This window comes from Paenibacillus sp. JJ1683 (genome assembly GCF_053006485.1).
Map to the genome: position 1 here is coordinate 737501 of NZ_CM129820.1, position 115343 is coordinate 852843.

Here is a 115343-nt window from a genome sequence, read left to right on the forward strand (position 1 = left end):
ACACGGAGGATGCCTAGGCGCCAGGAGCCGACGAAGGACGTGGCGAACAACGATAAGGCCTCGGGGAGCTGTAAGCAAGCTTTGATCCGGGGATGTCCGAATGGGGAAACCCGGCTGTCTTCATCGACAGTCACTACTCACTGAATTCATAGGTGAGTGAGAGGCAGACCAGGGGAACTGAAACATCTAAGTACCCTGAGGAAGAGAAAACAATAGTGATTCCGTCAGTAGCGGCGAGCGAACGCGGATTAGCCCAAACCAAGGAGCTTGCTCCTTGGGGTTGTGGGACGTCTCACATGGAGTTACAAAGGAACCGGTTAGATGAAGAGGTCTGGAAAGGCCCGCCAGAGAAGGTAAAAGCCCTGTAGTTCAAAACCCGTTCCCTCCGAGACGGATCCCGAGTAGTGCGGGGCACGTGAAACCCCGTATGAATCCGGCAGGACCATCTGCCAAGGCTAAATACTCCCTGGCGACCGATAGTGAAGCAGTACCGTGAGGGAAAGGTGAAAAGCACCCCGGAAGGGGAGTGAAATAGATCCTGAAACCGTGTGCTTACAAGAAGTCAGAGCCCAATTTAGGGGTGATGGCGTGCCTTTTGTAGAATGAACCGGCGAGTTACGTTCCCGTGCAAGGTTAAGGTGAAGAGCTGAAGCCGCAGCGAAAGCGAGTCTGAATAGGGCGAATGAGTACGTGGACGTAGACCCGAAACCGGGTGATCTACCCCTGTCCAGGGTGAAGGTGCGGTAACACGCACTGGAGGCCCGAACCCACGCATGTTGAAAAATGCGGGGATGAGGTGGGGGTAGCGGAGAAATTCCAATCGAACCCGGAGATAGCTGGTTCTCCCCGAAATAGCTTTAGGGCTAGCCTCGGAAAGAAGAATCGTGGAGGTAGAGCACTGATTGGGTGCGGGGCCCGCAAGGGTTACCAAGCTCAGTCAAACTCCGAATGCCATAGATTTAGTTCCGGGAGTCAGACAGTGAGTGCTAAGATCCATTGTCGAAAGGGAAACAGCCCAGACCATCAGCTAAGGTCCCCAAGTGTGTGTTAAGTGGGAAAGGATGTGGAGTTGCACAGACAACCAGGATGTTGGCTTAGAAGCAGCCACCATTGAAAGAGTGCGTAATAGCTCACTGGTCGAGTGACTCTGCGCCGAAAATGTAACGGGGCTAAACACACCACCGAAGCTATGGCTTGATGCTTTGCATCAGGGGTAGGGGAGCGTTGAATGCGGGTTGAAGGTGTACCGGAAGGAGCGCTGGACTGCATTCAAGTGAGAATGCCGGTATGAGTAACGAAAAGATCTGTGAGAATCAGATCCGCCGAAAGCCTAAGGGTTCCTGAGGAAGGTTCGTCCGCTCAGGGTAAGTCGGGACCTAAGGCGAGGCCGATAGGCGTAGTCGAAGGACAACAGGTAGAAATTCCTGTACCACCGTAATCCGCTATGAGCGATGGGGTGACGCAGTAGGGTAGTGACGCGGACTGATGGATGTCCGTCTAAGCAGTGAGGCTGATGTGTAGGCAAATCCGCACATCGTTAAGGCTGGGCTGTGATGGGGAGCGAAAATTATAGTAGCGAAGGTCATGATCTCAGACTGCCAAGAAAAGCCTCTAGCCAGGAGAAGGTGCCCGTACCGCAAACCGACACAGGTAGGCGAGAAGAGAATTCTAAGGCGCGCGGAAGAACTCTCGTTAAGGAACTCGGCAAAATGACCCCGTAACTTCGGGAGAAGGGGTGCCTCGGTAGGGTGAATAGCCCGAGGGGGCCGCAGTGAAAAGGCCCAAGCGACTGTTTAGCAAAAACACAGGTCTGTGCGAAGCCGCAAGGCGAAGTATACGGGCTGACGCCTGCCCGGTGCTGGAAGGTTAAGGGGAGTGGTAAGCCTTCGGGCGAAGCTATGAACCGAAGCCCCAGTAAACGGCGGCCGTAACTATAACGGTCCTAAGGTAGCGAAATTCCTTGTCAGGTAAATTCTGACCCGCACGAATGGCGTAACGACTTGGGCGCTGTCTCAACGAGAGATCCGGTGAAATTTTAATACCTGTGAAGATGCAGGTTACCCGCGACAAGACGGAAAGACCCCATGGAGCTTTACTGCAGCTTGATATTGAATTTGGGTACGATCTGTACAGGATAGGTGGGAGCCGTTGAACCTTGAGCGCCAGCTTGAGGGGAGGCATCCTTGGGATACCACCCTGATCGTATCTAGGTTCTAACTTGGTACCGTAATCCGGTACGAGGACAGTGTCAGGTGGGCAGTTTGACTGGGGCGGTCGCCTCCTAAAGAGTAACGGAGGCGCCCCAAGGTTCCCTCAGAATGGTTGGAAATCATTCGAAGAGTGCAAAGGCAGAAGGGAGCTTGACTGCGAGACCTACAAGTCGAGCAGGGACGAAAGTCGGGCTTAGTGATCCGGTGGTACCGCATGGAAGGGCCATCGCTCAACGGATAAAAGCTACCCTGGGGATAACAGGCTTATCTCCCCCAAGAGTCCACATCGACGGGGAGGTTTGGCACCTCGATGTCGGCTCATCGCATCCTGGGGCTGAAGTAGGTCCCAAGGGTTGGGCTGTTCGCCCATTAAAGCGGTACGCGAGCTGGGTTCAGAACGTCGTGAGACAGTTCGGTCCCTATCTGTCGTGGGCGTAGGAAATTTGAGAGGAGCTGTCCTTAGTACGAGAGGACCGGGATGGACGTACCGCTGGTGTACCAGTTGTTCCGCCAGGAGCACCGCTGGGTAGCTATGTACGGAAGGGATAAGCGCTGAAAGCATCTAAGCGTGAAGCCCCCCTCAAGATGAGATTTCCCAATTAGTAAGACCCCTTGAAGACGACGAGGTAGATAGGTTGGGGGTGGAAGTGCAGTAATGCATGGAGCTGACCAATACTAATCGGTCGAGGGCTTATCCTAAGATAAGACGCAATGAAGTTTCGGATCCAGTTTTCAGGGTGTAACACCTTGAAGGTATGTAGAAGTACATACGACAAGCGTATGGCGATTCATTCACACAATCTGTGATGAACCGAATAAGCTTACGGAAGAATTTGCGAGGCAAATTCATGTTTGGTGGCGATAGCGGAGGGGTTCCACACGTACCCATCCCGAACACGACCGTTAAGCCCTCCAGCGCCGATGGTACTTGGACCGCAGGGTCCTGGGAGAGTAGGACGCCGCCAAGCAAGAAAAAAAGGCACATCCCATTAAGGGGTGTGTCTTTCTTTTTGGAATTAAGCCGATCTTAGAAATGCGATTTCATTTACGCACTTTTTTATGAAAAAAACAGTAAGATATTCATGTGCCACTACTCCTGTGCTTACTTAACCATTTACTTCTACTTTTACAGTAAGTGTAGAAGTGTAAACCAGCAATTACATGCGTGCTTTATAAGAAAAACGACCAAGAGAAGTACCTTCCTTGGTCGTTTTTCTATACTTGTTATTTCCTTGTGTTATCAACCATTCTCTGAAGCACACTCTCAAAGATATGAAGATCGTCCTGAGAGATCCCAGCAATGGTGTCTTGCTTAAACTTCTCAGCAATCGGCAGAAGCTTAAGGCAAACCTGCGTACCAAGATCGGATAATTGAATTTGTTTCATTCGTTTGTCTGCATCATCAATACTACGAAGTAAATATCCTTCGGCTTCTAGTTTTTGTAGCAGCCGCACGACACTTGGCTCCTTAATCGACAATTCTTCTGCGAGTTCCCGTTGAGTCATGGATTTGTGTGTATTGATATAATACATCGCAATCCATTGACTCCTAGTAATGTTATAAGGTCGAAATTCTTTCTCCAAGGCTTCCGAAAAGATTTTTCCACTACGATTGGTAATAAAAGCAAGACAATCCTCTAAGTTAAACATGGCCACACCAACCCATTCAACTGAACTATATTTCTTATACATCAACTTAAGTATAACAGACCTTTGTACTTTTCATCATATCAGATACTAACAACTAAAATAAATTACTTAGCTAACTATTTATTTTTGAAACTAAGAGTGCTACAATTTCCCTGAAGAAAGTTATTTATTTCACAAAGTAAACGGGAGGTTATATTTATGTTAACTACATTTAAAGCTACTGCAAAAAAATTACCTGAAGGGTTGCAAGTGGAAGCTCAATCCAGAGGGTTCAAAATTGTGATGGATGAGCCTGAAGATTTTGGTGGAACCGACAAAGCGATGAATCCGGTTGAAGCACTTCTGTGTGCGCTTGGTGCATGTCAGTCGATCGTTATTGCTGCTTTTGCCGAAGGCTTTGGGTTCTCATATGAAGAATTCCATGTAGAGCTGGAAGGAGATTTGGACCCGGATGGGTTCATGGGGTTAGCGGATGTTCGATGTGGATTTCAGGAAATACGTTTTGCCATGCACTTTAAAACGACAGAGAGCCAAGAAAAAGCAGAAGCTTTTGCAGCGTTTGTCGAAAAGACTTGTCCGGTTGGGGATTGTTTGGCTAATGGGGTTAAATTGGTACAAGCAGGCGTAGTCAGACATTAAATTTTTCGCTAAAAGGGCTCAATGAATTCTCTTTTGGTCGTGAAGGGGTTTGAAAAAATTATGGAAGTTAAAATGTCAATGATCCCTGGAGGAAAAAAAGGGAAAGCTAGCAAAAATCACGTCCAGCTCGGACAGAACGTTTCCTTTGGGGATGTACTTCTTGAGGTTGAGACAGGCAAAGGTGTTCGAGAAATTACAGCAAATGTCGAAGGAAGTATTAGTAAAATCCACTTTGAAGAAGGCGACGAAGTATCCTCTAATCAGGCCTTATTTACAATTGAAGCTGCTACCGAAGAGGGGACGTCTACAGTAGCATCACAGGCTATCAAGGTGGAACAACCTATAGTGGATAAGAACGTGGATTTGCTAATTATTGGAGCCGGACCTGGAGGGTATGTGGCAGCGATTTATGCCGCTAAAAAAGGAATAAAGGTGGCCTTGGTGGAAAAAGAGGAATTGGGTGGCACCTGTCTTAATGTAGGTTGTATTCCAACTAAATCCCTGGTGAAGTCTTCTGAGATTTGTCACCATATCAAGGAATCGTCTTTGTTTGGTATTCATGCGGGAACAGATCTTCAAGTCGATATGAAACAGGTCATTCGTCGTAAAGATGAGATCAAAGGAAAGTTGATTTCGGGTATTGATTATTTAATGGAAAAAAATAATATTGAAATTATTCGCGGTCAAGCTGCCTTTTTATCTGCCACACAAGTAAGCGTCAAAGGACTACGACATTACCAGGTTACAGCAAAAGATATCATTATTGCGACAGGTTCCAAAATTACCAAAGTGAATATTCCTGGCATCAATCTTCCTTTTGTAATGAATAGCACCGATGCCCTTGCCTCTACTGAACTACCAAAAAGTATTACGATTATTGGCGGTGGTGTGATTGGTATGGAGTTTGCCTTCATTTATCGTAATTTCGGCGTAGAGGTTCACGTGGTAGAATTTATGGATCGTTTGTTGACCATGGTTGACAGTGATATTTCAGAAGAAATTAAACATTCGGCAGAAAATGCTGGGATTCATATCCATACCCAATCCAAGGTATCTAAAATCCAACAAGCGGACGATGGACAGGCTATTGTCACCTATGAAAACAAACAAGGTGAGCATTTGTTAGTTAGCGAGAAAGTGCTTGTTGCAATCGGACGTGAGCCCAATTTGGACGGACTGGATATTGAACAAGCGGGTATCCAGCGCAATGAGCGTGGGAAAGGCATTGCTGTTAACGAATATATGCGTACAAACGTCGAACATATCTATGCGATTGGTGATGTGACGGATATTATGCAGCTTGCCCATGTCGCCTCCCACCAGGGGATCACGGCTATTGATGCCATCATGGGTGGATCGGAAGGTATGCACTATGCTGCCATTCCCAATGTCATCTTCACTTCACCCGAAATCGCAAGTGTTGGTATATTAGAGGATCAATGCAAGCAAGAGGGAATGGATTTCAGTGTAAGCAAAGTTTCGTTCTCCAGCAATGGGAAAGCATTAACGATGAATGAATCGGAAGGCTTTATTAAATTGATAAAGGATAATGTGTCACAAAAAATTGTGGGTGGATCGATCATTGGTCCAGATGCATCATCTTTAATCAGTAGCCTGACATTGGCGATTGCCAATGAACTGACGGAGCAGCAAATCATGCAAACCGTTTTTTCTCATCCAACGACAGGAGAAGTGATTCACGAAGCCGCGTTTGGCCTTAGCATTGGAGCGCTCCATCAAGCGTAATATCAAAAATAAAAGGAATACTTCTAGTCTGAGTAAGCGGACAAGGAAGCATTCCTTTTTTATTATTGGATGTTCATGTAAGGTACATATACGAAACTGGCCCTGGGGGATGGAGAAAAAGCTTGTAATGATGAAGCACTAAAAACTGGAGGCCGTTGCCCTCAGCTTATCATACTGCCCAGGTATTTTTGACAAAAAAGTGCTGGATGCGATCAGAATAATATATTATAATACTACTTATTAAAAGATTTATAAAAAGTCTCGCTAAGGAGCTCATCGATGACAGGAGAACCCTCCATGAATCCTAGGATAGTTCGTAATATTTTATTTTTGTTATTCGCTTTACCGGGTGTAGCTTTTGCTTCCTGGGTGTCCCGCACGCCTGTCATACGGGATATTTTGCATGTCTCGACTGCCGAAATGGGGATTATTATTTTTGGATTAGCCGCGGGTTCCTTATTGGGATTACTTAGTGCGGGCAATGTTATTTCTCGTATAGGTGGACGGTCGGTCATTCTGGGAAGTGCGCTTTTGATTGTGATTGGTTTTGTCATTGTAGGGTTGGGAACTGCATTTTCGCTCACGAGCATCGTGTTTGTTGGTTTGGTCATCTTTGGTGGTGGCTATGGCACAGCAGAAGTAGCTCTTAACGTCGAAGGTTCTGCGGTAGAAAATCAGTTGAATAAAACGCTCTTGCCCGCCTTTCACGGTTCGTTTAGTTTGGGGACCCTTGTAGGGGCTGTCATCGGTTCTGGAGCAGCTGCACTACACATACCTGTTGTGATTCATTTTGGAGCTATGGCTGCCATGATTGCCACGGTAATTTTGTATTTGTATCGTTATTTGCCCCACGATACAGGTAAAGAAAAGGTTATTTCTACGTACAAGGTTATTTCTACATACAAGGTTGGATCTAATATCAAGGTTCAGCTTGCTGTCTGGAAAGAAAGGCGAATCCTACTGATTGGTATCATCGTGCTCGGGATGGCGTTTGCAGAAGGGGCCGCGAATGACTGGCTGCCGCTAACGATGGTAGATGGTTATGGCGTGGACTCCTTAACAGGCTCCTATATGTATGGGCTATTTGTGGCAGCGATGACCATTGGACGTTTCACGGGTGGATTTATACTGGATAAATACGGCCGCGTCCCTGTGTTGAAAGGAAGTGCTGTCCTGGCTGCTGTGGGTATTACTCTAGTGATCTGGGGGCAGCATGATCTCTTAGCCGGATTGGGTATCTTGCTGTGGGGGCTTGGAGCTTCACTTGGTTTTCCTGTAGGATTGTCAGCTGCAGGAGATGACCCTCATGGTGCAGCTATCCGGGTAGGAGCCGTAGCCACAATTGGTTATATTGCCTTTCTAGTGGGTCCTCCGGGATTAGGGCTTTTAGGTGAACAGGTGGGTCTCCTGCATGCCTTAATTGTAGTGCTTATTGGCGTTATGGTGGCTGGTTTGATATCGGGTGCTGCCCAGCCTGTGGGGATGAAAGAAAAGAAATGAATTAAAATATAAAGGAGATTGTTACATGTCTATGAAAACGGAAAAACAAAAGATGCTGGATGGGGAGCTGTATGTAGCTGCTGATCCTCAATTAACAAGTGAAAGAGAGTATGCGAGAAGATGTGTACGTCTCTTTAATCAGACGACGGAGGCGGATAGCGATTATCGTGAAAAGTTACTTAAGGAGCTTTTCGGATCAACGGGTGAAAATATAAACATGGAACCCAACATACGCTGTGACTATGGATACAACATCCATGTTGGGGAAAATTTCTATGCCAACTTCGACTGTACTATTTTGGATGTTTGTGAGGTGCGTATTGGAGATAATTGTTTTTTGGCCCCAGGAGTGCATATTTACACAGCGACTCATCCCATTGATCCATTTGAAAGAATCGCTGGGGCAGAGTATGGCAAGCCTGTAACGATTGGTAACAATGTATGGATCGGCGGTAGAGCTGTTATTAATCCCGGTATTACGATAGGCGATAATGTCGTAGTGGCATCAGGAGCAGTAGTAACCAAGGATGTTCCAGATAATGTAGTTGTAGCTGGAAATCCAGCACGAATAATTAAGCAAATTGAAATCTCATAAACACTATACAGGTCTAATCATTTAATATTTGTACCGATGATCCTATTAAAAGAGCTCTTTATTTTAATAGGATCATTTAATTTAAGGGCTTTTACATGTATGCTCTTTAAGAATTGAACTATACAGAGTAATAAATGATCATATTCATCCGTACCAGTGTTTCTCCCGAATTATAGTATATATGTGGACGGTCTGCTTTAAAGCGGATCGAATCTCCAGCTTTCACCGTGTACATTTCTTCGCTAACTTTTACCACCATTTCACCCTCAAATACGGTAATAAATTCTTCAGTACCCTCACGGTGTGGGGCAGAACTCAGTTCCCCGCCTGGTTCAATCTCTACGGTATAGACCTCAAAATTTCTATTTCCTTCATAGGGGAAAAACGGATACAAGCGATAGTGATTGCTTTCTTCAAGCACTTGTACTTTGCTTTTAGGAACGACTATGGCATCGGCAGGCGGCTCGCTAATCAGGGCAGTGAATGATATTTTCAGACCGTTCGCAATTTTCCATACCGTTGTAATCGAAGGATTAGATTCTCCGCGTTCAATCTGGCCGAGCATCGTTTTACTGATCCCCGTCAGGTCAGCTAATTTATCTAAACTCAATTTTCTTTCATTTCTTAGATGTTTTAGATTTTTACTTAAAATCAAATTAATATTCTCCATCATTTCTTCGTCCCCTCTTGTGCTGTATAAAGAACATGATGTACAATCATGAAGTACAAATGTGCGTTTCAACGTACATTTTATTCAATTATAACACACTGGAGTTGATTGTTGCATGCCGTTTATTCCATTTTTATCTTATGTACTTGTTACTAGCTTTACGCCAGGCCCCAACAATATTATGTCATTGGACAGTGCCAGGCGGTTAGGTTTGAAGAGAGCTTTTCCATTCTTACTGGGAATAACAGCAGGCTGTTTCGCTATTATGCTGTTAGCCTGCTATTTTAATCTAGCTTTATATCATTTCTTGCCTCGGGTTAAAATCTGGATGAATGTTCTTGGTAGTCTGTACATGCTTTACCTGGCAGTAAAAATAGCAAAGAGCAAATCTACTTCGGAGGATAATGACCACAATGAAGGATATTCCTTCAAATCGGGACTGCTGCTGCAATTTATCAATTTAAAAATCATTTTGTATGGTATTACGGTCATTTCAACGTTTGTAATGCCGTATGATGTGTCATATATGACAATGATAACGATCTCGTTAATCCTGACCTGTATTGGTTTTGTAGCTGTCATGTGCTGGGCGATTTTCGGCGCCATGTTTCAACGCTTTTTGAATAAGTACGAGCGCTCCTTCAATATCATAATGGCCTTATTGCTCCTTTATAGCGCACTATCTATATGGATTTAAATAAATACCGTATTCACGATTTAAAAGATGGGTTCCTGACTTATAAGCAGGAGCCTTTTTCGTGTGAAATAGAGTTTATTGAAAGAGTCATGAAATACAATCGGACAGAATGGATGAGTTTTCTGGTCATTTAGCTGTAAAACGGGTATTACCTTAATACATAAAGTATATTGACAACTTGTATATACATGATTTAATCTTGTATATACAAGAAGTTGAAAGCGTTATATTAAATTCTTTTACGCTACTTCATTTCGTAAGAAAGGAATGAGCATGAATGGAAGCAATGAACAAGGCTTTAATTCCTCAAGATCAAGACTGGTGGCGCAAATCGGTCGTCTATCAGGTTTATCCCAAAAGCTTTAACGATACGACGGGCAAAGGAACCGGTGATATAAGAGGTCTGACACAAAAGCTGGATTATCTGCAAGGACTGGGTGTTGATATTATCTGGTTGCAGCCTGTATATGTCTCGCCACAGCGCGATAACGGGTATGATGTAGCCGATTATTGCCGGATTAATCCTGAATATGGAACAATGCAGGATTTTGAAGAATTGAGCCAGGAAATTCGGGCGCGTGGGATGCACTTGATGATCGACATCGTGGTTAACCATTCTTCCACAGAACATGTCTGGTTTCAGCAGGCGCGGCTTTCTAAGGATAATGAGTACAGGGATTATTATATCTGGCGTGACCCAGCACCCGATGGAGGACCTCCGAACAACTGGATTTCCAAGTTTGGTGGACCAGCTTGGCAGTATGACGAGGCGACAAACCAATACTTCTTGACACTGTTTGATAAGACGCAGGCGGATTTAAACTGGGAAAATCCCAAAGTTCGCCAAGAAGTTGTTAATGTGCTGGAGTTTTGGGCTGAGAAGGGAGTTAGTGGCTTCCGACTTGATGTCATTAATTTGATCTCCAAGGATCGGCAATTCTCGGATGATGATGGAAGCACGGCTCCTGGGGACGGGCGTAAGTATTATACGGATGGTCCGCATGTGCATGAATACCTTCATGAATTACATGAGAAAGTATTCTCAACATATAACAGCGTCACTGTAGGGGAGATGTCCTCCACCTCACTGGATCATTGTATCCGTTATTCCAATCCAGAGAGAAGAGAATTATCTATGACCTTTAATTTTCATCATTTGAAGGTGGATTATCCTAATGGGCAAAAGTGGGAACTCATGCCTTATGATTTTGAAATGCTGAAAAGGCTATTTTCGGATTGGCAGATTGGCATGCAACAGGGTGGCGGCTGGAGTGCATTGTTTTTTAACAATCATGATCAGCCAAGAGCGATCTCTCGCTTTTTGGATGATGGTGAATACCATGTGGAAAGCGCCAAGCTACTCGCCACCACGCTACATGGACTTCAGGGAACACCATATATATTTCAAGGTGAAGAGATTGGAATGCCCAATCCGCAGTGGTCAGATATTGAAGAGTTTCGGGATGTTGAATCGCTGAATATGTATCGTATCTTGCAGGAGCAAGGCAAAAGCGCAGAGGAAGCGTTGGATATCATTCGAGAGCGGTCCCGTGATAATTCGAGGACACCGATGCAGTGGGATAATACTCGCAATGCAGGTTTCACTACAGGCACGCCTTGGATTAAGGTAGATGAACGATATCCACATATCAACGTTCAGTCCCAGTTAGAGGACCCGGACTCGATCTATAATCATTATCGTAAGCTGATTCATCTGCGTAAGACGGTACAGGTCATCACCGATGGGGATTATCAACGCTTGGATGAAGCCCACCCTCAGGTCTATGCCTATCAACGCAGCAATGAACAGGAGACTTTGGTCGTCATCTCTAATTTTAGCGGGCAGGATGTACAGTTCCGTATACCGGATTCATTTTATTCATCATTAGATAATCAAGCAGGGGTTGCGGCTGAGCTTTTAATCGGTAATACCCAGCACGCTCCGCAGCTAAATCAGGTGGTCTCTTTGACTCCGTATGCTTCCTATATGTGGATTGTTCGTTAACCTGAGTGAATAGTATGGAAACATCTAGTAGTACCCCGGTAGTACATTTATTTTTAAGCCGGGGTGCTGCTTTAAAAATGAGCAAACGTCGAGGGAGTGGACTAGATGGCGATTGAAAGAGCACAGGTGGAAGACATTGTAAAAGCCGTTGGTGGTAAAGACAACATAGAGGCCTCTACGCATTGCGTAACTCGTCTGCGATTTGCCCTTTATGATGATAAGCTGGTCGATAAAGAAGCACTCGAACAAAATGATCTGGTCAAAGGCCAATTTTCTTCACAAGGACAGTATCAGGTCGTGATTGGTCCAGGTCTGGTGGATAAGGTATATGACGAAATGATCTCCATTACAGGAGGCAGTCGGGCTTCTAAGGACGATGTTAAAAACGCCGCTAGTAAAAAACAAAACCCGATTCAGCGTGCCATCAAGACGCTGGCAGATATCTTTATTCCGATTTTGCCCGCGATCGTGACTGCAGGTTTATTACTTGGGATCAATAATATTTTGACAGGCAATGGAATCTTTTTCGAAGGAATGTCTCTGGTTCAGGTCTACCCTCAATGGACCGACTTTGCAGCAATCATTAATACCATTGCCAGCACTGCTTTTACATTTCTACCTGCTTTGATTGGATGGTCGGCTGTTGTCCGGTTTGGCGGTAGTCCTTTACTCGGGATTGTACTGGGTTTGATTCTGGTTCATCCAGATCTACTGAGTGCATACAGCTATGCAGATGCCGTGACCAAAGGGACCGTTCCGGTGTGGGATTTGTTTGGCTGGCACGTGAACAAGATTGGTTATCAGGGACAGGTTCTACCCGTTTTGGTATCCGCTTACGTGCTCGCACAAATTGAGAAATTCCTCAATAAGAAGATAGCGGATTCATTTAAGCTGTTGCTCGTAGCTCCGATTACATTGTTAATTACAGGATTTCTTGCTTTTACAGTGATCGGTCCGGTTACTTTTATGATTGGTAATGCAATTACGTCTGGTCTTGTATACGTTTTCGATTTGGCTCCTGCGCTGGGTGGCTTGATTTATGGAGGCTTTTACTCCTTGCTGGTCATTACGGGAATGCACCATACTTTCCTGGCGGTGGACGTGCAATTAATTGGTACGCAGGGTGGCACGTTCCTATGGCCGATGCTGGCACTGTCCAATATCGCTCAGGGGGCCGGAGCACTGGCCATGATGCTGGTATTGAAGGAGCAAAAGGGAAAAGGATTGGCTCTTACCTCTTCTGTGTCTGCGTTTCTGGGTGTGACCGAGCCTGCCATATTCGGGGTGAATATCCGGTATAAATATCCGTTTGTATTCGGAATGATCGGTTCCGGTATCGCAGGTATACTGCTCACCGTAAATCATGTGTTGGCTTCTTCCATTGGTGTAGGAGGGATTCCAGGCTTCCTATCCATTTTCCCAAACAACTGGGGCGTATTCTTCATCGGGATGGCAATTGTATTGATTGTACCGTTCGCTTTAACCTTCATGTATGGGAAACTGCTAAGTAAACGCCGTCAGACTCCTGCTACACCAGCTAACGACTCCGTACAGAAAGATTCGGGCCGTCAAAATTCTGCACTGGATGTGCTTGAAGTAAAGACCCCGGTATTGGGGCATGTGGTGCCATTGGAGCAGGTTCCTGATCAGGCTTTTGCCGAACGGCAGATGGGGCAAGGTATTGCCGTGGAACCGAGGGATGGTCGGATTCTTGCCCCTTTCAGTGGAAAAGTCATTCACATCATGGTGAAAAGCAAGCATGCCTTGATTTTGGAGCATCCGACAGGTGTACAGATACTGGTACATGTAGGAATCAACACGGTGTCATTGAAGGGAGAAGGATTCACCATGCATGTGGAGACAGGTCAAACTGTGGAGCAGGGCCAGCTACTGATGGAATTTGACCGTGAGCTGATTCAGAAATCGGGATATCCCATCATTACACCGGTTATTGTCCCCGATGGGCAGAATATGATTGAATCAGTTGAGGAATTGCCGGGTGAGGCGAATGATTTGCAATATATCTTAATGAGAATTCATTTGAATTCTTCATCAAACAAAACGGATTAAGTCAGATTCATCCTGCTAGCCTATTTTAGTAACCTGGTCAGTGAAAGAATGCTACAATAAACGTGGTGATGAAAATTGACTAAGAATATATTTTTGCAAATTTATCAAGAGTACTCGGGACGAATCCAGACAGGCGAATTGGCTCCTGGTTCGAAAATGCCCTCTGAAAATGAATTGGCCCGGGAGTATGACACTTCTCGTGAGACCGTGCGTAAGGCACTTCACTTGCTTGCACAAAATGGGTATATCCATAAAATAAAGGCTAAAGGATCTTTTGTTCTGGATATAGGACGGATGGATTTTCCCATAGGGGGATTGGTCAGTTTCAAAGAAATGTCTGAGCGGATTGGGCGTAAATCACAAACGATTGTTCATGAAAATCAGTTGATTCCCGTTCCAGATGATATAGCTACTCATCTTGAGATTGACAAAGACAAGTATTTGGTCTGGAAAGTCATTCGTGCACGTGAAATAGAAGGTGAATGTGTCATACTGGATAAAGACTACTTTCGATCAGACATTGTCCCCGTGCTTACCGAGGAAATTAGTCGTGAATCTATCTACGAGTACCTGGAAGGGGAGCTCCATCTTCAAATCAGTTATGCTAAAAAGATCGTTTCTGTAGAAGATGCAGATGAAGAAGATCGTAAGCTGATGGACCTCCAAAACTATACTCATGTGGTTGTAGTCCGTAACTATGTTTATTTGGAAGACACCACATTGTTCCAGTATACCGAATCAAGGCATCGGCTGGATAAATTTCAATTCGTCGATTTTGCCAGACGTTCCCACGGTGAAGAGAGAAATCTGAGTTTTTAAGCTGACCCATTAGAGTTGACCCAAGAACGAGTGATTAATTTGGAATAGTTCAATGTGGTGGAAAGCCCCTCTTCTAAAGAAGAGGGGTTCTTTTTTGACTCGAGGACAAATTTTGAGTAGATGTTGACTATTCGGCTGAGGAACCTAAATCCGTAATGGTTAGCTTAACATCGAAGGTTACGGGGATTTTACTGAACTTATAATCCCAATCATCTTTTACTTTTTTCCAAATCTGAGGTTTTTCAATATGCAAACGTTCACCAAAACCGGCCACATCGACTTTGTATTCGGCTTGTAATTTGTGCATAAGGGACTTAATCCTTTGAGTCACTTGTTTTTCAAATTCTTTCTCTGCCTCTTTTATGTTTGACGTCTCAGTCGGGTTCACTGTCTCATCCCAGTTTTCAATTAGACGTCCTTTGGATTCAATTTTTACATGAAAAGAGATGTCGTTTCCGTTGGTCATCTTGATCGTCATTTTGCTTTTTACCGATTTAATTTCATAGGTTATGGCTTCATTATTCTTATCATACGTTTTGACAGCTCCGCCCTCGACATCACCCTTAACCCATCCGATACTCTCCACGTCTTGTTGTCCCAAAGTACCGATCCAGTGACCGGTATCTCCTTTGATAATGCCAGCACCTGAAAATTCTAATTCCCCATCGGACTCAGTAATGTTTTGCAATATATAGCTTTTTTTGGAATGCATCATCCCATCCAATTCAGACAAATTGACCCCTGTCATGACCTTGCTGGTTCTGAAATGGTTACGAAGCATATATAGAATATGAATGGATGGGACTTCTTCCTTATATTTGGTAACTAAAGTATTAGCTGCTCGTCCTTTGCTTAAGAAGACCAAACAACTCGGACGAATATCATTATCACGAAGCACAAAATCCATCAATTGCTGCATCGTCTGTTGTTTTGCCAGTTCGGTAGAAATCACCATAACCTTTAGGTGGTGGCCAATAACGGGGCGATCCAAACGGAGAGAGAGCTGTCGAAAAATTTCAAGCAAAGAATCTCCTGTGCTGGTTATGTTGTTATAGTTTGGCTCTTGTCCCCCTCCTCCACCTTGCTGGCTTGGGCCACCAGATGATTTTTTGGGAACGATTTGTAAACTGGCCGTAATTTTATTTTTCTTGAAGTACCGGCTTCCTTTCTTCTCCAGATCCTGTTCCAATGGAGTGAGCTCTCCACGGTCCAGAGCCAATCCTGTATATATGCTAAGCTCCTCTACTTCTTTACTGCTCCAGCAGCCGACTTGAGTGACCAGAAGAATGGAGGCAAGCAGTACAGATAAGATAGACCGTCTACACATTTTGCTTCAATCCCTTCTTCCTGATCATCAATACGATGGAGAGAAATACCGGTATCATCAAAAATAATATGATCCCCATGTATCCAATCGCGTCACCGAGACTAAACACTTCCATCATACGAATAGGAGTCATGGTGGAGATAAAGATAAGCGGAATTAAACCGAAAATCGCATAACGATATTTGAGACCAAACACTTGTGAGAGACCTAAAGATGCATTGAAGAAAAAACTGCAGAAATTACAAAACATTTGCATCACCCAGATCACCAGCAGTGGAAACTCCAGACGCTCAAAAAGAAATCCGGGGATCTCAAAACTTCGCATCAAATTAATGGTAGGCCAAGTACTTGTCACCGTAGAATCTACTGATAGCCCGCCGATCACCATAACTACAGTCAAAAAATACAAAACTAAAGGGATACTGATGCCCGCTGCCATGGCCTTAAATGCTTTTTCGGGCTGCTGCATAAAAGCGACCAGTGTCATGACGACTTCACATCCAGCAAAGACAAGAATAGTCGATTTCAGCCCCTTGATGACGGGGAAAATTCCATCACTCAATACGGGACGAAGATGATCAATTTGAAAAATTCTTAAGCTAAAGACAAAACAGAGAAGCAGAAAGAAGAGACTGATCGGAAGTACAATCTGGTACAGCCGCGCGATGGAATTAATGCCTCCAAAAACCAAATAACTCCCTACCCAGATGAATGGAATCACAATCGCCCAGATGGGTGTGCCTTCCAGTAGGAAAAATACGGTTACCTCAGCTAACACACGGATCTCAAATCCGGCTATGATAATAAAGTAAATAATTAATAGCACGCTTAAGAATCCTCCCGGAACAGTGCCTACAATTCTTCTGGAGTATTGATATATGGTGTTTCCAGGAAACTTTTGACTTAACTTCACCATGACCCAGATGACGAATATAACAATACCTCCGCCGATAAGGACAGAAAGCCAGGCATCAGGAGTCTGCACTTGTTCAGTTACACCTCTCGGTAGCGTCAAGATCCCTGCGCCCAATACGGTATTGGTCAAGAATACAGCCGCCTGCTTCGTTGTGATCTTATCATCTGAGTTTCTAAACACAGTAGCTCCTCCTTCGTATTGGGCATCATGATCGTCGTTTGCGTTGCTGTGTTTTCATCATGACAGGTCTTCGTTTCATCAGAGAAATAGGAGCTCGGATGTACAGATCCTTCCAGTCGCTTGGTCGCATGGGGGAAAAGGGAGTTACATATGGTACACCAAAGCTTCTTAACTTCGTCAGATGGATACAAATTAACAGAAAGAACAATATGGTTCCAAACATGCCCAGCATTGCTGCAAAAAACATTCCGACAAAACGCAAAAGGCGCAGGGTTATGCCCGCACTATATGTTGGTATGGAAAACGAAGAAATGGCCGTAACCGCAACCACAATGACCAGGAAGGGACTAACGATGCCCGCATTGACAGCAGCATCACCGATGACCAAGCCTCCTACAATGCCCATCGCAGGACCAATAGGTTTGGGCAAGCGAATACCGGCCTCCCGTAGAATTTCGATAGAGATTTCCAAAATCAGGACCTCAATGACGGATGGGAAAGGGACGCCTTGACGGGTTCCGATAATGCTAATGACCAGCTTGGTCGGAATTAAACCGGGATGAAACGATATAAAAGAAATGTACAAAGCAGGCCCCATAAGCGCTATAAACGCTCCGCTAAAACGAAGCAGACGTAAAAGTGTTCCTGGAATCCATCGCTCATAATAGTCCTCGGGAGATTGAAGCAGCATACTGAAGGTCACCGGCACAATAAGTGCAAAGGGGGTACCATCCAGTAAGATCGCAATTCTTCCTTCCAACAAAGCATTAATGACACGGTCGGGACGCTCTGTGTTATGAGCCTGTTGGAATGGACTTAAATAATTGTCTTCGATAAGTTGTTCCACATATCCGGATTCAGGTAAAAAATCCATGTCTATTTTTGATATTCTGCGGCTTACTTCTTCAAGCAGGTCCGGATTCACAATATCCTTTATATAAGCGATAACGAGATCCTTTTTGATTCTGCTTCCTACTTGGAATTTCTTCATTTCCAGACTCTTATTTAAGCCTTGGCGGCGAAGCATCGAAGTATTTTCACTCAATACTTCCGTAAAACCGATTCTGGGACCCCGAAGCAATGCTTCAGAGGTTGGCTCATTGACGGAGCGAATAGCGCCGTTAGGCGGGCCCACCAGTAGCGCTTCCTTCATTCCTTCAATTAATAAGGCGGTATGACCTAAAAGGATGAACTCGTACAGTTCCTCCATACGGGTAACTTCACTAATTTGCGTAAGTGGCATCAGGCTTTCTTTTATAAAAGAGTTACTTAAACCTTCCGGCTGCTGTTCCTGTTGGTCCTGGCCCTGCTGGCCCTCAAACATCAAGACCTCCAATACCTGCTCGCTCATAAGCTTTTCATCCTGCATACCATCTATGAAGACTAACATGGACCGAGCATGAAATTTCTTCACCATAAACTCACGAAAATGCACATCACTATTTTCGCCTATAGCCTCACGAATTGTCTGTAAGTCGGAATCATAATTTCCTGTAATTTTAGAGCTTGGTTCATGTCTTTGATCAATGGGACCTTTGTTATGCTTAGATTTGGCTCCCTTACTGCCGACAAATGAATAAATCGAGGTGTTTATATAATAAATTCCTAAAGGAATAATCAACGCGAGGCCGGCTTGAAAGAGTGTACTCCAGCTAGGAAGATAAGTAATGATTTTAGACCACATGATGATTACCTCCAAACAATTCAATTCATTTTCCCATAAGATACAAGTTGTTCATAAAGTATTCCTTATAACGGTTGTATTTACGCATGAATTGGAAAGATTCATTCGATGACACGGCTATGATTTCCGGTCCTTACCTTAATCCCTTGAAATAGAATAGGGAAATCCCTAAATATTCATAATTTTAACTATATTGTGATTGAAATCACATATAGACCTATCTACTGTATTAGAATAGAAGCATAAACAATATTCATTAGAAACGTAGAGATGTCGTCGGATAGGAAGTAGCGTCGAATGAATGGAGGAACCGGTATATGATAAACAGTAAAAAGAAGCTTGTGGTTATAGGGAACGGGATGGCTGGTATCAATACGGTCGAACAAATTTTAAAATTAACGGATAAATATGAGATTACAGTCCTGGGAAGTGAGCCGCATCCAAACTATAACAGGATCATGCTCTCTTATGTGTTGGAAGGTAGTAAAACAATAGATGATATCATACTGAACGATTTGCAATGGTATGCGGACCAAGGGATTACTTTATATACAGGAAAAATGGTTAAAAGCATCGATGGTGAGCACAAGAAGATTCGCACCGAGGACGGACTGGAAATTGATTACGATGTAGCTTTGGTAGCCACTGGCTCACAGTCGTTTATTCTGCCTATTCCGGGTAAAGAATTACCGGGCGTTATTGGTTTCCGAGATATCGCCGATTGCTCGGAAATGCTGGAAGCAGCGAAAACCTACAAAAAGGCGGCTGTCATTGGCGGAGGTCTATTGGGGCTGGAAGCAGCTAAAGGCCTGGTCAACCTGGGGATGGATGTTACGGTCGTTCATTTAATGGAAGATTTGATGGAACGTCAGCTAGACCGGGAAGCCTCTGCGATGTTGAAAGCAGAGCTGGAACGCCAGGGAATCAAGTTTGCTATGCAAATGCAAACTGCAGAGGTGTACGGTCAAGATCGGGTACAAGGACTGCGCTTCTCGGATGGAAGCGAGCTGGAAGCGGATTTGGTCGTAATGGCCGTCGGAATCAAGCCTAATATCCAGGTAGCCGTGGAAAGTGGTATGGAAACGAACCGTGGGATTGTGGTCGATGATTTGATGAGAACATCCTTGCCGGATGTATATGCCGTAGGGGAATGTGTTGAACACCGTGGGGTCTGCTACGGTCTGGTAGCTCCGCTGTTTGAACAGGGAAGTGTAATTGCCAAACATTTGGCAGGCGCGGATACTGAAGGTTATGCAGGATCGGTAGTTTCCACCAAGCTCAAAATTTCAGGGGTGGATGTTTTCTCAGCTGGCGAATTCATAACCCAGCCTGAACATACGGTGATTGTAGCAAAGGATGAGTGGAAGCGCACATACAAAAAAGTGCTGCTTCGTGACAATAAAATTGTGGGGACAGTACTGTTTGGCGATGTGAGCGAATCTGCTAGTCTTCAAAAGTATGTGCGTCAGCAAACGCCAATGACAGATGAAATATATGGACAGCTTATGGGTACTGGATGCAGCAATCACGGGGCGAAAACATCATCCGCTGAAACGATGGCCGATGACGAAATTGTGTGTGGCTGTAACGGTGTAACTAAAAAGGCGATTGTGGATGCAATTAATGAAAATGGACTAACCACAGTCGACGAAATTAAGGCATGTACCGGAGCTACGCGTTCCTGTGGTGGATGTAAGCCAGTTGTTGAGCAAATTTTGCAATATGTTCTTGGAGACAGCTTCAAGACGTCAGCCAAGCAAGGAATATGTGGTTGTACAACATTGAGCCGGGATGAGATTGTGGAAGCGATCAAAACCAAAGGGCTGACAACTACGCGTGAAGTGATGAATGTACTGGGTTGGCATAATGATGAAGGATGCTCCAAATGCCGTCCGGCGCTGAATTATTATTTAGGGATGATTAACCCAGATACCTATGAAAATGAGGGAGATTCCCGCTTTGTAAATGAGCGATTGCATGCGAACATTCAAAAAGACGGAACGTTTACAGTGGTGCCAAGAATGTACGGCGGTGTAACGACTCCAGAGGATCTGAAGAAAATAGCTGATGTTTCTCTTAAATACAACGTTAAAGTCGTTAAAGTAACTGGGGGACAGCGGCTGGATTTGATTGGTGTCCGTAAAGAAGATCTGCCTAAAGTGTGGGAAGAACTCGATATGCCTTCAGGATATGCCTACGCGAAATCACTTCGTACGGTTAAAACCTGTGTTGGATCGCAATTTTGCCGTTTTGGTACACAGGATTCGATGGGAATGGGAGAAGTGCTGGAACGGAAATTTGAACGACTGGATTTCCCAGCAAAATTCAAATTAGCAGTTAATGGCTGTCCACGCAATTGTGCGGAATCATGTACAAAAGATATCGGAATCGTAGGCAATGACGGGGGCTGGGAGATCTTTATCGGTGGAAACGGCGGTATTAAAGCACGGTTGGCTGATTCACTCTGTAAAGTAAAAACGGACGCTGAACTGATTGATATTGTAGGAGCCGTGATGCAGTTCTATCGGGAAACAGGGCAATATCTGGAACGTACTTCGGAGTGGGTGGAACGGATCGGTCTGGAAGAGATTCAGAAGGTTGTCGTTCACGATACCGCTAATCGACAAGCTTTAGTAGAACGTATTGAATTTGCACTACAACAGGTCGAAGACCCGTGGAAAAAGATCATCAATGATGAGGATACACGTAAAAATCTATTTGAAGTTGTCACTCCATCTATTGTGTAATTGTATCTAAAATGCCTGAGGAAGGGAGCAATCAAGCAAATGATCAAGAATGCCGAATGGCTTGTCGTCGGTGACAGTAAGGATTTTCCGACTAGAATAGGACGTACCATCCACATTAAAGGGACTGAAATTGCTGTTTTCCGCACTTCGGAGAATGAGCTTTATGCTGTTGAAAATACCAACCCTCATCCCAAAGGAGGTCCTCTTACAGAGGCGATAGTATCGGGACATTATATTTATGATCCTTTGTATGACTGGAAAATTGATTTGCGGACGGGTACCGTTCAAGAGCCCGATCACGGGCAAATTAAAACGTTCGCCGTCTGTGAAGAGGGAGAAGAAGTGAAAATATCGCTCGAAACGGTTTAATTTATTTGAAGGAATAAAAATAAAAAGGGCTCGACAGGAATAATCCTGTGGGCCCTTTTCGTTTTGGATTAGGTAATGGTAACGCCTGCACTTGCGTAGCCCACCACGGTATTAACGAGAGAAATTCCTGTAGCTGTGGCAGAGAAAACCATAAGCAGACGGGTTTGTGCGGTTACGGGTATTGCCAACCCAGTAGCAATACCACTAGAAGTCGTTCCTAATGCAACGATGTCAGTTAGCGGGGGGGTCAATGTAACGGTAGCTCCGGGAACGGCTATAAAGGTGTTATTAGGTGTCGGGGAACTAAACAACTGGGCAGTAATGCTAACGGATGATCCCAAGAGGGTTAGAGCAGCAGTTGTACTGAAATATCCGGCAATGGATGTGATTACACCACCCCGTGGAACGGAGAAAGCAAAGTTAATGACTGGTCCTACAAGCGTACCTGTGAGATCAATGATACCGCCTACGAGACTAATGCCTGTTGCTGAGCTTCCAAAGCCGATTAAACTTGTGGTTCCAACCAGTCCGCCGGCAATGGTTGTCAAAATTGCTGGTCCACCCGAAGCAAATGGGATGATTGCCCCCGAACCAGTGGCTCCAGTAACGCCTGTAACCCCTGTGGCTCCGGTAGCTCCGCCAACACCTGTTGCGCCCGTGGCTCCGGCGAGTCCTGCCGTGCCCACCGCGCCCGGCAGGCCATCGGCGCCAGTCGGTCCCGTAGCTCCAGCAGGCCCGACCGCGCCCACCGCGCCCGGCAGACCATCGGCCCCGGTCGGTCCAGTGGGTCCAGCAGGACCGGCCGCACCCACCGCGCCCGGCAGGCCATCGGCGCCAGTCGGTCCCGTGGCTCCAGCAGGCCCGACCGCGCCAACTGCACCCGGCAGGCCATCGGCGCCAGTCGGTCCCGTAGGGCCTGTTACACCTCCGGGAGGTCCAGCAGGCCCTTCAGGTCCGGCGGCCCCGATGGGCCCTGCGGCTCCGACAGGCCCGGCAGGTCCAGCGACACCTACAGGTCCAGCAGCTCCCGGAGGCCCAGCAGGTCCAGCAGGTCCTTCAGCTCCGACAGGCCCAGCGGCACCTACAGGTCCTGGAGACCCGGGAGGTCCTGGAGGGCCCGGCACACCTGCTGGACCAGGCGCACCACCAGGCCCCACAGGTCCCGGAGGCCCTTGTGGGCCGGGCTCCCCTGACAAATACGGTTCACTTAGTGCGTTGCTAACCGTCGTTCCCGCAGTTCTGATTGCACGGATTAAACTGTCTTTAAGAGTTGGACTGAGGGATTCCTGTAGAACGATGGACAATAGGGCATCCAGCAGTTGCTGTAATGTAGTACCTACGCTGATCGGAGAGAAAGGCGTGGCTTCTAACGCTACTATAGCAAGCTCCAACGCCGCCAGTAAATCTGCCCTAGCCCCGCCTCTAAGTCTTAAACTTTTCGCCAGAGACAGTAATTGTCTTAAAATCTGTTGCAATAAAGATACATTAGCCGCAGAAGGGTTTGCGAATACAAGTGGGATGATCGAGGTCAATTCATTAATAAGCTTGAGAAGCGTTTCGATACTTCTAATATCTCTTGATGGTTTGCAGTCCTCATCTTTTTTTGAAGCACCACTGAACCTGAACGGTCTTTTATGTTTCATGCTCAAGTATCTCCTCCTCATTCTGCCTACTGTAGAGGTGACAGATGGTTAATCGCCCCGTTTTACAGATATTCATAATATATTTATTGAAGTGAAAAGGGTGAATACACAAGCAAAGCTTAATAAAATATTGATAACAAAAGCGCGGTTCCCAAATGCCTGGGACCGCGCTTTAGTGTGTAGTCTATTAGATTATATGTCTTCGGCAGATTTATTTGAAAATTCGTACCAGCAGTTCAGCCATCTCGCCTCTGCTAATGGCGGCTTTCGGTTTGAGCGTTCCATCAGGATACCCGCTGATCCAACCCGAGCCTATGGCTTTCTCGAATGCTGTGGAAGCCCAGGAAGCAATCTGCTGATCATCCTTGTAGGATTGCAGTCCAGTAGGACTGGAAATGGATGTCTGATTCTGTATCGCGTGTGACAGGATCACCATCGCCTGTTCACGGGTAAGGCTCTCATTAGGTCCGAACGTCTGAGCAGTTAGCCCTTGAATCCATCCCTGACGGTAAGCGGCATCCACGGCCGATCCAGCCCAGTGCCCCTTCATATCTGTAAATGAGGTAGACAGGCTCTCGTCTCCAGTAGTTCCTAAAGCCCTGATCAATGTGGCTACAAATTCTGCACGGCTCACCGCACGCTCAGGGCGCATGTTGCCGTCTTTATAGCCCTGCATCCAGCCTTTGGCTGCAAGAGATTGTAGGGACTTCGCTGCCCAGTGACCTTGTAGGTCCGGCCATACCTGAGCTGGTTCTTGCGAATCTGACGAATGGATGGGGTCATTTTGTACACGGGTCTGATCAACCTGAGACGCGTTCGTAGAGACGGCAGCGGCAAAGGTACCTAATCGAGACGTATTCAGACTCACACCCGACAAAATCCCTTGTGAATTCACCACAGCAGTACCTTTTAGAATCTCACGTTCACCATTTTCATACATCACAAGAATGGAGAATTGAGGTTCAACATTTTGCAATTCACTTGAGGATACGCTATCCAGCGGCAGAACGATGGACGAATTCCCTGTCACGTTAGCTTTAATTTCTACAGCCGGTCCTATCAGCTTCAGGTTGGGTTGCTGCTCGGCCCAATCGCGAAATTGCTGATCTGCCTGCTGGAATGACATGGTGACGTCCTGCTGACCTGAGGCGGCCATGCTGGTTAGTGTGTCACTGGATACCATCAGCGTCCCATATTGGGATATCACTGAAGCTCCGAGCTGATCCCATTTATTTAGTACAGAATGAGTGAGGAGAACACGACTCATTTGCTTTTCCTGCTCCAAACGAATGTCAGCGTATGCCTTGCCTTCACGAAGTGCTTGTTGGATCTGTTCATCCAGGAATGCCGCAGGAGGAACAAAGAGGGAGACTGTTTTCCCTTGCTCTAAAAATCCTATCTGTTGTATGCCAGCAGATAGATCCTGATCCTCATTTTTATCTTTATTAGACTTGCCTGTGTCCACACTTACTTTGGCAGGGACGATGACTTCTATGGCCTGCGTCAAAGCATGAGAACCATCACTTACCTTCATGACATTCAGCATGACAGTGACAACGGAAGGGGTGTCTGCTTGAACAATAGTTCCGTCTGTACGCACAATGTCTGGCTGACTGCTGCTGCTGATGGTCACACGGAAGCCATTAGGTACGGCAGGCAACCTAAGCAGTGTATCACTTGTTGTAGGGGCAGGTATGCTTGTGATGGAATCCGCGACACGCTGCGCGGTTAATCCTTGCGGATACACTAGCCCTGAGGGAGCGCTCTTCATGCCATTTACGTTCTGCAGCACATAGAAGCTGGCTCCTTCGGGTACAGGTGTAAATGTATATTTTCCCTCACTCGAAGCGATTCCTTCCGCTATAAGCTCCTGCTGGGCATTATACAGCTCAAGCCGTGCGCTCGGTAAAGCGCCTGTGACAATCACAGAGGCAATATCCTCGTCGCCTGCTGCGGCTGCAACAGCACGGGGCAACACGTTTATACGGCGTTCTGCCGGTTCTGCGGTCCAACTTCCATTGTCGCTATAAGCATAGTTCAATACGTATACACCAGGTACATTCGTATCGACATTGCCGATCCCTGAAAGATCGGGGACCAGGATATTGCCGTATACACTGTCCAATACACTGGCTCCCGGATCCGTGAAGCTGTCGCCGGTTTCCAAAACAATTGGATTATTGCCGTTCAGTCGTACATAAGGTGTATTCGGCAATGCTTTCAGCACGGTGATCGTGAATGTTCTTTGGACAGAAGCTATGCCTTTAGAAATCATAGCAATTAACTGTACATTCATATCACCGTCTGTATATTTAGGCCGATTTACCTGACCACTATCACTGAGGATATCCGGTTGATCCGAGGACCAGTCGATCTGGGTATCAAATGCCCCTGTACGAGGCAGGGCGATGGAATCCTTAATCCCTTGCGGGTAATCCAGATTCAGTGTATTTGCCGCCAAATTCACTGCTTCATCAGCGCTTACGGGCAATGCAGGTACGAGCAGACTGAAGGTTTTTCGAAGCTCAACCCCACCTCTTGACACAACCGCCTCCAGCGTGATGGTCTGATCGCCCTGTACATAGGTTGGGAAGGTTACATGTCCAGTATGATCCAGGAACTCAGGTTGACTCGACGACCATGACACCTGAACGCCATTCAGCGCATCCTTTGCCAAATATACGTCTCCGGTTACTGTCGTTAGCGGTAGTTCCAGTGCTCTGTATGCTGCGTCCACGGCTTCAGTGTCGCTCATCGGCAGACGGAGTACGTGTGCAGTAAAGTCCTTTGTTTTCGTTAAGCCTGCAAGTTGCAGGGTAGCCGTTAGGGTAACGTCCGTATCTCCACTACTATAAGGAGGTCTGGTGAGTGTTCCATCTGCTGCAATGACAAGAGGTTTGGACGAGGACCATTCGATCTGCACTCCACCATAACCGGAGAGAGGGAGTGATACATTTTCTTGTACCGCAGACAAATCACCAAGCGATAGGGCATCTGCTGCTTGATTTAATGTATCTTGAGCAGTCATCTTTGAAACGGTAACTTCGAAAGTTTGGGTATCCGAGGCGGTTCCTTTCGCAATCGTTGCTGTCAGTTTTACTTTTTGGTCACCCAAATCGTATCGCGGACGTATTACAGCGCCTTCGTTCGTAATGACGTCAGGAGTATCCGAACTCCAGCTCACCGTCGTATCATTTAACCCAGTGAGTGGCAGTGTCAGCTTTTGGGATACCGAATCCACTGTATCTCCAGGAGAGAAGCCTAAAGTAAGGGCGGCTTTTGCCTGTGCAACTCTCTCGGCATCGGTAAGTATGGTCACTTTGACCTCTGAAGGAGTGCTCTCCCCTTTAGCATTCACGGCCTGAACCGTGTAAACTGCTTCACCTGGCGGCAATGCTGAAGTGTCTATGAATTGGGTTAAGCTGCCTGTATAGAGCGTTACGCTATCTCGCATGACTTTGTATGAGGCTGCATAAGGAACGGCATCCCAGCTTAACTCCACGGTATTTCCATTTTTAGTACCTGTAAAATGACCCGGAGCTTGTGGAATGGGGAGTCGTTCCCCATAAGCTGCGAATTCCATGATGGAGGCCCATTGATTGTTTCTTGCATTTCCTTGATCAATATATAATCGAAGGTATCGTGTAGTTACAGGAGTAATGCTCTTTTGAAAATTAGAGCTCACATTATTCTGCACAGTATCCACAGTCGCCCAATTAAATCCGTTGCTACTCGTCTGCAATCGGAAACTGTATGGATCACGTTCATCGTTCCATCCATAATGGACACCCATACCTGTAACAACGTATCGATCTACGATATACCAGTCTCTCAGATCTACCTCGATCCATTTTTCACCGTTGCTGGCTTGATACCAGCGGCTTGTCGGTTCGATTGACCCATCCACAGCCTTGGAGGGATCATAGGGCTGGGTGTAGCCACTTGATGTTGTTGGTTTGTTAAACACTACATTTTCCCAGCCGGCAGCATTGGTTTCATTCGTCCCTATGAGCAAAGCCGCACCGCTGATAAATGGCAGCAGTGGAATCAGCACACGGTAGGGTTTTAACTTGTTGCGTGTGAAGTTATTTCCTTCGAGCACGCTATCACCTCTTCTTTATTAAATAGCACACCACTTGAGCGTGTTCATATTATGGGCGGGACGGGTAATCCCCTTCGATTGCGATGTAGTAGTTTACATTCGGCAACGGGGAAGCTCCACGCAAGTCAGGCAATGCAAATGTACGCACTCCATCACCGCCAAAATTAGTGCCCAGCAGACTGTATAATGCTGAATACTGAGCAATGGGCAACAGCTGGCCTTCGCATTTTAGCCAGCCCTTAGGAGCGAACGTGTATGGGTACATCGTAATTTCCCCCATATAAGGCTCATAACCTGCGTGTGCCTGTTTGGGGCTAATCGCTGTTCCTCCTAACAAAATGACCGCCAACAGACTCAATACGGCGGCTTTCTTCCAAAAATGATTCTTCATACCTACAACTCCTTTAGATTCGAATAATGGACCACGAATTCAACAAATTTGTGACATTAGTCATAGAATGAATAGATATTATCATGGATTTCCATTTTTGCAATACAGCTCATCTATCAAATTCACCTTTTTATTCCTTTTATGAGCAAAGAAATTTGTTCCATCTGCCTCATCTTTCATGCATCTTTTTTCTAATCCAGGTAAATCTATATACAAATCCTATGGAAGTGAAGGAGGAGACAGCGTGTGGCAGGTCATTGGAACTCATGCGCCCAAATGGAATATATGGGTGGAAGCCTTCTTTTTGTTCATCATACCTTTGATTATTTTTCTGACAGTACGACAACTTAAAGCGCTGGATGGTCGAGAGAGCAGACGTATGGAACGATTAAAGCTTATGGAAGAAGAAGATCGTTCGGAGCAGGCAGATCATAATCCATCTGTCAGTGAGGCAGAGAAGGAAAAGGGGACCTTTACCGAAGATTATGAAGCCAACATAGCAAAAATCAGACAAGCAGTTGCAGATATGGCAGACGTAAACGAACGCTCGATTTTTCTGGAAAATCTGAACGCTGTAAGCACACTTTTTTTTGTGGATGGATTAACGGACAAGGTTGGCATGGATCAGAATATATTAAAACCGCTGATGGATTGGGGCAGCTCCGGGCAAGAGAAGGGAGAGCTTCCGCGAGGAAAAGAGCTTCGGGATATGATTGTTCACCAGGTCATGCTGGTATCGGAGACGGAGTATACGTTAGAGGTGCAGTTCTCCTTGCAAAAGGTGCTGTTTGGTTCAGTCATACTCGTGATTCAGGGCATACCGGGTGCTTTTGTGCTGGGTACACCCAAGGGAAATACACGAGGAGTGGAGGATCCCATATCGGAATCGGTGCTGCGCGGACCGAGAATTGGTTTTACAGAGACACTCAGCGACAATACAGCGATGCTGCGCAGGCATGGAGAAAGTACAGAACTGGCCATGTCATCCTTCAAAGTCGGCAAAAGAGTGGAAAAACAGCTCATGGTAGTGTATTTCAGAGACATTGCCGACCCGGAGCTTGTAGATGAGGTGAAGCGGCGGGTCCAAACCATTGATATGGATGAGGTACTGGAGTCGGGCTATGTAGAGCAGCTTATTGAAGATAATTTTCTTAGCCCATTTCTGCAAATTCAAAATACGGAGAGACCGGATCGGGTCATGGCTGCATTGCTGGAGGGACGTGTCGCGATTCTGCTGGACGGTACACCTTTTGCGCTTCTTATGCCTGTAACGTATGGGATGATGCTCCAGTCTCCCGAAGATTATTATGAGCGATGGCTACCGGGGTCGCTGATTCGATTTCTTCGGTTTATGGCTACTTTCATATCGTTATTTGCTCCAGCGCTTTATATCTCCTTTATCTCGTTTCATCCCGGACTGATTCCAACCAAGCTGGTCATTTCCATTATCAGTGCTAGACAGGGAGTGCCGTTTTCGACGTTGATTGAGGCCCTGATTATGGAGATTTCCATTGAAATTTTACGCGAGGCAGGACTTCGGCTCCCCAAACCCATCGGTCCAGCGATGGGTATCGTCGGCGGTTTGATTATTGGACAGGCGGCTGTTGACGCCGGGATTGTAAGCCCGATCCTCGTCATTGTGGTGGCAGTCACAGCGATTTCTTCCTTTTCCGCCCCTGTATACAGCGCTGGCATATCCATGCGTGTTCTTCGTTTCGGTGCCATGTTCACGGCGTCCATCTTTGGCTTGTATGGCGTGATCATGTTTTTTCTGATGCTGAGTATTCATATGGTTAAATTACACAGCTTTGGTGTTCCGTTTCTTAGTCTAACGACCCCCCGTTCGTTCAAAGACTGGAAAGATTACTTCGTACGAGCACCGTTGCAATTTATGAAAAACAGACCCATTCTTTTGAAGCATAAAGACCCTAAGCGACAAGGATGAGTTCAACACAGGAGGGAGCAAGATGGCCCGTGGGAAAAAAGCGGATAAGATTACAACGTTACAGACAACGGCAATTGTGGTTTGCTTTATGCTGGCTGCCGGGTTGCTTACCCTTCCAAGAGTAGCAACTGAAGCTGCAAAAACACCGGATGCGTGGATATCTGTCATTTTAGCAGGGGTGGGCACTTTTCTGTTCGGATGGGTTATAGTCAAACTAAGCTCACGGTTTCCAGAAAGTACCTTTTACCAGTATGTTCAGCAAATAACAGGCAAATTCATTGGCAAAGGGATTGGCATGCTGATTGTTATTTATTTTGTTTGTATAGCCGCATTTGAAATCCGATCTGTGGAGGAAGTAACGTCGTTCTTTCTGCTTGAAGGCACTCCGGCGTGGGCGATTTCAGCACCTTTTATGTGGCTCTCTCTGTACCTATGCATGGGGGGAGTGGGTTCATTAGGAAAGATATGTCAACTGATATTTCCGGTTTCGGCGGCTATCTTTTTGCTGATCTGCTTGCTGAGTTTAAATATTTTTGAATTGAATAACTTGCGTCCTGTCTTGTCGGAGGGGGGAATGCCAGTGCTTAGAACGCTCAAGACTACAATCCTGACATTAACGGGGACAGAGTCCTTGCTGATTATTCTTTGTCGGATGGAAAAACCTGAGAAAGCAACCAAGGCAATCGGACTGGCGATTGGGATCGCGGTCGTTTTTTATACAGCTACGTTGATCCTGTGCATTGGCGCCTTTTCAATGGAAGGGGTGTTGAGCAGAACCTGGCCATTTTTAGATTTGGCCCGCAGCTTTGAAGTGGAGTATCTGTTGTTGGAACGGTTCGAGTCCTTATTGCTGACCATTTGGATCATGCAGATTTTTGCCACATTCAGTATTGCTTTTTATTGTGCTTCGCTCGGAGTATCTCAAATTTTGAATAACTCTTATTCCAAGATGTTGTTCATTTTGCTTCCGTTTATCTACCTCTTGTCCCAAATTCCGAAAAACTTGAATGAGCTATTTTCTTTTGGAACGGTTATCGGAAATGTAGCGTTCGCTTTATTCGCGCTACTTCCACTGCCCCTGCTGCTTATTTCTCGCTGGAGAGGGGTGGGGTCATGAAGAGAGTCCAGTCAGGATTACTCGGATTGATGGCTCTCCTGATGTGCTGTACACTTTCAGGTTGCTGGAGCAGTTCCCCAGTGGAGGATCTAAATCTGGAGACAGGTATTGCTTTGGATATAGCGGAAGAATCCTCGCAAGAAAAACAAATTAATCAGGAAGGGGGAGATTATCCAAAAAAGGAGTTAATTACAGGAACCTTTCAATTTGTCATTCCAGAGGAAAGTGGCGGCTCCAACAGCTCCTCTCCACAAGCAAAGAAATTTTTTAATATTACGGAAACAGGCGATTCCGTTTTTGAAATGATAAGAGAAATTTCTTTACGGACCAATCGACCTCCCATTGGGCAACATTTGAAAACGGTTATTATCAGCTCCAGTCTGCTTCGCAAGATTCCGTTGTATGAGCTGCTGGACTTTTTCTTGGGGGATAATGACATTCGGCCGAGTGTACTGCTGCTGATTAGTACAGAAAAGGCGGGAAATACACTCCAGGAGAAAATCCCTGGTCAGATTCCTGCCTATATTTTAAAGGATATTTTCCAAAACCGGAAACGGAACGCACGGTTGATAAAGCCTATGGCCTTGGTTAAAGTGATCGGACCCATGAAGGGCGGAAGAAGCTTTATATTACCCAATGTCATTACGGCGGAGAATGAAATCAAGCTCGCAGGTGCGGGAATCATCAAGGGAAAGACACAAACATACGGTGGTTATCTGAATGAGTCAGAGGTTGAGGGTCTTATGTGGATCAAAGGCGAGCTGAAGGGAGGCGTGCTGAAAAGCAGCGATCCGAAGACCGGTAAAAACATAGCATATGAGATCAAAGCGGGTAAAAGCAAGATCAAGGCCATCGTCCAGGGGGACGACATTTTCTTTCAGGTAAAAATGACCTCAGAGGGACGTGTTTCGGAGGTGCATATAAAGAATGAAGATTTGCGCAACAATAATGTGCTTGGACAAGAAGAGAGTCTCTTTCAGGAGAAAGTGAATTCATTAGCTGAACAAACCGTAGCTAAGATGCAAAAGCTGAAGGTTGATGTCGGAGGTTTCGGAGAAGCCTTGAGGATCCAACATCCTAAAGTTTGGCATAAGGTCAAAAAGGATTGGGATACCACTTTTAGCACCATTCCTGTACGGTTCAGCACAGATATTCATATTGAAGATTACGGCTCTTCGATTACGACGGCAGACTAAAAGGAATTTCGTTTGCATCTGTTATAGAAAAACCTTCAATACCACGAACCTAAGTGGAATTGAAGGTTTTTTAGTCTATTTAAACAGAGACAGTGTTTCTTTCAGCCACGTAATATAGCTTTCTTCCCGATTAATGGCACGGCTCAGCACCAAATAATGACCGAATTGACTAGAGCCGGGTACTTGAAAGTTCTCGTCCAGCCGCTGGAGAGAATTTTTACTTTCGTACAGGTATTCCAGCTTTTCTTCACGTTTGGCAATCTGATCCTCGAACAAGCGCTTACTTTCTTCCTTGGGGATGGCTGCTGAGAAATACAGCATGAGCATAAACTCATCCTTTTCTGTTTCCGGTAACTCTTTGGCGCTTAGCAGCCATTCGGTCAGCTCTTGGGTCCCTTTGGGGGTAATACAGTACAGCTTCTTTTCCAGCTTGGCTCCTGTAATGGAGGTGCGGTATTCAATGAGTCCCTCTTCGGTCAGTCTTTTGAGCTCGGGATAAATCTGACTGTGCTTAGCACTCCAAAATTGTCCAATTTCCTGCTTGAATTGGCTCGTAATATCGTAGCCGCTCATTTCCTCTTTGTGAACCAGACCCAAAATGGCATATTTTAATGTGCGTTTCAACGTAGCTCTCCTCGCAATGGGGTATTTGACAATAGTATATCACAGCGCTACAATTTATATGTATCTTAAAACATGTTTATATTTACATGTTTGAATGATTATTATTTATTATTTTGGTGTCTTGTTCAATTCATAAACTCATAATAAGGAAAGAAGGATGCAAGATGGACAAGTTTATCGGCAGTCACATGATTTACACCTATGAGAATGGTTGGGAGTACGAAATATATATTAAAAATGAGGATACGATTGATTATCGCATTCATAGTGGTATGGTAGGCGGGCGCTGGGTACGTGATCAGAAGGTCAATCTGGTGAAGCTGGTAGAGAATGTGTATAAAGTATCGTGGACCGAACCGACAGGCACAGATGTTTCCCTAAACTTTATGCCTGAGGAAAAACGTATGCATGGCATTATTTTCTTCCCTAAATGGGTTCATGAGCATCCAGAAATCACGGTACGCTACCAAAACGATTTTATTCCGCTGATGGAAGAATCGCGTGAAAAGTATGAAACCTATCCGAAGTATGTAGTTCCTGAATTCGCGGATATTACGTTCATTGAAAATGCAGGTGTGAACAACGAACAATTGATTTCTCAGGCACCTTACGCTGGAATGACAGACGACATTCGCGCAGGGAAGCTGCAAGCATAATCGAACATGGTTAATAGAAGTTGTGCAGCCTGAGCCTGTGGTAAGCAGTCTCAGGCTTTTTTACGTAAACTGGAGAGTGGATTACCTATGCAGTGGTGGACGATAGCTAGAATGAATAGTAGACCAGCCCATGCTCGATAAGATATGAACGACTAATCCGAGGGTGGAGGGTGGTCGCTGTTGGGGAGAGAATGTACGAGTTCGCATGGGCAGCCAGATCGGATAGGGCAGATAGAGCCAACTCTGTTTTAACAGGTCCCCAGTGATCAGCGCGGTGTTTAATATATTGTTCGGTCTCGGTCAAGGACAGACCTTTGAGCGAGGTAAATACGGAAGCCCAGCGGACGAGATCAAAGGTGCCTTTAATTTCAGGCAGCTTATATTCCGCCAGGCCTTGAGCGCCGTTACACGACATAGTAAGCAAGCCGCAGCAATGGTGTTGATACTGTTCAGGATCAGGAAATTGACGATGGTCGTATTGGATAATTGCTATGGAACCAATGCATAATTGCGTCGTTTGCAGCGTTGAGGGCTGGGCAAGCGTCAGGTTCATACTGGAACGGCCTCCTTCTCGGGATCGTTGTAATAGGGATGGAAGAATCATACGTCACAGCGGATGTAATGTAAATCATGAATATAAGCGTAAAACAAGAATATGTAGCGGAAAACGGATTTTAATGGCAATGGAAACGGATACTTGTATCCGTCTCTTTCATTATCTTGACGATGGTCTGTATATTACAAAAAACAACCCCAGGTCACCCCAGGGTCGTCTTTACAAGAAATATATATCTGCATTGCAAAATGCTTGTTTAGCTGAATCACACGGGTGTTACATCCTGAATGGCTTCTTCTTTTTCCTCTTTCCAGATCACGTTCTCGCGATAGTTAGATCCCCAATCGTACATCGCTCGCAGTACCGGGATCAGGCTTTCGCCATGCTCCGTCAGTGAATATTCCACATGTGGAGGGACGACAGGATAGACTTTACGCAGAATGAGTTGATCTTCTTCCAGCTCGCGCAATTGGTTGGTCAGCATTTTTTGCGTAATGTGGGGGATCAGCTTCTTCAATTCACCGAACCGCTTGGTGCCTTCCATACCAAGATGCCACAAAATAATCAGCTTCCATTTGCCACCGATGACCGCGAGAGTCAATTCTTTATCACAATTAATCAGCTTCAAATCAATCCGGTCTTTTACAGTTGTGATGTTCATCGACCTCCTGTCCGTAGTTATTCCAAGTATACTATGCATAACTACAGTACGCAAAAGGAGATACATCCATTTTGGAAACTATGCATACGATGGGATACGAATAGACTGAAATCACAATCTGATGATGTGCGCCAGGCTGGAAGCTTCCAGAAATCTACGACGTTTAAGAAGGAATAACGATGGTGTTAAAGGACTCCGGCTCCAGCCCCAAACGGTGTGTTATTTCTCCGACAGACAGGTTCAGCACGCGAGATTCCTTGAACGGGTTGGCGATGACCAAAGCCCTTTGTCCGTCTGTATTTTGAAAAGCAACCGCATTTCCAGCCCATGAACCTTGAATTCCAATGCGTCTGGCCCCTGGCAATACAAAATGAGAAAAGTGCTTCATAACGTAATATTCCGGGTTCAGCATAGGTTTTCGATCTGCTGGATCAACGGTGATCATCGAATTTTGCTCCCAGCCCCATGTGCTCTTGCCTCGTGGTTCCAAAACCATATTCCAGTAAATATATGCATTCACGCCATTGGTGAAGTAGTGTTGGTACAGGTTATATACATATTTGGCGTAGTCCCATGAGTTTTCTCCGTTTCCGCATTCATTTTCGGTCTGCATATAACGAAGCTCAGGATAGCTGGCTACGGTACGCTGAATGGCATTTTTACCTGCCCACTGATAACCTACACCTTTAATATATTTATAGGCCTCGGGGTCACTCAATACGGTATGGGCATACTCATCGAAGCCAGTTGAAGTTTTCTTCATTAATTCCTCCCACGGATCGGGAGCGTTAATAGTACCCAGCCAAATTTCCGTATCCAGTCCGTGTTCTTCAAAAGCAGGCCCCAAATAGTCGCGAATAAATTCACGTAGTTGTTCTCCGGTCCATACGCAGGAAGGGAATTTCTGATCAGCAATGACTTCATTTTGAACATGAACCTGATGAATCGTAATGCCTGCCTCGCGGTATGCCTGAACAAATTTGACAAAGTACAACGCATACGCTTTCAAGATATCCTTTTCCCAGCGCAACGTTCCGTAATTGTAGGCTTTCGGTGATTTCATCCATGTCGGCGGACTCCAGGGTGAGGCGAACAGCTTCAAGTCTGGATTGAGTTGTAACGCTTCCCGAATAAAAGGAATGAGATATTGCTGATCGCGCTCAATGGAAAAGTGCTTCATCTCTATGTCGCCGTCCGTTTCATTATGGCTGTACCATTCCAGCGCGTAGTCACTCGCTCCAATAGGAAGTCGGCATATCGTGAATTTGTGCTCGCCCTCCGGGTGAAAGAGAGCATGAAGCACCTGATCCCGCTCTTCGCTGTCCAAATGATTCAGGGCCACATAACCTAATTCATTAAAACAGCCGCCAAAGCCTTCTACAAGCTGATATGTTTCTCTTGTAAAGGTTAGGTTGGCACTCTCTTGGGTTTGGGTCAAATGATGAGCTTGGGATTGCCAAGCATTAGCTTTGGAAGTGGAAAACCACTGAATGGTTTGATTGCTCATGTGTACCCCTCCTGTTCAATCTTTTTGTATCTCTACTTATTATAGGGTAGGATCGTAGGGGAAGAGATGGTCTGAGCGAAGACAAATTTGCCCTTATCCAAGGTGAAATTTGCGGATGAGAAGTTTCCGTAAATAAGAAGTGGCGAGAACACATAAAGTACACATCTCTTTGATATGCTGTTGTCCTAGAATGACCGAAAGAGGGAAGTCGATTTGAATAAAAGAGTTCTTCTCGTGGAGGATGAAATACGTATTCGTGAAGTGATTGCGGATTATTTTAAACAAAATAATTGGGAAGTCTATGAAGCAGGCAATGGAAAAGATGCACTCCTCTGGTTTGATTCGGTGCAGCCGGAACTCATTATACTCGATATTATGATGCCTGAGCTGGATGGTTGGGAAGTATGCCGTCAGGTACGCAGCCATTCAGGTGTACCGATTATTTTGCTGACGGCCAAATCCGGTGATGATGATAAAATATTGGGCTTTGAGCTGGGGGCAGATGACTACGTGACCAAGCCTTTCAGCCCCAAGGTGCTGATTGCTCGCGCGAACGCGCTGATGAAACGGGTAGAGGGACATGTGCAGCCGGAGTCGCATATTTTGCGGTTCGGCAGTGCTATGCTCAACACGATGGCTCATCGGCTTGAAGTGGATCAGGCGGAAGTTGAGCTGACGCCCAAGGAGTATGAGCTGCTGCGGCTGCTTATACATAACAAAGGCATAGTTGTTTCACGAGAGGCGATACTGAACCGGGTGTGGGGTATCGACTTTGAAGGGGACACACGAGTTGTTGATACGCATATCAAAAAGCTGAGAAGTAAGCTGGGCCGTGAATCACGCCATATCCGCACGGTTTTTGGTACAGGCTACAGGTTCGAGGAGGAAGAATGAACAAACGGGGAGTTACCTTTAAGTTGTTCATTATGACGGTTGTGTTTTTCCTGTGTTTTTACGGAATGGTGATTTTAAGTCAATTGCTGTTTTTTGAAAATTTTTATCAGAAACAGAAGATTGGGCGTGTGGAAAGTCGTTTGCAAAGCTTCGGTCAAAGTTATGTCCAGGAAGCTTGGGGGTCTGGCAGGGTTTCGCGTGAGGCAGCTCGTTTTATGCTTCAGAATAAAAACCAGTTGGCGATTGTAACGCTGGACGGCAAAGTAAAGCTGGATGATGCGTTTCATATCAATCTCAGAAAAGCAGATGGTAAAATCGTTAAAATATCGTTGTCTCTGTTTATGAGCGAATACGGAGATGAACTGAGAGCTGCGCGGATTCAGCCTGGTGACACGGTGACCGTTGAAGGTGAGATGTTGGGAACTGACGGCATCTCCTCTGCCTATTTAATTTATCCATCAGGCATACAGAAGCTTGGTTTCAAAAATATAGGATCAATTTCAGATGAGACAAGCACAGATGACAGTGTAAGACTGTCCGGTACGGTGACAGAGATTGTGCTGCCGGATCTGAAAACATGGAGTCAGCGCCAAGGTCTGCTGTATAGTGCGCTGGAGGAATGGTTTCCTTTATCCCAAGAGCATCTGGGGAAGCTTAAAAATTTCGAGGTGTTGGAGGAAGAGTGGACGGAACCTTGGACAGGGGTACGAAATGCCATTATCGTCCATCCTGTTCGTCAGAGCACAGGCGAGATCGACCTCTTGTTCACTGTGACATCGTTGCAGGAAATCAGTGAGACGAATGAGGCTCTACGCTGGTTTTATCTGTATCTGGGGATCGGCGGATTTGCACTCATTCTGATTTTGTCCCTGTTCTATTCCCGAATGGTAACCCGTCCGCTCATTACTTTGAATAATACCGCCAAGCGGATGGCCAAGCTCGATTTTACAGCCCATACGCCAATCCGGCAGAATGATGAGCTGGGTAGCCTGTCCTACAGCATGTATACCCTGTCCCAGAACCTGGACACAGCTTTGCGTGAGCTTCAGGAGGCCAATCAGCAATTGGTCGAGGACATGGAACAGAAGCAGAGAATGGAGGCTGTACAACAAGACTTTTTTGCCAATGCTTCTCATGAGCTGAAAACCCCGCTAAGTATTATCAAAGGGTTTGCAGAAGGACTGCAAGATGGAGTCAGCGCCGGGAAGCAGGACCATTATATGAAAGTCATTGTAGAGGAAGCGGACAAAATGGAGCGATTGGTCAAGGATATGCTGGACCTTGCCAAATTGGAATCTGGAACCCTCAAGCTTCGCAAAACGACCTTTATTTTGAGCGAGCTGGTGGAGGAGGTTGTGGATAAGCTATTCCATCTGTTGAAGGAGAAGCAGCTGGAAGTGGTCATTATTCCTGCCAATGAGCTGCCGATTCATGCCGATATAGGATGGATGGAACAGGTGATTATCAACTTTGTTGTCAACGCCATACGGCATGCTGAGGAAGGAAGCTCGATCACGATTCGTATCGAAGGCTCTGGGGAAGTCAATACGTTTTCCATTGAAAATAAGGGGGAGACCATCCCAGACGATCAGTTGGAGCTGATATGGAATCGTTTTTACCGGGCCGAGCTCTCCCGCAGCCGCCAGACAGGTGGGACAGGACTCGGGCTATCGATCGTTAAACGAATTCTGGATTTACACGAATTCCGCTATATGGCGGAGAATACCAAGGACGGCGTCCGTTTTGTCGTTATATTCGGAGGCTAAGCTATGGCAAAGGAGTTAACAAGTATGAAATGGAATTGGTTGCCCTCACTTTGCACACTTGCAAACCTGGGGGCAGGGGTCCTATCCCTATACTTCACGATTCATGAGCAATATATGACCGCCTTTACCCTCGTGGTAGTGGCTGCTTTATGGGATGTACTGGACGGTTTGCTGGCAAGGCTGCTGCATTGCTCCAGTGATTTTGGCAAGCAACTTGATTCACTGGCGGATGTGGTCTCATTTGGTGTTGCTCCTGCTTTTCTAATCTTGCAGTACAAGCTGGGAGATACCCACTGGATAGGACCGCTTGTAGCCGTGTTGTTTGTGATATGCGGTGCGGTGAGGTTGGCGAGATTCAACCTGATGGCTTTTAGCAAAGGCTTTGTGGGTATGCCCATTACAGCTGCGGGCGTGATTTTGTCCTTTATGTTTTTATGGAGTGAGCATTTGAAGCCGGGATTGTTGCTGGCACTCATGGTAGTGCTGTCGTTCCTGATGGTTAGCCGTATTCCCTTCCCGTCCTTCAAAAAATAATCGGTCAGGAGGTGGCGCCTCTATGGAATGGGCCATCAGCATGATTACACAATACGGATATATTGCTATTTTTGCACTGCTTGCCCTTGGAATTATAGGGCTACCCGTTCCTGATGAAATTATTATGGTGTTTGTCGGCTACCTATCCTCTATCATGGTACTGAATTATTCCGTGTCTATATTAGTCAGTTTCATTGGGGCGATGACAGGGATGATGATCAGCTACACGCTAGGCAAAAAGCTGGGTCAGCCGCTGGTAGATAAGCACGGCAAGTGGGTGGGACTGACACCAAAGCGGTTTGCAAAGGTAAAAGGGTGGTTTGCGCGCTTTGGGTTGTGGACCATTTTGTTCGGTTATTTTATTCCAGGAGTCAGACATGCGACAAGCTATTTGTCGGGGATTAGCGCGATGCCTGTACGAAAATATATGCTGGTGGCCAGCGCCGGTTCTCTGGTATGGACACTGATCTTTATCTCCATTGGTTACATTGCCGGGGCCAATATAAACTTTCATTAAGGTGACCGCAAAAGTAATGTAGCATTTTTCACGTATTGCACCGATAATATAAATAAAAGAACCTGTACAACCAGTGAGGGGATCTGTATTGAATGCATTAATGAAGTATATTGAAAAGTTACCTGGTTTTCTGCAAATGATCTTGAATATCTCGCTGTTTCTGGTCGGGCTGATTTTAAGCTTCTTACTTCTAAAAGAAACATGGGCCATATTTTCATATGTGTTCTTGTCTACAGAAGACGACAAAAATTACTATGAATTCACGGAAGAACTGCTTGTATTCTTTTTGTATTTTGAATTCATTGCATTAATCGTTAAGTACTTTAAAACCAATTTTCATTTTCCATTACGTTATTTCATCTATATTGGGATTACGGCCGTCATCAGGCTCATTATTGTGGACCATGATGATGCTAAAAATACATTCTGGTGGTCCATTGCTATCCTAGTCATGGTAGGTTCTCTATTGATTGCTAACAGTAAGTTGTTAAAGAGAGAAAGTTGATGCCGAGGAAGATTGCAAGGGTGACAGTCAAGTGGGAGAGAGGGAATAAAGACGAATGGTAAGAAACTGGATGAATCATGCGGGCGTCAGGCGGGCAGCCGTCCTTGCGATAATCGTTTTACTGCTCTTCATGTTAAGAAGCATGATGAATATTATTTTGTTAACACTGCTGCTTACGATTTTGATTGGCAGCATATATAACGGTGTGAATAAGCTGATCAAGCGGTTCGCCAATGTGCCGCCTATGATTGTGCTGCTACTGGTATACGGGTTGCTGATTCTGATTATCGTGTGGGGAGTTTACCGCATGGTGCCGCTAATCAGCGTACAGGTCAAGCAGGTGTATCTCATGATACAGCAAGCTTACATGTACCCTGATCGTAACCAATGGAATGAAACGATTATTGAATTTATGGACACGCTCAATGTTCAGCGGTTATTTGAGCCTGGCTGGAATGCGGTAATGAAAATTAGCCAGTTGGGAACACAACTGCTGGTATCAATTATTTTGAGTTTGTTCTTCCTGATGGAAAAATCCTATATTACACGCTTTACAGCTACGTTTGTGGATAGTAAGCTGGGTTGGTTCTTCAAGGAAGTGGGCCATTTTGGACGCATGTTTCTGGGGACATTCGGGAAGGTGCTGGAAGCTCAGCTATTGATTTCACTCATCAACTGTATATTGACGACGACGGCTCTTTGGATTATGGGTTTTCCCAATCTGCTCGGCCTCGCGCTCATTATATTCTTGTTGGGGTTGGTGCCAGTGGCGGGTGTATTCATTTCCCTGATCCCGCTCGGTCTGATTGCTTTTAGCGTCGGGGGAATCAATTATGTGATTTACTTGGTTATTCTGATCGTAGTTATTCATGCGATTGAAGCCTATTTCCTGAACCCGAAGCTGATGTCATCCAAAACCAATTTACCGATCTTCTTTACCTTTGTTGTATTGATCTTCTCTGAGCATCTGATTGGGGTGTGGGGCTTGATTGTAGGTATTCCGTTGTTTGTTTTCTTCCTTGACCTGATCGGGGTACAACGCAAGCAAGAGAAGGATACCTAATCTATTTACGACAGATACGAACATAGTAGTGACCATTGATTTTTCATGACGAATGCCTGCGAAGCCGCAGGCATTTTTCGATTTCCTGGTATTCCTCATTTTATTCATGGGAAAGATGGCTGACGCTCATCACCGTTCAGGAGGAGTCCAACGGTACGCTTCACTTTCTTGGGGATATCGGATACCGTCAGGGTAGCTTATCAGCTCGATAATCGTTCCCCAGGGTGATCTTCCATATACAAACTGGTTGCCTGTCCCTGTTTCAATACCGGATAGCGTATGCGGAGGGGACAAGAGTGTTCCTCCTGCTTGTTGAAAACGTGCCGTCGCCGCGTTCATGTCATCCACATAGACAGCAAAATGCTGTAGGCCATAGTCTGCTAATTGGATAGCGAAGTTTTGCGGGGTGTTTTCCAACTGAAATAGCTCAATTCCAGGTCCTTCATGGATGCGAAGCAGACGAATATGAATGATACGTGCGCCTCGTTTGAGTCCTAATTGCTGTTCTGTTTGTTCTCCTTCTTGTGGAGGCTGCTGCTTGTTGAGGGCATCATAGCAGATGTCAGCCCCGAAGGCGTTCTGTAAAAAGGTCGTTGCCTGTTCCACGTCAGGTACCGTAATTCCAATATGATCTATTCCGCGTACGGGATGTTGTTTTGGGGTCATGTATACGTCTCCTCCTTCTCGTATCTATTGTTTTTACCCATAATCTAATGTTTACCCACCAACTTTTTAATTCTCTAGTTAACTGTAGTACACTGAGTATCCAAGATAAGATATTGTTAAAGGAAACGAGATGATATAGATGAGACAAAAAATTAAGGTATTGGCTATATCAGGGAGCCTTCGTCAAAAGTCTTCCAACACCGCGCTTATGAAGGCTACTATTGGATTGTCTTCTGAAAATAAAGCTGAATCAAGAGGGCATCATTACAAACGCTGATACTAGACAGGAGTTGGAAGCATTACTTCAAGGGCTTGAGCAAGCATGTCGAGGACAGGCATAGAAAAATTCAAAGCAGATCCTTCATCCTAGAAGGATCTGCTTTTTCGGATGGCCACCTACTACGTATTCAACGGCAGGTATTCATCAGTTATCTAAATGTTAGAAGTGTTCAATAAGCTCTCATAGACCTTTAAACGGGCATACACCGTTTCAAGTATCGGATATGAGACATTACTGCCAGAAGCCAATGCCAGAAGTGCACCGTGCAGATGACTTGCTTCAACCGGTAGATTTTTCTGCATATCACGTTGCATGGATGACATCATCGCAGGCTTTAAGGAATCCATCGTTTTTAGTGTATGTGCTTCCATTTCTGAATGAATAGGCATATCGGCGTTGCGTGCGAGTGTGACGATCTCATGCAGTAGCCTTTCATAGATTGCACGCGATTCGGGCGTGGCGAGTATAGCTCCGACGGAGCTACCCATGAGGGTTGTGATTCCGCTCATGCTGGCAATAAATATATACTTCTGCCAAATTTCACGCTGAATGTCATGACTGTGTGTGACGGTGAAGCCTGCATGATCAAGATGGCTACATAGTAGTTGCGCACGCTCTGAATTTGCTCCATCCCATTCCCCAAAAACAATGCGGTGAAACGGGCTTGTCTGAACGATAGAGCCTTTGTGATTTAACGTCGTTTCGATATAACAAAGCCCACCCAGCACTTTTTCAGTTCCGAAATATTCGCGCAAAGATTCAAAATGTTCATAACCGTTAAGTAAAGGAAGAATCATGGTATCTTTGCCGATATAAGGCGCAAGGTCGGGCTGCAATAGAGGCAGATGGTACGCTTTGACCGCGAGAATAATACAGTCAAATGGCTCAGCAGCTTCACCATAGGTAATAGCCTGGATCGGTGTCTGAAAATCTCCGTGCACACTTTGAATCGTCAGACCGTTTTTTGCCAAATGAAGCTTCTTGGAAGGGCGTACGAGAAAGGTTACATCTTCCCCCTTTTGAACCAGGCGTCCCCCAAAATAGCCTCCAATAGCTCCTGCACCCACAACTAGAAACCGCATCATAGGGTACCTGCCTTTACTTTTTGTTTCATTTCCTTTAGTTGCAAAACATTAAGTGCCTTCGAGTTTGTCATGATACATTCAATTCCTTTCCTACCTTGGTTTTGGAAAAACAAAAAAACCTTCCAGCACATTGCTGAAAAGGTCCGAAAGGCAAAAAAAGAGTCAATTTGCGACCGTTCTTTTGTCTCGGTCCTTTCGGATCAGAGCAAAATCCAACGAGTTCACCTCCATAGGCTCACGCTTATACTTATTAAATTATACCTTACCAGAGTACCGTTCGAATATATCGATACAGCCTCTCAGGGAAGTATACCAGAATATCAGGTTCCTGTCCCATATAAAGCCAATCCGAACAGTGTGTATACGATGGTATCCATAAAGCACGAACCTAGTATATATGAAGCGCATGAAGGTGATATAATAGGGCGCAAATAAGTTTATAGACCGATAACTTGGAGCAGAGGAGAGAAGGCTGGTGTTTGAGCAAATTGTAGCGTATGGTCTGAGCCAAAAAGAGGCCGTTAAGGATTATCCATTTGGAGCTGATCCCCTGGTACTAAAAGTAGGGGGCAAGATGTTTGCTCTCCTGACTGAAAAAGATGGCATTAGCCACGTATCCCTGAAATGTGATCCGGTCATTGCAGAAAACCTGCGTCAGCAGAACAAGGCAATTAAGCCAGGCTATCATTTGAATAAAAAGCATTGGAATACGGTAGAGGTTGATAATAGCTTTCCGTTGGAGGATTTGTACAGCATGATCGACCATTCGTATGAGCTGGTCTTCAAAAGCTTAACCAGAGCGCAACGCGAAGCGATTACGATGAGGATACGGGCTACGGATCTGTAAAGGGCTGGTGAAGCCCTTAGTAACAATTTTATAGTTTTACTTGACAGAAAACCACTAAAGATATATTCTTAATTTAAAGATAATTTATTTGAAAATAATATCAAGGAGTGGAACTGAATATGAGCGAACTGGTGAATGTTATTCAAGAGAGAAGATCGGCTTCTAAATTTATTCCTGATGTTACTATAGATGCAAAAGAACTGGAAGAGATATTTCAGCTGGTGAAGTTTGCTCCATCGGCTTTTAATTTACAGCATGCGCGTTATATCGTAGTGCAGGATGCAGAGATCAAACAAAGGCTGCATGATGAGGCAAGTAAGCAGTATAAAATATTAACCTCTTCGGCTACCATTGTAGTGCTGGGTGATACAGAGGCTTATACCAAGGTAGCTGACCTCAACGAAGGGTTCCTGAATTTGGGTGTTCTGAGCAAGCAGGAATATGATAGCACCGTAGAATCAGTAACTCAGTTTTATCGCGAGCGAGGACCTGTCTTCCAGAGGGAAGAAGCGATTCGTAATGCCAGCCTGTCGGCTATGCAATTTATGTTGATTGCCAAGGACAAAGGCTGGGATACTTGCCCAATGATCGGTTTTGACCCGGCGAAGGTGCAGGAAGTATTGAATATCCCCGAGCAATTTGTGCCTGTGATGATGATCACCTTGGGGAAAGAGGACGAATCGGGGCAACGGGCAAGAGGATATCGCAAGCCGGTTGGACAGTTTGTTAGCTACAATGGATTTTGAAATTTGTAAATCATCATGTTCATTAAGGAGTGACTAAGATGTCTTTGAAAACCGCTGGAATTCACCATATTACGTCCTTTGCAGGCGATCCACAGGGCAATGTTGACTTTTACGCAGGTGTGCTTGGTTTGAGATTGATCAAAAAGACAATTAACTTTGACGCTCCAGAAGTATATCACTTGTATTTTGGGAATGAAAAAGGCAGCCCGGGCACGATCATTACCTTTTTTCCGGCTCCGGGTACACGCAAGGGTAAAATTGGAGGCGGACAGGTCGGGATTACGACGTATGTTGTGCCGCCGGGCTCAATGGATTACTGGGAAAACCGTCTGCACAGCTTAAAGGTATCCTTCACGAAGGCTACTCGTTTTGGCGAGTCATTCATCCAGTTCCGAGACAATGAGGGCTTGCATCTGGAACTGGTGGAGCGCGAGGAAGGCCCGGTGAATACGTGGACAGCCGGAGGCGTGCCTACAAATAAAGCGATCAAGGGCTTTGGAGGAGCAGTGCTCTACAGTGCGGATTCCAAGCACACCCAAGGCGTGCTGGAGAATGTACTGGGCATGACTCCCATCGGAGAAGACGCAGATGCAGGCTATATCCGTTATCAGACGACTGGGGATCTAGGCAACCTGATCGACATTCCGGTCAAAGATGTACCATGGGGGAACGGCGGCGCCGGTACGGTTCACCATATTGCGTGGCGCGCGCAGGACGATACTGAGCATCAGGCGTGGGACGAGTGGGTTCGTCAGCATGGTTTTGGGACCAGTGGCATTGTAGATCGCCAATACTTCAATGCCGTATACTTCCGCGAGCAAGGCGGTATTCTATTCGAGATCGCAACCGATCCGCCCGGATTTACGGTGGATGAGGAATTGAATGAGTTGGGGCACAAGCTGATGCTGCCTGAATGGTATGAGTCTCAGCGCGCCGAGATTGAGTCTAATCTGGTTCCCATCGAACCTAGAGTACTCCAACAGGATGAATCGGTTTAAGCTGGACAATCACATACGGAACACCAAAAGGTCCAATGCAGGAAGATTTCCACCCTCATTGGACCTTTTGGTATCTGAATGTCATTAGTGTAAAAATAAGCGTGGAAGAGCTGTTTAGATCATGAGCAGCTCACGAATTTCCAGTTCGGTCAGTGCTGAAAGGCTTTCTTGCCCCGGCTGAATGACCTGGTCGATCAGATTTTTCTTTTTTTGCTGTAGCTCATACATTTTGTCCTCTACTGTACCTTGGGCGACGAGCCGAATAACCTGCACCACTTTTTTCTGGCCCATTCGGTGTGCACGGTTGGTCGCCTGCTCTTCTACAGCGGGATTCCACCACAGGTCATATAGAATGACGGTATCTGCGCCGGTGAGGTTCAGACCCGTACCTCCTGCCTTGAGGGAAATCAGGAACAGCTCGCGTTCTCCTTCGTTGAAGCGACTGCACAGCTCGACTCGTTCGGGGGCGGGAGTCTGTCCATCCAGGTAAAAGTAGGGGACCCCCTCACGAGAAAGCTCACGTCCGACCATTTGAAGCATCGTGGTGAACTGTGAAAAAATGAGCATCCGCTTCCCGGAGCTGAGACATTCCGTAATAATCTCCAGCAGTTGTTCAAATTTGGCCGAGCTTCCCGTATATCCTTCGATGAATAAGCCCGGATGACAGCAGAGCTGCCGAAGTCGGGTCAGACCTGCGAGAATTTTGATCCGGTTTTTCTGAAATCCTTCTTCGTTAAGATGCTTCAACGTTTCATGCTGGAGCTTGGCCAGATAAGCCGTGTACAGCTTTTTTTGCTCTGGCAGGAGGCGTGATACCTGCACGGATTCGATTTTCTCCGGTAGTTCCTTAAGAACATCGCTCTTCAGACGGCGCAGCAGGAACGGACGAACCCGCTTGGCAATCACATTACGAGGCAGGTTGTGAAACGCTCTTTTTCCGCCGGGAAATAGCTCAGGAAATACAACGTCGAAGATGGACCAAAGTTCTTCCAATGTATTCTCGATTGGCGTTCCTGTCAGGGCAAAACGGTAACGGGCTTGTACATCCTTAACGGCCTGTGCCGTCTGGGTAGCATGATTCTTGAACGCCTGCGCTTCGTCCAAAATGAGCGTATGAAACGATGGCTTGCTGTACACATCCGCATCGCGTCGCAGCAGCGGATAGGAAGTAATAATAACGTCATAGCTGGTGGCATCCCGTATAATTCGGCTCCGTTCCTCCGGGCTGCCATCAGCAATAATGACGCGGATATGCGGGGCGAATTTCTCCAGTTCATTCCGCCAATTGTACACCAGTGATGCAGGGGACACGATCATGGCTGGAAGCTGCTGACTGCGAATTTCCGGCAATACTGACACGAGGAAGGCAATGCTTTGCAGTGTTTTGCCCAGCCCCATATCATCTGCCAAAATACCTCCAAAACGGTAATGTGCTAAGGTCTTAAGCCATTGAAAACCATAGACCTGATAATCTCTCAAGATTGGAGCAAGCGTGACGGGTACTGGAAAGTCGAGATGGTCAGGATTGCGTATATTTTCTAGCAGCTGGCGAAAGGTTTTACCCAAGGTCAGGCTTTTTACATGATCGTGAGGATCAATTAAATACAGACCCTGCGTGACCGGGATTCGAATCTGCGCTGCATCCAGATCGCTTTTGCGGATACCTGTTTCGTTCATGAACCGAATTAATTCCTTGTACTCCTCTGTTTCCAGTGGCAGCAGGGCACCATTCGGCAGACGGTGATATTTCTGTTTTTCTTCCAACGATTGGAGCAGCTTGCGAATTTCCGATTCCGGTATACCCTCAATATCAAATTTAAATTCAAGCCAATCCGTACGTTCATCCCACTCCGCCCGTATTCTTGGGACAGGCAGGGTATTATTGATTTTCGATTTGACTGCACCCGTGGCATAGACGTCCAGCAACTTTTCCAGTTGTGGAACCGTATGGTACAAAAAGTCATACTCCGCATCTTCATCTTCCATAAAATATCCGCTGTCTGTTCTGGCAAAGGAGCTATGCTCCATCAGTTCCAAAATCCGTTGCTCCTGTTCCCCATCACGTATCAGAATCCGGTCGTTACCTGGCGTTCGTGCATCTGTTTCCAATGGGTTGATGATGATGTCTCCATATTGGAATTCCAATCCTGCCAGTAGTTTGTCTCTTATTCGGTCCAGATACAGCTTGGCCTTCAACGGATGCTGGGCGACCCGCTCTGAGACAGAACGGGTCATATGGACACGTCCGAGCTTCATTAACCCGGGCACGACCTTATCCATAAAAGCTTCCATCTGTTCTGGTGCGATCTGGACTGCTCGTCTGTGATGTACCTCGACCATTCGTTTTAGCTCGGACAAACGCCGTAAGGAATCATCCTTCTGCTTGACAAGCTTGCCATCGGCAATGACGACACCATAGTCCTCCATGATGGTCAAGTCATCTAATCCTTGAATGCTTAACTGGTAGCCCTCGCTTGTGGATTCGGCCTCATCAAATTCAAATTGCAGCGGAAGCATCAGGTCGGACTGAGGAATACCTTCGCTCATGTTACCGTGAATTTCAAAATAGACGCCCTGTGCTGCTGTCAGCAAGGGGAACAGCCTATCCCAAGCGGCAGGCGGGATGAGAAGCATTCGCTCGCCACTCATATGACTGCCGGAGGCTGAATACGTGCCAGAGGTTTCCCGAATCATGCGCTCCTGATGGCATACCTGGGATAATTGCTGTAGGATCGCATCATGTTCAGCTCGGAAGCGGTACAGCTCAGGCTCGTAAGAGAAGCTCTTCGTGAACATGTAGCTATTCCCACGGTCGATACTGTCCAGAAACGGACGGATTTTCTGAACGATGTATAATCGTTTGGGTCCAGCCTTCATTTCCAATCCAAACATATATTTTTGGTAACCGTAGGCAAAAGGCCGGATGACGAATTGAAAATCCAAGATCGCACGAGTATCCAGCAGCGTAGGAGTGCTGCGAAGCGGTCTCTTGCGGCCGAATAGTTTTAACATACTGTCGGTCAACTGGAGATCCCCTTGTGTGATGCCAGAGGATCGTGAAATTCTAGCAGTGTGTTCATTGGGGGTATCTGTAGATGTGTACATCCCGTCTGAACCCATGCTCCCCGCTGGATCTGGGGCAGTGCCGGGATGAAGTCTGGAGACATAGGAGCGTACGGATAGACTTTTTCCACGTCGCATATCATAGGCGTTAAGGAGAACAGCAGCAATATGTTTGCAATAACGTCCGGTGGTCTGAAATGAGCTACAGGTACATTCCGCGCGGATACTGCCGTTGGGCCGGATCATCGCAGCAACGGCATAAAAGCCGTTTCCTTTGACTGTAGCTTCATACACACCTTCATTATGATCTATTTGTGTAAAGGCCACCTTTTTGGCCCGATAATAGGCATCCCCGTCGTCATAAGCAGATTGACTGCATAGTTGTCTGATCGCTCGCCGGGTAAGTTCAAAACTCATGGTTCGTAATCCTTTCCTGAGTTATTCCGTTTTCTACATGATAACAGAACAGACCGGGTGAAGGACACTTGAGTGCGGAACGTAACTTTAGGAAAAAGAAGAGAAGAAAAAAAGCAGGCCTTGGTCCGTCATTGAACCAAAGTCTGCCAGGTGGCTACAGCTATATTATATGTCGGGCAACCCTTCTCCTTGCTCATGAACTCCCAGCGCATTACGTGCCATATCCATATACTCTTCCAGACCAGACTTAAGGGCGAATTCGGCGATAAGCACAGGGTAAGCTGAAGTTAATTCGACGATATGATCGCTCATACGCGGCCACACACGTCCGCCTGCTGTCTCATAAAGCTTCAATAAACGAGCAAGCTCTACTTCTCCGAATAAAGTATAGTAACTCGTAAAATCAATTGCCGGATCAGCTACTTCGGCCTCAGTCCAGTCTAGTATTCCAGTAACCTCTGTATTCGAAGAGACCAGAATATGACCTGGGTGCAGATCGCCGTGCACAAATGCGGAATATGCCGGCCAGTAGCTATCGTCAGCTAGCCACGCCTGCCATCGTTGCCACAGCTCCTCGGATACACCAAAGACGCGCCGTGTTTCTTCCATTCGCTGAGCCATTAATTGCCGAACTTCGTCGTGCTGCTTTACGCGAACACCGAAATCAGCTGCCCGTTGGTAATCTATCCGGTGCAACGCGGCTAAGGCCTTAGCGAATGAAGCAACGAATCTATCCGTCAGAGCGTCAGGGTTGATGAACCATACATAGCTTTTTGTTTCCATATCAATAGTAGCAGCGGGAGTTCCCCCCAACTGAGGATAGGCGATGAGCTTTGGACTATATATTTGCCAATCAGGTACCGCTATAGGAAGAGTATCACGAATCATCCGAAGCACCTTATGCTCGTAAGCGGCAGATTGAATCACATCTGCTCGTCGCGGTGTACGTAGAACCCAAGGGGTATCGTGGATGTCCTTGGCGAATACGGCTCGGAAATCCAGCCCGGATTCATTGAGTTCCAATCCTTCATGTTGTATGTGAAGCCCATTGCTTTGGGCAAGGGCCAATATATCGCTAACGTCATTCGGGTTAGTCAAGGGACGCTTTTCAGTCATATGAAACACACCTCATTGTTCAGATTTGGTCTTAAAAAAGGCAACTTAAACAAGCCTCAACCCTTTCATGTAAAAAAACGGGTTGAGCTTCATTGAGAAACCTAGCCTTTTATCTGAGACGCATGTAGTGAGTACACATGAATGAGCAAACCTCCTTTTACAAAATAGGGTATCTAACCCAGCCCTAATATACCATCCGACATTCGAGGATGTCTACAATATACGGGATAATGTACATAGCTTCCCCAGTTCGCTTATCTGTGGACTAGAGAAGTTTTTACAAGCTGCACATTGCAGGATACAATGGAAGTATTAGAGAAAGGAGACGGATACGTTTGCAAAAAGAAGACAATAAGACCGATTCCAAATCCGGCTCATCCAAATGGTATCTTGGTAGTGCAGCAGCATTGCTCCTGCTGAAAGGCAAATCGTTACTTGCCCTTTTAAAATTCAGTAAATTTGGCGGTGCGCTGATATCTATGGCGTTTACGATTGGCACGTATGCGATTATATACCCGTGGGGATTTGCGGTTGGGTTCGTGTTGTTGTTATTCGTGCATGAGCTGGGGCATGTATTGGCTGCCAAACGCAAGGGGCTTCCGGTGTCGACACCGTTATTTATTCCATTTCTCGGTGCGTTAATCACCATGAAACGACAGCCTTTGGATGCCCAGACAGAGGCTTACGTGGCCATGGGTGGCCCGTTATTGGGGACAGTTGGGGCTATGGCCGTATACGCAGGAGCGTATGCAACAGACAGTCCACTTTTGTATGCACTAGCATATATCGGTTTTTTCCTGAACCTGATCAATTTGCTGCCGATTCATCCGCTTGATGGAGGACGAATTTCTACAGCAGTGACACGCTGGTTATGGCTGGTGGGTCTACTGGGTGGGATTGTAGTGATCGTGTATTTGAAATCCATTTTATTTTTCTTTATTTGGGCACTATTTGCCTATGATTTATACAAAAAATATGTCAAACGCAATAAAGAAGGCGTCAAAGTTCAGTCGTTATTACAGAAGCCGCTGGTTAACGTACAGCATTTGTATGAGCAAGGATATCCGCTGCCTGGACCGGAGCATACGCGCAGATTATCCTTTAATACCTACTCGGATCTGGAAGGGCAGCAATATGTAACGGTATATATGGAGAGTCTGGATGTGGAGCATACGCTTCTGCTGCCACAGCAGTGTCTTGTCCAGCATGTATGGCTGAACGGTGTAGAACATATACCTACCCCAGATGCGTATCAGCTCAGATTGCTATGTGGGATTGACTACATTCCATTTGAAAATGATAAATATTACGAAGTACCCGCATCATCACGCTGGAAATTCGGTATCGGTTATATGGGCTTGGCCTTATTCCTGATAGGGATGATGTATGTTGTACACCAGCACATAGGAGATATCAGGCTATGATTCGCAGGATAGGAACTTCACCATCAATTTAGATTATTAAGGCAATGAAACTCATTGGAAAATAAAATAGAAAGAGCGCGACAGCCGAATATACGGTGTCGCGCTCTTTTTCATATGATTAACGCAGTGGAGCCATTGCTATCCTTCCTTATTCTAGCTCCTCTGCTCATCAGTAATCGGTTTTAACGTCTGGCGGTACTTAAGTGGGCTGGTGCCTGTCCAGCGCTTGAACTGTCTGCTGAAATGAGCCAGACTGGAGTATCCCAGTAGGGAAGCTACCTTGTTTAGCGGTAGATTGGGCTGCTGGATCAGCACCTTAGCCTCATGCAGCTTGGTTTCCGATAGATAGTGACGTGGTGAATAGCCGTAAACCTTGCGGAACACTTCCTGGGCATAGCCTGGACTGATTCCAAGGGAAGCCGCCACATCTTCAAGCCGGAACGTCTGCTCGCCAGATTCATCCTCTCGATAAGGTTTGAACCTCGATTGAATAGCTTCCATAATGGCCTTGGCATATTGAACGGATGAAGGTGCAATTCTCGGCTCCAATCCCGTAGAAATCATTTGCGAGAATATCCCGAATAGCTCAAACAAAGCAATCTGCATGCGAAAGCGGTCCGCTGTCGTATATTCTCCGTTCTCCCGCACCATGCTGATCCAGCTATGGACAACTTTCTGCAGCTTGGTATTGGTTTCAGTGCCTGCCGGGAAAAAGAGCTGATTGCTTTTAATCATCTCTTGACGGAACAATGGATCATCGACATTAAAATGGGTGCTAAAATAATACATTCCATCAGGGGATACACACTGACTCACATGCTTGAACCCCGGCGGAATAATTAAAATATCGCCTTCCCCCACCGAGTATATGTTATTCTCCATCATCGTTTCCTGACGACCTTCTAGAATGAGTGCAATTTCAAAACCGATATGGGACTCCTCAGGCATGCACCAATCCGCTTTGACCCGGTGAATATGGGCACCAAAAAACTTCACATTCCAATCAATAATAGGTAGCCATTGGCAATCGTGGAATAGAGCTGGATCAACATCTGGATTTAATATCATCAGATCACCTTCGATTAGGGCAAATTTTACACCGCTTAGACAATCTCATTGTACCTAACATTTATCTATAATAAAAGAGCGCTTACAAGTGTTCTGATATAAGCCTTTACATAAAAAAATCGCTTATATGTAGTGATTTTGAAAGCGATGCCATATTGTAATTAGGAGGAGCTATGGAAACAACATCGAAAGAACGTGTGTCATATTACGTTTACTTTTTGGGGAGTAACGCAATTCTCTGTCTGGTTGCCTCTTTTGCAATGCTATTTTATACGGATTATGTTGGCATATCTGTTTCTATTATTGGTACTTTATTCGTACTAGCCCGTATATGGGATGCGCTTAGTGCTCCGATCTTCGGTGTGATCATAGACCGGGCCAACCTAAGGGGTGGCTTGTTCAAACCCTGGACAAATCTGGCTTCTATTATTTTGCCAATACTTACCGTACTTATTTTTCTCGTTCCGAGTGACGCGTCACTCACCGTCAAGGTGATTTATATTGCCGTCACGTATCTGGTATGGGAAATGTGTTACACGATCAGCGATGCGCCTGGCTTTGGTTTGGCTACACTGATGACGAAAAATACGCATGAACGTGATCTATTAATGTCCAGAGGTCGGACGATGGTCTTCTTGGCCTTTATGGTCATCTCCTCGTCTTCGGTAGCCGTAGCCGATCAGATCTCCTGGCCAATTTTGGCGCTAATCGTTGCTGTAGCAGGTTTGATTTTAATGAACTTTACTCGCTTTAATGTCAAAGAGCGTTATTCCAACAAGGCAGAGAAGGTTACGCTCAAGCAGATTATGACGTATCCCATGCAAAACAAGCAGCTTTTATTTTACCTGATGTCGTTTATGACACTGTCCATGACCAATCTGCAAGGGATTGTCGTCAGCTACTTTGCCTTATATAACTTGAAAAATCCTATCTATATTTCAATTCTCATGTTCATTTCCTTGGGTGTGCAGCTGCTCACCGCATTAATTTTACCGCCGATTATTACAAGATTTGGCAAGTGGAAAGTGAATGTCATCAGCTTGCTTGGATTGTTTACTACAGGCCTGTCCTTATTTGCAATCGGTTACAGCAACCCCATTGTAGTATGCGTATTTGCAGTTCTTTTTGGCCTGTTCAGTTCCGCGCCGCAGCTTATGGTACCGATGTTTACCGCCGATTGCGTGGAATATGGCGCATTCAAAAAAGGGGTGCGTGCCAGCGGAACCGCCTTTGCTACCCAAACGTTTGCAGGAAAACTGGGGGGAGCAGCAGCCAGTGGAATTGTGGCCTATGCGCTTGCCTTTGCCGGCTACATTCCGAATGTACCGCAGACCGGACAGGTGCTTACGTGGATATTTGCGCTTTATGCGGTAGTGCCTGGTGTGGGGGCCTTAATTACGGCAGGGCTGTTCGCATGGCTGTACAAGATTAAGGAAAAAGACGTAGAGGGCTGGCTGGCAAGTGCGAAAAAAAATCAACAGCAGACGGATCTCACGAAGCAGGAAGTTGCTGGTAATACGATATCTGTTCCATCCCTGAAAAAGCCGCATAACAGCCACGGTATTTGAAACAAAGCTATATAAGTTGAACACGAAAAAAATCCCATGGAAAACGGAGTAGGCGAAATGGGATATGACAATTACCATGAACTTATAGGAGGACGACTCGATGAAAAAGCTGCTGTACGGTGTTGCCTATTATGATGAATATATGCCTTATGACCGTTTGGACCAAGATATTCAAATGATGAAGGATGCGGGAATTAACGTGGTGCGGATAGCCGAATCTACTTGGAGTACACATGAACCGCAAAATGGAGTGTTTGATTTTACCTCCGTGGATCGGGTGCTGGACGGTATGCATAAAGCCGGTATTGAGGTGATTGTGGGCACGCCGACATATGCTGTGCCCACATGGCTGGTGAAGGAGCATCCCGATGTATTGGCGACAACGCCTCAGGGGCCGGGCAAATACGGAGCTCGCCAGATTATGGACATTACGAACCCGGTGTACCTGTTCCATGCTGAGCGAATCATACGCAAGCTGATTGGACGGGTGAGTCAGCATCCGGCGGTCATCGGCTTTCAGACAGACAATGAGACGAAGCATTACCATACGAGCGGTCCCAATGTGCAATTACAATTTGTGAAGTATTTGCGGGAGCGGTTTGAATCACTGGATGAGCTGAACCGCAAATTTGGCTTGGATTACTGGAGCAATCGCATCAATAGCTGGGAGGACTTCCCTTCGGTGGTCGGAACGATTAATGGAAGCTTGGGCGCAGCCTTTTCCCAATTCCAGCGCAAGCTGGTAACGGACTTCCTGGCCTGGCAGGTTGCGCTTGTCAATGAATATAAGCGGGCAGACCAATTCGTTACGCAAAATTTTGATTTTGAGTGGAGAGGTCATTCCTTTGGGATTCAGCCGGATGTGGATCACTTTGCTGCATCTCAAGCGTTTGATGTGACAGGTGTAGATATTTACCATCCATCCCAGGATGATCTGACTGGAATTGAGATTTCCTTTGGTGGTGATGTGGCACGTTCAACAAAACAGAATAATTACCTGGTGCTGGAAACGGAGGCGCAGGCGTTTACACACTGGGTTCCTTATCCGGGACAATTGCGACTGCAAGCGTTCAGCCATCTGGCTTCCGGGGCCAATATGGTAGCTTACTGGCACTGGCATTCCATTCATAATTCCTTCGAAACCTACTGGAAAGGTCTGCTCAGCCATGATTTTGAACCGAATCCTGTGTATGAGGAAGCACAGACGATAGGGAAGGATTTTGCGAGATTATCCCCACATCTGGTCAATTTGAAAAAGAAAAATAAAACAGCCATCCTGGTCAGCAACGAAGCGTTGACATCCATTAGCTGGTTCAAGTTTAATATGAACAGTCCATTGAATTACAACGATATCGTACGCCGTTTGTATGACGAGCTGTACAAGCTGAATATCGGGACGGATATCATCCATCCGGGTACGGAATCGTTTGATGACTACGATCTCTTGATCGTCCCGAGCCTCTATTCTGCGCCAGATACACTGCTGGAGAAGCTGAACCGCTATGTCGAACAAGGCGGTCATGTAGTTTACACATCCCGAAGCGGATTTACGAATGAGCATGTGCAGGTAAGAACTTCCCAGCAGCCGGGTGTGATTAGCGAAGCCTGCGGCATTCATTACAGCTTGTTTGTGGAGCCAAAGAACGTGACGCTTAAGGATAATCCTTTTAAAGTGGCAGCAGAGGACAATCAGGTAGATACGTGGATGGAGCTGATTACCCCAACGACTGCGGAAGTATTGGCTTATTATAATCACCCGCATTGGGGCAAATATGCCGCGATTACGCAAAATCGCTATGGTCAGGGAACGGCGACCTATATCGGCTGTATTGTCAGTTCGGCGGTCATCCGCGAACTATTGAGCTCTGTAGCCAAAAAGGCAGACGTATGGGGACTAGATCAGGAAGCTTCTTATCCGATCATTGTCAAATCCGGTACGAATGATTTGGGGCGAACGATCCGGTACTATTTTAACTATTCCGAACAAGCAGGCTCGGTGATATATCCGCACGGAGACGGCAAGGAGCTGATCGGAGAGCAGAGGATTACCCAAGGACAAATGCTCCAGTTGGAGCCTTGGGGTGTTATAATTATCGAAGAAGCGTAAATGATGAATAGTGAGCTGAAACCGACGTACGAATCATTTTATATAGTATCGGCCGGGAGTATCCGGCAAGTGAAGCGCCCCTGCGAATTGCGGGGCGTTTTCGCATATGGCTGAATAGAGGAGTGCATCGCTATGCCAACCCGAGCAATCCGCTGGTTTCGGGCGCTGATGGCCCCGTATCGACGTAGCATTCAGCTCAAGCTAGTCTTGACGATGATTGTTCTATCTGTGCTGCCGGTCATTGCTGTCACGGTGCTGGCTGCGGAGAAAAGCAGATCGTCTATGGAAACCGAAGTGGTCGAGACGAACATGTCCAACATGAAATGGACGGGCATTTATATCAGCGACCAGTTAGATCGTCTGAATCATCTGATTTACAGCATTCAGATCAGCCCTGATCTAAGCGATTATTTGAATGAACGAGAACCCGACAATCTTTCAAGCCAATTTAATGCCCAGCGAAAAATGCTGAATACGCTGGCGAATGTGTATTATTCAGCCGGGAGTCATGTCATCGGTATTCAGTTGTATTTGAAGCAATCGCAAACCGTGTTCACCTTCAATAGTATGCAAAATGAAATTACGACAGTGGGCGGTATTCCCCCGCAGTATGCTGAGATGTGGCAAGCGAATAAGGATTATTCGATTCGACCAAGCTCCGCTGACCCGGAACGCTTTACACTGACACGCAGTATTCGGCGTTTTGAAGACCAGAAGCAGACGGGGGCTATTTCATTGGAGGTGCTGTGGTCACAATTCGATCAGACGCTGGGTCTGCTGGGACGAGGGGATCAGCATCAAGTGTTGATTACAGATAGGGATGGCAGAGTTATGTATCCAGTGCAGGCTCGGCAATCGCCTCCTCCTGCAAGAGTGCAGGCTGCTCTTCGTGACGTTAAGCCGGGTCCGGGGATGCTTCAAACTGCCGAACATTATGTGTTCTACAATGATCTGGATGTGGTTGGACTGAAACTGGTCAAAATCATACCGACTTCCTCCATTAACCACAGTGCCTTTTCAACCATGCTGTATGGTATTGTCGTAGGCGTGATTTCAATCATGGTTTCCATCTGCATCGCTATTTTCATCGCATGGCGGACCGCACGCCCGATTGTCCGTTTGGCGCGTTCAGTGCAGGAACTGGATATGATCAAGGGACCGGTTGGGGAACCAAGTATACGACCGGATGAGATTGGGTTGCTGGAAAGAAGTTTGCATGGGATGGCAGGCCGAATACGTGAACATATCCAGACAGAATACAGTATCAATTTGCAAAAAAAGACGGCTGAATTGAAAGCGCTCCAGGCGCAGATTCATCCTCATTTTCTGCAAAATACGCTGCAAATGATCGGAAGTATGGTGTTTTCCCAAAAGCCGGAGGATACCTATGAAGTCATTCGTTCGCTGAGTGAGATGTTCCGTTACGTGGTGAGGGAGCCTCAGGATATGGCCTCTCTGCGTGCAGAGCTCGATCATGTGGGACATTATATGCGCATCCAGCAGCGTCGTTTTCCGCAAAGATTGGTATTTCAGGTGGAGACAGAAGAGCAGGCAATGGATATTCGTTTGCCGAAGCTATCGCTTCAACCATTGTTGGAAAACGCATTTCAGCATGGTCTTGATCGCAAGGCAGGGGCGTGGCGAATGGCAATCCGCGTGGAGATTATGAAAGAAGATGTGTGCATTACGGTCAGCGATAATGGTAACGGTATGCCCCCCGACAAGCTGGAAAAAGTTCGAGCTAGGCTGGAAAACGCATCGGAGGAACCAATTTGGGCGCAGGGCAGTCATATTGGATTAAGCAATGTGTCTTCACGTATACGGATGAATTTTGGAGTGCATTACGGAGTGACGATAGATAGTGAGCAGGGAGTCGGTACATGTGTCACTATTCGTATTCCATTCACCTCAGCAGAGGAGGGCAAAGTATGATCAAGGTATTAATCGTTGACGATGAGCCGTGGAACCGCGATATTTTGAAGACATTTGGCACATGGGAAAAGCTTGGAATGGTGGTGGTGGGTGAGGCAGAGGACGGAGATGAAGCATTCAGGCTGGTCGGGGAGTTAGCTCCCCACATTGTGATTACGGACATGCACATGCCAGGTGCGGACGGAGTGGAGCTGCTGCAAGCGCTAAATAACCAATATCCTGATGTGAAAATCATTGTCGTGAGCGGATATGATGACTTCGCGTATGCCAAACATGCGATCCGTTACAAGGCTATTGATTATTTGCTAAAGCCTGTCAATCCTGTCGAGCTGAATGCGGTGCTGCTCAAATGCAAAAACGATCTGGAGGTCAAGTTGGCCGAACAGCAACCAGAAGCAACAGAACTGGATTATGAGTTTTTTCACAAGTTAACCCGGTATAAGCAACTGCTGCGTCTTTATTTTAATGAGCTGAATCGTGACGGGGTGAACTTAACATGCAGACAGGTTGTGCAGGAGTTGGAGAGTTATGGAGCACCAACTCCACATATGCTGGGCAGGCTGGTGCAGGAGCTGCTTTCTCTGCTGAAAGAGCTATCAGCGGATAACGGGCTGAATACTTCTACGGCAAAGGGTGGATTTCCACTTTCGCAGGCTGTTCTATCCTCTGTAGAACATGCGCTGGAATTCGTATCGTCATGCTATATTCAGGAACTGGATCAGCTGATTCGGCAGCGGAAATACAAAAACAAGCTGAATTTGGAGGAGGTACGGCGGTATATCGATAGTTACTATGCTGGGCCGATCACACTGGAGCAGTTGGCGAAAAACTTTTTTGTGAGCAAAGAGTATATGAGCAAGGTATTTAAGCAGGAGTACGGTCAGAATGTAACGGACTACATTGTAGAACGGAGAATGGAAAAGGCGCGGGAATGGCTGGCCAATAAACAGATTTCAATTAAAGCCGTTGCAGAGATGGCTGGGTACGAGGATGTGTCTTATTTTTATCGGGTATTTAAAAAGCATTTTGGCATGGCCCCCGGTGAAATGAGAAAGGAAGTTTAAAAAAATCCAATTCAATATGCTAACGGTGTCCAATGGCAGAAGTGGCCTCCCACCCTATAATGAAAGCGTATACAAAATCGTTATTTTCAACTTAGGGGAGGTCATTTTGCATGAAGATGTGGAAAGGTGTATTGAGTACGATGCTGGTTGGCACGTTGTTGGCCGGATGTGGAGCGAATTCTTCAGGCAGTGACAGCAGCGGTTCCGGTGGAGACGGCAAAACCGTAAATCTCAAAATGTTTATTGCTCAGCCCCGTTTGAAAGAACACTACGATAAATACATTAATGCGTTTGTAGCCAAAGAGAAGAAAGATAAAAATATCGACGTTACCGTTCAACTGGAGATGCCGCCTGCTGACAATGCCGCACAAATTTTGAAGACAAGGCTCGCATCAAACGATGCACCGGACGTATTCGCACTGCATGCGGTGAATGAAATTCCACCGTTTTACAAAGCGGGATACTTGGAGGATTTGTCCGGTCAGCCATTTGTCAGCAAATTGATGGACAGCGTTAAGCCCTCGGTGACAACTCAAGACGGCAAGGTTGTAGCGGTTCCTTTGGAAACGATCTCCTGGGGCTATTTGTACAATAAAAAGATATTTAAGGATTTGGATTTGAAGCCGCCGGGAACGTTGACCGAAATGAAGGCTGTCGTCGAGAAGCTGAAAGCGAATCATGTGAAACCGTTCCTGTTGTCCTACAAGGAATCCTGGATTCCACAGTTGTTCGTGCCGCTCACTGCAGGTGCAATGATGAACACACAGAATAAGGATTTTATCGAACGGATGAATCAGGACAAAGGCTCATTCTCGGAAATGAAGAGCATGTTCGATATTATTGATCTGGTGAACAGTAATGGTACAGATAAGGCGCTGGAAATTGGCGGGGATGATGGGTCGGCGGCCTTTGCCTCAGGTAAAGCGGCGATGTGGATTCAGGGGCCGTGGTTTGCGGAAACGATTTTAAAATCGGATCCGAAGATGGACTTTGGAGTAGCCCCGCTACCGATTAATGACGATCCGAATGCGACCTTGATCAATCTGTCCACTTCGACTTCGCTGGCTGTATCCTCTACAAGCAAGAATAAGGAGGTTGCACTCGATTTTGTTAACTATGTGTTGGACGACAAGGATTCCAGCGCGTTCTATGAAGCATTGAAATTTAACCCTATCTCCAAAGTGCATACGTTTAAAAGCTATCCTTGGGTTAATGATGCTACCGAATATGTGAAAGCAGGCAAGTCGTATCAAGATCCATCCATCCCGCAGGCGGTCAAGGACGAGGCAGGCAAGTCGCTACAATCCTATTATGCTGGTCAGCTCTCGCAGGATGACGTCATTAAGGCGCTGGATAAGGCATGGAAATCGTATAACAAAGTGAACAAGTAGCGGGAACCTACAGAATGACATCGGGAGGGAGAGACTCCATGCCTTTTAAAATCTACAAAAAATACGTCATGCTGCTGGCGTTTACTGCCCCGGCACTGATCTTTTACGCCATCTTCCTGCTTATTCCAACGATCAGCGGCATGTACTACAGCTTTACAGACTGGAACGGATTGAATCCCAATTACAACTTTATCGGCTTGGGGAACTTTGTGGAATCCTTGAAGGAAGACCCCGATTTTCTCAATTCCCTTTGGTTTACACTTAAATACGTGTTGGTCATGATCGTGCTACAAAATGTACTTGCGCTAGTACTGGCAGTGTTGATTGAATCACGCACACGCAGCAAAGGATTTTTTCGGACGATATTTTTTATGCCCAATATGATCAGTACTATTATTAGCGCATTTATGTGGACATTCGTTTTTTCCTCTGTGCTGCCGCAGATTGCCGAAAAGACGGCTATCGCCTTTTTAGGTCAATCATGGCTGGGTGATCCGAAAGTATCGTTCTTTTCCATCATTATTGTCTCGCTCTGGAATGGTGTGGGATATATGATGATCATCTATCTGGCTGCACTTCAGGGTGTACCACAAAGCTTGAAGGAGGCTGCTATTATTGATGGAGCGAACGCATTTCAGACATTGCGAAGTGTGACGCTGCCGATGATTACCCACGCGATTACGATCTGTTTCTTCCTGACACTTAACGGTGCCTTTAAGGTGTATGAGGTTGTGTATGGACTGACTGGCGGAGGACCGGGACGCAGCACACAGGTAATTACGATGAACATTTATGAGGAGGCCTTCTCGAATAATTTCCGTTATGGCTATGCGAGTGCTAAATCCGTTATTTTGTTCGCCATTGTGCTCATCTTTACTCTGATCCAGCTGCGTGTCATGAAGAAGAGGGAGGTGGAGGCATGAGGCTGAAAAAGGCTAATTCCTTGCTGATCACGCTGATGCTGTGCGTGGGCGCAGTCGTGTCCTTCTTCCCAATCTACATGGCGGTCATTAATTCGTTTAAAACACAGGGTGAGATGTTTGCATCCTTTACGGCGCTGCCGACGAAGCTTCACTTTGAAAATTACAGCCAGGCCTTTCATCAGACCCATTTGCTGAACAGCGCTCTGAATTCTACGATTATTTCTTTTATCGGCATTGGCGGGATCGTGGTCTGTTCGGCACTGGCAGGCTACAAGCTGTCTCGTACAAGTGGAAAACTGAGCAGTGCGATTTTCTTTCTGTTTGTTGCGTCCATGCTGGTGCCTTTTCACTCTATAATGATACCGCTTACACGAATGGCAAAAGATTTGTCTGTTCAAGGCAGTACGTACGGCTTGGCTTTGATCTATATCGGTTTGGGCGTGAACATGGCCATCTTTTTGTATCATGGATTCGTCAAATCCATCCCGCGTGAGCTGGAAGAATCCGCGCAAATGGACGGCTGCAATGAGTTCCAAACGTTCTTTCGCATTATATTTCCCTTGCTGCTGCCGATCACCGTCACAATTGCCATTTTGGATTTCCTGTGGATTTGGAATGACTTTTTACTTCCACTTTTGATGTTGACGGATGTGAACCATTACACCCTGATTCTCTCGACCAATATGTTGTTTGGAGAATACAACAAGGATTGGTCGCTCATTCTGGCTGCGCTCGTGCTGACCTCCATCCCGGTTATTCTGATCTATGCCTTTTTTCAAAAATTCATTATGGAAGGCATTGCGGAGGGAGCAGTTAAGGGATAAGCTGTGCTTCTCATTGCCCAAAAAATCCTTTCTTAACCACGAACGTTTTCAAAAGAGACTAAACAGCCTGAGCCCCTACGAATATGGGACTCAGGCTGTTTAAATAGGGCTTATTAATAACTGGCTGCTTGATAGGGAACTTCAGTTCATAAGGGCATGCTTTTTTGTCGTGCTTGATGACGTCCTAATCTTCCAGGAACTTGCTGTCTTCTTGGGATAACACGTACGATGCCTTGCTGCCGAACCGGGAGCCGGACGCTTACTGTGAGCTTTACTTCGCAAACAGCGTGCTGCTATTCGTATTGTTCTGCGGAGCATAAGCGCCGTCCCAGGTGATAAAGAAGCTTGCTCCAGTGTAGACCTCATTCAGGGCACTGCTCCAAAGCGAATAATCGAATTCCTTGAGCTGATTATTGTTGCGATCCACATGGTCGCCGCCCACGGCTGGTCCAATCTCGCAGAAGCCATAAGTTTTGCCAAGTCCTTTGATGTCATTGTAAGCCATCTTGATTTCATTGTCATTGGATGGATCGTCGCTGTAGGCGTCGATGCCAATCCAAGTGACATAGCTGGAGCCGGGGTAATAAGCGGCCGCGTTGGCTCCTTTATTTGGAGCATAGACAAAATTGACGTTGGACATGCCATGGGTCGTCACGATGTAATCGTACAGATTGATGTACAGGTTCTTATAGTCTGTCGTGTTCTTGTTTCCCCACCAGAACCAGCCTCCGTTCATTTCATGGAAGGGTCTGTAGTAGACGGGGGATGAGTCAAACTTTTGCAGGCTAGTCACAACATTGTCAATCTGAGCCTTATAATTTTGCAGCCATACGGGGCTGGATGAATTGATGGATGAAATGTCTGTATTGGCCAAGATCTTAAAATCGGAATCAGACATCGGGGCGTTTACATTTCCACCCTGGGGATTGGGCATGTGGGTAGAAATGGTAACGATTTTACCTAAGCCTTGGATGGCTGAGGCGCTATGGGAGGTAATGGAGGCTGCATCGCTCCCCCCGTAGTTCCAGTTCAGCAGATCATAAGAGACGATGTCAGGGTTGTAGGTCTGGACAGGACTGGTGTCTACACTTCCGTCATAGCCCAGGAACATGCCAGTATAATTGATATTACTCTCCGCGCCTGCCGTCATCGGTAGCGCGAATAATAACGCAGCCCCGGTCAGGGCGGTGATCAAGCTCTTCGTTTTCTTGAATGAATTCATATTGGTTGGTTATCCTCCTAATGTTTTATATCTTGCTATCGGTTAACGCAAGATAAGGTGTGTTAAGTGAAAAATGTTCTAGTACACTACCTCCTCGGATCGGCTGGTTGACTTTTACTATCAATCACAACGTACATTATTTTTAGCGAGTTGATCCCATCTTCCTGTAGGAAAGGGCTTTTTAGCGAATCCTCAATTATATCGACTGCAAGGAAAAAAACTAAAATAGTTCTATTGAAGTAAAAATTATTTCATATAACAATAAACTATCAATTTCTGCAAACAGTGGTAGAGGCTAAGTATGTGAAAAAGAAAATATTTCCGGTTCATTTTTATGAATTTTTAATTCACTCTTATGAATTTTGATTGCAATTATTGTTATTCTTGTACTATATAGAGAATTCATACTCGCACACTTGACGTTACATCTATTTCTACACACCATTGTTTTTAACAGAAATTAAGCAGCCTAAGACCGTATGAATATCGGACTTAGGCTGCTTAAGGTTGCTTTTCTATTACTGTTTACTTAACAGAGATCAGTTCAATTATAGGAGGACCTCTTATTTTGGTATGACCACATATCCAACTTTCACTCCGACAAACAGCTTATTATGAAAAATAAAAGCGAAATGATGATTATAAATAGATAAATACTAGAAATTCGTCTTCCAATAAGAGCTCCAAAATCTTCAGAATTTTTATATCCAATGATTAAGCTAGGAATAAAAAAATACTCGATACAAAAATAGTGTAGTGGAACCCAGTATTATTAACAGGATTGGACCATGCTGACATTCCTAAAAAGGAAAGCAACTGGTCTCCGAATATGTAATCGCCAAATTCAAAAGAAACAGCCATGCCAAGAAGAGATAACAGCAGTGAAAGTGATCCCCGGCCTATTTTCTTTCTGTTGTTTCTCAACACTGTGAAAATAATTAGTAAAATCACAATTGCCTGTATGCTGTATGTCAATATCATTGAAAACATGAAATACCTCCTCGAACATTAGAATCAAATGATCGAATGCCAATTTCGCGAGTGATTATACCATATTTTGTAATTCTTTCATATATAGTTCGATACGGAGTTCGGTAGCGCAGCGGTCCGTTTGGAGCTAGAGAAGCAACAGCGATCGTAAGATCAAATGGAACGCAGAGCGGCCTTAGCCATACAATATTTCATCTGAAAGTAAAAGGAGATGATTATGTTGGCTACCTTCTCGGCCGCGCTTCAAGTGAAAAAGCGGATGGCCAAGCGAGTCTTAAAAATGTCCGGTGTTCACGGCATTGGCGTAGGCTACAGGGACCCTGCGCACCCCAAAAAGGGAGCCGCTGTCATTGTGTACACGGACCGTCTAGCGTCGGCCTCTACTGGACTCTTGTCGGCCACTGCCTTAGGGAAGAAATCGAACGTTCCTGTCCGAATTGTAAAGACTGGAAAAATCAGGGCTAATGCTACGGACTACAAAGTGCGCATCCGCCCGGTCATCGCCGGCTACAGTGTCGGGACGATTGAAGGCTCTGGTACAACCGGACTTATCGTTGCCCCAACTGGAGCGCCGGCTACACGCTATCTTTTAAGCAATAACCATGTGCTCAATCCCTCCAATACAGACAATCGGGAGGCTACAATTCAGCCAGGCGGAGCCGATGGGGGGACGGTTGCCCAGGATCGTATAGGACGACTGTATCGTTACGTACGCTTAAATCCCACTGGAACGAACCTGATTGATGCAGCGCTTTCGCTTCCGACCCGCAACAACCTGCTCAATCCCCGTTATGCTACAGTGGGAGCGATTCCGGGTCATGTTACCGCCTATCGCATAGGAGAAAGATTGAAGAAGGTAGGGCGTACGAGCGGGCGGGTTAATGGCACGGTAGAGTCTGTCTATACGGACTTGCAAATCAATTATGGTGGTGAGTTGGGCCTGCTGACCTTCGAAGATCAGACGGTTATTAGAGGTACGACTCCTGTATCACTACCCGGGGATTCCGGCTCTGTATGGCTCAGACAGTCCGATAATTATGCAGCCGCGGTCAACTATGCAGGCACGGCAGATGGTCGCTTATCCATAGCCTTTCCAGTGCAGTGGGTCATGCAGGTATTCAACACACGAGTAGCCCGCCCCAGCGGGGCAGGCAGGGTACTCAGGGTAGATACAGGATCTTCCCCTCGTTCCTATACTAGACAACTCACCAGTGAGGAGCTCGTTCGCTTAAGACCAAGAACGACACGTATTAGACGAAGCTAATTGCTCTGCAGATGGAAGAGCTACGGCTAGACCCCTCGGTAAAGTGGTCGATTTACCAGCTTTCCATAGGAAGGCTCGCTTCGGAAGCATCATCTCCCCGGATTTCTCCCCTGATTGCAGAATTGAGATAAGAAATCCGGGGCGGAGGCGATGGGAAGCACCCACAAAAATAATTCACGATACCAATCATTTACGACGCCAATGATTCACGGTACGAATCATTCATAATACAAATCATTCACAATCTAAAACGTTAATGGCATGAAAGGAATGCATTAAATTAAATTTATAATTACATTCTAATCGGCCCCTTCAGCATATGCTTGGACTCTCAAATCATGGGCTGTAATGGTGCTGCTTGCCGAGGCCAAGCCCCTGATTTCCTGAGCAGTCAGAGCTCTGTTGTAAATGATCAGCTCATCTACTGCACCGTTAAGATAAGGATCATCAAACTGGGATTTCCCAATGTAGTTCCAATCTGTCAGTCCAAGGCTGGAAGGTCTCAGCGTCATACCCGTGTTACGTGTCGCCTCTATACCGTCCACATACATAATTCCCGTAGTGCCTGACAGAGTTACTGCGATATGCTTCCACACCCCTGTCGCCAGTTCCGGGGCGTTCAGCTGCTGTTCCTCTCCGTTCCCCAAGACAGTGATGGCAAAACGCATACCTGTCCCTTCGGCCTTCGGGGTCAAAAACATATACCGATCTGTTCTTGCTCCAAAATCAAACAGACGAGCCCAGCCATTATGCGTGTTCACTCGTACCCATGCTGCAATCGTAAAGTCATTTAAACTGCTAACTATTCCGCCGGGCAGGCTGGCATAGGCGCCAATACCGTTAAGGCGCAGGGCATTGCCATTCCGCCCCGCACTCCACGAGCCGCCAATTACACTGGCCTGCTGCCCATAACCTGACGAATCGGCTGCGGTTGATCCGGCCGTTTCGTTAAATTCATAATGGGCTATAATGTCCCCAGCGGGAGCTGGAATGCCTGTACTGGACTGAATGCGGATATCGTAGTTGGCTGCCGTACCGATATTCAGGCTGGTTGTAGTCGTAGCACTGTTAACAGCAGTGACTGAGCCGGTTTTTGTGCCGTCTACCAGTACGTCATACGTACCTGTCGCGAGTCCCGTTATTGTCACAGTAGTAGTATGAGCTGTGCCTGGTGTCGTATTTTTCAACATCAGACGGATGTTGTTCTTGGATTTGGACACGACGGCCAAGGTATATTGGTCCCGGTTCAACTCCAGACTCAGCTTCTGGGTAATCAGATGCAGACGTTGGAATACGCCGTCTTTTGGAGTAACCGTATAGCTGTTATTGCTTTCTGTAACGTCACAGCCATAACCGAACAATCCGAATATGGGATCGACAGCAACATCCGAACTTAGGATTTTAATGGCTCCAAACAGCCCCAGATCGGCTTCCCCGGACATGCCGCGCCATCCGTTAAAGAGAGGGCCGCCGTCCAGACCAAGGGCGCCGTAATTGCCCTTACCTGCCTGATATGTCCACGATACTGCCCCGATATTGGCAGGGTCCGGGCTGATCTGTCCCGAATTAATCGCCCCGATGTTCGCCAGTTTGGCGGCATAGGATAGGCGCTGGTCCACTTCTGGCTTGGACGAATAACGACGTGTCCAGTCATCCATCGCATAGCCCGCCAGCGAAGTGGTGTACTGGAAGTTCCACCAATTCTCTCCGGTGATTGTGACCGGATCGGCGTAATAGTACCAGACAGGCATATGTCCGCGTGCGGCGCGTGTTTTGGCATTGATTTTGCTCATCATTGTCGTATTGCCGTTCATTTTGGCAAGTGTATATACCGCCTCTTCGCCTGTATTGTCATAGTTGTACTCAGAGCCATAGGGATAGGTGGTGTTTTTGAAATTGTTGTACTTGGTAGCCATTTTGGCAATCATGTCGTTAGCCTCAGTAGTCAATCCTTCTTCCTGAAGCGCCTTAATCATATCAGGTGTGGTCAGTTCACCCATAAGCCCTGTGTTCCAGTTATAAGCAACAGGACCTTCATACAACGCTTTAAAAATACGATAAGCACGTAGCAAATATGTGTTTTTGCTATTGCGATAGCTGACCAGGTTGGGATACAGCTTGGCAAGTTTATACATGCTGAAAAACGTATTATAAATGTGCGGATAGGCATAGCCCCGGTATGTTGGTGTCGTATTAGGTTGTGGCATCAGGAAATCAGGGACCAAATAATCGGTATGATGGCCTTCCATCAGATTCGTCCAGATAGCCACCTCCAGATAATCATCGACAGCCTTGATCTCAGACGCCACGGGCTTCTGGACATTTTTCTCCGCTAGAAACTGGCCGTGAGTTAATCCCCAATCATCACCCCAGCCCCAGTAGCCAGCAAAGCTGTTGCGTTTGGCCTTATATTGCATCATCCAGTCGTCAAACACCTTGTCCCGCAGGTCTCCCGGTACGTTCCATTGGGTGCTGTTAACCATGAAGGTGGAGTGACGCTGAAGTGCAGTGTCAACCGGCTCAATGGCATAGAACTGGAGAACGGTTTTTTCGCCGTTACCGTAATTTACTGTAATATTGTTGTGACCCAATCGTCCCAGTGTAAGCTCATATATTTTGTGGTTTGTAGGGGTATTTTCCAAATAGCTGATGGTCGTTTCGGAGGGATACTGCGCTGTGACAGAGGTAATGGATTTACGGGTATGCAGATCGAATTTAGCTTTGAGATTGGTCGGGACAATCATACCCGGAACCACGGTCACATCTACATGCCCCTCGCTGTATAGCCTGTCCTTTACAGCCTGCTCGTCCGTTACCTTGTAGAATTTAAAGGCATACGTTTTGCTTTCACCAGGGGCCAGCGACAGACTGGTGCTTCCGAGATAACCACGGTTGGTGCTTTTGATGACATTGGAGTGGATATAGAACACATTCAGTCCCTCAGACCAGCCGCCTTGCTCCATAGCCCATGTACTGCCAGGATGCTCCTCGACTCTCCAGTGGTCCTGATATTCGAGACCAGCACCCGTTGCGGCATCAGGTAGCAGCAGGATATACGGTCCGATGCCGCTAGGTCGTCCAGCTGTAATAAAGGAACTGTGATGACCTACAAAGGAGTGAGAGAGTACCCTGGTTTCATAGATTTGTTCATTATTGCCACCGGACCAGTATTCGTTAAAAGGAAGCGGCAGCCCCCAATCTCCGATTTCCAGTGCTTGATTAGAAGTATTCGTTACTTTCATTTGCCAATGTAAATAGTCGTTAACCAACGAATAGGTTTCTTGTAAAGTGAAGTTGCGTATTCCCTGATGGTTGGAGGAATTTTGATAGGATACCTGTACGCTGTTACCAGAAGAGATGATCTGGCGCACATCAGCAGAATTGCTTGTCCATGCCCGAGTCCACGCACCGTTACCGAGACGATAGGTGAACATGAGTTCACCCAGCCACTGATGATCTGACGTATTTTGTTTAGGTGCGTTAGAGCCGTTCATGACATAATTCGTATTGAAGGTGTCTCCTGTCAGACGTAAGGAAGAGATATCCCCATAATCCCCGATTGAGATGGAGAATATTTGATTAGATAGCTGTACTGCCATGCTATCAACCTCCTAACAAAGGTTCGTGAGTGTGCTCACATGTTAATATATGTGTCAAAAATACTTTTGCTACCCTATGCGTGAGAATTAATAGAAAATAGATTCATATAGATATCCTAGGAAGCAGAATAATCAAAGGACGTGAAGTAATGAATTTGGCTGGAATCGTTAAATAAGAAATAATGGCTGAACTAAGAAAAGATAATATAGAGGTATTATCTTTCATTGCTTGTACTCCTCTAAATCTGTATGGACAATTATCTTAAGCATATACATACGCATATACATATTTAGGAACTTTTGAAACTAGGAGGGGATATTATGGCTTGGAGCACTTTTGGATCCTTTAACTATCCGGATAGGTTTATCCGTCACCGAAACTTTCTCGGGGAACTCGACCTACTCCGTATGAATAGCAGCGATTCAGATAAAATGGATGCTACGTTTAATTTGGAGTGGATTGATGAAAGCCGAAACTTAGCAAGACTTCGTTCCTACAATTTCCCAAATTACTTCTTACGGCATCAAGGTTTTCAAATTAAGCTTCACCCGGACAATCCGGCAGACCCACTAATGCAGGCAGACTCAACTTTTATCGTAGAACAGGGACTTGCATATCCATACGGTTGGGAGTTTATATCTTTTCGTGCAATCAATCTTCCTCCTAGGCACTACATTCGTCATCGGAATTTTCACCTTTATGTCGATTTTATCCCTCAAAATGACCAATTAGCCCTTAAGGATTCCACGTTTCGGATAACGGCGAAACCAGCAATTATGTGGCGGTAATATATTAGCTGATATTACTAGGAATCAAAAGACGCTAAAGAAAAAAAGTGTTGATTTTCGGTGAAAAGACCACTAGAAGAATATAGAGAGGCTAACAGCTAAACTGTTGGTCTCTTTTTTAATATTTAAGTATTATTGAAACAGTGTCAGACCAGTTAAGAAAATAGACATCGTGCATAGGACTTATCGAAATATATTCATAGTGGAGGTAGAGCTATAATGAAAAATAAAATGGAGTCACCGAAGATTCCTGCGGACTTACCCGTATTAAATGAAGAAATACGCTCCATACGATCCAAAGACGAACTTAGTACAGGGTCTGTAGAGGATATTATTTTAGACAATATGGAAGCAGTTAAGGTTTCATTAGAGAAGATGGTCTTCAAAAGTGTCACCATCATGGAATCATCATTGCCGGAAAGTGAATGGACAGACATCATTTTTGATAAATGCGATCTGTCTAATATTAATTTTTCCGGCTCCTTTATCCATCGGGTAGAGTTCAGAAATTGTAAATTGCTCGGAACGGATTTTTCGAGAAGTAGGCTCCAAAACGTTCGTTTTCTGGATTGCCTAGGGGATTATTCGATGTTCCGTTTTGCTAATTTCAAGCAAGTTGGTTTTGAGGATTGTTCTTTGATAAGTGCAGATCTTTATCATGTAACACTACAAAAAACCTCTTTTGCCCGTTGCAATCTGGATCAAGCCATCCTGTCGGGGGCCAAGCTCAAGGGAATTGATCTCAGTGATTGCGAATTTGACGGATTACAAGTGGAGATAGAAGACTTGAATGGTTGCATCATCTCACCGCATCAGGCTTCATCCTTTGTTGGCCTTTTGGGGCTAGTGATTAAATAAGGGGTTCAGGGCAAAGGTAGCCATAACAAAGAAAAGATCCGCCTAAGCGGATCTCTTGCATTTATTGATAGCTTATTTCTTTTTAATCACCGGACGTACAGGCTTCGTTGTCAAGACATTAAGCGCGTCACGTACTTCTGTGGCGAAAACAAGCGGCTTTTCTACTTTTTCAAAGTGGATGTACCAAAGGTTAGGGTTATCAAATAGCCAGTGATTGTGGAGTGCCGTCACTTTGATATCATGGTTACGAAGTCGAGAAATAAACGGATTAATTTCTGCGGTCAGAATCACAGTTTCGCCAAGACATAAACCTTTTCCGTTACGGCCAATGCTTTCGAAAGAAAAAGCTTGGGGGATGGCAAGAAAGGATCTGGCTCTTTTCCCCAAAATGATCGGCTTGATGTTATTTCTGACTGTAGATGCAGTACAAACTCCGTTAATGATTTGAGGTGTTGCTTTTAATATATCAGCAAATCGTTTACAAAGTGGACTAACTGCCATTTCTCTCACTCCAATTCTTTTAAGTTACTAGCATCATATGAAAAAGTAAGGGAATGGAAAGGGCAAGTCTTCTTTATCGTTAGTCTAATTTGCTATATATAAAGTGCGAATGGAGCACCCTTTTAAAGCCTCAGCTTTGCTCCGTGATACTCATGTTTAATACGGTCCCAGGCCTGGCGCAGACGCTTAACACCTTCGATAATCTGCTGCTCCGTTAAGTGAGCAAAGTTAAAGCAGGCTGAAGGAGGCCCCGGTGTCAGTTGGTAATCAGCAGCATCACGCCATGTGACTCCATAAAATCGTGCTGTTTGCATCAAATGATGATACGGGGCAGGTCCATGCTTCCAGATGGCATAGGCGTGTAGACCGCAATCGTTCTGCTGCCAGTGAAACAGCTCACTCAACGGCTGTATTTCATGCTGGAATACGTCGTAGCGTGATCTGTATATTCGAGTCATCCGCCGCAAATGACGAATGTAGTCTCCGCGCATCATAAAACGTGCCAGTGCACGCTGTTCCAAGCGGGCAGGCGGCAGGGGATCGTATAGTCGTTTGGCAGCAGTCAGCGCTTGAGCTAATGCCACAGGCAGGATGGCAAACCCGAGTCGAAGGCTGCTGAACATGCTTTTGGAAAAGGAACCGACATAGATGACACATTCCGCGCGATCCAGTGCTTTTAATGGTTCAATGGGGCGTCCTGCCCAGCGGAATTCACTGTCATAATCATCCTCAATGATCCACGCCCCCTTGGACGCTGCCCATTGCAGAATATGTTGACGGCGCGTTAATGGCAATACAGCACCGGTTGGAAACTGTCGTCCAGGCGTAACAAACAGGAGCTTGGCATCCCAATCCTGTGGAATAATTCCATGCTGATCCAGCTCAGCAGCGTATATCTGTCCGCCTGAGGCAGTAACTGCACGGTAGATGCCGGAATAACAGGGATTCTCCAGTACAATGTTATCTTGTTCATGAATAAGCAGCTGACTTAATAACGTGATCACTTCCATGGAACCACTGCATAATACGACTTGATCCGGGGTAGCCGTAATTCCGCGTGTTCTGCCAACATGATGGCAAATCGCTTCACGCAGTCCTTTATCACCGTTCACTGGTGCAGGCGTCGAGTCATCCGAAGGCTTTTGCAGGTCCTTGCCAGCGGCAGCCAATGCACTTTTCCATGCGATCTGTGAGCTGCCCTCCAATACATCTTCTTCTGCTTGAAAAGAAATCAAAGGCTGCTGTGCACCGTCTCTATCCGTAGCAGACACAGGAGCCGAGTATAAGGCCCGTTCTCTTTCGAGCTGCATTATTCGTTGTCCCCATGCTGACAGAGCAGGGGCTTTTTGTTTTGCAATAGGCGGGGGTTGGTTCTGCTGATCGATTAGAGATTCGTCTGGCAGCATTGCAGTCTGTTCCATAACAAAGGTTCCTCTGCCTACTACCGAATTCACATATCCTTCTGCCAACAGCATATCGTATGCTTCTTTAACACTTCCGCGCGAAATGCCATACATCACAGCCAGATCACGACTGGAAGGCAGGCGCGTACCGCTGGCAAGGGAGCCAGTGAGAATCCCCTCTCGAAGAGCGTGATACAATGCCAAGTATTTCAAATGATATTTTTGAATTGCACGCTGATAAGCAATCGTAATGTCCATACTTTTCTCCTTATATTGGACCAGTCATTTCCGTTCATATTGGATCTTTTTAATAATCCATTTTCAACATAATCTGAAATGTATCATTGGTCAATAGATGGAAGGAGAGTCCCCTATGAGAAGAAAGGAATTTACGGTAGAAGAACTAGAGGAAATAGAGCAGTTTCTAAGCGAGGTCAGTTTCGGATTTTTAGGCATGAACAGCGAGGATGGTTTTCCGCGTGTGGTTCCCTTGAATTTCGCTTATGGAAATGGCGTTTTTTATATTCATGGTAGCCGTGCTGGAGAAAAGATGGAACGGATGAAAGAGGATAATCGGGTTACTTTTTCAGCTGCCAAAGAATATGCGCTCATTCCATCTTATTTCACGGATGAACATATGGCATGTCCTGCGACCTCATTTTTTAAAAGTATTACCGTGCGTGGTCATGCGGAGCCTGTAGTGGATTTGGAAGAAAAAGCATCAGCATTTTCCATTTTTATGAGTAAGCTGCAACCGGAAGGCGGATATGACACGATTGATGCCAGCGATTCTCGGTATGCCTCACGTTTGAAAGGGGTCGCTCTGATCAAAATTGTACCCGAGGAATGGACCGCCAAGTTTAAATTCGGACAAAATGTTAAAGATCAGGAGCGTCAGCAAATTATCGACGGCTTGCAACAACGGGGGCTGGATGATGATCTGATAACGATTGAAATGATGCGCAAATATGGTCCTCATCACTGATATATATCGAAAGTCAGGATTTCACAAAATTCTCAAGTATAAATATTAAAATTCGGCGTAATAATTCCTGCTCGCTCATCCATCTAATTGGTTAATTATACCTTGAAGGGGGATACCCTTGATTTTCCGTAACATTCAGTCCTTCTATATTAGGACTTTTGAAGGAAAGGTATATATCATCCTCAAGCCCGTTGTTCTTACTGCAAAGGAACTTTATAATACGATAGATTTGTGGTGTAAGGGGGCAAAACCGTGATGAGAGCAGGAGTCAGAAGTCGGGAAAGTCGGCGGTTGTTACTGGAAGCGGGGGCTGAAGAGTTCGCTCAGACGGGGTTTTACCAAACTAAGGTAAGTTCGATTGCGGCACGTGCAGGATTGACGCAGCCGGATTTTTATATTCATTTTGAAAGCAAAGAACAAATGTATGAGGAGCTTGTGGAGAGCTTCCGTACTTTGGTGAATGAGACGGTACAAAGTATGAAGATTGGCCCGGACCTAAGCGAAGCTGAAGTTTTGAGACGGGGACAAGCTTTTCTGGAAGCTATTTTTCGCATGTTGTCTAATAATCCGGCGATCACTCGTGTCGGTTTTTACCAGGCGGCAGACTCGGTACACATCAAGGCGGAAATGGCGGAGCACATCAAGAAGCATCTGCTGGCGGCACAACGATGGGGTTCCTGCCGTGAGGAACTTGACCCTGAACTGACAGCAGAATGTGTGATCGGTTTGATAGAACGGCTGACGTTAACGAAATTGCTGCCTGGACGTGAAAGCCCGTCTGTACTTGCCAAGCAGGCAAGAAATCTCCTGTATCACGGAATGCTCGCATCCGAAGAATAACTGGACCCCAAACCCATAATTGGGCAGCAGGCGCGGCATTTGTCCCTATCATGGACGGTGGCATAAGCATAAGATGCTTTTGTAAACCATGAAGGGAGGAATCACCATGTCTGGAGTAGGCGCTGGTTATGGAGCTTTTACATCTACAGGAGCGATTCTGGTACTTTTCATTCTGCTCGTTATTATTTCCAAAGCATTCGTTATCTAATTCTCAGTTGAAGAATTTGATTTCGAACGATTTGTTGTAATCGACAGAGGGAGGAGGAATTTGAGATGGGTGAAGTAGATAGAAGCTGTGGCGGTGGCGGCTACGGCATGTGGACTTCCACTGGTGTCATTTTGGTACTCTTTATTTTGCTGGTTATCATCACACGTACTTTCTTCATCTAAAGTGATATTCATGGGCTTGAGCGCCGATGCTTCGGGTCTATGACTATGCAATCCCAAATAGGAACCGTCTCTAACAGAGGCGGTTTCTTTGTGTTTAAAAGTTTACGTTGACGTTAACGTTATATAGGCGTAGTATTTATATATAATCTTTTTCATAAGGTGGGTGTCATGGTTACGTATAAAATTGATGAGGTCGCGAAGCAAAGCGGTTTGACCAAGAGAACTATTCGTTATTATGAGGAAATCGGCTTATTGCCCTCCCCGCAGCGCAGTGAAGGAAATATGCGGCTGTATACGCAGGAGGATGTGGATTTACTAAAAAAAATAGTGAGTGCCAAGGAAGTGCTTGGCTTTTCTTTGCAAGAACTTCAGCGGTACATGTCCGCAGCAGAAATGCTCAAAGGGCAGCGGGAGGAATATCGCGAGCGCACAGAGCATTTGCAGCCAATCGAGCGACGGACCATGTTGGAGGATATGGAACGTACGCTGAACGAACAGTTGGACTTAATGGAGGGAAAGATCAACAGTATCCGTATGCTCCAGACAGAGCTGGAGGAGCTGCGGGTTAGGGTGCGTGAACGTAAGGTTCTTCTGGATGAGGAACTTGAGCACGACCCATCATAACAAGAACATTTACATTCAGATGTGGAGGTAACATCCTATTATGAGTTCACAACATGCATTACCTGAAGAGTTAAAAGAACGCTCAGGCTTGCTGTCTCAACCTAAAGCGGTATGGGCGGTCGCCTTTGCCTGTGTTATTTCATTTATGGGTCTGGGATTGGTCGATCCGATCCTGCCGGCCATTGCCGATCAGCTTCATGCTACGAAAAGCCAAGTGTCACTGCTGTTCACCAGCTATAATCTGGTGACGGGCGTTGCGATGCTGATTACGGGCGTTGTATCTAGTCGATTGGGTGTCAAATGGACGTTATTAACCGGCATATTATTTATTATTGTGTTTGCCGGACTGGGCGGCACGGCTAGTACAGTTGGCGGAATTGTGGGCTACCGGGCAGGCTGGGGCCTGGGAAACGCTTTGTTTATCGCAACAGCGTTGTCTGCGATTGTAGGTCTGTCCACTTCTGGAACAGCTAAAGCGATTATTTTGTATGAAGCGGCCTTGGGGCTTGGGATTTCAGTCGGCCCGTTGCTAGGCGGTGAGTTAGGTTCCATTTCCTGGCGCGGTCCATTTTTCGGTGTAGCTGGATTGATGGTTATTGGCTTTTTGTTCATTACGTTTATGCTGCCTTCGATTCCAAAGCCGAAAAAACGCGGTTCCATTGCGGACCCATTCAAAGCGTTAAGTTATCCTGCCTTGTTCACGCTCGGCATTGTAGCATTGTTATATAACTTTGGATTCTTTACGTTGATGGCGTATTCTCCATATGTCATGCATTTAGACGAGCATGGTTTGGGTTATGTGTTTTTTGGTTGGGGAATTATGCTGGCCTTTACCTCGGTGTTTGTAGCTCCAAAGATTCAAGCACGCTTGAGCGTGGTATCTTCCATTAGTATCATGCTGACGTTGTTTGCCATTGATTTAGGTGTTATGGCGATTGGGACTTTAGCTGGTTCGCCAACGACTGTCATTGTCGCGGTCATTGTGGCTGGTATTTTTCTGGGGATTAACAATACATTGATTACAACCGCTGTTATGCAGGCTGCTCCAGTGGAGCGCTCCACAGCATCTGCGGCTTACAGCTTTATGCGTTTTTTGGGCGGGGCCATCTCACCATGGCTTGCAGGGAAGCTGTCAGAGTGGTATGCAGCAGAAACTCCGTTTTATTTTGGAGCATTGATGGTACTGATTGGCGTAGCTGTGCTGATCGTACGTCGCCGACATATGCAGGATATTCAGGTAGATGCACACTAACATTGAACTTCTGGGGAGGAAAAGAGTATGAGCGAATTCAAACAGATTCTGGTCGCGATAGATGGTTCGGAACACGCTATGAAGGCATTGGAGACAGCCAAAACGTTATCCAAGCAGCTTCAGGGAAACCTGCATCTGACCGTATTGCATGTAAATCCGACTTTATCCATGAATGAGCCCCCGGTTGGGATTGATGTGGATGAGCGGATCGAAGAGGAAGGTCGCCATATTCTGGAGCCTGCAGCCGACTATTTGAAGGACGAGGGCATTTCGTACCGTATGCTGGCGGGTCATGGTGATCCGGCGAGTTTCATTTGTAAAATTGCAGATCAGGAAAAGGTAGATCTGATCATTATGGGAACACGGGGACAGGGACTTGTTTCGGAGCTGATCATGGGTAGTGTGAGCCATCATGTGATTCAGCACGCACCTTGTCCAGTGCTGACAGTGAAATAGTATTAAATGAGACATTGATATAGAGCAAAGGAGGAAAAAAGCATGCAGCAGCACTTATTTATTGGCGGTGAATGGAAAGCAGCTTCATCATATACGACGCTGAAATCACCGTATTCCGGGGAAGTCATTGCCGAGGTAGCAGAGGCCACTGCTGAGGATGCCAAGACCGCTATTCAGGCGGCTTCTGATGCACGTGCAGAGATGCGGGCCATGCCAGCGCACCAGCGGTCAGCTATTTTGGAGAAGCTGGCTGACCTGCTGGAAGAGCAGCGTGAGGATGCAGCGCGTACCATTGCACGTGAAGCGTCCAAGCCATGGAAGGCTGCGCTTGCGGAAGTTGATCGGACGGTACAAACCTACAAGTTTGCAGCCGAAGAAGCCAAGCGCATTCACGGAGAGACCATTCCGTTGGATGGAGCACCAGGCGGCGAGGGCCGTATGGCCTACACGCTCAAAGAACCCGTCGGGGTAGTAGGAGCTATTACACCATTTAACTTCCCGATGAACTTGGTCGCTCATAAAGTGGGCCCTGCGCTGGCAGCAGGCAATACGGTCGTATTGAAGCCTGCGGAGCAGACACCACTGTCAGCTTACTTGATCGCGGAGCTGTTGGAGCAGGCCGGGTTGCCTGCGGGCGCTCTTAACGTGATCAGCGGCGATGGCAAAACGATTGGCGACGTACTTGTCACTGATCCACGTGTCAGCTATATCACCTTCACCGGTAGCCCGGCAGTCGGTACAGAAATTCGCTCCAAGGCTGGCTTGAAGCGGGTTACGCTGGAGCTGGGTTCCAACGCGGCTGTTATTATTGACCGTGATACAGATGTGGACGCGATCATCGACCGTTGTGTGAGTGGAGCCTTTGCCAATCAGGGGCAGGTATGTATCTCGGTTCAACGTATTTACGTTGTCGGTGAGCTGTATGATACGTTCGTGTCCCGATTTATAGAAGCGACTCAACGTTTAAAAATCGGAGATCCGCTAGACCCGGACACGGACGTATCGGCGCTCATCTCAGCCAAGGATGTCGAGCGTGTTCGTGTGTGGCTGGAGGAAGCAGTCCAAGCAGGCGCGAGAATCGCTCTGGGTGGTCATGCCGAAGGTGGGATTCTGGAGCCGACCGTATTGCTCAATGTGGACCCGACTTCCAAGGTGTCTTGTCGCGAAGTGTTTGCCCCACTTGTGCTGATTCATTCCGTTAGCTCTGTAGATGAGGCTGTGAGCCATGTGAATGATTCAATTTATGGCTTACAGGCGGGAATTTACACACGTAATATCACGACCGCGCTGGATGCAGCGGACAAGCTTGAGGTAGGGGGCGTGATGATCAATGACATACCAAGCTTCCGTGTTGACCATATGCCGTATGGCGGTGTGAAGCAAAGTGGCACTGGACGCGAAGGTGTAAAGTACGCTATGGAAGAAATGTTGGAAACCAAGCTGATCGTTATTAAACGGTAAATAGCTGTATAAAAGCCTATCTGATGGACATGGATAATACGTTTTACGTATATCTGCTCATTAGATGGGCTTTTTTTTCTCATTATTTGCGCGAATGTCAGATGAAAATAAAGTGTTAGACTGAAAAATATTTGGATAAAGCGTATTTAGCTTGAGTTTTAGACCGTTGGAACTGTTCCACCGTCAATATTATATTCACTTCCTGTAATAGAAGCGGCCCGGTCGGATACCAGAAAAGCAACAAGCTCAGCGACTTCTTCTGGTAGTCCTGGACGACCAATTGGAATTCCTCCCAACGAGTCCATTAGTTGCTTTAATGCACTTTCTCGATCGCCTGTAGTCTCAGCAATCCGATCAATCAAACTTTGTGCTGCCTTCGTTTCGATAAAGCCTGGCGCAACTGTATTAATACGAATGCCTTGAGGCGAAAACTGCTTGGATAATCCTTTGCTGTAAGTAGTTAAAGCTGCTTTGGCCGCAGCATAAGCCAATGTTGCATCATATAGAGGCAAGCGACGTTGAATAGATGAAATATGAATAATAACACCTGAACCCTTTTCCACCATAGCCGGCAGCAGTCCACGGTCTAAACGGACGGCAGCAAACAGATTGGCGTTAAAAGTTTGCTGCCAATGCTCGTCCGTCAAGACAAGAGCTCCCCCGGATGGAGCTGACGAGCCTCCAACATTGTTGACAAGAATATCTACACCGCCTAGGCGCTCAAGAACGCTGGTTACCACTTTATCTACACCTTCAGGCGTACTAATATCGGCTGGAATAAATAGGTCCGCATTTTCTAAATTAACTGGAGTAGTTCGAGCCGTAGTAATTACAGTAGCACCTGCAGCTGTAAGTCTCTTAGCAATAGCCTCTCCCATTCCTTTGGTACCGCCTGTGACCAAGGCCTTTTTGCCTTTAAACTCACTTAAAATGCTTTCTAATTGAAAACTCATATGAATAATTCCTCCTAATTTTGACAATGTGGTTGAGAACTACCTCTAGGTATCTCACTCCGAGTTCACTTGTTTTGCGAACCTTACACACTATCGACAATGATACCCCGGTAACGCCCTCCCCGCAGTCGATGCTTTAGGGCTTTTTGATAGGCTGGACTAAAGTACCAAGCTTGTGCTTCCTCAAAAGTGGGGAATTCCAAGATGGCCAGCCCTTCAATATTGGGTCCTTCCAGTACCTGGTATGCGCCATACATTGCTAGGGGGTTGACGGAATGTCCCGCCAAACCTGCCGGTGCCAATTGAGAATAGAGTTGGAGTTCAGTTTGATCGGTACTCTGTTCACGTATAAAAACAACATAAGCGGGCATATACGTTTTCCCTTTCTTATTTTTTAATTTCTTTATGGAAGTGTAATAATCAGTTCTTTAATTTTATTGTTGTTTACTAGAAATTGATGTTTAAGTAGGAGTGGGTCGGGAAGATTCGATTTATCAAAGTCTCCGTCTACTTTCGCAATTACGACGATGGTATTATTAATGTCATCCATATCCACGATCTCGAAGGTGACATTTGGCTCCAATATTTCTGCTTCACACCATGATTTTATGGCTTCCATACCTTTGATTTCGCGATGGTTATCCAAGATCAACGCATCTTTATCGAAAGCAGAAGTAAATGCTTCAAGCCGGGATTTGTTCGCTGATGTAAAGTAAGTTTCTACTACTGGTGGCAGGGATCTATGTGGATTCATTGATTCTTCAACCTCCTATGGTGAGTATGTTGTGAGCGATAACTTCAAACTCATCATAGCAGTAATAATATGACTACATGATGTCATATTATAGAGGATCATTTAAATTTCTTTTCATCGTTTCTAAATGAGACAATATTCTTGTACGTACTTGTTCGGGGCTAACCTCTATAAGGAGGGGACCAAAGGATAGCAGATAACTGTCCAACCAATTGCCTACAGGAAATTGTGCCGTGACGGTATAAGAGCCGTCTTCCCTCTGAGTAATTGTTTTCTCGGCAAATTCATCGTATACGCGGTAAGCTCCTTGAGCAGAAATGTGAAGAGTTACTTCAATGGTATGAAGCAAGTCGTTCACCTTTGTATCTGTAGCTGCTACGACTGTTCTTGGCTCATAACTAATTTCCGTAACTACAATCTCTTTCATTCGGCTAATCTTAAATACACGATAACTTTCGGTATTTAAACAGTAACCCTCCACATACCAGGATTTATCTTTAAACAAGAGCTTGGCAGGTTCGATGCTACGATAACTCTGTTCCCCGGCGACGTTATAATAGCGGAACTTTATAACACGGTTTGTGATTATCGCGTTGCGTATAAGAGTGAATAGCTGTCTCTGGCTGTTTTGGCTTCCCCATGGCGAAAAATCTACTTCGATCCAGTTTCCCATTTCTTTTTTAAAAAGCCTACTCAACTTGCTTAGCACTTCTTCTACCTGTGGAATGGTAGCTGTAGCCACACTCTGAAGGGCCATTAAGATATCATCTTGTTCCTGCTCGGACAGTAAAGAGGTGTTAAAGACATAACCCTCCATCAATGATATTCCGCCACCCTTGCCTCTACTGCTGTAGATGGGAATCCCAGCTGCGCTTAAGGCATCTATGTCCCGATAAATCGTTCGTGTGGAAACCTCAAAATGCGCTGCCAATTCATCAGCAGTCACTTTTTTCTTATGGAGTAACATATAAACGATTTCAAAATGTCTGCTTAACGGCATAAGCTTCACCTCACTCGGTAGCATACATCTTATAACATGACATTATAAAGTCATATTAAGTGATTGCTCTACATCACACTCTAATGGGCATCAACTGGGGAACTTTATTTTCTTTGGACAGCGATAATAACACTGCCTTGGATCAGATCTTTTTACAATTCTTTATATAAAGTTGAACCAAAAGCACTTGCGAAATAAAAAGGAATAAACTATACTGAGACCAATCAATTAGTGATTGATCAATTACTAATTGATTAACAATCAACGTAGGTGACATTTATGAGCAGCATACGCTTCAAGTTGACTGAACGTATCTTTATTGGAACTATGAATTGATGCAGATTCAGTTAGATGAAGATGTATGAAGCTAAGTAATTGATCAATCACTCATTTTATTAGTAAATGGAGGAGAAGAAAATGAAACATCTTATTATTTACGCGCATCCATCACATGAAAGCTTTAACCATGCAATTTTGACCACAGCATTGAAGGGGCTAAAGCAAAAAGGGCATGATGTGGTGGTTCGTGATCTATATGATATCGGCTTTCAACCTGTAGTCAGCAGTAGCGAGATTATTGGAGGAATCGGAGAAGATATTGTGCGGGAACAGAAGTTTTTGCAATGGGCAGAGGTGGTCACCTTTATTTATCCGATATGGTGGACGGGGATGCCAGCCATAATGAAAGGGTATATTGACCGCGTATTCTCTTACGGGTTTGCTTACAAATATGTAAATGGGGTGCAGATGGGGCTGCTTAAGGGGAAGAAAGTCATCATCCTCAACACACAAGGGAAATCACATGCGGAATATGCCAGCAATGGCATGGATCAAGCACTTCACTTGACGTCCGACAAAGGCATATTTGAATATTGCGGACTTGACGTTATGTATCATATATTTTTCGAGTCGGTACCCCAATCCGATGAAGATACACGTAAAGAATGGCTTCGCCAGATTGCAGGCATACTTGGATAAGGGCCTTGAGCCTGGCTGATTTGAGTAACATCAATATAAGACTGTGTACCGTAATTAACCAAATTACTTACTTCATTAGTGGTTGCGAAGTGTGGTTGTGGCGATCCCATCGAACGATTAGAAAACGTACTTGTTGGAATGGGCAAGTTCCTATAAGATATTTTTTGAAACTCACTGTCCCCAAAAATGCACATCTTTACAGGTAAAAGTATTTTGGATGAGTTGAAACAACATTAAAATGAATAAATAAACGAAATGACCTTCTTTACGTAGAGAAGGTCATTTCGTTTAATTTAGGCGTTACTATTAATTGGCATAGTTTTATTAATAAGGCGTTGTCGCTTGCAAGTCATCTAGTAGTTCTTTGTACCTAGTTCGAGGATTTCGCAAATGTGTTTCCTACTTTTTGTCGGTTAGCTATGATGCTGCGTATCACGGTTCAAAATTAGCTGTACATGATGAAATCTCTGGTGTATACCTATGTAGGATAGCAAGCTGTAGTTATAGCATTTTTTTGAGCTGGGATATACGGGCTTGGGAAACCTCAAGCATTTTGGCATATTCGTGCTGTGCTGCATTGGGTTGCTTTTGCATTAATTCTTTGAGGCTTTCAATCATCTGCTGTGTCGATCTCCGTAGACGCTTGGACTCTTTAATCGACCGTTGTCCGTTGGCTAAAGCCGATTTGGCTGGTCTTAGGACAGGGCTAAAATTTAACCCCTTCTTTAAACTTTCAATACATTCTTTACAAATAAAACTATCTCTAAAATAAGTCAATTGTTCGGCTGAACCACACATTTTACACGTCACCCCGGTATATTTTCGAAAGGCGAGAATACCGGTTTCCTCATCTGCAAAAATCTCAACGGGGTCACCCACATTAAAATCCATAGAAATTCGCATTTCTTTGGGAATGACGATACGGCCTAACGCATCTAGGGGACGTGTCATACCTGTACTTTTCAAATGATAACCTCCTTTTTTTATATCCTTATAATACTAAATAATTATAGTAAAAAAGAATAGGCTTAGAGAAGCAATCGCATATATTAAGTAAACTGTTGAAAAGTATACAAGTAATTCCCAAAATATGTTTTTTTAATTGTGGAAAACGTGTTGAGGAATTATAGGGGATTACCGATATATATTCAGAATGAATATTCTAGTTGGCGAAGGAATTTTTAGTAATATACGATAAGGAGCTGTGAATTACATATGGCAATCGATTTGGTCACTGCTATTCCTGCAGTCATTATAAAGGTCGGCGGATTAGTAGATCAGCCCGAGCAATTCACCGCCGAGGCGAAGAAGGCTGCTGCTATGCTGGGAGAAGAGGCATTGCCTCTATTCCCGCGTTATTTTTTTGGAACTGGGTTGCAGAAGCCTGAGAGTTTGGCAGGAAAGTACGAAGGGTTGGGCGACTGGCTGCATATTCAACAGGATGCGATTTTTGAGATTATCTACAATTACAGGGAAAAAGCGATTCCCATGCTGTATGAGGTGGCGTTCGGGGTGTACGATTGGACGCAGTATAAGGCAGTGAGGATACTAACTCGGTTAGCCCGTGAAGGTGTTCAGACCGAGCAGATTGTGGACGATATTATCAGCCATGTCGACGATTTTCGTTATGAGGCACAAATGCCTACATTTTATTTTCTGTCGGGACTGACGGGCAATAAGAAGGTTGCCGCGCTGCTGCAAAGGCATTTCCTTGAGAATTTGGAATACGATCCGATTGATGCCTTTGATATTTTTGAGAATTTGTACCGTTGTTCGCCTGATGTTGCTAGGAGACATGCCGATTTTCTCAAAGCCATTGCCCGCGGTGAAGGCCTAGAAGGCCGCTCCCCGTTACTGGACGGAGCGATAGGGACTACCGATGAGAACGGCAAGCAAGAGTACCACTGGCCTGGTGATGAACCTGTCGAAGAGCATCACCAATTACGAGCGGCCATATTCTATTACCAGTTGAATTCTCAGGATGAGGAGGTCAATCGGCTGTTAGATCAATGGGAAGTGAGCCATCCAGAGGAGAATGTAAGGAGTTATATTGGGAAATTGCGAGGGGAAGGACAGGGAGAGAGCTAGCTGTTCAGTTGGTGAATAGAGAAATGCTAATTTTGCACTCTTTTCTATGAAAACTTATACTTATCGTTACAGCTGGCTTGAAGCGAAAATAAAAGAATGAGGAGGGGATCAACCATGTACTCCATTAAAGAAGTTGAAATCAGGAGTGGATTGCCCGCATCTACCCTTCGTTATTATGAAAAAGAGGGCATTCTACCTGATGTTGGTCGGGATGAGGGTGGGAGAAGGGTATATACCGAGAAACAAATGGATTGGATCAGGTTTCTTATGGCTATGAAAGATACGGGAATGACCATTGAAGAAATTAAGGCATATCTTGAGCTAAATGTAAAAGGAGAAGCCACAATCCAAGAGAGAAGAGACTTCCTGGTTGCCCACAAAAAGAAAGTGGAAGAACAGATGGCCCAAACGCAGCGCAATTTGGAGAAAATTATTCAAAAGATAGCTTTTTACGATCATGTGGTCATGGGAAGAAGCTTCTCTTAGTCGCCAAATTCAATTGAATATAAGAAGCCCGCAGCCTATTTGAAATACGCTGTAGGGCTTTTTTTTGCATAGATATCTAAAGATACCTACTGTAGGTCGCAAGTATGAAAAATCGTTGGCAATTAGCGGTTCACGATGTGCTTACAGGGTAAAAGTGTATTACCAAGGTGGGGAAGTGGGGGTGTTGACTCTCACGCCACGTGAGACTGTAGACTGTGAAAGCAAGAGAGGTGAAGCGGAATGGCTTATACAGTAAAGGAAGTATCTAATCTGTCGGGAATCAGCGTTCGAACTTTGCATTATTATGATGAAATTGGATTGCTGAAACCACATCATATCGGAAATAATGGATATCGCTATTACGAGCAGGAACAACTGTTGAGGCTTCAACAAATCATGGTGTACAGGGAACTGGATTTGCCTTTATCCGAAATTGGCAATGTGCTAAAGCAAACCAAGGAGCAGAAAGCCGAGGTTTTGCAGGTGCATCGAGCCAAGATTGAGGCCAAGGTCTTCCGCTTGCATACTCTCCTTCAGACCATCGACGAAACGGTGGCTCATTTGAAAGGAGAACAAACGATGAAACCAGAGCAAATGTACCAAGGGTTTAACCCGGAAAAACAGGAAATGTATGAACGTGATCTGACGGAACGTTATGGTTCACAGGTCGAAGAAAAGATCCAGGAGAGTAAGACCGCGACGACGAACTGGAGCAAAGAGGATTATTTGGATTCACAGGCAGAGGCAGATCAGATTCATCGGGAGCTGGCTGAAGCCATGCATAAGGGATTGAAGCATAACAGTGCAGAAGTACAGGCGCTGATCCGCCGTCATCTTCAATGGGTAAGTCGATTCTATACCCCTACAGCAGAAATTTATAGCGGGCTGGGAGACTTGTATGTAGAACATGAGGACTTCAGTAAAATGTATGAAGGCTATCGCCCTGGGCTAGCTGAATATTTGCGAGACGGAATGAAGGAGCTGGCCAAACGGGAATTAACCTAGAGCAACAGCTGATGAAAAGGGCTATAAGTAATATGAAAAAGGGTGAACAACAACCCCATCGACGGCCTGCTGTTCACCCTTTTTTGTGTAAAGTAGCTTACATGCTACTTGGTGCTGTTCTCATGCTTTGCTGACTGCTATTTCCGTACTGCTGCATGCTACCACTGCTTGCAAAATGCTGCCCGGTCGTCCCCATGTGTTGCGGAAAGCTGTGGTTCATGTGGCTTCCTGCACTAAAGGTGGATGGTTGCATACTGCGAGAAGCATAGTTATCGCCAAATCCAGGTTGAGTCATTTGGCTGCTTGAGCGGATGGAGTTTTCCAATTGGCTACACAGTTGAATGACTTGCTGGTATTGCTGCATCGCTTGCTGGTGATGCTGAATTGCGGTTTGAATCATTTGAGCTGCGCTACGTTCGCGTTGCACTAGGCTTTCAAGGCTAGATGCGTTTTGTTGCTCTTGTTGCAGCAATTGCTGATACATAGCAGTTCCTTGCTGTGTTTGTTGTACCAATTGCTGCATAATTTGTTCACATTGATGAAGTTGTTGTTGTGGAGCCATGTTGTTGAACATTGATCATCAATCTCCTTCGCCGGATAGTTTAGGTTTTAGGACCCTCATATATTGTGGCGAAGGAAGACTATATATATGCACAATTTTTGGTTACAGGCTGGATACCAGAATAGCCGTAAATTCCTCTAGGAATACACGATCTTCCTGATCAAATCGGCTTTTTAGCGGGCTGTCAATGTCCAGCACTCCAATCAGCTCATCGTTTTTGATTAGAGGGATAACGATTTCGCTATTGGAAGCAGCGTCACAGGCGATATGTCCTGGAAATGCATGTACATCGTCTATGACAAGTGTTCGCCGTTCAGCTGCTGCGGTACCGCAAACACCACGTCCCAGTGGAATCCGTATACATGCGGGTAAACCCTGGAAAGGTCCTAGTACAAGCTCAGTCCCATCATAAAGATAGAAGCCACTCCAGTTCACATCTGGAAGAAAGTGACCCAGTAAAGCTGAAGCGTTCGCTAAATTGGCAATCCTATTGGATTCATCGTGAACAAGTGCCCGGAGTTGTCCGAGAACGGATTCGAATTGTTCCTGACGTGTTCCTTCGTAAGGGATAGTTTGAAACATGTAGAGTCCACGCTCCTAACATTAAATTTTCATATTAACTGTTGTATATATCACCAAAAATAGGTAATTGTGCAAATCACTTTTACCATTGGTTAATTAATTTAAGATATAACGATTGTACATATTCAGTCAAGTAGAAAATAGCACTACTGCCTTGGAATAATCTCCTTTCTCTAGCACCACAATTCCTTTCTCTACAAGCAACGCTGACGGCAAAGCATTATGTCTTAGCGGGACATATAATATAGAAAGTAATTCAATGAAGGGTTGCCCTCATCTGTTTCCAGCTTCTCCCCTATGGGTAAAAACAATGTAACATGTTGGCTTAGGCCAGGGAGGAGTTACAATTATGCATGCAGATGTTCAGAACTTGTTTATCCGTATACAGATGCTTTTTTATGCACATCAGGACGATTTGACCGTGAGAGATATACAACCAGTTCTCGAAGAACGCGGATACCGTGTAGGAGAACGTGAAGTCAAGCAGGAACTGGAAAACCTGACACAGGAAAACTTTCTGACACCACATGATGATATGTTCAGCCTTACCGGCGCAGGGATCGAAGAATTGCAGGAAATTCAGTCGATGCTAGGCGTATTGTACGAAGATGTTGTGAAAAATCCAGCGCATGTCACTGCCCGTGCTTCTTCTTAAAAGGATAAGAGACACAAAAAATCTTATAACAATAAAAGGTAGCCCTCTTCATTCCTGATATCAGGAAGCGGAGGGCTAATTTGATTTATAAGGGCCTGTCCACATGAATAAGGTTGTGTTTGTTGGAGGTGTATGCTTAAATGTAGCGTATATTTGTTGTCATTGAAATGCTGGAAGGATGATGGAACATGTGTGCATATGCATGTAAGGGGCATATCCCACTGCTGGAAAGCCCGCGTCTTCGGCTGCGAAGGATGGAAAGCCGCGATGCGGCTACGATGTTCGCTTGCTGGTCTGACCCGGAGGTTCACCGTTATATGAACCTTACCGGTATGTCAGGACGAGAGGATGCAGAGGATATGATTGAGCTGTTGAATGAGCTGGCGAAGACGGAAGATGCGCTGCGCTGGGGGATCGAGCTGAAGGAGAACGGGAGGCTGATTGGAAGCTGCGGCTTTAATTATTGGCAGACGGAGGGAGCTTATAAAGCCGAGATTGGTTATGAGTTGGCCCAGCCTTATTGGCGCAAGGGCTATATGACTGAGGCGCTTCGCTTAGTGCTTTCATTCGGATATGACACGATTCGATTAAATCGGATCGAAGCGCTGGTGGACCCGCGCAATACAGGCTCGCAAGCCCTGCTGTCCTCGATGGGCTGGACCCAGGAAGGGCTGTTACGGCAGGTACAGCATACATCTACAGGCTTTAAGGATATGCTGATGTATTCATTACTGCATGAAGAATGGCTCAGATTGGAGGCACAACGAAATGCTGTTTCAGTATAACGGCGGTTCGTCGCCGCTGCACAGGCTTGGACCGTTAAGTAAGCTTATATGGGTGGGATGCTTTAGCCTCCTGTCGATGGCATGGGATTCGACAATACGGGAAGCGGCACTCCTGGTGGTACTGATCGCTGTGGCTGGCTTCTGCGCACGGTTGACCCTAGCACGCCAACTTCGCGCTATGTCGTTCCTGATTGGTTTAGGTATTCCGTATTTTATACTGTCTATCCTAGCGATTCGAGAAGGGAATACTGTCGCTTCATGGGGACCCATTGTGATTACAGCGGAGGGACTGGATATCGCGGGGGCATTAACGCTGCGGATTTTTGTATTGTTTTTGGCATCCTATATCTATCTCTCGACGACCGATCCCCGAGATTTTGTGCAGGCTTTGAATCTGCGCTTGCGTGTACCTTATCGATTTGCGTTCGGAATTTCAGTGGCGCTGACATTCCTGCCCTTATTGGAAGAAGAGGGGCGAACCATTATGGCTGCACGGCGTGTTCGGGGGCAGGAACCACCACGAGGATGGGGCAATCGGATATCATGGTGGAGCGGGTATGCGGCTGCTGTATTGGTGAATGCCGTGAGACGGGTTCAGCAGACAGCACTGGCTATGGAGGGCAAAGGTTTTGGCGCATATGCAGAACGGACGTATCTTCGTACACTGGAGAATGGGCGTTTAGGCTACGTATGTGCAGTGATTGCTGTATTCGCTACGGCTGTTTTAGGGTGGATATTATAAAGAAGCACCCCCTTTTTTTGCTCTCATTGTCAACTAGTAAAATAAAATTAGGTTGACAATAAGACGGCGGATGAATACATTTATACAGTAACAGTTTGTACAAGGGCCAGAGCTATGACCTTGTATACTAGATTATGGAGAGGAGTCAAGAAATACATATGAAGGGATCTCGTATTTTTGCCAAGTTTACAACGCTGGATATCGTGTTAATGGCCATGCTGGCTACGTTGAACGGCGTCATGACTGTGTATTTGTCGATGATTAACAAAACGTTAAACAGTCTGGGAGGGCCGATCGCAACTTCCGCTATTGTCGGGCTGTACATGATATATGGTTTGCTGGCCTATTATATTATTCGTAAGCCAGGTACGGCGGTAATTGCTTATGCCTTTGGCGCGGTAGTGCAGTCTTTTATGGGCTCTGCCTATGGAATTGCATCTATCATTGCGGCAGCTGTCTGCTATATGGTTGCGGCGGAGCTGGTATTTGCTCTTTTGCGGTATCGCCGCTGGAATGCAGTTTCACTAATGCTGGTGGGCGGAGCCATGGTTCCGCTGTGGTTTATCGTGGCAGCCAATATGTTTGGCTATATGCATTGGGGCTGGAAGGTACTGACGATCGCACTGGTCGTTCGTATCCTAAGCGGCATTGTCCTGTGTGGTCTGCTGACGAAAGTACTGGGCGATGCCTTAAATGGTACGGGTCTGTTAAAACGCTTTGAATTGGGACGCGCTTCACGGGCATAACCAAGGCTATACGTGGTTATATCTTGAACAATGGGATTGAGGGTATTTCGGTTATGAATGAACGTAGTAATCATGATTCTGGGAATAGAATGGCCGTGTCCTTGAGGAATTTTGGCTATCGGTACGATGACCAGGTGGAGCCAGCGTTACATGGTCTGACGCTGGACATTGCGGTGGGTGAGCACATAGCCATTGTTGGAGCTAGTGGGAGTGGAAAGTCTACGCTGTGCCAGCTGCTTCATGGCGGGTTGTCCCGTTCTGGCGAGGGCGAACGGACTGGCGAGCTGACCGTGTACGGGATGGACCCCGACACCGCTGAATTGGCTACGGTCGCCACCACTGTCGGCGTCGTGCTTCAGGACCCGGATGCCCAGCTAGTGCAGGGAATCGTCGAAGACGAAATTGCTTTTGGGCCGGAGAACCTGCGCGTGCCTCCGGCAGAAATAGAGCAGCGCCTGGCCGCTGCACTGGAGGCCGTCGGCCTGGCATCCGAGCGCGGCTCCTTCGTGCGGCGCCTCTCGGGAGGTCAGCGCCAACGCACCGCCATTGCTGCGGTGCTGGCGCTGGAAACGCCGCTGGCCGTGTTCGACGACGCAGTTGCGCAGTTGGACCCACCGGCGGTACGGGACTTCGTCCTGCTATGTCGGCGGCTCCATGCCGCAGGCCAGACGGTGATCACTGCGTCCAGCCGCATAGATGATGGTGCGCGTGCAGCGCAGCGCCTCATCGTGCTGAAGGGCGGGACTATGCTGCTGCAAGGCCCGCCCGAAAAGCTGCTGCGCGAGCATGGTGCGCAGCTGGCAGCCTGGGGGCTGCTTCCCTCTTCCGCGGGGAGGGAAGACATGCCGCGTGAGCCGGGGGTGAATTCCGGCTCGGCGGCTAACTGCGCTGGGCAGCCGTTGCTGGAGGTGAAGGGATTGCCCTTCACCTACCCCGGTAGCCAGCGCCCGGCGCTTAAGGGCGTGAGTCTTGCCCTTGCGCCTGGCGAACGAGCCGTAATGCTGGGCGAGAACGGCTCTGGCAAAACCACGCTGGGCAAGCTGCTTATGGGTCTACTCCCCGCACCGAAGGGATGCATGTGGTGGGAGGGGCAGGATATGTCGAAGCTGCCCATTCACCGACTGGCTGCGGGGATTGGCTATGTGTTCCAGCAACCAGAGCATCAGTTTGCAGCTGCAACGGTGTGGGAAGAATGCTTGTACAGTGTGCGCGCCAAGTTTGGTTTACGGATCGGAGATCCGATTCCCGCCGCCTATGAGGAACGAGCGCATCGCTTACTGGCAGCCGCCAGGCTGGATCACCGACTGGAGGTCTCGCCGTATCTGCTAAGTGGAGGCGAAAAAAGGCTTTTGAGCGTTGCGGCGCAGTTTATCCTCCCCAAAAAGCTTTACATTTTGGATGAGCCGACTGCGGGAACGGATTACGAAGGGGCAAACATCCTGCTCCATATGTGCTCAGAGCAGTCTGCTGAAGGCGCGGCTTTTCTGATCATTACCCACGATTTGCAGATAGCTGAACGCTTTGCCAGCCATGTTCTTCGTATGGAAGAGGGGTATCTCTATAAAACGGAAGATAGCTGGATTAATCATACGATTACAGTTGACAAAAATTAAGGATATGTAGACAATAATATATATACATCGTACATAACAGGCGGCCTATATAGGCCGCCTGTTTACGATTATACAGTGCGGGTAATCATCCAAGCTGGGAAGGAAAACCGTACAGATACAGCACAGTTTATACAAAGAAGGGATTTGTGATTTGCTTGGGAAACGATAAACCTATGAAGCGCGGACTCGTGCTGACAGGTGTTCTATTGGCCACCTTTCTGGCCGCGATTGAAGGAACGGTTATCGGTCCAGCGGGACCGACAATTGTTAGTGAACTGGGCAGTGTGAATTTGCTCAGCTGGATTTTTACAGCATATTTGTTGACGATGGCTGTAACTACGCCTATTTTCGGCAAGCTTAGCGATTTGTTTGGCCGTAAACCCATTTTTCTAATTGGGTGCTCGTTATTTGTGATTGGCGCTTTGCTTTGTATGCTGGCTGGTAGTATGGAGCAGCTTATTTTATACCGGGCTATTCAAGGGATTGGAGCAGGCGGTGTCATTCCTGTTACCTTTACCATTATCGGTGATATATACAAAATGGAGGAACGTGGTAAAGTCCAAGGCATGATCAGCTCGGTATGGGGGATTTCTTCCCTTGTCGGGCCTCTCTTGGGCGGTTACGTGGTCACCTATTTTGGCTGGGAATGGATTTTTGGCTTTAACGTTCCCTTTGGATTACTGGCTATGTTCTTCATCGCCCGTTACCTGCGGGAACAGGTAAGCAAGCGTACCGCACGTATCGACGTGGCGGGAGCAGTTACCTTTACCATCGGGATGACGGCACTCTTGCTCGTATTGGCCCTGGGGGGACAGTATATCGACTGGACTTCTCCTGAATTGCTGGCCTTGGCTGCCGTGGCCATTTTGTTCCTGGTTTTGTTTTTGGTTATCGAAAAGCGCGCTCAGGAACCGATGGTCCCTCTGAAGCTGTTTCGGATACGGGATATCGCTTTTTCCTGTGCCGCTGCACTACTCGTCAGTACCCTGCTAATCGGGCTGACTAGTTATCTTCCCCTATGGATTCAGGGCGTACACGGTGGAGATGCCGCTTCATCTGGTCTGGCGCTGGCCCCAATGTCGGTAGGTTGGTTGTTCGGCTCCATGATCGGAGGACGCATTTTGCTGACGCTGGGCTCGCGTCGAACCTCTTTGATCGGGCTGACTCTGATTGTATTGGGAGCCTTCGTCATGACCTTGATGAACCTAACAACTCCAATCTGGCTTCTGTTCCTGTCTACGTTATTGTATGGACTGGGATTTGGCTTCTCGATAACCGTGTTCACGATTATTGCTCAGTCCTCGGTCGGATTCCAGCTGCGTGGCGCGTCTACAGCCTTGAATACGTTCCTGCGCACATTGGGACAAACGATTGGGGTTGCAGCCTTCGGTTCATGGCTGAATTATCGTATTGCTGCCCAGACAGCCGACGGACAGCTCACTCAGCAAGGGGTTACACAGGAGGATATTAATGGTCTGCTTGCCCCGCATGCTTCACAAAGTCTAAGTGACAAGGTTGCCGGATTACTCCGGTCTGTACTGGAAAACAGTCTGCATTCCCTATTCGTGATCATGGTCGTTATTGCGGTGATTAGCTGGTTTGTTGTCTTAGGTTTGCGGAACCGCCCACCGGGTACGGAAGAAGAGGCAGATCAGCGTGTGAAGACACCACAAAGAGAACACGCATAAAAAAAATATACTTCTTTCATATTAAAGAGACAGTCCGGTACACCAATAAGGGGCCGGGCTGTTTCTTTATGCTAAGGTCTCTTCTCCTACTGATTTAGCAAAATAGCCACTTCGTATAGGACCGATAAATTCCCCAATATACAAAAAGGAAATAAAAATCCCCTAGAGATTGCGATATATTCATATGATATAGGTTACAAAGTGGTAAAAAAGTCTTAAAAAATTGTAACAAAAAAGCTGTTTCTAAATTGAGCTATAGGGTACTAAGGAACCATTTTTTTGCACCCGCTTACAAATCGAGCATTTTATGAGTATATTTTGAACAATTTTGCATGTGAATGAAGCAACCAACCAAGCAAAATGGGATACGGAAAAAAATCAAGTAACAAATTTTTCTGAATGTAATAGGAATGAAAAAAATAGGTATTTTCAGAAAATTACTAGGAAAATATGAGGATGAAATTCATAGAGGAATCTGTTTTCTTCCCTCACATAATAGGGCTTTTCAGTCTATATCAATCGTTTGACATACCATATAAAATGGCCCTAGCCAACGAAAAAGTTGGGCTTCAACACTAGAAAGCATAATTACATTAAGGGAGATGGAGTACTTGAAGTTTAACAAATGGTTCAGTAAAGCAGCCACTGCAACAGTAGCAACTACCTTGCTGTTAGGAGGCGGCGTTCAGGCTTTTGCAAAAGAAAATGATAAGGCTGATTTCAATGCAGACAATGCATTCACCCAAATTACGCGTAATGACATGCTGAATATTTTCAAACAGCAAGGCAAAGAGAAATATGAGGTTCCATCCTTCGATGCCTCTACAATTAAGAATATTCCTTCTGCTATTGGTCACGATAGCTCAGGTAAGCAGATTGATCTGGATGTTTGGGACAGCTGGCCGTTGCAAAATGCCGATGGTACAGTAGCTAATTACAAGGGATATAATATCGTATTTGGACTGGCAGGCGATCCTAAAAGAGGCGAGGATACATTTATATATCTGTTCTATCAAAAAGCGGGTGATACTTCACTGAGCGGCTGGAAAAATGCTGGTAGAGTCTTTAAAGACAATGATAAACTGCTCTCCAACGATCCGATTCTCAAAAATCAGTCAGAAGAATGGTCAGGTTCTGCTACCTTAACCTCTGATGGACATGTACGTTTATTTTATACCAGCAGACAGCCCTATGATCCGAATAACAAATTATACGGCAAGCAAACCTTGAGCACAGCTCAAATTAATGTCTCTCAGCCTGATGATAAGACACTGAAAGTAGATGGAGTCGAGGATTTGAAATCGATCTATGACGGTGGAGATGGTAAAACCTATCAAAATGTACAACAAAGCGTCGGAGTGGATATGGATAATCATACCCTTAGAGACCCTCACTATGTCGAGGATCAAGGCCACAAATATATTATATTTGAAGCCAACACAGGGACAGAAACAGGCTACCAGGGCGAAGAATCGCTTCAAAACTCAGCTTATTATGGTGGCAATAAAAAATTCTTCACGGAAGAGCAACAAAACTTGCAACAAAGTCCTAAGAAAAAAGGAGCTGAGCTGGCGAACGGCGCACTGGGCATCGTTGAATTGAATGATGATTATACATTGAAAAATGTAATGCCCCCTTTGCTTGCATCCAATCTGGTAACAGATGAAATTGAACGGGCAAATGTGTTCAAAATGAACGGTTTGTGGTATTTATTTACGAGTACAAGAGGTTCCAAGGTGACTGTAGATGCGATCGGTGACGATGATATTTACATGTTGGGTTATGTTTCTACTTCCTTGACAGGGCCTTATAAACCCCTGAATGGAACCGGTCTCGTTCTTCATCAGGATCTGGATCGTGATGATATTACCTGGACATATGCTCATTTTGCTATCCCGCAAGGCAAAGGCAATAACGTAGTCGTTTCGAGTTATATGACTAATCGTGGACTCTTCCCAGATCACAAATCTACTTTCGCACCAAGCTTCCTGTTGAATATTAAAGGCTCGAAAACCTCTGTTGTGAAAAACGGTATTCTGGAGCAAGGTCAAATTACGATTGATCCAGGAAATGACAAAAAAGATAACCAAAATGAGTATGGAAAGAAATAAGTAGTTATAAGCAGCATGTCCGAAGGCGACAGCTTTGGTAGATTACCGATCTGTCGTCCGTCGGACGATACATAACAATGCAATGAGGGGTAAGGAGGATCGTCATAATGAGAAAAAAAGCCTTCAAGAACATTGGAATACGATCCGTAGTAGTTATCACAGGCTTAACTATTTTCATAGCTATGGGGTGGAGTATGTACCAACAGGATGCAGGCAAACCTCAAAAACCTGCAGCAGCTCCAAAAAACCAAGCCAATCAAAGCAAGCATACAACACCGACCTATCGGGCCGCCTATCATTTTACCGTCCCGGATAAGTGGAAAAATGATCCACAGCGGCCTATTTATATGGATGGGCAATATCATTACTACTATTTATATAATCGTGATTACCCTCATAAGAACGGTACAGAATGGCGACATGCCACATCCACCGACCTGGTTCATTGGAAAGATGAAGGGGTGGCAATTCCTAAATATACGAATCCGAATGGAGACCCTTGGTCCGGTTCGGTCGTGATCGACAATAATGGCACCGCAGGTTTTGGAAAAGGCGCACTTGTAGCCATTGTCACACAGCCCTCCGCAGATGGAGGAAAGCAGGAACAATTTCTGTGGTACAGTAAGGACAAAGGCAAGACGTTTACTTCTTATCGCAACAAGCCCGTGATGTCCAACCCTGGCACGAAGGATTTCAGAGATCCCAAGATCATCCGGGATATTCAACGTAATCAATGGGTGATGGTCATGGCGGAGGGAACGAAGATTGGCTTTTATAAGTCGAAAAATTTAAAGGATTGGCAGTTTACGAGCGGCTTTCAAACGGAAAATATCGGACTTGTAGAATGTCCTGACCTTTACCAGATGCGCGCGGATGATGGGACCTATCAATGGATTCTAGGTGCAAGCGCCAATAGTAAACCAACCGGCGGACCCAATACGTATGCCTACTGGACGGGGGATTTTAATGGAGAAGCATTTCTCCCTGATCGCAATGATCCTGGTTGGCTGGATTATGGCTTTGACTGGTATGGTGCGGTTACGTTCGAGGACGGCAAAGCCAAAGACCAATACAGTCACCGTTATGCGCTGGCTTGGATGAACAATTGGGATTATGCCAACAACACGCCTACTTTGAAGGAAGGCTTTAATGGCATGGATTCGGTTGTTCGCCAAATTCGGTTGAAGCGTACAACTGATGTCGGCTATCGCTTGGTTTCACAGCCTGTATCAGCTTTGGAGCAATTCCCAACTGCAACGGAGTCATTGGGGAAGATCCAAGTAGAGGGGAACCACAAGCTTCCGGTAGCAGGTGATGCCTATCAGTTAGAAGCAGATGTATCTTGGTCAACGATCAAAAATACAGGCTTGAGGCTTCGAGAGTCTGCGGATGGCAAGCGTCATGTAGATGTGGGTGTTTCGGTGGAGGGTCAATACTCTTATGTAAACAGAGCAAACACCGGGCAGCCGGATCAGAGTGGTAAATATGTAGAGAGTAAGGCGCCTTTTGATACCAATAAAAAAAATGTCCACTTGAAGATTCTTGTCGATAAAACCAGCATCGAAGTCTTTGTAGATGATGGAGAAGTAGCTTATTCCTCCTTAATATTTCCACGCTTAGAGGATCAGGGAATTACTCTTTTTTCAGATGGCGGTAAGGCTATTTTTAATAATGTAGTGATCAAACATTTTAGTCGATAACAGGTCTTATGCTGCTCGTAAGCTTAGGCATATTTCGCTCAGGTATATATAAAGTCCACCCATAAATATAAGGGTGGACTTTTCTGTGTAAATCTAAATTTTCGTTAGCACAGCTATAGGATTGTTCTTTTATTCACAATTGGACAGTTGCTAAAATTACTATTCATTCTATTTGTGATAAGGTGACAGATTATCAGCGCTACGGCCCAATTTTTTGAGCAAGCCGATGAGTTGATCTCTTTCGGTTTCGCTGATTCCGCTAAAGGCACGTTCAATCTGACGTGTATAATCAGGATAAATTTCGTCCATGACGCGTTGTCCTTCGTCCGTCAACTCTGCATATATAATACGACGATCTTGGTCGCACGGGTGACGGTGCAAATAACCACGGCTCTCCAGCTTGTCGATAACATAAGTGACATTTCCGCTTTGCAGAAGCAGTTTGGCTCCAATTTGTTGAATTGGTTGTGCTCCCTTGTGATATAAAACTTCCATCACGGCGAAGGCCGTTGGGTTGAAGCCCACCGTTTTGATGCCAGCAACCGCATGTTCGTTTACACTTTTGAATGACTTGGCAAACACGCTATACAAATGCATAGATTGCTGTGTCACCAATGTTCGGTAATCTATCATCTTCATTCCGCCTTTATGTATGGATTTGGGCATCCTTTGACCGCTCGGTTCGGATGACCGGGCAACCATACCCTTACTACTAGCATAAAGGGATTTACGTAGGGAAAACATGCGATTTGTCACAGTAGCTGCTTTTTTAATTATTTAATTTCAAAGCTTTAAGGTAAATTTTTGAAAAATAAAGGTTTCGAATGTAAAAATACCGTTCCGATTGGTTATATTAACAAATAACATACCTAATGGACCCAAATAACAAAATAAGATAAATTCAGAGGAGATGAAGCACATGGATACGGGTTCTTTCCGTTTTCAATTTCGTGATCCGCAGCAAGCCGCCCAAGCCTGTGAAACATTAAAGGAAATTGGATACTCTGCCAGCACGAACGGTGATACAGGCCTCAGTGTTCACGTTGAGAACCAGGATGTGCTGTCTGCATTAGAGATTTGCCAAGCTTATGAAGGAAGTATAATTGAGACAGGAGTTCTCACTTATCGTCCAGGTAAACAAAGTAATATCGGTGTGCAAAATCCAGGTTATAGCCCGGAGGATTGGATTATTCCAGCGCACATCATTAATGAGGACTGGAGCGAGGCGTATAAAAGCGGCTCTTCCCAAACGTTTACGAACACAACACAGGAACACAACGTCAGCTCTGATCAACAACCGGAAGACGATGTGGACGGTTTTTCAGGTAGCGTCCATACCTAAATAATGGTGTTCACCCTTGCTGCTCACTTTGGAACAAAAAGGTTCCTTCAAACCATGACTAATGGTTTGAAGGAACCTTTTTTCATAATGAGAAAAAGCTGAAAAGGACATTGTGAAAACTAAGGTTCTTGGATCGTGCATAAGGGCAGTAATCGTAGGAAATACCAAAAGAAGTTCAGAAAGGAGGTTTTGATCTTGCAAAAACTCGGAGTTCACGAAAAATTGGAATTGCATGAGCTGCTTACGTTTAAAACAACTTGTATCACAAAAACTCAAGCTATGCTGCCTTTAGTCTCAGATTCAAATTTGAAAAATATTTTACAGCAGGATATCAGTGGCGGTACACAAGATATTCAACAGCTTAAAAATCTGCTTGTATAATGAAGGAGGATTAACGTGAATTCTTTTACTGGGAATATGACTGGTACGACTCCCATGACCGATCAGGTGATTGCTGCCGATCTGTTAATCGCAGCTAAAAATGGGATCAAAAACTACGCCGCAGCGTTAACAGAGTCCACTAGCCCGGAAGTTCGGAATGTTCTGTGTGACCAATTGAGCAAAGCTGTTAATCTTCATGAGCAAATTTTTAATTATATGAAGAACAATGGTTACTACAACGCCTATGATCCAGATCAGCAAATTCAAATGGATATTCAAAATGCAGACAAGGCACTTTCTTTGCCCAAAATGTGAAACGTTTAATTAAAAAGAAGCACCAGCAAACTTTAATCGAGTTTGCTGGTGCTTCTTTATTACAAATTGAAAGAACTTCACATGAAATATGGAGAAGAAGGAAATCATAAAAAAACAAGGTATCGGTCTCAAATTTAGAAATAGGGTGATTTTCTTATGAGCAAGCCTTCAGCGGGCAAACAAAAAGATCAAAAACTAAAATGGTGGCAGCTGAGCTTGTTAGGAGTTGCAGGCACCATCGGTACAGGGTATTTTCTAGGGTCCAGTTTAGCGATTTCCATTGGTGGTCCAGCCGTACTGATTGCTTACTTTTTGGCAGCAGTTGGGACGTATGTGGTGTTTGACGCTCTTTCGCGTATGACGGCAGATCATCCAGAACAGGGCTCTTTCCGTTCCTATGCCCAAAAAGCATTTGGTAATTGGGCAGGCTTCGGCAGTGGCTGGGTATATTGGTTCTCAGAATTGCTTATTAATGGGAGTCAACTAACCGCGCTGTCTATATTTTCACGTTTTTGGTTTCCTCAGGTACCGATGTGGATTTTTGCGGCAGGCTTCGGGCTCTTAGGGCTTGTGATTGTTTTTTTTGGCAATAAGGGCTTTGATCGTGTAGAAAATGTACTCGCCATTATTAAGATGGCGGCTCTTGTGATGTTTCTGGTCCTAGCGATTGCGCTTTTGGCAGGCTGGATCGGAGGAAGTAAATATAATCCGAAGTTTCCCCTCAGCTACAAAGACTTTTTTCCAACCGGTGGCATAGGATTATGGTCATCTTTTATTTTTGCCTTTTATGCATACGGAGGTATCGAAGTGCTCGGAATTATGTCTAACCGACTTCAAAACCCGGAGGAAGCACCCAAAGCAGGAAAGGTCATGCTGATTACGCTGGTTGTAGTGTATGTGCTATCGATTGGGCTGGCTGTGTCTATGGTACCATTAAGTGCCTTTAATCCGAAGGAAAGTCCTTTTGTGCTTGCGCTCAGTAGCGATCATCTGGTCTTTGTGCCTCATTTGTTTAATGGAGTCCTGATTATTGCAGGATTCTCAACGATGACAGCATCGCTATATGCAGAGACTTCGATGATGATTACTCTTGCCCAGGAAGGAGATGCGCCCACACTGTTCTCACGGAAGTGGAAGGGCAAATATCCTCTGTATGCACTTAGTTTGATCTCTGTTGGATTAATCTCTGCAATCGTATTATCGTTGCTGCTACCGGGAAAAGTGTATGAATATATCACAACAGCTGCAGGCTTAATGCTGCTATATAACTGGTGCTTTATTTTGCTGTCTTCAGGTAAGTTACTGGAATCAAGCACATCGAGCAATATTAAACGCTGGATTGGCTTATTGCTGATCGCTTTGGCTGTAGTAGGGGCCTTTTTTCATAAGCTTAGCCGCCCTGGGGTTTACATCAGTTTGCTGCTAGTCTTGTTAATTGCCATATGTGACCTCATTGTACAATGGGTGCGTCGAAAGCACGGCAAGGAACCTCGTTAACTTTATCAAGAAGACAAGCGTTAGCGTAAAAAAAGTAATTGAAATGCCTGTACACCAAAATAAAAGCCAAAGCCTACAAGAGACAGACCTGACATCCAAGAGATGGTTTTAAGCAATCCGGGTCTGAGAAATCGACGGAAAACACTTGAAGCGGCTGCCATCGTCACATCCCAGGCCAACACGCCTAGTACAATCGCTCCGCTGTAAATCAATAGCTGTTGTACTGGATAAGTATTAGCGACGTTGGCCAGTATGGATCCGTAAATCCCAAGCCAGAAAAGGATGGAGAGAGGATTAAACAACGACATCAGAAAGCCGGCTACAAAGGAGTTGGTCAGGGTATTACTATTTCCCCTTAATTCGGATTCTGAAATCACACCAGCATTTTTGATGCTTTCAAGACCTGTATACACAAGCACGAAAAAGCCAAACAGCCATAAAAAAGCTTTGACAAATGGGGAATTAAGAAGATGGATCATTCCCAAATAGACAAGCATCATATAGATAATGTCTGCTGTGATTGCACCTAGCCCAATAAACCAGGCGTGCCAAAATCCATTTTTAATACCTCGATCTAATTGCGCAGCATTGATAGGTCCAATGGGAGCTGAAAGAGACAGACCCAGAAAAACATAACTGATAAATGTATTAATGGTGTTTTCCTCCTTGATTATTTATTGGACGTTATGTATTTGTCTCATTTAGTTTATTCGGACAAACCCATGTGTAAGACCATATTTTTGTGCGTATATGTAGCCACAGCCTCGTTATTTGCTAACCCAATGAATCCAATCCCAAAGGAGCTCTAATCCTTATACAAAAGGGTTAGAGCTTTTTTTAATGAGAGGCTTGACACTTTTAGTGAAAGCGCTTATATTTATCTCGTAAACAATACGTTATATAACGTTATATAAAAGGAGAGATAAAAAATGAATGTACAACAGACGGTTCAGACGATTTATGAACAAGCGAATGGGGAGATTTCCGAGGTTTATTTAGTGGCCTGCGGGGGCTCACTAGTGGATATGTATCCTTCAAAATATTTTCTGGATAGTGAAGCAAGAAAACTGGTAGCAGGCATGTATACAGCAAATGAGTTTGTACATGCGTTGCCTAAACGATTGGGAGCACACTCAGTGGTCATCGTTTGTTCCCACGGTGGAAATACTCCAGAATCGGTCGCGGCTGCTAAATCAGCCAAAGAGAAAGGTGCTTATACCATCGGCTTAACCCACAACAGTGAAGCGAACCTGCTCAACTATTCGGATTATTCCTTCCTCTACGAGTGGGGTGATGAGAGCGATGTTAAAGGCAACCCGATGGCTATTATTTTAGAACTTACGGTTGAACTGCTGCAAATCGCTGAGGGATATGCGCATTACCCGGCTTTCCAGAACGGATTGGGGGCAATCAATGGGATTATTAACCGTGCCAAAGTCCAAGTTGAACCACGTGCCCAAGTATTCGCAGACAGATACCGCAACGAGGAACTCTTCTATATCCTGACCAGCGGAGCGTCTTATGGACATGCTTACGGATTTGCCATCTGCTCGCTGATGGAAATGCAATGGCTCCATGCAGCTTCTATCCATTCCGGTGAATTCTTCCATGGTCCGTTTGAAGTAACGGATAAGGAAACTCCATTTATTCTGATGATCAACGAAGGACGCACACGGGCGCTGGATGAGCGGGCACAGACTTTCCTGAATCAGTATGCCGAGAAAGTGGAAGTGATTGATGCAAAGGAGCTTGGCATCGGAACGATTGCAGACGAAGTAGTAGAGTTTTTTAACCCGGTGTTATTCTACAGCATTGTATGTGTGTATCGTGAAGCACTAGCCAATGTACGCAATCACCCATTGGAAACTCGCCGTTATATGGGCAAAGTAGCTTACTAAGCGCACCTACCAACAGGAGGAAACCATCATGAAGGTTCTAGGCATTGGCGATAATGTGGTAGATAAATATGTTCATCTGCGTATGATGTACCCTGGCGGCAATGCGCTTAATTTTAGTGTGTTTGCCAAAAAAGCGGGAGTGGATGCAGCCTTTATAGGAGTGTTTGGGGACGACAACGAAGCACGGCATGTAGAACACACCCTGCGTGAGCTTGACATCGATATTTCACGGTGCAGATATCACAGCGGTGAGAACGGCTGCGCACGTGTAACCCTGGAAGACGGAGACAGAGTATTTCTGGGCAGTAATGAGGGGGGAGTGACACGTCTCTTTCCATTGGAACTGAGCGAAGATGACAGGAACTATCTTGGCGGGTTCGACCTAATTCATACTGGCTTGTACAGTCATACAGGTCACTTGCTGCCTGAATTAGAGACGCTAGGAATCCCTATTTCCTTCGATTTCTCAGATGATTTTACAGATACACAAGTAGAACAAAATATTACGTATGCCGATTTTGCATTTTTCTCTTGCAGCCATATGACGGATGAAGAGACACAGAATTATATCCGCTCCAATCGAAAAAAAGAGGGACAAATTCTGGTCGCGACACGTGGCGGTGACCGATCCATCGCCTATGATGGTACGAAGTTCTATTTTCAAATGCCTGATTCCGTTGACGCTGTGGATACCATGGGGGCAGGCGACTCTTATATAACTGCTTTTTTACTGAGCTTTTTGGAAAAAGGCAACATTCAGGATGCTATGGCAGAAGGCTCAAGGCTTGCCGCCCAGAGCTGTCTGGTAGAAGGTTCCTTCGGATACGGCGTTCATTATTGACGATCCTTTTCGAATATCTTCACTTGTAAGAATATGTAACCTTTGATACTCTAAGTGAGAGTGATATAACGTTATATGACAAGTGAGGGTACATTATGTTAAATTCAGACCAAGCGGAGCCATTATATATGCAATTACAAAAAGCGGTCAAAACCGCTATTCATAATGGAACATTTACGCAGGGAAGCCGTATACCGACTGAAACAGAGTTAAGCGAGATGTATAATGTAAGTCGTATTACCGTAAGAAAAGCAATTGCCGAATTAGTTCATGAAGGATATTTGACCAAACGTCAGGGGAAAGGCACCTTTGTCAATATCCCCAAGATTGGACGGAAGATTGAACATGTCATCAGCTTTACGGCTGCTTGCAAGTCCAATGGTCTTTCTTCACATAGTGTGGTCACAAAACGTGAAATCGTAGATGCAGATGAGGAAATTGCACATCAGTTGCAGTTATCGCCAGGAGAAAAGGTGCTATTTATCCAGCGTAAAAGATATGCGGATGATCGCCCCCTGATGCTGGAAAACAATTTTTATCCTTATGACCGTTTTGCATTTCTAATGAACGAGCAGTTGGAGGGGTCTGTATACGAGCTGCTGCGGCAAAAATACAGCATTGATCCTAACCAGCCGGGAGAGACGATATTACAAATTGCTTTGGCGGATGAAAATCAGGCCAAGCTGCTGGAGACAGCGATCGGACAGGCGTTGTTTTACATGCATACAATGATCTATGACCAGCATGGAAGCCCGGTTCATGTAGGAAAGCAGTACATCATCGGAGACCGTTATCAATTCTCCATATAATCCGTTGCCTGTAATGCAAGGCGGTTCAGGTAAGTGTGGCTTCTGCTTCCATCCAATAGGGAGAAGCAGAAGCATTAACATAACGTTATATTACGTCATATTGTTAGGTGAATCAATCGTGAGGTGGTGAAACTGTGCAAGGGAAGAAAGATGCATTAGCAGACAAAGTTTTACTCTCCCATGCTATTTTTAATGGATTGGAAAATGAAGCTTCGCCCGGGTTTGTTGCAGTCCGAGGAGAACGTATTGCAGCGGTGGGGCGTCCGGAAGAGGCACAAGCCTGGATAGGTGCGGAAACGGTTGTCTATAATCTGGGCGATGCCTTTATCATGCCGGGAATCCATGACAACCATGTATTTTTTACCGGATACATGTCAATGCATCGGGGCGTGGATCTGGCGCATACGGCCTCCAGTGAAGAAGCAATGGAACTCTTGCTACAAGAGGCAAACAACCTTCCGCCAGGAAAAGATGTAACCGCTTACGGTTGGAACGAGGACAGATGGGGGAAGCTGCCTGAGTCAAGCTTGCTGGATGGATTGTTTCCCGATCGGGCGGTCATCGCTATCAACCGAAATAAAAGCTACTGCTGGATGAACCGATTGGCTGAGGAGAGATATCAGTTTTCGCCGGATCAATGCAGTGCCGAAGCACGAGCTTTACTGCTCCAAGTTATGATGCAGGACCGTAGCCTTGTCCAACAAGAGTTTATGGAATTTTGCCGTATGTTGGCTGCACGAGGAGTTACTTCTATAAAAGATATCGGCTTTGACCGACATAGTGAGCTGCTTCCCATTCTAGATGAGTTGAAGGAAAAAGGTGAATTGCCACTCAGATTTCATTTCTCGCTGGAACCAGTTGTTGAACCGTTTGATATAAACATTGGTATCAAATATAAAGCACTTTACAATGGAGACCTTATTCGTTTCCAAGGTTACAAGCTGATGCTTGACGGCGTTGTAGCAGATCATACAGGGGACATGTTGGAGCCTTACGCAGATATGCCTGGGGTCACGAATTTGAGGACAGTTGATTATGAGAAGATTGAAGCCTCTGTTCTGGAAGCGGACAGCCAGGGGATCAAATGCTGCCTAACGGCAGAAGGCGATGCAGCAATTCGCCAAGCCGTATCCATGATTGAAAAATGCCGCTTGCAGCAGGGCAATCACCTTATCAGACATTCGATCAGTGATCTGGAGTATCCTCATCCAGATGATCTGACCAGAATGGGAGAGAACGAAATTTTTGCCGAGGTCTATGCCCAGATTCTGCTGCTCAATCCTTCTTACGAAGAGGCTTATATGTCTGCAGTGGCAGGCAAACAGAATGAAAACCGCTTTTATAATTATAAGTCCATGCTGGAAGCTAACGTGCCGATCACCATAGGTACTGATTTGCCTTTATTTATCACCAGTGTCCCCGATTCGCTGTATGCAGCCTCTCACCGATTATTCCCGGATGGCTCGCCTGCTGGAGGCTGGTATCCTGACCAAGGAATGCCGCCATCCGAAGTTTTAAAGGCATGGACAATTAATGGAGCCAAACATTGTTATATGGAAGAGGTGACAGGTACGCTGGAGGCTGGAAAATATGCTGACATCGCCGTTTTTGACCGCGACCTCCTTAATGCATCCGCTGATGACATCAGGGATGCCCAAGTGATATTGACCATTATGGGAGGGAAGGTTACGTATAACCATTCTTGGAATGAGGGATAAACATGAACATCACGAATAAGAAATGGAAATTATCCTTGCCCCATAGCTATACCTTAATATTTTTGATTATTATTACAGTCGCCGCGTTGACATGGATTGTACCCAGTGGTCAATTTGAGCGTCATGAAGTGACAGTGAACGGTGTGACCAAAACGGCAATCGTTTCAGGAACCTATCACTCTGTACCCAAAACGGGGGAGAACGGTGATTTGAGACAGGGCATCCCTCAGATCCTTAGCGCTCCGATTGAGGGGATTATCAATGCCGCCGATGTCGTCTCTTTTGTTCTTATCGTAGGTGGCTCCTTCGGTATTATTCTGCAGACAGGCGCCATTGATCGTGCGCTGACAGCTCTTGCCAGGCGGCTAAAGAATAAGGGGATTTTGCTTATTCCCATTGCTATGGTGATCTTCAGTCTCGGAGGTTCTACTTTTGGGATGAGTGAAGAAATTATCCCACTTTATGCGATTTTCATTCCGTTAATGTTTGCCTTGGGTTTTGACTCTATGACAGCGATTCTTATTTTATTTCTGGGAACGCAAATTGGCTATGTTGGTTCGACGGTCAATCCATTTTCGGTGTTGATTGCCCAGGGAATCGCAGGAGTGGAGGGGAATCCTCAGCTCTGGCTGAGATTTATCGAATGGCTTGTATTTACGGCGATTTCTATTGCTTTTACGATGTGGTATGCGCACCGGGTTAAGCGAAATCCAGAGAAATCCATCGTGTTTCAGAGTGATATTATAAACCGCGAGCAATTTATAAAGGAAAGCACAGATGAGGACGTCGTCTTCACATTTCGGGACAAATTAATTATAGGTGGATTTATTGTAACGCTTGGAGCAATTGTTTGGGGGATTTTGGTCAAAGGCTGGTATATGACGGAGATCGGCGCCCTTTTCTTTGCCCTTGGTATTTTTGTTGGGGTTGTCACCAAAATGAGTCAGAAGGAAATAGCTGAGAATTTTGTAAAAGGATGCGGTGAATTTATCTACGCCGCGGTGATCATAGGCCTCGCCCGCGGAATTCTGATTATCGCAGAACAGGGGATGATTATAGATACCGTATTGAATGCACTTGCAAGCGTCCTGGAAGGATTGCCAAGTTATTTATTCACGACTATTATGCTGCTTGCGCATAATATCATTACTTTCCTCGTTCCCTCTTCTTCAGGGGAAGCTGCACTAACCATGCCTGTACTTGCACCGCTTGGCGATCTTGTAGGCATCAATCGTGAAGCTGTAGTCACAGCGTACCAATTTGGTAACGGGTTAACCAATCTCATTTCACCCACAGGCGGAGTGTTGCTGGCAGGATTGGCCATTGCCCGGATCAGCTTTGGACAGTGGCTGAAGGTAATCTTCAAACTATTCCCGATCCTATGGCTGATTGCTGCTATTTTTGCTGCTATATCGGCTGCGGTGGGTATCTAATCAATCAAGTGAGGGCCCCTGTCTGTTAGAGACAAGGGTTTCTTTTTGTGTTGGTGAAACAAGTCCTCTCTTATGTAGGAAGGCTACTCATTTCTTTCCCAATAGGGTGTATAAGTTTACGTGGAAAATAAATAATATGGATAGCATTTTCCTAAGGAGGAAATAAACTTGATGCTTGCTGATAACAGATTACTCATTGCTGCTTTAGGCGGTGTTAATGAGATTGGTAAAAATATGTACCTTATCCAATATGATCAGGATATTGTCGTCATTGATTGTGGTTCCAAGTTTCCTAATGAAAATTTGCCTGGTATTGACCTCATTGTACCAGATGTCACCTATCTACAGGAGAATCAGGATAAAGTCAGAGCGCTCATTGTAACGCATGGCCATGAGGATCACATCGGGGGCATTCCTTATTTACTGAAGCAGATTAATATCCCCGTATATGGCACAAAACTCACTATCGAATTGATTAAAATTAAGCTAAAGGAACATAACCTTTTACGTGATGCTGAGCTTCATCTTATAGATGCGGATTCAACGATTCAGGCGGGTTCGATTCAGGCATCCTTTTTCACCACTGTACACAGCATCCCTGATTGCTTGGGCGTCTTTTTCAAGACACCAGAAGGAAATGTGGTTCATACCGGGGATTTTAAATTCGACATGTCTCCTGTCAGCGGACCTTTCCCTGACCTTCATCGCATGGCTGAGATTGGAAAACAAGGAGTTAAAGTGCTTCTTTCCGAAAGTACAAATGCCGAAAGACCAGGCTTTACTCCTTCGGAGCGTTTGGTTGGCGGGCATATTTTGGACGCTTTCGCCAGAGCCAAACAGCAAGTTTTCATTTCTACATTTGCTTCCAATGTTAACCGTGTCCAACAGGTCATTGATGCGGCTGTGGAGACAGGCAGAAAACTTGTTTTACTGGGACGCAGTATGATCAATGTGGTGTCCGTGGCTAAGGAGCTGGGATTCTTGCACATGCCGGAGGACTTGTTGATTGAGGCTGGAGAAACGGAGCGGTATCCTGCAGAAGAAATTGCAGTATTATGTACAGGAAGTCAGGGGGAACCGATGGCTGCACTGTCCCGACTTGCCAATTCTCTGCATCCCAAAATCGAAATTTTGCCTGGTGATACTGTGATCATCGCTGCAGGAGCTATACCCGGGAATGAACGAAATCTTTCCCAAGTCATCGATAACCTGTACGTACTGGGCGCCAACGTGATTTATGGATCGGGCAGCGCCACGGGGATGCACGTATCCGGTCATGGCAGCCAAGAAGAGTTAAAATTAATGATGACCCTAATGAAACCCCAGTATTTGATTCCTATACATGGTGAATTCAGAATGCTGCATCAGCATCGTCAGCTAGCAGAGTCAGTAGGGATTCCGATGGAGAACGTATTTATCGTCCAAAACGGTGAGACGATTCAAATCGCAGAGGGAAGGGCATCCTTGGGTCCCAAAGTACCATCCGGCAATAGCCTGGTAGACGGGCTGGTAACTGGTGATGTAGGTAATATTGTACTGCGGGACCGTAAAAAACTTTCCTCAGACGGAATGCTGATTATTGTGATGACTCTGAGCAAAAACGAGAAGCAAATGCTCGCTGCGCCAGAGGTTATATCCAGAGGCTTTGTATATGTTAAGGATTCCGAAGAATTGATGAATCAGATTCGCGACACGATTATGACCACAGTGAACGAGTTAACAGAAATCGAAATGAGTCAGTGGGGCCTGATTAAGCAGATGTTAAAAGATAATGTGGGTCAGTTTATTTACAGCCAGACTAAAAGAAGACCTATGATTTTACCTATCATTATTGAGGTATAGGCATAGCGGTAAACGTCAAAACAAGATAGAGCGTATTCTTTACGCGATTAATCAAAAAAAGACTTAAACCAGTGATACAACTGATTTAAGTCTTTTTAATTTCCTTTTCCTATCTCCCCTAAAAAACGAGGATGCAGTGGTGGTATGCAGCGCAGCGGAGGATTTGAATCTTGAGAAGGGCCAGCGATCATAAGATCAATGCCTACGCTAGTGCCTCCCACTCCTACAGCATCTCGTTTAAAGCCGCTTGCGTCCCTGCTGTATGCCCTGTCGTAAACGCAGCCGTAATATTATAGCCTCCAGTGTAGCCGTGAATATCCAGAATCTCACCGCAGAAAAACAATCCAGGCATCAGCTTGGATTCCATTGTTTTCGGATTAATTTCCTTCAAGTTCACACCGCCCCCGGTAACAAATGCTTCTTTCAGCGAGAGCGTACCATTCACACGAATGGGAAACGCCTTGATTCGCTGGGCGAGTTCTTGCCATTGCTGCTTGGGAATATGATCATAGGTCAAATCTTCACGCAGTTCAGCTTGCTGAAGCAGTAACGGAATCATGCGTTCCGGTAAATAAGACTTAAGTACGTTTTTGATCGCCTTTTTTGCATCGACCGATGCCAGTTCCAGCGTCTCACGGTAGACTTCATCAGCATGTTTATGAGGCTGTAAATCGAGAGTTAATAACACCGTGTTTACCTTATCCTTTTTCATTCCCTTGACGACAAACTGACTGCAACGCAAAGCAGTTGGACCAGACAAACCAAAATGTGTGAAAATCATATCTCCTTCATGAACGACAACCTTCTTTTGTTTCGCATTCCATACGGTCAGGCTGATGTTTCGTAAGGAGAGTCCCTGAAGCTCTTTTGTCTGGATGAATGTCTCGCCTGACGTTAGCGGGACCTCTGTTGGATATAGTTCCGTAATGGTATGCCCTGCTTGCTCTGCCCATGCATAGCCGTCACCTTCCGAACCTGTATGAGGGACGGACTTGCCACCGACAGCGACTATGACGTTACGGCTACGCAGCATTTCACCGGAACGCAGCCGCACGCCAGCCGTATGACCTTCTTTGTAAATCACTTCTTGAACAGGACAGCTTGTCCGAATTTCGACTCCTTGAGAGCGTACCTTATTAATCAAAGCGTCGACGACCGTTTTGGCTTTGTCCGTCACTGGGAACATGCGCCCGTTGTCTTCTTCCTTTAAGGCTATACCTAGTTGTTCAAAGAAGGCGATGATATCCCGATTGCCGAAAGCAGCCAGGGCACTGTGCAGAAAACGGCCATTGCCGGGAATGTGGCGAATGAGTTCATCCAGCTCTTTTGCATTCGTGACATTGCAGCGACCTCCGCCGGAGATCCCCAGCTTTCGTCCGAGTTTATTTCCCTTTTCCACTAAAAGCACCTTGGCGCCCTCGCCACTAGCAGCCGCCGCGGCCATTAAGCCGGCTGAGCCGCCTCCGATCACAATTACGTCGTAAGTCATAAGCCTCTTCCTTTTCGTCGACAAATTTTCAAAAAATTCAGAATCGCGTAACAAATTTTCCATCATATCGTAATCCCGTCTCTTTAGATAGACTCTGAGCACAGTAGCTGTGTATATCTTCTATTTTATAGGAGTAAGTAAAAAACCGTAAAAACGATCCTCTTATATATATCCGGTATTTAGCAGAATTTGTCGTTCTACACCGGGATTTTAACACATATATTGTAATATATTGTAGCCTGTGCTTTAATTCAACTAACGGCGTCAAGGAAAGATGATGAGGGGGAGAAGTCCTTGTTAATTGCGTTAAAGGAAAGTGTGCTCCAAGTTCTCCTTGCCGTTATATCGGCGGTTTTTTTCTCTATATTAACGGATTATGGAGACAAGAAAAAGGTTTGGGCAGGCCATCTGCTTCCCGGACCTCATCAAGGAATACTTTATTTGTGTTGCTTGCCAGCCATATTGCTATGTTCGCTCTTTCAATACCAGCCTCCATATGGCCTACCTTCCAATCTCGGTATTATTCCCCTTACTGTGGGCGTCATGTACGGTACACGTCGCACTTCCTTTGTACTTGCTGCTTCTGCATTGACGGGTGTCCTAATTATAGCGCAGTCGATAGAAATGTCCCCAATGTATGTGGGCACTGCTTTTATCCTTTTTCCTTTTATGCTACTGCATGTCAAGTTTTTTCAAAGAGGAACATTGTTGGACAAAAAGCTCGTAATTTTCACATATGTTGTGGCTGATATGCTGCTTAAGGCTTTATTACCGCTATTGTGGGGCAAACAGAACATTTCAGTATACATTCCTGATCTGCTTACAACGTTTTGGAATGTTGCTGTAGGTGTGTTGGCAAGTTTTGCGGTCGTAAGTCTGATGCATAATTCTTTTGAGAAACTGACGCTGCGGCGAGATGTAACTGAGTTTACGAGCAAATATTTAATCGAAGTGGATAAGCTGCGTCAAGTCATGGATTTGATGCCGTTATCTCTTGTTACTTTGGACAGCGAAGAACGAGTTATACATATGAACAAAACGATGTTGGAGCTCTACCGGGACTTCGATCCCTTTATTACGCTGCCTGAGGTCGTAGGCCGTCCCTTAAACTCGTTGTACGGTTTTAGCGCTTCACCTGTAGTTAACGAACGAGTTGCGAAAGCATTGGAAGGAGAAGCAGGCGCTGATTTTATAAATGTATCTCCCAAAGTATTCTTTTCAAGTTTCCTCCCTTTTCGGGATAAACATATGAATCAAACCACAGGCGTCATTATCGCCTTGCAGGACATTACAGAGCTGGAGACGCTCCGCAGTGAGCTGGGCAATTTTGAGAGGCTCAGTCTGGTCGGGCAGATGGCCGCGGGCATTACTCATGAAATACGTAATCCGATGGCGGTTGTGCGCGGGTTTTTACAGCTTATGCGCGAGAAAAGCCCTGATTCTCTAGGCCATTACTACCGCATCGTAATGGAGGAGCTGGATCGGGCGAATGGGATTATTAATGATTTTCTTTCCCTGGCCCAGAATCGGATTGTCGAGAAGGAGCAGTGTCATCTGCATGACATCATTCGTGAACTAACACCTCTATTGTGGGCAGATGCCAACCTGAGGGGACAGACGATCGAGTTAAAGCTGGAGGATCATGTAACAATGCTGCATCTGAACCCTAAGGAGATCAAGCAATTGCTGCTTAATTTATCGCGTAATGCGATGGAAGCTATGGGGGAAAAGGGCGTGCTGACCATTTCTACTCATGAGGAAGGGGATTTTGTCGAACTGGAAGTGAGGGATACCGGTCCGGGAATTCCGCCAAAACAGCTTGAAAAGCTGTTCCAGCCTTTTTACACAACCAAAACGAAAGGTACAGGTTTGGGTCTGGCCTTATGTCAAAGTATAGTGGAGCGTCATCACGGTACGATTGCCGTAGATTCGGTGGAGGGAATGGGCACACAGTTTAAAGTCCGTCTGCGCAGAACCATTCCGACTTATCGGGAGCATTCTGAGCCTCCTGTCATAAATTCGATACAGAAATAATTGTGCAAAGATGTAACCGGATTTTTTGCAAATTACGTGAAAAAGATTGTATAATGGGCTTTAGATGTCCATGCCTTTACTACGGCACAGGATGAAATTAGAAACGTAGTATACATGATTTAATGAAAAGGAGTGAAAGAATATGTCTATGTCTTTCGATCAATATATGAGAGATTCAGTTCAGCCTATGCGCGATGAACTGACGAATCTTGGGATTCAGGAATTGCGTACTTCTGAAGATGTGGAGGCCAAGCTGCCTGATGCTAAAGGTACAGTGCTGGTGGTTGTGAACTCGGTATGCGGTTGTGCCGCAGGCCAATGCCGCCCGGGTATAGCTGAAGCGCTGAAGCATGATATTACGCCGGATCATCTGTATACGGTTTTTGCGGGACAGGATAAGGAAGCAACGGCGAAGGCTCGCGAATTTTTCGCACCGTATCCGCCATCTTCCCCTTCGATCGCGCTGCTGAAAGACGGCGAACTGGTTCACTTCATCGAGCGTCATCAGATCGAAGATCGTTCGGCAGATCAGATTGCTGCTGATTTGACCGGTGCATTTGACCGTTTTTGCCGGTAAGACTGCTCAAGCTATGCCCCCGCATTTTTCGCCTGCGAAACTTGCCGGGGCTTTTGCGTGTTGGCTTGTGAAGGAAATTCCTAAAAAAGAGGTGCTTATCTGATGAGTTTGCAGGAACAGATTATTGCTGAATTGGGAGTACAGCCTACGATCAACGTAGAGGCGGAGGTCCGCAAGCGTGTGGATTTCCTCAAGTCGTACGTAACAAAAACAGGAAGCACAGGGCTGTTGATCGCCATTAGTGGCGGGATTGACAGTGCCGTAGCTGCCGCCTTGTGCAAGCAGGCTACAGATGAGTTGACGCAGGAGCAAGGGCAAGAATACAAAACGCTAGGTGTATTCCAGCCATATGGTCAACAGGAAGATATTGATCATAGCTACGCAGTGGCTAAAGCGTTCAATTTGAAATATGCTGGGGAAACGAACATTAAGGAAGCCGTGGATGAGGTTGCCGTGGAAGTGGAGCATGCATTAAAGGATATGGGTCTGGAACGTTCCATCACTCCGCAAGTGAGAGGGAATGTAAAGGCAAGAACACGTATGGTGGTTCAGTACGCACTCGCGAATGAACTGAACCTGCTCGTCGTGGGTACAGATCATGCTTCAGAAGCCATTACAGGCTTTTATACCAAATGGGGCGATGGTGCGGTCGATATTACACCGCTCAGTACGCTCAACAAACGTCAGGTACGTTTGTTAGCCAGCTATCTTGGAGTTCCACAGGCTATTTTGGACAAAGCGCCTACAGCAGGATTGTGGGAAGGCCAGACGGATGAAAAGGAACTGGGAATCTCCTACGAAGCAAACAGCGACTATCTGGAAGGCAAGGAAATTGACCCCGCAGCCCGCGAAAAGCTGGAAAGCTATTTTACACGTACAGCACATAAGCGGACAAGCATTCCAGGAGTGTAAGCATGAATCATTTTGGAATTGTAAAATGCTGAACTAAATAAATGCGGCGATCCGCCCGGCGGATCGCCGTTTGTATTGAGAGGGCTATTGCCTAATTGGTGATCCAGTCAATGAAGCGGCGGGTTTCGGTAATCGCCTGATCCAGTTGAAGAC

At 45.8% G+C, this 115343-nt stretch carries 99 protein-coding genes, 2 rRNA genes and 1 pseudogene (2 of these 102 running past the window's edge); 69 read left to right on the forward strand and 33 right to left on the reverse strand.

Features of this window, described 5'->3' with window-relative positions; all coding sequences use genetic code 11:
- Nucleotides 1–2909, forward strand: a 23S ribosomal RNA gene (locus tag ACUC6J_RS03325) (it extends 18 nt beyond the left edge of the window).
- A 152-nt stretch (nt 2910–3061) separates the two neighbouring features.
- Nucleotides 3062–3178 (forward strand): 5S ribosomal RNA (gene rrf / locus ACUC6J_RS03330).
- A gap of 256 nt (nt 3179–3434) precedes the next feature.
- Here rrf and ACUC6J_RS03335 read toward each other — a convergent pair.
- Nucleotides 3435–3902: a MarR family winged helix-turn-helix transcriptional regulator gene (locus ACUC6J_RS03335; protein ID WP_230877829.1), complete on the reverse strand. Its 468-nt coding sequence runs from the start codon at nt 3900–3902 to the stop codon at nt 3435–3437.
- A gap of 156 nt (nt 3903–4058) precedes the next feature.
- Between ACUC6J_RS03335 and ACUC6J_RS03340 the strand changes: the two genes are divergently transcribed.
- From ACUC6J_RS03340 to ACUC6J_RS03355, 4 genes are all read left to right on the forward strand, one after another.
- A complete protein-coding gene (locus ACUC6J_RS03340) occupies nt 4059–4499 on the forward strand; it encodes an OsmC family protein (protein ID WP_447249748.1) in 441 nt (146 codons plus the stop codon).
- 60 nt (nt 4500–4559) lie between these two features.
- Nucleotides 4560–6245, forward strand: coding sequence for a dihydrolipoyl dehydrogenase (lpdA, locus tag ACUC6J_RS03345; protein ID WP_447249749.1), 1686 nt, complete (start codon nt 4560–4562; stop codon nt 6243–6245).
- Nucleotides 6246–6542: 297 nt separating this feature from the next.
- Nucleotides 6543–7745, forward strand: coding sequence for an MFS transporter (locus tag ACUC6J_RS03350; RefSeq protein ID WP_447249750.1), 1203 nt, complete (start codon nt 6543–6545; stop codon nt 7743–7745).
- Between the two features lie 25 nt (nt 7746–7770).
- Nucleotides 7771–8340 carry a maltose acetyltransferase domain-containing protein gene (locus ACUC6J_RS03355; protein ID WP_447249751.1) on the forward strand — a complete coding sequence of 190 codons (570 nt, stop codon included), beginning with the start codon at nt 7771–7773 and terminating at the stop codon, nt 8338–8340.
- Nucleotides 8341–8458: 118 nt separating this feature from the next.
- Here the strand turns inward: ACUC6J_RS03355 and ACUC6J_RS03360 are convergent, their stop codons facing one another.
- A complete protein-coding gene (locus tag ACUC6J_RS03360; RefSeq protein WP_017428683.1) occupies nt 8459–9013 on the reverse strand; it encodes a helix-turn-helix domain-containing protein in 555 nt (184 codons plus the stop codon).
- A 112-nt stretch (nt 9014–9125) separates the two neighbouring features.
- Here ACUC6J_RS03360 and ACUC6J_RS03365 point away from each other — a divergent pair, with 112 nt between their 5' ends.
- The 4 genes from ACUC6J_RS03365 (at nt 9126) to treR (ending at nt 14601) form a co-directional block, all read left to right on the forward strand.
- A complete protein-coding gene (locus ACUC6J_RS03365) occupies nt 9126–9707 on the forward strand; it encodes a LysE family transporter (protein ID WP_016818396.1) in 582 nt (193 codons plus the stop codon).
- Nucleotides 9708–9984: 277 nt separating this feature from the next.
- Nucleotides 9985–11712, forward strand: a complete 1728-nt coding sequence (gene treC, locus ACUC6J_RS03370; protein ID WP_340864201.1) for an alpha,alpha-phosphotrehalase — start codon at nt 9985–9987, stop codon at nt 11710–11712.
- 105 nt (nt 11713–11817) lie between these two features.
- Nucleotides 11818–13782, forward strand: a complete 1965-nt coding sequence (treP, locus tag ACUC6J_RS03375) for a PTS system trehalose-specific EIIBC component (RefSeq protein WP_447249752.1) — start codon at nt 11818–11820, stop codon at nt 13780–13782.
- 75 nt (nt 13783–13857) lie between these two features.
- A complete protein-coding gene (treR, locus tag ACUC6J_RS03380) occupies nt 13858–14601 on the forward strand; it encodes a trehalose operon repressor (RefSeq protein ID WP_340864203.1) in 744 nt (247 codons plus the stop codon).
- Nucleotides 14602–14728: 127 nt separating this feature from the next.
- Here treR and ACUC6J_RS03385 read toward each other — a convergent pair whose 3' ends face one another.
- Genes ACUC6J_RS03385 through ACUC6J_RS03395 form a run of 3 tightly spaced genes read right to left on the reverse strand, consistent with a single transcriptional unit; the run spans nt 14729 to nt 18708 of the window.
- The gene (locus ACUC6J_RS03385; RefSeq protein WP_340864204.1) at nt 14729–15928 is read right to left on the reverse strand and encodes a Ger(x)C family spore germination protein; all 1200 of its coding nucleotides are present in this window, start codon (nt 15926–15928) and stop codon (nt 14729–14731) included.
- A complete protein-coding gene (locus ACUC6J_RS03390; RefSeq protein WP_340864205.1) occupies nt 15921–17024 on the reverse strand; it encodes a GerAB/ArcD/ProY family transporter in 1104 nt (367 codons plus the stop codon). Before ACUC6J_RS03390 ends, ACUC6J_RS03385 begins: the two co-directional genes overlap by 8 nt.
- A gap of 25 nt (nt 17025–17049) precedes the next feature.
- A complete protein-coding gene (locus ACUC6J_RS03395) occupies nt 17050–18708 on the reverse strand; it encodes a spore germination protein (protein WP_340864206.1) in 1659 nt (552 codons plus the stop codon).
- 317 nt (nt 18709–19025) lie between these two features.
- Here ACUC6J_RS03395 and nirB point away from each other — a divergent pair, with 317 nt between their 5' ends.
- Both nirB and nirD read left to right on the forward strand, forming a co-directional pair.
- Nucleotides 19026–21455, forward strand: coding sequence for a nitrite reductase large subunit NirB (nirB, locus tag ACUC6J_RS03400; protein ID WP_447249753.1), 2430 nt, complete (start codon nt 19026–19028; stop codon nt 21453–21455).
- Nucleotides 21456–21494: 39 nt separating this feature from the next.
- Complete coding sequence (gene nirD, locus ACUC6J_RS03405; protein ID WP_257126654.1) at nt 21495–21824, forward strand: nitrite reductase small subunit NirD; 330 nt, start codon at nt 21495–21497, stop codon at nt 21822–21824.
- A 68-nt stretch (nt 21825–21892) separates the two neighbouring features.
- Here nirD and ACUC6J_RS03410 read toward each other — a convergent pair whose 3' ends face one another.
- The 3 genes from ACUC6J_RS03410 to ACUC6J_RS03420 form a co-directional block, all read right to left on the reverse strand.
- Complete coding sequence (locus ACUC6J_RS03410) at nt 21893–23467, reverse strand: exosporium glycoprotein BclB-related protein (protein WP_447249754.1); 1575 nt, start codon at nt 23465–23467, stop codon at nt 21893–21895.
- A 211-nt stretch (nt 23468–23678) separates the two neighbouring features.
- A complete protein-coding gene (locus ACUC6J_RS03415; protein ID WP_447249755.1) occupies nt 23679–27569 on the reverse strand; it encodes an immunoglobulin-like domain-containing protein in 3891 nt (1296 codons plus the stop codon).
- 49 nt (nt 27570–27618) lie between these two features.
- A complete protein-coding gene (locus tag ACUC6J_RS03420; RefSeq protein WP_016819423.1) occupies nt 27619–27960 on the reverse strand; it encodes a phage tail protein in 342 nt (113 codons plus the stop codon).
- A gap of 244 nt (nt 27961–28204) precedes the next feature.
- Here ACUC6J_RS03420 and ACUC6J_RS03425 point away from each other — a divergent pair, with 244 nt between their 5' ends.
- The 3 genes from ACUC6J_RS03425 to ACUC6J_RS03435 are packed head-to-tail and all read left to right on the forward strand — an operon-like array spanning nt 28205 to nt 32218.
- The gene (locus ACUC6J_RS03425; RefSeq protein ID WP_153794565.1) at nt 28205–29905 is read left to right on the forward strand and encodes a spore germination protein; all 1701 of its coding nucleotides are present in this window, start codon (nt 28205–28207) and stop codon (nt 29903–29905) included.
- Nucleotides 29906–29927: 22 nt separating this feature from the next.
- Entirely contained in the window at nt 29928–31022 is a 1095-nt protein-coding gene (locus ACUC6J_RS03430; RefSeq protein ID WP_090891249.1) for a GerAB/ArcD/ProY family transporter, read from the forward strand.
- Nucleotides 31019–32218 carry a Ger(x)C family spore germination protein gene (locus ACUC6J_RS03435; protein WP_039276750.1) on the forward strand — a complete coding sequence of 400 codons (1200 nt, stop codon included), beginning with the start codon at nt 31019–31021 and terminating at the stop codon, nt 32216–32218. The genes ACUC6J_RS03430 and ACUC6J_RS03435 overlap by 4 nt, the downstream gene beginning before the upstream one ends.
- Nucleotides 32219–32293: 75 nt before the next feature.
- Here ACUC6J_RS03435 and ACUC6J_RS03440 read toward each other — a convergent pair whose 3' ends face one another.
- The gene (locus tag ACUC6J_RS03440; protein ID WP_016819419.1) at nt 32294–32842 is read right to left on the reverse strand and encodes a PadR family transcriptional regulator; all 549 of its coding nucleotides are present in this window, start codon (nt 32840–32842) and stop codon (nt 32294–32296) included.
- A 164-nt stretch (nt 32843–33006) separates the two neighbouring features.
- On the opposite strand from ACUC6J_RS03440, the gene ACUC6J_RS03445 reads away from it, so the two are divergent.
- Nucleotides 33007–33498 (forward strand): phenolic acid decarboxylase, encoded by a 492-nt coding sequence (locus tag ACUC6J_RS03445; protein ID WP_016819418.1) that lies wholly within the window; start codon nt 33007–33009, stop codon nt 33496–33498.
- Nucleotides 33499–33604: 106 nt separating this feature from the next.
- Here the strand turns inward: ACUC6J_RS03445 and ACUC6J_RS03450 are convergent, their stop codons facing one another.
- From ACUC6J_RS03450 to ACUC6J_RS03460, 3 genes are all read right to left on the reverse strand, one after another.
- Nucleotides 33605–34051 carry a hypothetical protein gene (locus ACUC6J_RS03450; protein WP_151256092.1) on the reverse strand — a complete coding sequence of 149 codons (447 nt, stop codon included), beginning with the start codon at nt 34049–34051 and terminating at the stop codon, nt 33605–33607.
- A gap of 268 nt (nt 34052–34319) precedes the next feature.
- Complete coding sequence (locus ACUC6J_RS03455) at nt 34320–34715, reverse strand: winged helix-turn-helix transcriptional regulator (RefSeq protein WP_016819416.1); 396 nt, start codon at nt 34713–34715, stop codon at nt 34320–34322.
- A gap of 163 nt (nt 34716–34878) precedes the next feature.
- Nucleotides 34879–36222, reverse strand: coding sequence for a glycoside hydrolase family 30 protein (locus ACUC6J_RS03460; RefSeq protein ID WP_447249756.1), 1344 nt, complete (start codon nt 36220–36222; stop codon nt 34879–34881).
- A 213-nt stretch (nt 36223–36435) separates the two neighbouring features.
- On the opposite strand from ACUC6J_RS03460, the gene ACUC6J_RS03465 reads away from it, so the two are divergent.
- The 6 genes from ACUC6J_RS03465 (at nt 36436) to ACUC6J_RS03490 (ending at nt 41501) form a co-directional block, all read left to right on the forward strand.
- Nucleotides 36436–37116 carry a response regulator transcription factor gene (locus ACUC6J_RS03465; protein ID WP_016819414.1) on the forward strand — a complete coding sequence of 227 codons (681 nt, stop codon included), beginning with the start codon at nt 36436–36438 and terminating at the stop codon, nt 37114–37116.
- Nucleotides 37113–38882, forward strand: a complete 1770-nt coding sequence (locus ACUC6J_RS03470) for a sensor histidine kinase (protein WP_257126657.1) — start codon at nt 37113–37115, stop codon at nt 38880–38882. The genes ACUC6J_RS03465 and ACUC6J_RS03470 overlap by 4 nt, the downstream gene beginning before the upstream one ends.
- 24 nt (nt 38883–38906) lie before the next feature.
- Nucleotides 38907–39416 carry a CDP-diacylglycerol--serine O-phosphatidyltransferase gene (gene pssA / locus ACUC6J_RS03475; RefSeq protein ID WP_045245152.1) on the forward strand — a complete coding sequence of 170 codons (510 nt, stop codon included), beginning with the start codon at nt 38907–38909 and terminating at the stop codon, nt 39414–39416.
- A gap of 22 nt (nt 39417–39438) precedes the next feature.
- Nucleotides 39439–39933, forward strand: a complete 495-nt coding sequence (locus ACUC6J_RS03480; protein WP_016819411.1) for a DedA family protein — start codon at nt 39439–39441, stop codon at nt 39931–39933.
- 88 nt (nt 39934–40021) lie between these two features.
- Nucleotides 40022–40438, forward strand: a complete 417-nt coding sequence (gene psiE / locus ACUC6J_RS03485; RefSeq protein ID WP_016819410.1) for a phosphate-starvation-inducible protein PsiE — start codon at nt 40022–40024, stop codon at nt 40436–40438.
- A gap of 55 nt (nt 40439–40493) precedes the next feature.
- On the forward strand, nt 40494–41501 hold the full coding sequence (locus ACUC6J_RS03490) for an AI-2E family transporter (RefSeq protein ID WP_013369319.1): 1008 nt from the start codon (nt 40494–40496) through the stop codon (nt 41499–41501).
- Between the two features lie 129 nt (nt 41502–41630).
- On the opposite strand, the gene ACUC6J_RS03495 is transcribed toward ACUC6J_RS03490, so the two are convergent.
- Entirely contained in the window at nt 41631–42167 is a 537-nt protein-coding gene (locus tag ACUC6J_RS03495) for a VOC family protein (RefSeq protein ID WP_447249757.1), read from the reverse strand.
- A 139-nt stretch (nt 42168–42306) separates the two neighbouring features.
- On the opposite strand from ACUC6J_RS03495, the pseudogene ACUC6J_RS03500 reads away from it, so the two are divergent.
- A pseudogene (locus ACUC6J_RS03500) lies at nt 42307–42408 on the forward strand (flavoprotein); the annotation flags it as partial.
- Nucleotides 42409–42599: 191 nt separating this feature from the next.
- On the opposite strand, the gene ACUC6J_RS03505 reads toward ACUC6J_RS03500, so the two are convergent.
- The gene (locus ACUC6J_RS03505; protein WP_447250279.1) at nt 42600–43529 is read right to left on the reverse strand and encodes a ketopantoate reductase family protein; all 930 of its coding nucleotides are present in this window, start codon (nt 43527–43529) and stop codon (nt 42600–42602) included.
- A gap of 478 nt (nt 43530–44007) precedes the next feature.
- Between ACUC6J_RS03505 and ACUC6J_RS03510 the strand changes: the two genes are divergently transcribed.
- From ACUC6J_RS03510 to ACUC6J_RS03520, 3 genes are all read left to right on the forward strand, one after another.
- The gene (locus tag ACUC6J_RS03510) at nt 44008–44379 is read left to right on the forward strand and encodes an MmcQ/YjbR family DNA-binding protein (RefSeq protein WP_090891264.1); all 372 of its coding nucleotides are present in this window, start codon (nt 44008–44010) and stop codon (nt 44377–44379) included.
- Between the two features lie 119 nt (nt 44380–44498).
- A complete protein-coding gene (locus ACUC6J_RS03515; protein ID WP_016819404.1) occupies nt 44499–45125 on the forward strand; it encodes a nitroreductase family protein in 627 nt (208 codons plus the stop codon).
- Nucleotides 45126–45163: 38 nt separating this feature from the next.
- Nucleotides 45164–46123, forward strand: coding sequence for a ring-cleaving dioxygenase (locus ACUC6J_RS03520; protein WP_447249758.1), 960 nt, complete (start codon nt 45164–45166; stop codon nt 46121–46123).
- Between the two features lie 114 nt (nt 46124–46237).
- Here ACUC6J_RS03520 and ACUC6J_RS03525 read toward each other — a convergent pair whose 3' ends face one another.
- A complete protein-coding gene (locus ACUC6J_RS03525; RefSeq protein ID WP_447249759.1) occupies nt 46238–49603 on the reverse strand; it encodes a DEAD/DEAH box helicase in 3366 nt (1121 codons plus the stop codon).
- 165 nt (nt 49604–49768) lie between these two features.
- Nucleotides 49769–50719 carry a macrolide 2'-phosphotransferase gene (locus ACUC6J_RS03530; RefSeq protein ID WP_447249760.1) on the reverse strand — a complete coding sequence of 317 codons (951 nt, stop codon included), beginning with the start codon at nt 50717–50719 and terminating at the stop codon, nt 49769–49771.
- A 335-nt stretch (nt 50720–51054) separates the two neighbouring features.
- Between ACUC6J_RS03530 and ACUC6J_RS03535 the strand changes: the two genes are divergently transcribed.
- Nucleotides 51055–52143 carry a site-2 protease family protein gene (locus tag ACUC6J_RS03535; protein WP_025363980.1) on the forward strand — a complete coding sequence of 363 codons (1089 nt, stop codon included), beginning with the start codon at nt 51055–51057 and terminating at the stop codon, nt 52141–52143.
- 153 nt (nt 52144–52296) lie between these two features.
- On the opposite strand, the gene ACUC6J_RS03540 is transcribed toward ACUC6J_RS03535, so the two are convergent.
- On the reverse strand, nt 52297–53211 hold the full coding sequence (locus ACUC6J_RS03540) for an AraC family transcriptional regulator (protein WP_090891274.1): 915 nt from the start codon (nt 53209–53211) through the stop codon (nt 52297–52299).
- A gap of 173 nt (nt 53212–53384) precedes the next feature.
- On the opposite strand from ACUC6J_RS03540, the gene ACUC6J_RS03545 reads away from it, so the two are divergent.
- From ACUC6J_RS03545 to ACUC6J_RS03575, 7 genes are all read left to right on the forward strand, one after another.
- Nucleotides 53385–54779 (forward strand): MFS transporter, encoded by a 1395-nt coding sequence (locus ACUC6J_RS03545; protein WP_447249761.1) that lies wholly within the window; start codon nt 53385–53387, stop codon nt 54777–54779.
- Nucleotides 54780–54879: 100 nt separating this feature from the next.
- On the forward strand, nt 54880–56886 hold the full coding sequence (locus tag ACUC6J_RS03550; protein WP_447249762.1) for a beta-galactosidase: 2007 nt from the start codon (nt 54880–54882) through the stop codon (nt 56884–56886).
- A gap of 132 nt (nt 56887–57018) precedes the next feature.
- On the forward strand, nt 57019–58818 hold the full coding sequence (locus ACUC6J_RS03555; RefSeq protein WP_447249763.1) for a sensor histidine kinase: 1800 nt from the start codon (nt 57019–57021) through the stop codon (nt 58816–58818).
- Complete coding sequence (locus ACUC6J_RS03560; RefSeq protein ID WP_447249764.1) at nt 58815–59882, forward strand: response regulator transcription factor; 1068 nt, start codon at nt 58815–58817, stop codon at nt 59880–59882. Before ACUC6J_RS03555 ends, ACUC6J_RS03560 begins: the two co-directional genes overlap by 4 nt.
- Before the next feature lie 110 nt (nt 59883–59992).
- Nucleotides 59993–61273 (forward strand): ABC transporter substrate-binding protein, encoded by a 1281-nt coding sequence (locus tag ACUC6J_RS03565; protein ID WP_016819394.1) that lies wholly within the window; start codon nt 59993–59995, stop codon nt 61271–61273.
- Between the two features lie 38 nt (nt 61274–61311).
- Nucleotides 61312–62196 carry a carbohydrate ABC transporter permease gene (locus ACUC6J_RS03570; protein ID WP_016819393.1) on the forward strand — a complete coding sequence of 295 codons (885 nt, stop codon included), beginning with the start codon at nt 61312–61314 and terminating at the stop codon, nt 62194–62196.
- Complete coding sequence (locus ACUC6J_RS03575; protein WP_017425736.1) at nt 62193–63020, forward strand: carbohydrate ABC transporter permease; 828 nt, start codon at nt 62193–62195, stop codon at nt 63018–63020. The genes ACUC6J_RS03570 and ACUC6J_RS03575 overlap by 4 nt, the downstream gene beginning before the upstream one ends.
- Before the next feature lie 271 nt (nt 63021–63291).
- Here ACUC6J_RS03575 and ACUC6J_RS03580 read toward each other — a convergent pair whose 3' ends face one another.
- Nucleotides 63292–64242, reverse strand: coding sequence for a glycoside hydrolase family 26 protein (locus tag ACUC6J_RS03580; protein WP_447249765.1), 951 nt, complete (start codon nt 64240–64242; stop codon nt 63292–63294).
- Nucleotides 64243–64956: 714 nt separating this feature from the next.
- Nucleotides 64957–65232, reverse strand: coding sequence for a hypothetical protein (locus ACUC6J_RS03585; RefSeq protein WP_228552479.1), 276 nt, complete (start codon nt 65230–65232; stop codon nt 64957–64959).
- Between the two features lie 217 nt (nt 65233–65449).
- Here ACUC6J_RS03585 and ACUC6J_RS03590 point away from each other — a divergent pair, with 217 nt between their 5' ends.
- A complete protein-coding gene (locus ACUC6J_RS03590) occupies nt 65450–66496 on the forward strand; it encodes a hypothetical protein (protein ID WP_016819389.1) in 1047 nt (348 codons plus the stop codon).
- Nucleotides 66497–66795: 299 nt separating this feature from the next.
- Here ACUC6J_RS03590 and ACUC6J_RS03595 read toward each other — a convergent pair whose 3' ends face one another.
- The gene (locus tag ACUC6J_RS03595; RefSeq protein WP_447249766.1) at nt 66796–70095 is read right to left on the reverse strand and encodes a DUF5695 domain-containing protein; all 3300 of its coding nucleotides are present in this window, start codon (nt 70093–70095) and stop codon (nt 66796–66798) included.
- Nucleotides 70096–70416: 321 nt separating this feature from the next.
- Between ACUC6J_RS03595 and ACUC6J_RS03600 the strand changes: the two genes are divergently transcribed.
- Complete coding sequence (locus ACUC6J_RS03600) at nt 70417–70884, forward strand: AbfB domain-containing protein (protein ID WP_025363989.1); 468 nt, start codon at nt 70417–70419, stop codon at nt 70882–70884.
- A 219-nt stretch (nt 70885–71103) separates the two neighbouring features.
- Nucleotides 71104–71742, forward strand: coding sequence for a pentapeptide repeat-containing protein (locus ACUC6J_RS03605; protein WP_447249767.1), 639 nt, complete (start codon nt 71104–71106; stop codon nt 71740–71742).
- 72 nt (nt 71743–71814) lie between these two features.
- On the opposite strand, the gene ACUC6J_RS03610 is transcribed toward ACUC6J_RS03605, so the two are convergent.
- Nucleotides 71815–72243: a DUF1259 domain-containing protein gene (locus tag ACUC6J_RS03610; RefSeq protein ID WP_016819386.1), complete on the reverse strand. Its 429-nt coding sequence runs from the start codon at nt 72241–72243 to the stop codon at nt 71815–71817.
- Between the two features lie 122 nt (nt 72244–72365).
- The gene (gene pdxR, locus ACUC6J_RS03615; RefSeq protein WP_447249768.1) at nt 72366–73904 is read right to left on the reverse strand and encodes a MocR-like pyridoxine biosynthesis transcription factor PdxR; all 1539 of its coding nucleotides are present in this window, start codon (nt 73902–73904) and stop codon (nt 72366–72368) included.
- A 115-nt stretch (nt 73905–74019) separates the two neighbouring features.
- Between pdxR and ACUC6J_RS03620 the strand changes: the two genes are divergently transcribed.
- The 7 genes from ACUC6J_RS03620 (at nt 74020) to ACUC6J_RS03650 (ending at nt 79654) form a co-directional block, all read left to right on the forward strand.
- Nucleotides 74020–74631 (forward strand): pyridoxamine 5'-phosphate oxidase family protein, encoded by a 612-nt coding sequence (locus tag ACUC6J_RS03620; RefSeq protein WP_447249769.1) that lies wholly within the window; start codon nt 74020–74022, stop codon nt 74629–74631.
- 255 nt (nt 74632–74886) lie between these two features.
- A complete protein-coding gene (locus tag ACUC6J_RS03625) occupies nt 74887–75471 on the forward strand; it encodes a TetR/AcrR family transcriptional regulator (protein WP_017425727.1) in 585 nt (194 codons plus the stop codon).
- A gap of 106 nt (nt 75472–75577) precedes the next feature.
- A complete protein-coding gene (locus tag ACUC6J_RS03630; RefSeq protein ID WP_014599460.1) occupies nt 75578–75679 on the forward strand; it encodes a hypothetical protein in 102 nt (33 codons plus the stop codon).
- Between the two features lie 350 nt (nt 75680–76029).
- Nucleotides 76030–76485, forward strand: a complete 456-nt coding sequence (locus ACUC6J_RS03635; RefSeq protein ID WP_016819380.1) for a MerR family transcriptional regulator — start codon at nt 76030–76032, stop codon at nt 76483–76485.
- Nucleotides 76486–76525: 40 nt separating this feature from the next.
- Nucleotides 76526–77737, forward strand: coding sequence for an MFS transporter (locus ACUC6J_RS03640; protein ID WP_016819379.1), 1212 nt, complete (start codon nt 76526–76528; stop codon nt 77735–77737).
- Nucleotides 77738–77764: 27 nt separating this feature from the next.
- Entirely contained in the window at nt 77765–78193 is a 429-nt protein-coding gene (locus ACUC6J_RS03645; protein WP_447249770.1) for a universal stress protein, read from the forward strand.
- 42 nt (nt 78194–78235) lie between these two features.
- Nucleotides 78236–79654 (forward strand): aldehyde dehydrogenase family protein, encoded by a 1419-nt coding sequence (locus tag ACUC6J_RS03650; RefSeq protein WP_447249771.1) that lies wholly within the window; start codon nt 78236–78238, stop codon nt 79652–79654.
- 158 nt (nt 79655–79812) lie between these two features.
- Here the strand turns inward: ACUC6J_RS03650 and ACUC6J_RS03655 are convergent, their stop codons facing one another.
- From ACUC6J_RS03655 to ACUC6J_RS03670, 4 genes are all read right to left on the reverse strand, one after another.
- Entirely contained in the window at nt 79813–80607 is a 795-nt protein-coding gene (locus ACUC6J_RS03655; protein WP_025363995.1) for an SDR family oxidoreductase, read from the reverse strand.
- 83 nt (nt 80608–80690) lie between these two features.
- A complete protein-coding gene (locus ACUC6J_RS03660) occupies nt 80691–80978 on the reverse strand; it encodes a DUF1330 domain-containing protein (protein WP_017425723.1) in 288 nt (95 codons plus the stop codon).
- Between the two features lie 32 nt (nt 80979–81010).
- Complete coding sequence (locus tag ACUC6J_RS03665) at nt 81011–81361, reverse strand: nuclear transport factor 2 family protein (RefSeq protein WP_447249772.1); 351 nt, start codon at nt 81359–81361, stop codon at nt 81011–81013.
- 88 nt (nt 81362–81449) lie between these two features.
- Complete coding sequence (locus ACUC6J_RS03670) at nt 81450–82361, reverse strand: helix-turn-helix transcriptional regulator (RefSeq protein WP_250248744.1); 912 nt, start codon at nt 82359–82361, stop codon at nt 81450–81452.
- A 417-nt stretch (nt 82362–82778) separates the two neighbouring features.
- On the opposite strand from ACUC6J_RS03670, the gene ACUC6J_RS03675 reads away from it, so the two are divergent.
- Nucleotides 82779–83339 carry an NAD(P)H-dependent oxidoreductase gene (locus ACUC6J_RS03675; protein ID WP_025363996.1) on the forward strand — a complete coding sequence of 187 codons (561 nt, stop codon included), beginning with the start codon at nt 82779–82781 and terminating at the stop codon, nt 83337–83339.
- Between the two features lie 501 nt (nt 83340–83840).
- Here the strand turns inward: ACUC6J_RS03675 and ACUC6J_RS03680 are convergent.
- On the reverse strand, nt 83841–84305 hold the full coding sequence (locus tag ACUC6J_RS03680) for an AbrB/MazE/SpoVT family DNA-binding domain-containing protein (protein ID WP_016819375.1): 465 nt from the start codon (nt 84303–84305) through the stop codon (nt 83841–83843).
- A gap of 249 nt (nt 84306–84554) precedes the next feature.
- Here ACUC6J_RS03680 and ACUC6J_RS03685 point away from each other — a divergent pair, with 249 nt between their 5' ends.
- The 3 genes from ACUC6J_RS03685 (at nt 84555) to ACUC6J_RS03695 (ending at nt 86918) form a co-directional block, all read left to right on the forward strand.
- Nucleotides 84555–85427 (forward strand): transcriptional regulator, encoded by an 873-nt coding sequence (locus ACUC6J_RS03685; RefSeq protein WP_447249773.1) that lies wholly within the window; start codon nt 84555–84557, stop codon nt 85425–85427.
- Nucleotides 85428–85541: 114 nt separating this feature from the next.
- Nucleotides 85542–85913 (forward strand): MerR family transcriptional regulator, encoded by a 372-nt coding sequence (locus ACUC6J_RS03690; RefSeq protein WP_019686119.1) that lies wholly within the window; start codon nt 85542–85544, stop codon nt 85911–85913.
- Nucleotides 85914–86153: 240 nt separating this feature from the next.
- Nucleotides 86154–86918, forward strand: coding sequence for a MerR family transcriptional regulator (locus tag ACUC6J_RS03695; protein WP_019686120.1), 765 nt, complete (start codon nt 86154–86156; stop codon nt 86916–86918).
- 97 nt (nt 86919–87015) lie between these two features.
- Here ACUC6J_RS03695 and ACUC6J_RS03700 read toward each other — a convergent pair whose 3' ends face one another.
- Nucleotides 87016–87492 carry a hypothetical protein gene (locus ACUC6J_RS03700; protein WP_017425717.1) on the reverse strand — a complete coding sequence of 159 codons (477 nt, stop codon included), beginning with the start codon at nt 87490–87492 and terminating at the stop codon, nt 87016–87018.
- Nucleotides 87493–87582: 90 nt separating this feature from the next.
- On the reverse strand, nt 87583–88062 hold the full coding sequence (locus tag ACUC6J_RS03705; RefSeq protein WP_016819371.1) for a GAF domain-containing protein: 480 nt from the start codon (nt 88060–88062) through the stop codon (nt 87583–87585).
- Nucleotides 88063–88411: 349 nt separating this feature from the next.
- Here ACUC6J_RS03705 and ACUC6J_RS03710 point away from each other — a divergent pair, with 349 nt between their 5' ends.
- The 8 genes from ACUC6J_RS03710 (at nt 88412) to ACUC6J_RS03745 (ending at nt 98102) form a co-directional block, all read left to right on the forward strand.
- Nucleotides 88412–88717, forward strand: a complete 306-nt coding sequence (locus ACUC6J_RS03710; RefSeq protein ID WP_447249774.1) for a hypothetical protein — start codon at nt 88412–88414, stop codon at nt 88715–88717.
- 188 nt (nt 88718–88905) lie between these two features.
- The gene (locus ACUC6J_RS03715) at nt 88906–89502 is read left to right on the forward strand and encodes a GNAT family N-acetyltransferase (RefSeq protein ID WP_016819369.1); all 597 of its coding nucleotides are present in this window, start codon (nt 88906–88908) and stop codon (nt 89500–89502) included.
- Nucleotides 89486–90244 carry an energy-coupling factor transporter transmembrane component T family protein gene (locus ACUC6J_RS03720; protein ID WP_017428458.1) on the forward strand — a complete coding sequence of 253 codons (759 nt, stop codon included), beginning with the start codon at nt 89486–89488 and terminating at the stop codon, nt 90242–90244. The genes ACUC6J_RS03715 and ACUC6J_RS03720 overlap by 17 nt, the downstream gene beginning before the upstream one ends.
- A 158-nt stretch (nt 90245–90402) precedes the next feature.
- Nucleotides 90403–90990, forward strand: a complete 588-nt coding sequence (locus ACUC6J_RS03725; protein WP_016819367.1) for an ECF transporter S component — start codon at nt 90403–90405, stop codon at nt 90988–90990.
- A 53-nt stretch (nt 90991–91043) separates the two neighbouring features.
- On the forward strand, nt 91044–92603 hold the full coding sequence (locus ACUC6J_RS03730) for an ABC transporter ATP-binding protein (RefSeq protein ID WP_447250280.1): 1560 nt from the start codon (nt 91044–91046) through the stop codon (nt 92601–92603).
- A gap of 173 nt (nt 92604–92776) precedes the next feature.
- Nucleotides 92777–94291: an MDR family MFS transporter gene (locus ACUC6J_RS03735; RefSeq protein ID WP_447249775.1), complete on the forward strand. Its 1515-nt coding sequence runs from the start codon at nt 92777–92779 to the stop codon at nt 94289–94291.
- A 611-nt stretch (nt 94292–94902) separates the two neighbouring features.
- Nucleotides 94903–96402, forward strand: coding sequence for a glycoside hydrolase family 68 protein (locus ACUC6J_RS03740; RefSeq protein WP_019686126.1), 1500 nt, complete (start codon nt 94903–94905; stop codon nt 96400–96402).
- A 107-nt stretch (nt 96403–96509) separates the two neighbouring features.
- Nucleotides 96510–98102: a glycoside hydrolase family 32 protein gene (locus ACUC6J_RS03745; protein ID WP_447249776.1), complete on the forward strand. Its 1593-nt coding sequence runs from the start codon at nt 96510–96512 to the stop codon at nt 98100–98102.
- Between the two features lie 168 nt (nt 98103–98270).
- Here the strand turns inward: ACUC6J_RS03745 and ACUC6J_RS03750 are convergent, their stop codons facing one another.
- Nucleotides 98271–98735: a MarR family winged helix-turn-helix transcriptional regulator gene (locus ACUC6J_RS03750; protein ID WP_013369372.1), complete on the reverse strand. Its 465-nt coding sequence runs from the start codon at nt 98733–98735 to the stop codon at nt 98271–98273.
- Between the two features lie 286 nt (nt 98736–99021).
- Between ACUC6J_RS03750 and ACUC6J_RS03755 the strand changes: the two genes are divergently transcribed.
- From ACUC6J_RS03755 to ACUC6J_RS03770, 4 genes are all read left to right on the forward strand, one after another.
- Nucleotides 99022–99444 carry a hypothetical protein gene (locus tag ACUC6J_RS03755; RefSeq protein ID WP_017428453.1) on the forward strand — a complete coding sequence of 141 codons (423 nt, stop codon included), beginning with the start codon at nt 99022–99024 and terminating at the stop codon, nt 99442–99444.
- A 195-nt stretch (nt 99445–99639) separates the two neighbouring features.
- On the forward strand, nt 99640–99825 hold the full coding sequence (locus ACUC6J_RS03760) for a spore coat protein (protein ID WP_017428452.1): 186 nt from the start codon (nt 99640–99642) through the stop codon (nt 99823–99825).
- A 15-nt stretch (nt 99826–99840) separates the two neighbouring features.
- Nucleotides 99841–100140, forward strand: coding sequence for a spore coat protein (locus ACUC6J_RS03765; protein WP_447249777.1), 300 nt, complete (start codon nt 99841–99843; stop codon nt 100138–100140).
- Between the two features lie 156 nt (nt 100141–100296).
- On the forward strand, nt 100297–101637 hold the full coding sequence (locus ACUC6J_RS03770; protein ID WP_045245124.1) for an amino acid permease: 1341 nt from the start codon (nt 100297–100299) through the stop codon (nt 101635–101637).
- 20 nt (nt 101638–101657) lie between these two features.
- Here ACUC6J_RS03770 and ACUC6J_RS03775 read toward each other — a convergent pair whose 3' ends face one another.
- Entirely contained in the window at nt 101658–102290 is a 633-nt protein-coding gene (locus ACUC6J_RS03775) for a LysE family transporter (protein ID WP_080902360.1), read from the reverse strand.
- 276 nt (nt 102291–102566) lie between these two features.
- Here ACUC6J_RS03775 and ACUC6J_RS03780 point away from each other — a divergent pair, with 276 nt between their 5' ends.
- The 6 genes from ACUC6J_RS03780 (at nt 102567) to ACUC6J_RS03805 (ending at nt 110178) form a co-directional block, all read left to right on the forward strand.
- Nucleotides 102567–103535, forward strand: coding sequence for an SIS domain-containing protein (locus ACUC6J_RS03780; protein WP_447249778.1), 969 nt, complete (start codon nt 102567–102569; stop codon nt 103533–103535).
- A gap of 28 nt (nt 103536–103563) precedes the next feature.
- Entirely contained in the window at nt 103564–104376 is an 813-nt protein-coding gene (locus ACUC6J_RS03785; protein ID WP_447249779.1) for a fructoselysine 6-kinase, read from the forward strand.
- Between the two features lie 128 nt (nt 104377–104504).
- The gene (locus tag ACUC6J_RS03790) at nt 104505–105185 is read left to right on the forward strand and encodes a GntR family transcriptional regulator (protein WP_263559884.1); all 681 of its coding nucleotides are present in this window, start codon (nt 104505–104507) and stop codon (nt 105183–105185) included.
- Nucleotides 105186–105319: 134 nt separating this feature from the next.
- Nucleotides 105320–106903, forward strand: a complete 1584-nt coding sequence (locus ACUC6J_RS03795) for an amidohydrolase (protein ID WP_123796786.1) — start codon at nt 105320–105322, stop codon at nt 106901–106903.
- Between the two features lie 2 nt (nt 106904–106905).
- Nucleotides 106906–108336 (forward strand): YfcC family protein, encoded by a 1431-nt coding sequence (locus ACUC6J_RS03800; protein ID WP_017428446.1) that lies wholly within the window; start codon nt 106906–106908, stop codon nt 108334–108336.
- A 171-nt stretch (nt 108337–108507) separates the two neighbouring features.
- Nucleotides 108508–110178, forward strand: a complete 1671-nt coding sequence (locus tag ACUC6J_RS03805; protein ID WP_016819351.1) for a ribonuclease J — start codon at nt 108508–108510, stop codon at nt 110176–110178.
- A gap of 223 nt (nt 110179–110401) precedes the next feature.
- Here the strand turns inward: ACUC6J_RS03805 and ACUC6J_RS03810 are convergent, their stop codons facing one another.
- On the reverse strand, nt 110402–111667 hold the full coding sequence (locus ACUC6J_RS03810; protein ID WP_025364008.1) for a BaiN/RdsA family NAD(P)/FAD-dependent oxidoreductase: 1266 nt from the start codon (nt 111665–111667) through the stop codon (nt 110402–110404).
- Between the two features lie 294 nt (nt 111668–111961).
- Here ACUC6J_RS03810 and ACUC6J_RS03815 point away from each other — a divergent pair, with 294 nt between their 5' ends.
- From ACUC6J_RS03815 to nadE, 3 genes are all read left to right on the forward strand, one after another.
- A complete protein-coding gene (locus tag ACUC6J_RS03815) occupies nt 111962–113701 on the forward strand; it encodes a two-component system sensor histidine kinase NtrB (protein ID WP_447249780.1) in 1740 nt (579 codons plus the stop codon).
- 142 nt (nt 113702–113843) lie between these two features.
- Nucleotides 113844–114278, forward strand: a complete 435-nt coding sequence (locus ACUC6J_RS03820; protein ID WP_016819348.1) for a BrxA/BrxB family bacilliredoxin — start codon at nt 113844–113846, stop codon at nt 114276–114278.
- A 102-nt stretch (nt 114279–114380) separates the two neighbouring features.
- The gene (nadE, locus tag ACUC6J_RS03825) at nt 114381–115190 is read left to right on the forward strand and encodes an ammonia-dependent NAD(+) synthetase (RefSeq protein ID WP_017428444.1); all 810 of its coding nucleotides are present in this window, start codon (nt 114381–114383) and stop codon (nt 115188–115190) included.
- Nucleotides 115191–115281: 91 nt separating this feature from the next.
- On the opposite strand, the gene ACUC6J_RS03830 is transcribed toward nadE, so the two are convergent.
- On the reverse strand, nt 115282–115343 hold the final stretch of the coding sequence (locus tag ACUC6J_RS03830; protein ID WP_016819346.1) for an alpha/beta hydrolase family protein. The gene runs 766 nt beyond the window's last position; 62 of the gene's 828 nt are visible here — the last part of the coding sequence; the start codon falls outside the window, past its right edge; it ends in the stop codon at nt 115282–115284.

What these genes read in the sequence shown, in the direction of transcription:
- ACUC6J_RS03335 (WP_230877829.1), bottom strand. Translation starts at nt 3,902, where the DNA reads ATGTATAAGAAATATAGTTCAGTTGAATGGGTTGGTGTGGCCATGTTT.
- ACUC6J_RS03340 (WP_447249748.1), top strand. Translation starts at nt 4,059, where the DNA reads ATGTTAACTACATTTAAAGCTACTGCAAAAAAATTACCTGAAGGGTTG.
- lpdA (WP_447249749.1), top strand. Translation starts at nt 4,560, where the DNA reads ATGGAAGTTAAAATGTCAATGATCCCTGGAGGAAAAAAAGGGAAAGCT.
- ACUC6J_RS03350 (WP_447249750.1), top strand. Translation starts at nt 6,543, where the DNA reads ATGAATCCTAGGATAGTTCGTAATATTTTATTTTTGTTATTCGCTTTA.
- ACUC6J_RS03355 (WP_447249751.1), top strand. Translation starts at nt 7,771, where the DNA reads ATGTCTATGAAAACGGAAAAACAAAAGATGCTGGATGGGGAGCTGTAT.
- ACUC6J_RS03360 (WP_017428683.1), bottom strand. Translation starts at nt 9,013, where the DNA reads ATGATGGAGAATATTAATTTGATTTTAAGTAAAAATCTAAAACATCTA.
- ACUC6J_RS03365 (WP_016818396.1), top strand. Translation starts at nt 9,126, where the DNA reads ATGCCGTTTATTCCATTTTTATCTTATGTACTTGTTACTAGCTTTACG.
- treC (WP_340864201.1), top strand. Translation starts at nt 9,985, where the DNA reads ATGGAAGCAATGAACAAGGCTTTAATTCCTCAAGATCAAGACTGGTGG.
- treP (WP_447249752.1), top strand. Translation starts at nt 11,818, where the DNA reads ATGGCGATTGAAAGAGCACAGGTGGAAGACATTGTAAAAGCCGTTGGT.
- ACUC6J_RS03385 (WP_340864204.1), bottom strand. Translation starts at nt 15,928, where the DNA reads ATGTGTAGACGGTCTATCTTATCTGTACTGCTTGCCTCCATTCTTCTG.
- ACUC6J_RS03395 (WP_340864206.1), bottom strand. Translation starts at nt 18,708, where the DNA reads ATGTGGTCTAAAATCATTACTTATCTTCCTAGCTGGAGTACACTCTTT.
- nirB (WP_447249753.1), top strand. Translation starts at nt 19,026, where the DNA reads ATGATAAACAGTAAAAAGAAGCTTGTGGTTATAGGGAACGGGATGGCT.
- nirD (WP_257126654.1), top strand. Translation starts at nt 21,495, where the DNA reads ATGATCAAGAATGCCGAATGGCTTGTCGTCGGTGACAGTAAGGATTTT.
- ACUC6J_RS03410 (WP_447249754.1), bottom strand. Translation starts at nt 23,467, where the DNA reads ATGAAACATAAAAGACCGTTCAGGTTCAGTGGTGCTTCAAAAAAAGAT.
- ACUC6J_RS03420 (WP_016819423.1), bottom strand. Translation starts at nt 27,960, where the DNA reads ATGAAGAATCATTTTTGGAAGAAAGCCGCCGTATTGAGTCTGTTGGCG.
- ACUC6J_RS03430 (WP_090891249.1), top strand. Translation starts at nt 29,928, where the DNA reads ATGGCCCGTGGGAAAAAAGCGGATAAGATTACAACGTTACAGACAACG.
- ACUC6J_RS03435 (WP_039276750.1), top strand. Translation starts at nt 31,019, where the DNA reads ATGAAGAGAGTCCAGTCAGGATTACTCGGATTGATGGCTCTCCTGATG.
- ACUC6J_RS03445 (WP_016819418.1), top strand. Translation starts at nt 33,007, where the DNA reads ATGGACAAGTTTATCGGCAGTCACATGATTTACACCTATGAGAATGGT.
- ACUC6J_RS03450 (WP_151256092.1), bottom strand. Translation starts at nt 34,051, where the DNA reads ATGAACCTGACGCTTGCCCAGCCCTCAACGCTGCAAACGACGCAATTA.
- ACUC6J_RS03455 (WP_016819416.1), bottom strand. Translation starts at nt 34,715, where the DNA reads ATGAACATCACAACTGTAAAAGACCGGATTGATTTGAAGCTGATTAAT.
- ACUC6J_RS03460 (WP_447249756.1), bottom strand. Translation starts at nt 36,222, where the DNA reads ATGAGCAATCAAACCATTCAGTGGTTTTCCACTTCCAAAGCTAATGCT.
- ACUC6J_RS03470 (WP_257126657.1), top strand. Translation starts at nt 37,113, where the DNA reads ATGAACAAACGGGGAGTTACCTTTAAGTTGTTCATTATGACGGTTGTG.
- pssA (WP_045245152.1), top strand. Translation starts at nt 38,907, where the DNA reads ATGAAATGGAATTGGTTGCCCTCACTTTGCACACTTGCAAACCTGGGG.
- ACUC6J_RS03480 (WP_016819411.1), top strand. Translation starts at nt 39,439, where the DNA reads ATGGAATGGGCCATCAGCATGATTACACAATACGGATATATTGCTATT.
- ACUC6J_RS03490 (WP_013369319.1), top strand. Translation starts at nt 40,494, where the DNA reads ATGGTAAGAAACTGGATGAATCATGCGGGCGTCAGGCGGGCAGCCGTC.
- ACUC6J_RS03495 (WP_447249757.1), bottom strand. Translation starts at nt 42,167, where the DNA reads ATGACCCCAAAACAACATCCCGTACGCGGAATAGATCATATTGGAATT.
- ACUC6J_RS03505 (WP_447250279.1), bottom strand. Translation starts at nt 43,529, where the DNA reads ATGCGGTTTCTAGTTGTGGGTGCAGGAGCTATTGGAGGCTATTTTGGG.
- ACUC6J_RS03515 (WP_016819404.1), top strand. Translation starts at nt 44,499, where the DNA reads ATGAGCGAACTGGTGAATGTTATTCAAGAGAGAAGATCGGCTTCTAAA.
- ACUC6J_RS03520 (WP_447249758.1), top strand. Translation starts at nt 45,164, where the DNA reads ATGTCTTTGAAAACCGCTGGAATTCACCATATTACGTCCTTTGCAGGC.
- ACUC6J_RS03525 (WP_447249759.1), bottom strand. Translation starts at nt 49,603, where the DNA reads ATGAGTTTTGAACTTACCCGGCGAGCGATCAGACAACTATGCAGTCAA.
- ACUC6J_RS03530 (WP_447249760.1), bottom strand. Translation starts at nt 50,719, where the DNA reads ATGACTGAAAAGCGTCCCTTGACTAACCCGAATGACGTTAGCGATATA.
- ACUC6J_RS03540 (WP_090891274.1), bottom strand. Translation starts at nt 53,211, where the DNA reads ATGATATTAAATCCAGATGTTGATCCAGCTCTATTCCACGATTGCCAA.
- ACUC6J_RS03545 (WP_447249761.1), top strand. Translation starts at nt 53,385, where the DNA reads ATGGAAACAACATCGAAAGAACGTGTGTCATATTACGTTTACTTTTTG.
- ACUC6J_RS03550 (WP_447249762.1), top strand. Translation starts at nt 54,880, where the DNA reads ATGAAAAAGCTGCTGTACGGTGTTGCCTATTATGATGAATATATGCCT.
- ACUC6J_RS03555 (WP_447249763.1), top strand. Translation starts at nt 57,019, where the DNA reads ATGCCAACCCGAGCAATCCGCTGGTTTCGGGCGCTGATGGCCCCGTAT.
- ACUC6J_RS03560 (WP_447249764.1), top strand. Translation starts at nt 58,815, where the DNA reads ATGATCAAGGTATTAATCGTTGACGATGAGCCGTGGAACCGCGATATT.
- ACUC6J_RS03565 (WP_016819394.1), top strand. Translation starts at nt 59,993, where the DNA reads ATGAAGATGTGGAAAGGTGTATTGAGTACGATGCTGGTTGGCACGTTG.
- ACUC6J_RS03570 (WP_016819393.1), top strand. Translation starts at nt 61,312, where the DNA reads ATGCCTTTTAAAATCTACAAAAAATACGTCATGCTGCTGGCGTTTACT.
- ACUC6J_RS03575 (WP_017425736.1), top strand. Translation starts at nt 62,193, where the DNA reads ATGAGGCTGAAAAAGGCTAATTCCTTGCTGATCACGCTGATGCTGTGC.
- ACUC6J_RS03580 (WP_447249765.1), bottom strand. Translation starts at nt 64,242, where the DNA reads ATGAATTCATTCAAGAAAACGAAGAGCTTGATCACCGCCCTGACCGGG.
- ACUC6J_RS03585 (WP_228552479.1), bottom strand. Translation starts at nt 65,232, where the DNA reads ATGTTTTCAATGATATTGACATACAGCATACAGGCAATTGTGATTTTA.
- ACUC6J_RS03590 (WP_016819389.1), top strand. Translation starts at nt 65,450, where the DNA reads ATGTTGGCTACCTTCTCGGCCGCGCTTCAAGTGAAAAAGCGGATGGCC.
- ACUC6J_RS03595 (WP_447249766.1), bottom strand. Translation starts at nt 70,095, where the DNA reads ATGGCAGTACAGCTATCTAATCAAATATTCTCCATCTCAATCGGGGAT.
- ACUC6J_RS03600 (WP_025363989.1), top strand. Translation starts at nt 70,417, where the DNA reads ATGGCTTGGAGCACTTTTGGATCCTTTAACTATCCGGATAGGTTTATC.
- ACUC6J_RS03605 (WP_447249767.1), top strand. Translation starts at nt 71,104, where the DNA reads ATGAAAAATAAAATGGAGTCACCGAAGATTCCTGCGGACTTACCCGTA.
- ACUC6J_RS03610 (WP_016819386.1), bottom strand. Translation starts at nt 72,243, where the DNA reads ATGGCAGTTAGTCCACTTTGTAAACGATTTGCTGATATATTAAAAGCA.
- pdxR (WP_447249768.1), bottom strand. Translation starts at nt 73,904, where the DNA reads ATGGACATTACGATTGCTTATCAGCGTGCAATTCAAAAATATCATTTG.
- ACUC6J_RS03620 (WP_447249769.1), top strand. Translation starts at nt 74,020, where the DNA reads ATGAGAAGAAAGGAATTTACGGTAGAAGAACTAGAGGAAATAGAGCAG.
- ACUC6J_RS03625 (WP_017425727.1), top strand. Translation starts at nt 74,887, where the DNA reads ATGAGAGCAGGAGTCAGAAGTCGGGAAAGTCGGCGGTTGTTACTGGAA.
- ACUC6J_RS03630 (WP_014599460.1), top strand. Translation starts at nt 75,578, where the DNA reads ATGTCTGGAGTAGGCGCTGGTTATGGAGCTTTTACATCTACAGGAGCG.
- ACUC6J_RS03635 (WP_016819380.1), top strand. Translation starts at nt 76,030, where the DNA reads ATGGTTACGTATAAAATTGATGAGGTCGCGAAGCAAAGCGGTTTGACC.
- ACUC6J_RS03640 (WP_016819379.1), top strand. Translation starts at nt 76,526, where the DNA reads ATGAGTTCACAACATGCATTACCTGAAGAGTTAAAAGAACGCTCAGGC.
- ACUC6J_RS03645 (WP_447249770.1), top strand. Translation starts at nt 77,765, where the DNA reads ATGAGCGAATTCAAACAGATTCTGGTCGCGATAGATGGTTCGGAACAC.
- ACUC6J_RS03650 (WP_447249771.1), top strand. Translation starts at nt 78,236, where the DNA reads ATGCAGCAGCACTTATTTATTGGCGGTGAATGGAAAGCAGCTTCATCA.
- ACUC6J_RS03655 (WP_025363995.1), bottom strand. Translation starts at nt 80,607, where the DNA reads ATGAGTTTTCAATTAGAAAGCATTTTAAGTGAGTTTAAAGGCAAAAAG.
- ACUC6J_RS03660 (WP_017425723.1), bottom strand. Translation starts at nt 80,978, where the DNA reads ATGCCCGCTTATGTTGTTTTTATACGTGAACAGAGTACCGATCAAACT.
- ACUC6J_RS03665 (WP_447249772.1), bottom strand. Translation starts at nt 81,361, where the DNA reads ATGAATCCACATAGATCCCTGCCACCAGTAGTAGAAACTTACTTTACA.
- ACUC6J_RS03670 (WP_250248744.1), bottom strand. Translation starts at nt 82,361, where the DNA reads ATGCCGTTAAGCAGACATTTTGAAATCGTTTATATGTTACTCCATAAG.
- ACUC6J_RS03675 (WP_025363996.1), top strand. Translation starts at nt 82,779, where the DNA reads ATGAAACATCTTATTATTTACGCGCATCCATCACATGAAAGCTTTAAC.
- ACUC6J_RS03685 (WP_447249773.1), top strand. Translation starts at nt 84,555, where the DNA reads ATGGCAATCGATTTGGTCACTGCTATTCCTGCAGTCATTATAAAGGTC.
- ACUC6J_RS03690 (WP_019686119.1), top strand. Translation starts at nt 85,542, where the DNA reads ATGTACTCCATTAAAGAAGTTGAAATCAGGAGTGGATTGCCCGCATCT.
- ACUC6J_RS03695 (WP_019686120.1), top strand. Translation starts at nt 86,154, where the DNA reads ATGGCTTATACAGTAAAGGAAGTATCTAATCTGTCGGGAATCAGCGTT.
- ACUC6J_RS03700 (WP_017425717.1), bottom strand. Translation starts at nt 87,492, where the DNA reads ATGTTCAACAACATGGCTCCACAACAACAACTTCATCAATGTGAACAA.
- ACUC6J_RS03705 (WP_016819371.1), bottom strand. Translation starts at nt 88,062, where the DNA reads ATGTTTCAAACTATCCCTTACGAAGGAACACGTCAGGAACAATTCGAA.
- ACUC6J_RS03710 (WP_447249774.1), top strand. Translation starts at nt 88,412, where the DNA reads ATGCATGCAGATGTTCAGAACTTGTTTATCCGTATACAGATGCTTTTT.
- ACUC6J_RS03715 (WP_016819369.1), top strand. Translation starts at nt 88,906, where the DNA reads ATGTGTGCATATGCATGTAAGGGGCATATCCCACTGCTGGAAAGCCCG.
- ACUC6J_RS03720 (WP_017428458.1), top strand. Translation starts at nt 89,486, where the DNA reads ATGCTGTTTCAGTATAACGGCGGTTCGTCGCCGCTGCACAGGCTTGGA.
- ACUC6J_RS03725 (WP_016819367.1), top strand. Translation starts at nt 90,403, where the DNA reads ATGAAGGGATCTCGTATTTTTGCCAAGTTTACAACGCTGGATATCGTG.
- ACUC6J_RS03730 (WP_447250280.1), top strand. Translation starts at nt 91,044, where the DNA reads ATGAATGAACGTAGTAATCATGATTCTGGGAATAGAATGGCCGTGTCC.
- ACUC6J_RS03735 (WP_447249775.1), top strand. Translation starts at nt 92,777, where the DNA reads ATGAAGCGCGGACTCGTGCTGACAGGTGTTCTATTGGCCACCTTTCTG.
- ACUC6J_RS03745 (WP_447249776.1), top strand. Translation starts at nt 96,510, where the DNA reads ATGAGAAAAAAAGCCTTCAAGAACATTGGAATACGATCCGTAGTAGTT.
- ACUC6J_RS03750 (WP_013369372.1), bottom strand. Translation starts at nt 98,735, where the DNA reads ATGATAGATTACCGAACATTGGTGACACAGCAATCTATGCATTTGTAT.
- ACUC6J_RS03755 (WP_017428453.1), top strand. Translation starts at nt 99,022, where the DNA reads ATGGATACGGGTTCTTTCCGTTTTCAATTTCGTGATCCGCAGCAAGCC.
- ACUC6J_RS03770 (WP_045245124.1), top strand. Translation starts at nt 100,297, where the DNA reads ATGAGCAAGCCTTCAGCGGGCAAACAAAAAGATCAAAAACTAAAATGG.
- ACUC6J_RS03780 (WP_447249778.1), top strand. Translation starts at nt 102,567, where the DNA reads ATGAATGTACAACAGACGGTTCAGACGATTTATGAACAAGCGAATGGG.
- ACUC6J_RS03785 (WP_447249779.1), top strand. Translation starts at nt 103,564, where the DNA reads ATGAAGGTTCTAGGCATTGGCGATAATGTGGTAGATAAATATGTTCAT.
- ACUC6J_RS03790 (WP_263559884.1), top strand. Translation starts at nt 104,505, where the DNA reads ATGCAATTACAAAAAGCGGTCAAAACCGCTATTCATAATGGAACATTT.
- ACUC6J_RS03800 (WP_017428446.1), top strand. Translation starts at nt 106,906, where the DNA reads ATGAACATCACGAATAAGAAATGGAAATTATCCTTGCCCCATAGCTAT.
- ACUC6J_RS03805 (WP_016819351.1), top strand. Translation starts at nt 108,508, where the DNA reads ATGCTTGCTGATAACAGATTACTCATTGCTGCTTTAGGCGGTGTTAAT.
- ACUC6J_RS03810 (WP_025364008.1), bottom strand. Translation starts at nt 111,667, where the DNA reads ATGACTTACGACGTAATTGTGATCGGAGGCGGCTCAGCCGGCTTAATG.
- ACUC6J_RS03820 (WP_016819348.1), top strand. Translation starts at nt 113,844, where the DNA reads ATGTCTATGTCTTTCGATCAATATATGAGAGATTCAGTTCAGCCTATG.
- nadE (WP_017428444.1), top strand. Translation starts at nt 114,381, where the DNA reads ATGAGTTTGCAGGAACAGATTATTGCTGAATTGGGAGTACAGCCTACG.